100 protein-coding genes and 3 pseudogenes (2 of these 103 running past the window's edge) are annotated in these 114,644 nt (G+C 64.1%); 44 read left to right on the top strand and 59 right to left on the bottom strand.

Annotated features, from left to right (window positions below):
- Positions 1-1,344, top strand: the 3' portion of a protein-coding gene (locus AC0L3K_RS03465) for a sensor histidine kinase (protein WP_354128685.1). It extends 33 nt beyond the left edge of the window; only the last 1,344 of its 1,377 coding nucleotides appear in the window; its start codon lies off the left edge, out of view; its stop codon occupies positions 1,342-1,344.
- Between the two features lie 103 nt (positions 1,345-1,447).
- Positions 1,448-2,110, top strand: a complete 663-nt coding sequence (locus AC0L3K_RS03460; RefSeq protein ID WP_473365475.1) for a class I SAM-dependent methyltransferase — start codon at positions 1,448-1,450, stop codon at positions 2,108-2,110.
- Positions 2,111-2,115: 5 nt separating this feature from the next.
- Here AC0L3K_RS03460 and AC0L3K_RS03455 read toward each other — a convergent pair whose 3' ends face one another.
- The 3 genes from AC0L3K_RS03455 to tpiA form a co-directional block, all read right to left on the bottom strand.
- Positions 2,116-3,747, bottom strand: coding sequence for a CTP synthase (locus AC0L3K_RS03455; RefSeq protein WP_007590604.1), 1,632 nt, complete (start codon positions 3,745-3,747; stop codon positions 2,116-2,118).
- A 166-nt stretch (positions 3,748-3,913) separates the two neighbouring features.
- Positions 3,914-4,300 carry a preprotein translocase subunit SecG gene (gene secG, locus AC0L3K_RS03450; RefSeq protein ID WP_007590603.1) on the bottom strand — a complete coding sequence of 129 codons (387 nt, stop codon included), beginning with the start codon at positions 4,298-4,300 and terminating at the stop codon, positions 3,914-3,916.
- Between the two features lie 140 nt (positions 4,301-4,440).
- Positions 4,441-5,196, bottom strand: coding sequence for a triose-phosphate isomerase (gene tpiA / locus AC0L3K_RS03445; RefSeq protein ID WP_007590602.1), 756 nt, complete (start codon positions 5,194-5,196; stop codon positions 4,441-4,443).
- A gap of 223 nt (positions 5,197-5,419) precedes the next feature.
- On the opposite strand from tpiA, the gene AC0L3K_RS03440 reads away from it, so the two are divergent.
- From AC0L3K_RS03440 to moaC, 4 genes are read left to right on the top strand one after another with little or no spacing between them, the layout of a single operon-like run.
- The gene (locus AC0L3K_RS03440; RefSeq protein ID WP_354128686.1) at positions 5,420-7,318 is read left to right on the top strand and encodes a peptidylprolyl isomerase; all 1,899 of its coding nucleotides are present in this window, start codon (positions 5,420-5,422) and stop codon (positions 7,316-7,318) included.
- 14 nt (positions 7,319-7,332) lie between these two features.
- Entirely contained in the window at positions 7,333-8,346 is a 1,014-nt protein-coding gene (gene trpD / locus AC0L3K_RS03435) for an anthranilate phosphoribosyltransferase (protein WP_007590600.1), read from the top strand.
- A gap of 7 nt (positions 8,347-8,353) precedes the next feature.
- A complete protein-coding gene (trpC, locus tag AC0L3K_RS03430) occupies positions 8,354-9,172 on the top strand; it encodes an indole-3-glycerol phosphate synthase TrpC (protein ID WP_007590599.1) in 819 nt (272 codons plus the stop codon).
- Complete coding sequence (moaC, locus tag AC0L3K_RS03425; protein WP_007590598.1) at positions 9,172-9,684, top strand: cyclic pyranopterin monophosphate synthase MoaC; 513 nt, start codon at positions 9,172-9,174, stop codon at positions 9,682-9,684. The genes trpC and moaC overlap by 1 nt, the downstream gene beginning before the upstream one ends.
- Before the next feature lie 11 nt (positions 9,685-9,695).
- Here moaC and AC0L3K_RS03420 read toward each other — a convergent pair whose 3' ends face one another.
- Positions 9,696-10,283 (bottom strand): CGNR zinc finger domain-containing protein, encoded by a 588-nt coding sequence (locus AC0L3K_RS03420; RefSeq protein WP_007590597.1) that lies wholly within the window; start codon positions 10,281-10,283, stop codon positions 9,696-9,698.
- Positions 10,284-10,419: 136 nt separating this feature from the next.
- Here AC0L3K_RS03420 and AC0L3K_RS03415 point away from each other — a divergent pair, with 136 nt between their 5' ends.
- Both AC0L3K_RS03415 and AC0L3K_RS03410 read left to right on the top strand, forming a co-directional pair.
- Positions 10,420-11,835, top strand: a complete 1,416-nt coding sequence (locus tag AC0L3K_RS03415) for an amidase (RefSeq protein ID WP_007590595.1) — start codon at positions 10,420-10,422, stop codon at positions 11,833-11,835.
- The gene (locus tag AC0L3K_RS03410) at positions 11,832-13,088 is read left to right on the top strand and encodes an MFS transporter (RefSeq protein ID WP_007590594.1); all 1,257 of its coding nucleotides are present in this window, start codon (positions 11,832-11,834) and stop codon (positions 13,086-13,088) included. Before AC0L3K_RS03415 ends, AC0L3K_RS03410 begins: the two co-directional genes overlap by 4 nt.
- Here AC0L3K_RS03410 and AC0L3K_RS03405 read toward each other — a convergent pair.
- The gene (locus AC0L3K_RS03405; RefSeq protein ID WP_245286067.1) at positions 13,069-13,185 is read right to left on the bottom strand and encodes a Flp family type IVb pilin; all 117 of its coding nucleotides are present in this window, start codon (positions 13,183-13,185) and stop codon (positions 13,069-13,071) included. The two genes, AC0L3K_RS03410 and AC0L3K_RS03405, sit on opposite strands and share 20 nt — an antisense overlap.
- Before the next feature lie 193 nt (positions 13,186-13,378).
- On the opposite strand from AC0L3K_RS03405, the gene AC0L3K_RS03400 reads away from it, so the two are divergent.
- The 4 genes from AC0L3K_RS03400 (at position 13,379) to AC0L3K_RS03385 (ending at position 17,951) form a co-directional block, all read left to right on the top strand.
- Entirely contained in the window at positions 13,379-16,111 is a 2,733-nt protein-coding gene (locus tag AC0L3K_RS03400) for a bifunctional diguanylate cyclase/phosphodiesterase (RefSeq protein WP_354128688.1), read from the top strand.
- Between the two features lie 172 nt (positions 16,112-16,283).
- Entirely contained in the window at positions 16,284-16,844 is a 561-nt protein-coding gene (locus tag AC0L3K_RS03395) for a TetR/AcrR family transcriptional regulator (RefSeq protein WP_245285849.1), read from the top strand.
- 69 nt (positions 16,845-16,913) lie between these two features.
- Positions 16,914-17,774: a DMT family transporter gene (locus tag AC0L3K_RS03390; protein WP_035992605.1), complete on the top strand. Its 861-nt coding sequence runs from the start codon at positions 16,914-16,916 to the stop codon at positions 17,772-17,774.
- 45 nt (positions 17,775-17,819) lie between these two features.
- Positions 17,820-17,951, top strand: coding sequence for a hypothetical protein (locus AC0L3K_RS03385; protein ID WP_256375787.1), 132 nt, complete (start codon positions 17,820-17,822; stop codon positions 17,949-17,951).
- A 75-nt stretch (positions 17,952-18,026) separates the two neighbouring features.
- Here AC0L3K_RS03385 and AC0L3K_RS03380 read toward each other — a convergent pair whose 3' ends face one another.
- Entirely contained in the window at positions 18,027-19,364 is a 1,338-nt protein-coding gene (locus tag AC0L3K_RS03380) for a S41 family peptidase (RefSeq protein WP_007590590.1), read from the bottom strand.
- A 306-nt stretch (positions 19,365-19,670) separates the two neighbouring features.
- On the opposite strand from AC0L3K_RS03380, the gene AC0L3K_RS03375 reads away from it, so the two are divergent.
- The 6 genes from AC0L3K_RS03375 (at position 19,671) to AC0L3K_RS03350 (ending at position 25,039) form a co-directional block, all read left to right on the top strand.
- A complete protein-coding gene (locus AC0L3K_RS03375; protein WP_354128689.1) occupies positions 19,671-20,804 on the top strand; it encodes an alpha-hydroxy acid oxidase in 1,134 nt (377 codons plus the stop codon).
- Positions 20,805-20,812: 8 nt separating this feature from the next.
- Entirely contained in the window at positions 20,813-21,445 is a 633-nt protein-coding gene (locus AC0L3K_RS03370; RefSeq protein ID WP_007590587.1) for an HAD family hydrolase, read from the top strand.
- A gap of 168 nt (positions 21,446-21,613) precedes the next feature.
- Positions 21,614-21,805, top strand: coding sequence for a hypothetical protein (locus tag AC0L3K_RS03365; protein WP_007590586.1), 192 nt, complete (start codon positions 21,614-21,616; stop codon positions 21,803-21,805).
- 258 nt (positions 21,806-22,063) lie between these two features.
- Complete coding sequence (locus AC0L3K_RS03360; RefSeq protein WP_219682183.1) at positions 22,064-23,275, top strand: molybdopterin molybdotransferase MoeA; 1,212 nt, start codon at positions 22,064-22,066, stop codon at positions 23,273-23,275.
- 175 nt (positions 23,276-23,450) lie between these two features.
- Positions 23,451-24,152 (top strand): transcriptional repressor LexA, encoded by a 702-nt coding sequence (gene lexA, locus AC0L3K_RS03355; protein ID WP_007590583.1) that lies wholly within the window; start codon positions 23,451-23,453, stop codon positions 24,150-24,152.
- A gap of 452 nt (positions 24,153-24,604) precedes the next feature.
- Positions 24,605-25,039, top strand: a complete 435-nt coding sequence (locus AC0L3K_RS03350; protein ID WP_007590582.1) for a hypothetical protein — start codon at positions 24,605-24,607, stop codon at positions 25,037-25,039.
- Positions 25,040-25,176: 137 nt separating this feature from the next.
- Here the strand turns inward: AC0L3K_RS03350 and AC0L3K_RS03345 are convergent.
- The 5 genes and pseudogenes from AC0L3K_RS03345 to AC0L3K_RS03325 all read right to left on the bottom strand — a co-directional run bounded on the left by AC0L3K_RS03345 (position 25,177) and on the right by AC0L3K_RS03325 (position 30,604).
- Positions 25,177-27,449 (bottom strand): annotated as a pseudogene (locus AC0L3K_RS03345) (ComEC/Rec2 family competence protein).
- 95 nt (positions 27,450-27,544) lie between these two features.
- Complete coding sequence (locus AC0L3K_RS03340) at positions 27,545-27,778, bottom strand: DUF2171 domain-containing protein (protein ID WP_007610829.1); 234 nt, start codon at positions 27,776-27,778, stop codon at positions 27,545-27,547.
- An 87-nt stretch (positions 27,779-27,865) separates the two neighbouring features.
- Positions 27,866-28,252, bottom strand: a complete 387-nt coding sequence (locus tag AC0L3K_RS03335; RefSeq protein ID WP_473365474.1) for a YybH family protein — start codon at positions 28,250-28,252, stop codon at positions 27,866-27,868.
- 8 nt (positions 28,253-28,260) lie between these two features.
- Complete coding sequence (locus tag AC0L3K_RS03330) at positions 28,261-29,937, bottom strand: glutamine--tRNA ligase/YqeY domain fusion protein (RefSeq protein ID WP_473365473.1); 1,677 nt, start codon at positions 29,935-29,937, stop codon at positions 28,261-28,263.
- A 79-nt stretch (positions 29,938-30,016) separates the two neighbouring features.
- Positions 30,017-30,604 carry an NAD(P)H-dependent oxidoreductase gene (locus AC0L3K_RS03325; RefSeq protein ID WP_007603660.1) on the bottom strand — a complete coding sequence of 196 codons (588 nt, stop codon included), beginning with the start codon at positions 30,602-30,604 and terminating at the stop codon, positions 30,017-30,019.
- Positions 30,605-30,671: 67 nt separating this feature from the next.
- On the opposite strand from AC0L3K_RS03325, the gene gltX reads away from it, so the two are divergent.
- The 9 genes from gltX (at position 30,672) to AC0L3K_RS03280 (ending at position 42,314) form a co-directional block, all read left to right on the top strand.
- On the top strand, positions 30,672-32,102 hold the full coding sequence (gltX, locus tag AC0L3K_RS03320) for a glutamate--tRNA ligase (RefSeq protein WP_473365472.1): 1,431 nt from the start codon (positions 30,672-30,674) through the stop codon (positions 32,100-32,102).
- A gap of 183 nt (positions 32,103-32,285) precedes the next feature.
- Complete coding sequence (gltA, locus tag AC0L3K_RS03315; protein ID WP_007603656.1) at positions 32,286-33,590, top strand: citrate synthase; 1,305 nt, start codon at positions 32,286-32,288, stop codon at positions 33,588-33,590.
- Between the two features lie 177 nt (positions 33,591-33,767).
- Positions 33,768-34,946: an ROK family transcriptional regulator gene (locus tag AC0L3K_RS03310; protein ID WP_354128710.1), complete on the top strand. Its 1,179-nt coding sequence runs from the start codon at positions 33,768-33,770 to the stop codon at positions 34,944-34,946.
- Positions 34,947-35,003: 57 nt separating this feature from the next.
- On the top strand, positions 35,004-36,290 hold the full coding sequence (locus AC0L3K_RS03305) for an ABC transporter substrate-binding protein (protein ID WP_007603651.1): 1,287 nt from the start codon (positions 35,004-35,006) through the stop codon (positions 36,288-36,290).
- Positions 36,287-37,210 (top strand): carbohydrate ABC transporter permease, encoded by a 924-nt coding sequence (locus tag AC0L3K_RS03300; RefSeq protein WP_007603650.1) that lies wholly within the window; start codon positions 36,287-36,289, stop codon positions 37,208-37,210. The genes AC0L3K_RS03305 and AC0L3K_RS03300 overlap by 4 nt, the downstream gene beginning before the upstream one ends.
- A complete protein-coding gene (locus AC0L3K_RS03295) occupies positions 37,203-38,060 on the top strand; it encodes a carbohydrate ABC transporter permease (RefSeq protein ID WP_219682188.1) in 858 nt (285 codons plus the stop codon). Before AC0L3K_RS03300 ends, AC0L3K_RS03295 begins: the two co-directional genes overlap by 8 nt.
- A gap of 10 nt (positions 38,061-38,070) precedes the next feature.
- Entirely contained in the window at positions 38,071-39,180 is a 1,110-nt protein-coding gene (locus tag AC0L3K_RS03290) for an ABC transporter ATP-binding protein (protein WP_219682189.1), read from the top strand.
- Positions 39,177-39,944 carry an SDR family NAD(P)-dependent oxidoreductase gene (locus AC0L3K_RS03285; protein WP_219682190.1) on the top strand — a complete coding sequence of 256 codons (768 nt, stop codon included), beginning with the start codon at positions 39,177-39,179 and terminating at the stop codon, positions 39,942-39,944. The genes AC0L3K_RS03290 and AC0L3K_RS03285 overlap by 4 nt, the downstream gene beginning before the upstream one ends.
- Before the next feature lie 240 nt (positions 39,945-40,184).
- Positions 40,185-42,314: a sensor histidine kinase gene (locus AC0L3K_RS03280; RefSeq protein ID WP_219682191.1), complete on the top strand. Its 2,130-nt coding sequence runs from the start codon at positions 40,185-40,187 to the stop codon at positions 42,312-42,314.
- 218 nt (positions 42,315-42,532) lie between these two features.
- Here AC0L3K_RS03280 and lpxB read toward each other — a convergent pair whose 3' ends face one another.
- The 3 genes from lpxB to lpxA are packed head-to-tail and all read right to left on the bottom strand — an operon-like array spanning position 42,533 to position 45,382.
- Positions 42,533-43,717 (bottom strand): lipid-A-disaccharide synthase, encoded by a 1,185-nt coding sequence (gene lpxB / locus AC0L3K_RS03275; protein WP_088941263.1) that lies wholly within the window; start codon positions 43,715-43,717, stop codon positions 42,533-42,535.
- Positions 43,714-44,571, bottom strand: coding sequence for an LpxI family protein (locus AC0L3K_RS03270; RefSeq protein WP_007603641.1), 858 nt, complete (start codon positions 44,569-44,571; stop codon positions 43,714-43,716). The genes lpxB and AC0L3K_RS03270 overlap by 4 nt, the downstream gene beginning before the upstream one ends.
- 19 nt (positions 44,572-44,590) lie before the next feature.
- Positions 44,591-45,382: an acyl-ACP--UDP-N-acetylglucosamine O-acyltransferase gene (gene lpxA, locus AC0L3K_RS03265; protein ID WP_007603640.1), complete on the bottom strand. Its 792-nt coding sequence runs from the start codon at positions 45,380-45,382 to the stop codon at positions 44,591-44,593.
- 175 nt (positions 45,383-45,557) lie between these two features.
- On the opposite strand from lpxA, the gene AC0L3K_RS03260 reads away from it, so the two are divergent.
- Positions 45,558-45,902: a KTSC domain-containing protein gene (locus tag AC0L3K_RS03260; protein WP_007603639.1), complete on the top strand. Its 345-nt coding sequence runs from the start codon at positions 45,558-45,560 to the stop codon at positions 45,900-45,902.
- A gap of 6 nt (positions 45,903-45,908) precedes the next feature.
- Here AC0L3K_RS03260 and fabZ read toward each other — a convergent pair whose 3' ends face one another.
- The 15 genes from fabZ to AC0L3K_RS03185 all read right to left on the bottom strand — a co-directional run bounded on the left by fabZ (position 45,909) and on the right by AC0L3K_RS03185 (position 66,328).
- Complete coding sequence (gene fabZ, locus AC0L3K_RS03255) at positions 45,909-46,325, bottom strand: 3-hydroxyacyl-ACP dehydratase FabZ (protein WP_051058562.1); 417 nt, start codon at positions 46,323-46,325, stop codon at positions 45,909-45,911.
- A gap of 41 nt (positions 46,326-46,366) precedes the next feature.
- A complete protein-coding gene (lpxD, locus tag AC0L3K_RS03250; protein ID WP_007603634.1) occupies positions 46,367-47,434 on the bottom strand; it encodes a UDP-3-O-(3-hydroxymyristoyl)glucosamine N-acyltransferase in 1,068 nt (355 codons plus the stop codon).
- 125 nt (positions 47,435-47,559) lie between these two features.
- On the bottom strand, positions 47,560-50,091 hold the full coding sequence (bamA, locus tag AC0L3K_RS03245) for an outer membrane protein assembly factor BamA (protein ID WP_007603633.1): 2,532 nt from the start codon (positions 50,089-50,091) through the stop codon (positions 47,560-47,562).
- Between the two features lie 180 nt (positions 50,092-50,271).
- Complete coding sequence (gene rseP, locus AC0L3K_RS03240; protein ID WP_106945001.1) at positions 50,272-51,423, bottom strand: RIP metalloprotease RseP; 1,152 nt, start codon at positions 51,421-51,423, stop codon at positions 50,272-50,274.
- A 44-nt stretch (positions 51,424-51,467) separates the two neighbouring features.
- The gene (gene dxr, locus AC0L3K_RS03235; protein ID WP_219682195.1) at positions 51,468-52,691 is read right to left on the bottom strand and encodes a 1-deoxy-D-xylulose-5-phosphate reductoisomerase; all 1,224 of its coding nucleotides are present in this window, start codon (positions 52,689-52,691) and stop codon (positions 51,468-51,470) included.
- Between the two features lie 4 nt (positions 52,692-52,695).
- Positions 52,696-53,538: a phosphatidate cytidylyltransferase gene (locus tag AC0L3K_RS03230; protein ID WP_219682196.1), complete on the bottom strand. Its 843-nt coding sequence runs from the start codon at positions 53,536-53,538 to the stop codon at positions 52,696-52,698.
- Positions 53,535-54,293, bottom strand: coding sequence for an isoprenyl transferase (locus tag AC0L3K_RS03225; protein WP_219682197.1), 759 nt, complete (start codon positions 54,291-54,293; stop codon positions 53,535-53,537). The genes AC0L3K_RS03230 and AC0L3K_RS03225 overlap by 4 nt, the downstream gene beginning before the upstream one ends.
- Positions 54,294-54,385: 92 nt before the next feature.
- Positions 54,386-54,949, bottom strand: a complete 564-nt coding sequence (gene frr / locus AC0L3K_RS03220) for a ribosome recycling factor (protein WP_007603628.1) — start codon at positions 54,947-54,949, stop codon at positions 54,386-54,388.
- A gap of 67 nt (positions 54,950-55,016) precedes the next feature.
- Entirely contained in the window at positions 55,017-55,733 is a 717-nt protein-coding gene (gene pyrH / locus AC0L3K_RS03215; protein WP_007603627.1) for a UMP kinase, read from the bottom strand.
- A 60-nt stretch (positions 55,734-55,793) separates the two neighbouring features.
- Positions 55,794-56,717 (bottom strand): translation elongation factor Ts, encoded by a 924-nt coding sequence (tsf, locus tag AC0L3K_RS03210; protein WP_007603626.1) that lies wholly within the window; start codon positions 56,715-56,717, stop codon positions 55,794-55,796.
- 131 nt (positions 56,718-56,848) lie between these two features.
- Positions 56,849-57,838 carry a 30S ribosomal protein S2 gene (locus AC0L3K_RS03205; RefSeq protein ID WP_007603625.1) on the bottom strand — a complete coding sequence of 330 codons (990 nt, stop codon included), beginning with the start codon at positions 57,836-57,838 and terminating at the stop codon, positions 56,849-56,851.
- 221 nt (positions 57,839-58,059) lie between these two features.
- The gene (locus tag AC0L3K_RS03200; RefSeq protein ID WP_354128695.1) at positions 58,060-60,603 is read right to left on the bottom strand and encodes a caspase family protein; all 2,544 of its coding nucleotides are present in this window, start codon (positions 60,601-60,603) and stop codon (positions 58,060-58,062) included.
- Between the two features lie 189 nt (positions 60,604-60,792).
- Positions 60,793-61,533: a carbonic anhydrase gene (locus AC0L3K_RS03195; RefSeq protein ID WP_219682199.1), complete on the bottom strand. Its 741-nt coding sequence runs from the start codon at positions 61,531-61,533 to the stop codon at positions 60,793-60,795.
- A gap of 117 nt (positions 61,534-61,650) precedes the next feature.
- On the bottom strand, positions 61,651-65,154 hold the full coding sequence (gene dnaE, locus AC0L3K_RS03190; protein WP_354128696.1) for a DNA polymerase III subunit alpha: 3,504 nt from the start codon (positions 65,152-65,154) through the stop codon (positions 61,651-61,653).
- A 454-nt stretch (positions 65,155-65,608) separates the two neighbouring features.
- The gene (locus tag AC0L3K_RS03185) at positions 65,609-66,328 is read right to left on the bottom strand and encodes an outer membrane protein (protein WP_007603620.1); all 720 of its coding nucleotides are present in this window, start codon (positions 66,326-66,328) and stop codon (positions 65,609-65,611) included.
- Positions 66,329-66,580: 252 nt separating this feature from the next.
- On the opposite strand from AC0L3K_RS03185, the gene AC0L3K_RS03180 reads away from it, so the two are divergent.
- Positions 66,581-66,901: a DUF3551 domain-containing protein gene (locus AC0L3K_RS03180; protein WP_219682201.1), complete on the top strand. Its 321-nt coding sequence runs from the start codon at positions 66,581-66,583 to the stop codon at positions 66,899-66,901.
- 1 nt (position 66,902) lies between these two features.
- A complete protein-coding gene (locus AC0L3K_RS03175) occupies positions 66,903-67,151 on the top strand; it encodes a DUF3551 domain-containing protein (RefSeq protein WP_219682202.1) in 249 nt (82 codons plus the stop codon).
- A gap of 68 nt (positions 67,152-67,219) precedes the next feature.
- Here the strand turns inward: AC0L3K_RS03175 and map are convergent, their stop codons facing one another.
- Both map and AC0L3K_RS03165 read right to left on the bottom strand, forming a co-directional pair.
- Positions 67,220-67,969 (bottom strand): type I methionyl aminopeptidase, encoded by a 750-nt coding sequence (gene map, locus AC0L3K_RS03170; protein ID WP_219682256.1) that lies wholly within the window; start codon positions 67,967-67,969, stop codon positions 67,220-67,222.
- 78 nt (positions 67,970-68,047) lie between these two features.
- Entirely contained in the window at positions 68,048-71,197 is a 3,150-nt protein-coding gene (locus AC0L3K_RS03165) for a GAF domain-containing protein (RefSeq protein WP_219682203.1), read from the bottom strand.
- 366 nt (positions 71,198-71,563) lie between these two features.
- Between AC0L3K_RS03165 and AC0L3K_RS03160 the strand changes: the two genes are divergently transcribed.
- A complete protein-coding gene (locus tag AC0L3K_RS03160) occupies positions 71,564-71,947 on the top strand; it encodes a hypothetical protein (protein ID WP_246648830.1) in 384 nt (127 codons plus the stop codon).
- 35 nt (positions 71,948-71,982) lie between these two features.
- Here AC0L3K_RS03160 and AC0L3K_RS03155 read toward each other — a convergent pair whose 3' ends face one another.
- Together AC0L3K_RS03155 and AC0L3K_RS03150 are read right to left on the bottom strand one after the other, a co-directional pair.
- Positions 71,983-72,621 (bottom strand): HD domain-containing protein, encoded by a 639-nt coding sequence (locus AC0L3K_RS03155; RefSeq protein ID WP_219682204.1) that lies wholly within the window; start codon positions 72,619-72,621, stop codon positions 71,983-71,985.
- A 90-nt stretch (positions 72,622-72,711) separates the two neighbouring features.
- Entirely contained in the window at positions 72,712-73,176 is a 465-nt protein-coding gene (locus tag AC0L3K_RS03150) for a carboxymuconolactone decarboxylase family protein (RefSeq protein WP_007603613.1), read from the bottom strand.
- A gap of 125 nt (positions 73,177-73,301) precedes the next feature.
- On the opposite strand from AC0L3K_RS03150, the gene pdxR reads away from it, so the two are divergent.
- On the top strand, positions 73,302-74,720 hold the full coding sequence (pdxR, locus tag AC0L3K_RS03145) for a MocR-like pyridoxine biosynthesis transcription factor PdxR (protein ID WP_219682257.1): 1,419 nt from the start codon (positions 73,302-73,304) through the stop codon (positions 74,718-74,720).
- A gap of 27 nt (positions 74,721-74,747) precedes the next feature.
- Here pdxR and AC0L3K_RS03140 read toward each other — a convergent pair whose 3' ends face one another.
- Positions 74,748-75,521, bottom strand: coding sequence for a helix-turn-helix transcriptional regulator (locus AC0L3K_RS03140; protein WP_219682205.1), 774 nt, complete (start codon positions 75,519-75,521; stop codon positions 74,748-74,750).
- A 107-nt stretch (positions 75,522-75,628) separates the two neighbouring features.
- On the opposite strand from AC0L3K_RS03140, the gene AC0L3K_RS03135 reads away from it, so the two are divergent.
- Positions 75,629-76,708: a zinc-binding dehydrogenase gene (locus tag AC0L3K_RS03135; RefSeq protein ID WP_219682206.1), complete on the top strand. Its 1,080-nt coding sequence runs from the start codon at positions 75,629-75,631 to the stop codon at positions 76,706-76,708.
- Positions 76,709-76,786: 78 nt separating this feature from the next.
- Here the strand turns inward: AC0L3K_RS03135 and AC0L3K_RS03130 are convergent, their stop codons facing one another.
- The 8 genes from AC0L3K_RS03130 to AC0L3K_RS03095 form a co-directional block, all read right to left on the bottom strand.
- The gene (locus AC0L3K_RS03130) at positions 76,787-77,488 is read right to left on the bottom strand and encodes an ABC transporter ATP-binding protein (protein ID WP_007603608.1); all 702 of its coding nucleotides are present in this window, start codon (positions 77,486-77,488) and stop codon (positions 76,787-76,789) included.
- 7 nt (positions 77,489-77,495) lie between these two features.
- Positions 77,496-78,776: a lipoprotein-releasing ABC transporter permease subunit gene (locus AC0L3K_RS03125; protein WP_007603606.1), complete on the bottom strand. Its 1,281-nt coding sequence runs from the start codon at positions 78,774-78,776 to the stop codon at positions 77,496-77,498.
- A gap of 90 nt (positions 78,777-78,866) precedes the next feature.
- Positions 78,867-80,186: a proline--tRNA ligase gene (proS, locus tag AC0L3K_RS03120; protein ID WP_007603605.1), complete on the bottom strand. Its 1,320-nt coding sequence runs from the start codon at positions 80,184-80,186 to the stop codon at positions 78,867-78,869.
- A gap of 153 nt (positions 80,187-80,339) precedes the next feature.
- On the bottom strand, positions 80,340-81,902 hold the full coding sequence (locus AC0L3K_RS03115; RefSeq protein WP_007603604.1) for a copper resistance CopC/CopD family protein: 1,563 nt from the start codon (positions 81,900-81,902) through the stop codon (positions 80,340-80,342).
- Complete coding sequence (locus AC0L3K_RS03110; protein ID WP_007603602.1) at positions 81,902-82,420, bottom strand: YcnI family copper-binding membrane protein; 519 nt, start codon at positions 82,418-82,420, stop codon at positions 81,902-81,904. Before AC0L3K_RS03110 ends, AC0L3K_RS03115 begins: the two co-directional genes overlap by 1 nt.
- Positions 82,421-82,452: 32 nt before the next feature.
- Positions 82,453-82,971: a copper chaperone PCu(A)C gene (locus AC0L3K_RS03105; protein WP_035995788.1), complete on the bottom strand. Its 519-nt coding sequence runs from the start codon at positions 82,969-82,971 to the stop codon at positions 82,453-82,455.
- Positions 82,972-83,111: 140 nt separating this feature from the next.
- Positions 83,112-85,319, bottom strand: a complete 2,208-nt coding sequence (locus AC0L3K_RS03100) for a TonB-dependent receptor family protein (RefSeq protein WP_007603599.1) — start codon at positions 85,317-85,319, stop codon at positions 83,112-83,114.
- 84 nt (positions 85,320-85,403) lie between these two features.
- Positions 85,404-85,778 carry a DUF2946 family protein gene (locus tag AC0L3K_RS03095; RefSeq protein WP_245286061.1) on the bottom strand — a complete coding sequence of 125 codons (375 nt, stop codon included), beginning with the start codon at positions 85,776-85,778 and terminating at the stop codon, positions 85,404-85,406.
- A gap of 477 nt (positions 85,779-86,255) precedes the next feature.
- On the opposite strand from AC0L3K_RS03095, the gene AC0L3K_RS03090 reads away from it, so the two are divergent.
- The 4 genes from AC0L3K_RS03090 to AC0L3K_RS03075 all read left to right on the top strand — a co-directional run bounded on the left by AC0L3K_RS03090 (position 86,256) and on the right by AC0L3K_RS03075 (position 90,374).
- Positions 86,256-86,660 carry a globin gene (locus tag AC0L3K_RS03090; RefSeq protein ID WP_007603597.1) on the top strand — a complete coding sequence of 135 codons (405 nt, stop codon included), beginning with the start codon at positions 86,256-86,258 and terminating at the stop codon, positions 86,658-86,660.
- Between the two features lie 141 nt (positions 86,661-86,801).
- On the top strand, positions 86,802-87,824 hold the full coding sequence (locus tag AC0L3K_RS03085) for a sugar ABC transporter substrate-binding protein (RefSeq protein WP_007603596.1): 1,023 nt from the start codon (positions 86,802-86,804) through the stop codon (positions 87,822-87,824).
- Between the two features lie 6 nt (positions 87,825-87,830).
- A complete protein-coding gene (locus AC0L3K_RS03080) occupies positions 87,831-89,333 on the top strand; it encodes a sugar ABC transporter ATP-binding protein (protein ID WP_007603595.1) in 1,503 nt (500 codons plus the stop codon).
- A 12-nt stretch (positions 89,334-89,345) separates the two neighbouring features.
- Positions 89,346-90,374 (top strand): ABC transporter permease, encoded by a 1,029-nt coding sequence (locus tag AC0L3K_RS03075; protein ID WP_007603594.1) that lies wholly within the window; start codon positions 89,346-89,348, stop codon positions 90,372-90,374.
- 339 nt (positions 90,375-90,713) lie between these two features.
- Here AC0L3K_RS03075 and AC0L3K_RS03070 read toward each other — a convergent pair whose 3' ends face one another.
- On the bottom strand, positions 90,714-91,406 hold the full coding sequence (locus AC0L3K_RS03070) for an L-2-amino-thiazoline-4-carboxylic acid hydrolase (RefSeq protein WP_473365471.1): 693 nt from the start codon (positions 91,404-91,406) through the stop codon (positions 90,714-90,716).
- Between the two features lie 42 nt (positions 91,407-91,448).
- Entirely contained in the window at positions 91,449-91,841 is a 393-nt protein-coding gene (locus AC0L3K_RS03065) for a RidA family protein (protein WP_219682210.1), read from the bottom strand.
- A gap of 128 nt (positions 91,842-91,969) precedes the next feature.
- Here AC0L3K_RS03065 and AC0L3K_RS03060 point away from each other — a divergent pair, with 128 nt between their 5' ends.
- The 4 genes and pseudogenes from AC0L3K_RS03060 to AC0L3K_RS03045 all read left to right on the top strand — a co-directional run.
- Positions 91,970-92,596, top strand: a complete 627-nt coding sequence (locus AC0L3K_RS03060; RefSeq protein ID WP_007603589.1) for a LysR family transcriptional regulator — start codon at positions 91,970-91,972, stop codon at positions 92,594-92,596.
- A gap of 69 nt (positions 92,597-92,665) precedes the next feature.
- The gene (locus tag AC0L3K_RS03055; RefSeq protein ID WP_354128698.1) at positions 92,666-93,655 is read left to right on the top strand and encodes an alpha/beta hydrolase family protein; all 990 of its coding nucleotides are present in this window, start codon (positions 92,666-92,668) and stop codon (positions 93,653-93,655) included.
- 342 nt (positions 93,656-93,997) lie between these two features.
- Complete coding sequence (locus AC0L3K_RS03050) at positions 93,998-95,257, top strand: lipoprotein-releasing ABC transporter permease subunit (protein ID WP_219682211.1); 1,260 nt, start codon at positions 93,998-94,000, stop codon at positions 95,255-95,257.
- A 95-nt stretch (positions 95,258-95,352) separates the two neighbouring features.
- Positions 95,353-95,496 (top strand): annotated as a pseudogene (locus AC0L3K_RS03045) (LysR family transcriptional regulator); the annotation flags it as partial.
- A 118-nt stretch (positions 95,497-95,614) separates the two neighbouring features.
- On the opposite strand, the gene AC0L3K_RS03040 reads toward AC0L3K_RS03045, so the two are convergent.
- Complete coding sequence (locus AC0L3K_RS03040) at positions 95,615-96,574, bottom strand: LysR family transcriptional regulator (protein ID WP_219682212.1); 960 nt, start codon at positions 96,572-96,574, stop codon at positions 95,615-95,617.
- A 105-nt stretch (positions 96,575-96,679) separates the two neighbouring features.
- Between AC0L3K_RS03040 and AC0L3K_RS03035 the strand changes: the two are divergent.
- The 3 genes and pseudogenes from AC0L3K_RS03035 to AC0L3K_RS03025 all read left to right on the top strand — a co-directional run.
- Positions 96,680-97,618 (top strand): annotated as a pseudogene (locus AC0L3K_RS03035) (alpha/beta fold hydrolase); the annotation flags it as partial.
- A gap of 472 nt (positions 97,619-98,090) precedes the next feature.
- Complete coding sequence (locus tag AC0L3K_RS03030; protein WP_354128700.1) at positions 98,091-98,702, top strand: hydrolase; 612 nt, start codon at positions 98,091-98,093, stop codon at positions 98,700-98,702.
- Between the two features lie 2 nt (positions 98,703-98,704).
- A complete protein-coding gene (locus AC0L3K_RS03025; protein ID WP_007603583.1) occupies positions 98,705-99,328 on the top strand; it encodes an alpha/beta hydrolase in 624 nt (207 codons plus the stop codon).
- A gap of 97 nt (positions 99,329-99,425) precedes the next feature.
- Here AC0L3K_RS03025 and AC0L3K_RS03020 read toward each other — a convergent pair whose 3' ends face one another.
- From AC0L3K_RS03020 to nuoL, 14 genes are all read right to left on the bottom strand, one after another.
- Positions 99,426-100,478 (bottom strand): ABC transporter ATP-binding protein, encoded by a 1,053-nt coding sequence (locus AC0L3K_RS03020; RefSeq protein ID WP_007603582.1) that lies wholly within the window; start codon positions 100,476-100,478, stop codon positions 99,426-99,428.
- Positions 100,471-101,451 (bottom strand): ABC transporter ATP-binding protein, encoded by a 981-nt coding sequence (locus AC0L3K_RS03015; protein ID WP_007603581.1) that lies wholly within the window; start codon positions 101,449-101,451, stop codon positions 100,471-100,473. Before AC0L3K_RS03015 ends, AC0L3K_RS03020 begins: the two co-directional genes overlap by 8 nt.
- A complete protein-coding gene (locus AC0L3K_RS03010; protein WP_007603580.1) occupies positions 101,448-102,269 on the bottom strand; it encodes an ABC transporter permease in 822 nt (273 codons plus the stop codon). Before AC0L3K_RS03010 ends, AC0L3K_RS03015 begins: the two co-directional genes overlap by 4 nt.
- Positions 102,266-103,189 (bottom strand): ABC transporter permease, encoded by a 924-nt coding sequence (locus AC0L3K_RS03005; protein ID WP_354128702.1) that lies wholly within the window; start codon positions 103,187-103,189, stop codon positions 102,266-102,268. Before AC0L3K_RS03005 ends, AC0L3K_RS03010 begins: the two co-directional genes overlap by 4 nt.
- A 60-nt stretch (positions 103,190-103,249) precedes the next feature.
- Positions 103,250-104,839 carry an ABC transporter substrate-binding protein gene (locus AC0L3K_RS03000; protein WP_088941256.1) on the bottom strand — a complete coding sequence of 530 codons (1,590 nt, stop codon included), beginning with the start codon at positions 104,837-104,839 and terminating at the stop codon, positions 103,250-103,252.
- A gap of 122 nt (positions 104,840-104,961) precedes the next feature.
- Positions 104,962-106,245 carry an S-methyl-5-thioribose kinase gene (gene mtnK, locus AC0L3K_RS02995; protein ID WP_007603577.1) on the bottom strand — a complete coding sequence of 428 codons (1,284 nt, stop codon included), beginning with the start codon at positions 106,243-106,245 and terminating at the stop codon, positions 104,962-104,964.
- 31 nt (positions 106,246-106,276) lie between these two features.
- Complete coding sequence (locus AC0L3K_RS02990; protein WP_007603574.1) at positions 106,277-106,624, bottom strand: hypothetical protein; 348 nt, start codon at positions 106,622-106,624, stop codon at positions 106,277-106,279.
- A gap of 30 nt (positions 106,625-106,654) precedes the next feature.
- Positions 106,655-106,930: a DUF1467 family protein gene (locus AC0L3K_RS02985; RefSeq protein ID WP_007603573.1), complete on the bottom strand. Its 276-nt coding sequence runs from the start codon at positions 106,928-106,930 to the stop codon at positions 106,655-106,657.
- Positions 106,931-106,939: 9 nt separating this feature from the next.
- Complete coding sequence (mce, locus tag AC0L3K_RS02980) at positions 106,940-107,344, bottom strand: methylmalonyl-CoA epimerase (RefSeq protein WP_473365470.1); 405 nt, start codon at positions 107,342-107,344, stop codon at positions 106,940-106,942.
- Positions 107,345-107,356: 12 nt separating this feature from the next.
- Positions 107,357-109,027 carry a ribonuclease J gene (locus AC0L3K_RS02975; protein ID WP_007603564.1) on the bottom strand — a complete coding sequence of 557 codons (1,671 nt, stop codon included), beginning with the start codon at positions 109,025-109,027 and terminating at the stop codon, positions 107,357-107,359.
- Positions 109,027-109,833, bottom strand: a complete 807-nt coding sequence (locus tag AC0L3K_RS02970; protein ID WP_007603563.1) for a biotin--[acetyl-CoA-carboxylase] ligase — start codon at positions 109,831-109,833, stop codon at positions 109,027-109,029. Before AC0L3K_RS02970 ends, AC0L3K_RS02975 begins: the two co-directional genes overlap by 1 nt.
- A gap of 1 nt (position 109,834) precedes the next feature.
- Entirely contained in the window at positions 109,835-111,271 is a 1,437-nt protein-coding gene (gene nuoN / locus AC0L3K_RS02965) for an NADH-quinone oxidoreductase subunit NuoN (RefSeq protein WP_007603562.1), read from the bottom strand.
- A gap of 22 nt (positions 111,272-111,293) precedes the next feature.
- Positions 111,294-112,802 (bottom strand): NADH-quinone oxidoreductase subunit M, encoded by a 1,509-nt coding sequence (locus AC0L3K_RS02960; protein WP_007603561.1) that lies wholly within the window; start codon positions 112,800-112,802, stop codon positions 111,294-111,296.
- A protein-coding gene (gene nuoL, locus AC0L3K_RS02955; protein ID WP_007603560.1) for an NADH-quinone oxidoreductase subunit L crosses the window boundary here: on the bottom strand, positions 112,803-114,644 show its 3' portion. 258 nt of this gene lie beyond the right edge of the window; 1,842 of the gene's 2,100 nt are visible here — the last part of the coding sequence; the start codon falls outside the window, past its right edge; the stop codon is at positions 112,803-112,805.

Here is a 114,644-nt window from a genome sequence, read left to right as displayed (position 1 = left end):
TCGCGGCTGAGCTGGCGCCTGCTGTCGCTCCAGGCGGTGCTGCTCACGGCGCTCGTTGCCGTCATCGTCGGGGCGTTGAGCGCGTCGGGGTTCGCGATCGCCGGGCGCGACGAAGATCGCGTGATCGAAATCGTCCAGCGCGCGCTCGCGCGCGACGCGCAAGGCGACCTGGTCCTGCGGTCGACGACCGAGCTGAAACAGTTGCGCAGCGAGACTCCCGATCTCTGGTTCCTGGTCCGCGACAGGCAGGGACGTTCGCTCAGCGAAGGCGCCGTGCCGTCCGAGTTCGCCGCCATCGGCAGCAGTCTCGACCAGATCAGCCAGGCGCGGCTCGGCTGGCAGCTGTTCGAGGACGATCCGCGCAAGCCCCCGGCGCGGCTGAAGCGGGTCGACACCGACGCCGGCAATGTGCAAATCATCACGGCGACGCAAGGCAAGCTCACCGGCGCCAAGGCGTTGTTCATGACGTCGCTTGCATTGCTCGGCGTCGCCCTGCCCGGCCTGCTCCTCATGGGAACGGCGACGTTCATCGCGACGCCGATGATCGTGCGGCGCGCCTTTAGGGGGATCGATGCGACGGCCGACCAGGCGCGGCGCATCGACATCCATCAACGCGGCGCGCGGCTGTCGCTGGACCGGATTCCGCTGGAGGTCATGTCGCTCGTGACCGCGGTCAACGACGCGCTGGCGCGGCTAGACCAGGGCTATGCCCGCCACAAGCGCTTCGTCGCCGATGCCGCACACGAGTTGCGCACGCCAATTGCAATCCTGAACACGCGGCTGGAGTCGCTTCCGGCGGGGCCGGAGAAGACCCGGTTGCTGGAGGATTCCGCGCGGCTGGCTACGCTTGCCGAGCAACTGCTCGACATTCAGCGCCTCGACCGCTGCGGTCATCCCTTCACGCGCATCGACCTCGTCGCAATCGCGCAAAGTGCGGCCGCAGATCTCGCGCCGCTGGCCATTGCCGCCGGCTACGAGCTGGCGCTCGATGCCCCCTCCACGCCGGTCGAAACGATCGGCGATGCGGCGGCGCTGGAGCGCGCGCTGACCAACCTCGTGCAGAATGCGATCCAGCACGGCCCTCGCCGCGGCACCATCGGCATTCGTGTCACTAGGCCCGCGAGCATCGAGGTCACGGACGAAGGCGTCGGCATTCCGGCCGATCAGCGCGAACAGATATTCGAGCCGTTCTACCGGCTGACACCGCTCGATCGCGGTGCCGGCCTCGGCCTCAACATGGTGCGCGAGATCGTGCTCCTGCATGGCGGCCACATCTCGGTCGCGGACGGAGCGATCGGCGGCGCGTGCTTCAGGATTTCACTGCCGCCAGTCCGGGAGAATTGACGCAATCGGCACGCGGCACGCAATGCTGTCGCAATGCACGCAAGCGATTGTTCGGCCGCCTCACCTCTGACCTGCGAGGCGCAACCAAGATGCCGGAGTGCGCATGCCCAACGATTTCCTCTCGTTCTTCCTGTCATGGATGTCAGCCCCGCGTCGCGTCGGCGCGATCGCGCCGTCAGGCGCGGCGCTGGCCGATCTCATCACCCGCGAGATCACCGCATCGACCGGCCCTGTTCTCGAGCTCGGCCCCGGCACCGGCGCGTTCACCTACAAGCTGCTCAAACGCGGCGTGCGCCAGCAGGACCTCACGCTGGTCGAATACGGCTCCGGCTTCATGAAGCTGCTACAGATGCGTTTCCCCAACGCGCGCGTCTTGTGGATGGATGCGGGGCGGCTGGCAGCGGAACGCCTCTATGACGGCGCACCCGTCGGCGCGGTCGTGAGCGGCCTGCCGCTGCTCAACATGTCGACGCGCAAGGTCGTCTCGATCGTCGGTGGCGCGTTCAGTCATGTCCGCCCCGGCGGCGCGTTCTACCAGTTCACCTACGGCATGAGTTGCCCGATCCCGCGGCCCGTGCTCGACCGGCTAGGCTTGCGCGCAAAGCTGGTGGATCGTGCCCTGCTGAACGTGCCGCCGGCCGCCGTCTACAAGCTGACGCGACGACCGCAGATGAAGCTCGTCACGGGATCGCTTGCGCCTGATACGTCAATGCCGGCTGCGCCGGAGCCGATGCTTCTCGCACGTGACTGCACCGCCACGCCCTGAGCCGCTTACACCAGGCGGCTCTGCACCATCGCCGCACGAATGAACGACGCGAACAGCGGATGCGGCTCGAAGGGGCGCGACTTCAGTTCGGGATGGAACTGGACGCCGATGAACCAGGGGTGATCCTCGTACTCGACGATCTCCGGCAGCACGCCGTCGGGCGACAGGCCCGAGAATTTCAGCCCGTGCTGCTCGAGGCGATCCTTGTAGGCGGTGTTGACCTCGTAGCGATGGCGGTGGCGCTCGGAAATCTCGGTCGCGCCGCCGTAGACCTCCGAGACGCGGCTGCCGCGATTGAGCGCCGCCGGATAGGCGCCCAAGCGCATCGTGCCGCCGAGATCGCCGGCGTTGGTGCGCTTCTCGAGCTCGTTGCCGCGCAGCCATTCCGTCATCAGGCCGACCAGGGGCTCCTTGGTCGGGCCGAACTCGGTGGAGTTGGCCTCCTCGATCCCGACGAGATTCCGAGCTGCCTCGATCACCGCCATCTGCATGCCGAAGCAGATGCCGAAATACGGCACGTCGCGCTCGCGCGCGAACTGGGCCGCTCGGATCTTGCCTTCGGCGCCCCGCTGGCCGAAGCCGCCGGGCACCAGAATGCCGTTGACGTGCTCGAGGAACGGCGCGGGATCTTCCTTCTCGAAGATCTCGCTTTCGATCCAGTCGAGATTTACCTTCACCTTGTTGGCGATGCCGCCATGCGAGAGCGCCTCGATCAGCGACTTGTACGCATCCTTCATGCCGGTATATTTGCCGACGATGGCGATGGTGACGTTGCCCTCGGGATTGCGGATGCGCTCGTTGATCTGCTGCCAGCTCCGCAGCTCCGGCGGAATCCGCGAGCCGATGCCGAAGGCGGCAAGCACTTCGTCGTCGAGGCCTGCGGCGTGGTAAGCCTGAGGGACAGCGTAGATGCTGTCGGCGTCGCGCGCCTCGATGACGGCGCTCTCGCGCACGTTACAGAACAGCCCGAGCTTGCGCCGTTCCTCCTTCGGGATCTCGCGATCGGTACGGCAGAGCAGGATGTCCGGCTGGATGCCGATCGAGCGCAGCTCCTTGACGGAGTGCTGCGTCGGCTTTGTCTTCAGCTCACCGGCGCTCGGGATGTAAGGCAGCAGCGTCAGATGAATGTAGATGGCGTGATCGCGCGGCAGCTCGTTCTTGAGCTGGCGGATCGCCTCGAAGAACGGCAGGCCCTCGATATCGCCGACGGTGCCACCGATCTCGACCAGCACGAAGTCGTAATCGTCGTTGCCGTCGAGGACGAAATCCTTGATGGCGTTGGTGACGTGCGGAACCACCTGGATGGTCGCGCCGAGATAATCGCCGCGCCGCTCCTTGGAGATGATGTCCTGGTAGATGCGCCCGGTCGTGATGTTGTCGGCCTTGGTCGCCGGGCGCCCGGTGAAGCGCTCATAGTGACCGAGATCGAGGTCGGTCTCCGCGCCGTCATCGGTCACGAACACTTCGCCGTGCTGATACGGCGACATCGTTCCGGGATCGAGGTTGAGATAGGGGTCGAGCTTGCGGAGGCGGACCTTGTAGCCCCGGGCTTGCAACAGGGCACCGAGTGCCGCTGAAGCCAGACCCTTGCCGAGCGAAGAAACCACGCCGCCGGTGATGAATATGTACCGCGCCATGGGGCTTAACCTCTAATCCCTCGAATTCGATTCGCCAAAGCGATTCGTATTCCGCCCCAAACATTTTGCGGGGCTGTGGGTGAGCCAGAACTAAGAGTGGTGACAGAGCCTTGATGGGGATTGTTGATGCAGGACGGTAGAAGCCGCCCTGCATGGCCCCCCTGCTTTATTGCGAACGCGGTACCTGCGGGCCGCTCGGTGCCGGAGCCTGCTGCTGCTCGTCGGCCTTCTTCAGCGAATCCAGGATGCCGCCCGAGGTCGGCGGAGCGATTGGTCCGCCACCGGCCGGCTGGGTCTGCGACGCCGGCGCGCCGATGATCGACGACGGCTTGCGGTCGTAGCCGGCATACCAGGACAGGAACAGGCTGGTGAGGAAGAAGCCAACGGCCAAAATTGCGGTGGTCCGCGTCAAAAGGTTCGCGGTGCCGCGGCTCGACATGAAGCCTGCGCCACCTCCCATGCCGAGGCCCCCGCCTTCCGACTTCTGGAGCAGGACGGCGCCGATCATGACGGTGACGATCATGAGGTGAATGACGATGACAACAGTCTGCATAGTGTCCTTCCGTCACAAGCCGACAGCGCCGAGACGGCGGCCAATCGTGCTTCGCGGGTTTTCCTGAAGTTGCGCGGTGTTACACGATCGGAGGGGGCATTGCCACCCCCGATCCGCCGGGTCCTAAGGTTTGGAGTTAGCTAGGGACAGCCCTGCGCAATCGCAAGGAAATCGGCCGCCTTCAGGCTGGCTCCGCCGACCAGTGCGCCATTGACGTTCTTCACGGCCATCAGCTCCGCCGCGTTCGACGGCTTGACCGAGCCGCCATAGAGGATGCGCATCCCGGCGCCGTCGGCCTTGAACCGGGAGGTCAGGAATTCCCGGATAAAGCCATGAATCTGCTCGACATCCCCCGAGGTCGGGGTCAGGCCAGTGCCGATCGCCCAGACCGGCTCATAGGCCACGACCAGATTGGCGGCAGTCGAGCCATCCGGCAGCGAGCCGTTGAGCTGACCGCGCAGGATATCGAGGGTCTGGCCCGCATCGCGCTGCCCCTGCGTCTCGCCGATGCAGACGATGGCAGTCACCCCGGCGCGCCAGGCGGCCTCAGCCTTCTGCCGGATCAAGGCATCGCCCTCGCCATGGTCGGCGCGGCGCTCGGAATGGCCGACGATGATCGCGGTCGCACCCGAATCCGCCAGCATTTCGGCGGCGATATCGCCGGTATGGGCGCCGGAGGCCTTGGGGTGGCAATCCTGGGCCCCCACCGCGACCTTCTTGCCGCGTGCCTTCTCGGCAAAGGCAGCGATCAGGGTCGCCGGCGGGCAAACCAGCAGGTCGGCTTTGCCGGCCACCTCTGCCGCGCCATTGAGCATGGCGTCGAATTCGGCAGTCGAGGCCTTCAGGCCGTTCATTTTCCAGTTGCCGGCGATCAGGGGGCGGATGGCATCGGTCATGTCAAATTCCAGCAAATTTCGGTTTGTTCATGCGCTAGCAGAGGTCCCGTGGCAGTTCCAGAGACCAGGGGCTTTTGACCGCAGGGATCGAAAGCCTGCTAGACCCGAGGTTGCGGGGGGAAAGCCACCACTTTATGATGATTGATCAATTTGGTGACGCGCTTTTGCGGAATCTGCATTAAGACGCGCTCCCGTTCCCCTCCTGCCAAACAAGTTGGACCAAATGCTTCGAGGAATGCGCAAGGCCTCATCAAACTGGCTCGGCAAGACCATTATGGCCGTTGTGATGGGCGTGCTGATCATCAGTTTCGGCGTTTGGGGCATTGCCGACATCTTCAAGGGTTTTGGGCAATCCACCGTGGCCAAGGTCGGCGGCACCGAGATTTCCCTGAACGAGTTCCGCCAGATTTACACCGATCGCCTCCAGCAGATCAGCCGCCAGTTCGGCCGGCCGCTGTCGCCTGAACAGGCGCGCGCCTTCGGCCTCGACCGTCAGGTGCTCCAGCAGACGATCGCGGAGGCCGCCCTCGACGAAGAGGCGCGCCGGCTCGGGCTCGGCCAGTCGGACGACCAGATCCGCCAGCTCATCATGAACGACCCGAACTTCAAGGGCGTCGGCGGCAACTTCGATCCGAACCGCTTCCAGTCCGTGATCCGCAATTTCGGCTACACCGAGCAGCGCTACGTCTCCGAGCAGCGCAAGGTCTCGCTGCGTCGGCAGATCACCGGCACAATCGGTGCCGGTATCGAGCCGCCGAAGGCGATGCTCGACGTGCTGACGCGCTTCCAGAACGAGCAGCGCGCCATTGAATTCGTCAGGCTCGACGCAGCCCAGGCAGGCACCATCGACGCGCCATCGCCCGAGGCGCTCGCCGCCTATTTCGAGGATCACAAGGTCCAGTTCCGCGCGCCCGAATATCGCAAGATCGCGTTCGTCGTGGTCTCGCCGGAGGAGATCGGCAAGTGGAGCGAGGTGTCGGACGAGGACGCCAAGAAAGCGTTCGAGCAGCGCAAGGATCGGCTCGGCACGCCGGAGAAGCGCCAGATCCAGCAGATCGTATTTCCCAACGCCGCCGAGGCGCAGGCCGCACGCGAGCGGCTCACCAGCGGGACGTCGTTCGAGGACCTCGGCAAGGAGCGCGGACTGAGCGCGTCCGACGTCGATCTCGGGCTCGTGACCAAATCCTCGCTCGATCCCGCAGTTGGAGACGCTGTCTTCGCGCTTCCCGCCGGTGAAATCAGCCAGCCCATCCAGGGCCGTCTCGGCACGTCGATCGTCAAGGTCGAAAAGATCGAGCCGGGCGTGGAGGCGAATTACGCGAGCGTTGCCGCCGACATCAAGCGCGAGATCGCCACCGAGCGCGCGCGCGTCAAGGTCGCCGATCTTCGCGACAAGATGGAAGACGAGCGCGGCGGCGGTGCCAGCGTGATCGACGCGGCGCAGAAGCTAGGCCTCACTGCCGTGACGATCGACGCCGTCGACCGTTCCGGCCGCGCCCCGAGCGGCCAGCCGGTCTCCGGCATTCCGCAGGGCCTCGACGTGGTGTCGCAGGCCTTCAACACCGATGTCGGCGTCGACAACGACTCGATCTCGTTCAAGGGCGGCTATGTCTGGTACGACGTGCTTGCCATCACGCCGTCGCGCGACCGCAATCTCGACGAGGTTCGCGACCAGGTCGAGGCGCGCTGGCGCCAGGACCAGATCGCGACCAAGCTGAAGGCCAAGGCGACCGAGATCGTGCAGAAGCTCGAATCAGGCGGCAAGCTCGCCGACGAAGCAGTCGCGATCGGCGCCAAGGTCGAGACCGCCAGCGGCTTCAAGCGCGACGACTCGCCCGCCAGCGTGCCCGCAACCGTCGTGTCGGCCGCCTTCCGCGTCGGCAAGGACGGCGTCGGGCAGACGGCAGTGACCGGCGGCACCGAGGTGATCGTGTTCCGCGTCACTGAGATCATCGATCCCACGGTCGATGCCGGGTCCGAGGCGATCAAGAAGCTGAAGGACACTCTCGACCGCGCGCAGACCGAGGAGCAGGTCGCTTCCTACGTCAACAAGCTTGAAACCGACATCGGGACCACCATTAATCAGGCCGCCTTCGCGCAGGTGACCGGCGCGAACCAGTGAGTTGAAAGCACGCGATGGACGACCTGAAATCGATCATAGGAAAAGTGGCGACCGGCGCCAGCCTGTCGCGTGACGAAGCGGCGTCCGCCTTCGACGCCCTGATGTCCGGCGAAGCCACGCCTTCGCAGATGGGCGGCCTCTTGATGGCGCTGCGGGTGCGCGGCGAGACCGTCGACGAGATCACCGGCGCGGTCATGGCAATGCGCTCCAAGATGCTGACCGTGGCGGCACCGCCCGAGGCCGTCGACATCGTCGGCACCGGCGGCGACGGCTCCGGCTCGGTCAACGTCTCGACCTGTGCCTCCTTCATCGTCTCGGGCACAGGCCTGCCGGTCGCCAAGCACGGCAACCGCGCGCTGTCGTCGCGCTCGGGCACCGCCGACGTGCTGGCCTCGCTCGGGGTGAAGATCGATCTGAGGCCCGAGCAGGTCGGTCGCTGCGTGCGCGAATGCGGCATCGGCTTCATGTTCGCCCCCGCCCATCATCCCGCCATGAAGAACGTCGGCCCGACCCGGGTGGAGCTTGCCACGCGCACGATTTTCAATCTGCTCGGGCCGCTGACCAACCCAGCCGGCGTGAAGCGGCAGATGGTCGGCGTGTTCTCCCGGCAATGGGTGCAGCCGCTGGCGCAAGTGCTCAAGAACCTCGGCTCCGAATCCGCCTGGGTCGTGCACGGTTCCGATGGCCTCGACGAGATCACCCTCACCGGTCCGACCTTCGTCTCCGCGCTCCACAATGGCGAGATCCGGAATTTCGAGGTGACACCGGAGGACGCGGGCCTGCCGCGCTGCGAGGCCGGTGCACTCAAAGGCGGCGACGCCGACGCCAACGCTATCGCCTTGCAGGGCGTGCTCGACGGCAAGCCGAGCCCCTACCGTGACGTCGCGCTGATCAACGCCGCTGCCGCATTGGTCGTGGCCGGGCGTGCCAGGGATCTCAAGGAAGGTGTCGTGATCGGCGCAAAATCACTCGACAGCGGAGCGGCGCGCGCGCGGCTGAAACATCTGATCGCGGTCTCTAACGACTGAGCCTGACATGTCGGACATCTTGACCAAGATCGAAGCCTACAAGCGCGAGGAAATCGCTGCGGCCAAGCGCGCGCAGCCGCTGTCGGCGGTGGAGGCGAAGGCCAGGGCGCAACCAGCACCGCGCGGCTTCCTGCGCGCGATCAGGGCCAAGCACGCCAATGGCGACTTCGCGCTGATCGCGGAGGTGAAGAAGGCCTCGCCGTCAAAGGGCCTGATCCGCGCCGATTTCGATCCGCCGTTGCTTGCCAGGGCCTATGAGGCCGGGGGCGCTGCCTGCCTGTCGGTGCTGACGGACACGCCCTCGTTCCAGGGCCATCTCGACTTCATGGTGGCGGGCCGCGCGGCAACGTCACTGCCGGTGCTGCGCAAGGATTTCATGTTCGACACTTATCAGGTGGCGGAGGCCCGCGCGCACGGCGCCGACTGCATCCTGATCATCATGGCGGCGCTCGGTGATGCCACGGCCAAAGAGCTCGAGGACGCCGCCATCGCCTATGGCATGGACGTACTGATCGAGATCCACGACCGCGCCGAGCTTGACCGCGCGCTGAAGCTGCGTTCGCCGATGATCGGCGTCAACAATCGCAATTTGCGCACCTTCGAAACCACGCTTGCGACCAGCGAAACATTGGCTCCGCTCATACCCGGGGATCGGCTGATGGTCGGCGAGAGCGGTATCTTCACGCCCGCCGATCTCGCCCGGCTCGAGCGCGTCGGCATGTCGACCTTCCTGGTCGGCGAGAGCCTGATGCGGCAAGCCGACGTTACCGCTGCGACGCGCACACTGCTGGCGCGCGAGACCGCGCGCGCCACAGGCACGAACTGATGGCGCGTCAGCCCGCAAAGGCCAAACCGACCAAGACCGGCCCTGCCCTCACCCATATCGGCGCTTCCGGCGAGGCGCGGATGGTTGACGTGTCGGACAAGCCCGCGAGCGAGCGGCTCGCGGTCGCGGAAGGACGCGTCGTCATGACCAGGGCGACGCTTGACCTGATCGTGTCCGGCAACGCCAAGAAGGGCGACGTGCTCGGCACCGCCCGCATCGCCGGCATCATGGCCGCCAAGCGCACCGCGGAGCTGATCCCGCTCTGCCATCCGCTCGCGCTGTCGAAGGTGACGGTCGAAATCGAGCCCGACGCAAAGCTGCCGGGCTGCCTCGTCCGCGCCAGCGTGAAGGTCACGGGACCGACCGGCGTCGAGATGGAAGCGCTCACCGCCGTCTCGGTCGCCTGCCTCACCATCTACGACATGATCAAGGCGGTGGAACGCGGCGTGCGCATCGAAGGCATCCATCTGGTCGAGAAGCTCGGCGGCAAGTCCGGCCATTACCGCGTCTGATTGCGGCTAATCTATTTCGCCTCGCGCTGCCGCTCGCGATAGGCACGCGTCTTCATCCGATTGCCGCACAGAGTCGACATGCACCACCGCCGCGTCGATGGCTTCGACCGATCGAAGAACACCCGCCGGCATTCCTCAGAGGCGCACATCTTCAGCCGGTCCAACGTTCCCACAAGCGTTGCGTTGTGCAACTCGATGGCGATAGCCGACAGGCCGGCGAGCGCATCGTCGCGTATCGCCGATAATACTGCGCCGCAGCCAACCCGCGCCTCCACCCGCAACGGAAACGCCGCGAGCGCGTCACCGAGCGCGCCGAGAACCTCCTTGTTCCGGCGCCGCTCGGCCGGCTCGCATTGCAGATAGGCGCGTAGCGCTTCGCGCAGCCGCAGCGCGGTCGCGAACATTGCGGGCGTGATGCGCCCGCCGCCGAGGCCGCGCTCCTGCATCCAGTCCGCGAGCTGCTTCATCCCGGCAAGTTCGTCGCTCTGCGGGTGCTCCACCCCGAAATGCGAGAAGTGGCGAACATCGAGCGTGTTGGCGAAATCGTAGATGTTCGCCAACGCGTCGGGAACCTGGAACTTGCGTGACTCTTTCGACATCGGAATACCCGGAGAATTGGAACACCAGTAAAACATATTTACCGGTTGACAGCAACAGACACCAGTATATTTATTATACAGGTGTCTGCATCTCATCGAAATCGAGCGAGGTTGCGATGACAAAATGGAGAACGCCATGGCCGAAGCCCCGCACTATCTCGAACTCATCGAGCTTGCTGCACGCCTCGAGGCGCGCGAAATCTCCGCGTTGGAGGTGACGCGCGCGCAACTCGACCGTATCGACGCCCTGGACCATGAACTCGGCAGCTACGTTCACGTGATGCCGGAAACGGCTATCGCCGAGGCGAAGGCCGCGGACGCTGAGATCGCAAATGGCCAGTATCGGGGCCCCCTGCATGGCGTGCCGATTGCGCTGAAGGATCTGTTTTGGACCAAGGGCATTCCGACGGCGGCCGGCACCACGCTTCATCGCGATTTCCGTCCTGGTGAAGATGCGACCGTCACGCGCAGGATCAGGGATGCAGGCGGTGTGGTGCTCGGCAAGTTGCAGCTCACCGAGGGCGCCTATTCCGATCACCACCCGCTGGTGACGCCACCGAGAAATCCATGGAATCCGGATTACTGGCCGGGTATCTCGTCCAGCGGCTCGGCGGTCGCGACGGCCGCCGGACTTTGCTTCGGCTCACTTGGCTCCGACACCGGTGGCTCGATCCGCTGGCCCTGCGCCGCCAACGGCCTGACCGGGCTGAAGCCGAGCTGGGGCCGCGTCAGCCGCCACGGCACGTTCGAGCTGGCCGCGACGCTCGACCATATCGGACCGATCGGCCGCAGCGCGGTCGATGCCGGCGTACTGCTTGGGGTCATCGCCGGACACGACCCGAACGACCCGACGTCGCTGCTCAATCCGGTGCCTGACTATCTTGCCGCGGCCGCACGGGACGTGCGGGGCCTGCGGATCGGTGTCGACGCTGCCTGGAACGGCGAGGACGTGGACGTTGCGACACAGCACGTGTTGGCGGATGCCATCGATGCTTTTCGTGCGCTTGGCGCCCACACCGTCAACGTCAGATTTCCCGACGTAGAACAGGCGATCGCCGACTGGACCCCTAATTGTGCGGTGGAAGCTGCGGTCGCGCACGAGGCGACCTATCCTGTCCGCAAGAATGAGTATGGCCCAATCCTCGGCTCGCTGCTCGAGGCTGGTCGCGCGCTCTCCGGTCTCGATTATCAGAAGATCCTGCTGCGGCGGCTGGCACTGCGCGGCCAGGTGACAGCACTGTTCGAGACCATCGACCTGCTGCTGATCCCGGTCCACCCTTTCGCGCCGTTGACGCTGGCCATGATCCGGACGCTCGGCGAGCAGCCGGATCTGATCGCGAAGCTGCAGCGCTACACCTGCCCGTTCGACATGACCGGTCATCCCACGATCACGCTACCAGGTGGTGCATCGGCGGACGGACTGCCGATCGCGTTCCAGCTTGTCGCCGCCCATCTCGACGAGGCCACGCTGGTTCGCGCTGGCGCTGCATTCCAGCGTGTCACGTCGTGGCATCGTCGCCATCCTTCCCTCACCTCGCGGAGGCAGCATTGACCATTCCATTCAATCCCGTAGGTCGAAGCATTTTCCACGGCTGGTTCGTGGTCGCGGCGGCATTTGCCGTGATGTTCGTCGGCTTTGGTTCTGTCTACACCTTCAGCGCATTTCTGGAGCCGCTCCAGCGCGATTTCGGCGCCTCCCGTGGTTCAATCTCGCTGGTGTTCTCGATTGCCGGCTTTCTGTACTTCGCTCTCGGACTCGTCAGCGGTCCCCTCGCCGACCGGCTCGGTTCGCGTCCACTGGCCGTAGCGGGCATGGTCCTAATGGCGGTTGGACTTGCGGCCGCGAGCGCTGCACGTTCCCTCGTGGAGGTCTATCTCGCCTACGGGCTCGGTGTCGGCCTCGGCGTCGGCTGCGCCTATGTTCCGGCAATCGGCGCGGTGCAACGCTGGTTCGTCAAGCGCCGCGGCTTTGCCTCTGGGCTCGCGGTGAGCGGCATCGGGCTCGGCACGCTGGCAATGCCGCCGCTCGCCTCCTTGCTGATCGCATCGATGGGCTGGCGCGGCGCCTATCTGGCGCTGGGCGCGATTGCGCTGGTGCTGGGCGGCGGGATGTCGATGCTCATCGAGAACGATCCGAAGGACCGCGGCCTCCGGCCCGACGGCGATCCGCCTTGCGACGCGGCGGACACGGTCAACGCCGGCGGCGCCTCGGTGCGCGAGGCGGTCCGGTCGACGCGTTTTGTCGCCCTTTACGCATCGTGTCTGGTCTGCTCGTTCGGCGCCTTCGTTCCATTCGTTCATCTCGTGCCTTACGCGCGCGACCACGGTGTCGCGGCGTCCTCTGCCGTGCTGCTGCTGGGCGTGATCGGGGCCGGCAGCACCGCTGGTCGCTTCTTTCTCGGCGCGATCGCCGACCGGATGGGCCGCGATCGCTCTCTGATCATGGTCATGATCGGAATGGCGTTCGCGATGGCGATCTGGGCCATTGCCGCTGATGTCCGGACCCTCGCCGCTTTTGCCTTCATTTACGGCGTGTTCTACGGCGGCTGGGTCGCGGTGCTGCCCGCCGTGGTCATGGACTATTTTGGCGGACGCAACGTCAGCGGAATCATCGGCATTCTCTACACCAGCGTGGCGTTCGGGACATTGGTTGGTCCGAGTGCGGCCGGCTTCGCCTACGACCTCAATCACAGCTATACTTTGCCGATCCTGATCAGCGCCGCCGCGAACATCGTCGCGGCACTGATCGTGTTGGCGATACTGGCGCGCAGCGAAACCCGGCCGATCAGCGCAACGACGCGCTGATCGCCCCGAATTTTGAATTGAGCTTGCTGCCCAGGCCGTTCACCACGGCAATGATCGCAAGCGCGATGCCGGCGGCGATCAGCGCGATGGTCGGCAGAAATTGTCCGGCCGCGCGGAAGCTTCCGACAATGCTGCACGTCTCGCGTCCCGCATATTGATTGCTTTTGCGAGCGTCCGTTCACGGCGCATTAACCCAGCTTGCTAACTTCGCCTCCACTCCGTTCCCGTAAACCGACGGATGTTCCCGGGGCCAAGAATTGACCCTGACGTGTGCACCACAACGATCGATCATGATGACGGGATTCGGCAGTCGCCTTTTTGACCAGGCCTTCGTGCGCAGCGGACCGATCCGCTGGCTGGTGGTGGGCGGCACGCTGCTGATCGCTGCGATCGCGGTCGGCGCGACCCTGATGGCGCAGAATTTCCGCGAACGTGCGCTGCGCAGCTCCGGCCGCGAGCTGGAAAACACCGTGCTGATGCTGGCCCATCATTTCGACCAGCAATTGCAGGATTTCGCAGTCATCCAGAAGGATTTCGTCGACTACGTCCGCGCGAGCGGCATCACCAGTGCGGCGGACTATCGCAAGCGCCTCGCCGGCCAGGACCTCCACCGGATGCTGCGCTCGAAGATCGATGCACTACCCCACATAGGCGGCCTCAATATCATCGATGCCGAAGGCAATTTGATCAATTCGTCGACGGCATGGCCGGCCCCGAACGTGAACGTTGCCGATCGCGCCTATTTTCGCACCTTCCGGTACGATCCCGATGCTCCCGACGTCCTGATCGAGCCACTCTACAGTCGCATCTCCGGCGCCTGGACCATGCTGATCGTGCGCAAGGTCGTCGGACCGAACGGCGAATTCTTGGGTGCGGTCGGACGCGGCATCGAGCCGGCAAATTTCGAAAAGTTCTTCGAGTCCGCCGTGCTCGGCGAAAGCACGACGATCTCGATGCTGCACCGGGACGGCACGATGCTCGCCCGTTATCCCCATTCCAGCGAATTGATGGGGCGGAATTTCAAGAACGGTCCGTTCGCGCATCAAAGGGTTTTCGGGCTCGACCATTTTGCCGGCCGCTTCATGAGCCCCGTCGACGGCGAGGACCGGCTGATTTCCTCACACGCCCTGCCTCACTTCCCGATCCTGATGATGGCCACCACGACGCGCGCGACGGCCCTGACGGACTGGCGCGAGCAGATCGGCATCCTGATCTCGGTCGCCGCCTCTTCCGCGCTCGCCATCGCGGGCGTGCTGATCGCGATCATACGCAAGCTCCTGGAGCAGCATCGTCTTTCGCGGGAACGGCTGACGCTGGAAAAGCAGCGTCTCGACCGCGCCGTCAACAACATGACCCAGGGCCTGCTGCTGTTCGACGCATCGCAGCAGCTCGTGATCTGCAATCAGCGCTACATCGAGATGTACGGGCTGTCGTCCGAAATCGTGAGACCCGGCTGCAGCTTCCACGATATCATTGCGCACCGCAGAGCCACCGGCTCGTTCACCGGCGATGTGGACCAGTATGTCGCACGGGTCCTGCGCGACGTCCACGTGCGCAATTCCATGGTAGTCGAGACCTCCGACGGTCGCTCGATCCAGATCGTCAACGAACCGCTCACGGACGGCGGCTGGGTCGCGACGCATGAGGACATCACGGAGCGCCGGCGTATCGAGGAGCGCATCACCCATCTCGCTCACTACGACGCGCTGACCGACCTGCCCAACCGCACCATGTTCCACGAGCATCTACGTCAGGAACTCGATCTCGTCGCCGGGGGCGAACAACTCGCGGTGCACTACATCGATATCGACGAGTTCAAGGGCGTCAACGACGCGCTCGGGCATCTCATCGGCGACGAGCTCCTGAAGTCAGTCGCGCAGAGCCTCCACCGGTGTGCGGGTCCGACAGACTTCGTGGCGCGCCTCGGCGGCGACGAATTTGCCATCATCCAGAGCGCGGTGACATCGCTGGATCAGGTCAACGAGCTCGTCGCGCGGGTGTTTGAGGCCATCCGCGCGCCGTTCGACTGCATGGGACATCATCTTGCCACCGACGCCAGCATCGGCATCGCGCTGGCGCCGCAACATGGAACGGCGCTGGACCAGATCCTGAAGAACGCGGATATGGCGATGTACGCCGCTAAAGCCGCCGGGCGCCGCACTTATCGCTTTTTCGAGCCTGAGATGGACGCCAAGATCCACGAGCGGCGGCAGCTCGAGATCGACCTGCGCCACGCCATCGCCCAAGGCGGGCTCGAAGGCGGCCTCGAGGTGTATTACCAGCCTTGCCTCAGCCTGAAGGACGACCGCATCACCGGCTGCGAGGCGCTGGTGCGCTGGCGCCATCCCGAACGCGGCATGGTCTCGCCGGCCGAGTTCATCCCGATCGCCGAGGACACCGGCCTGATCAACGAGATCGGCGAATGGGTGCTGGTGACCGCCTGCCGGGACGCAGCGAACTGGCCCGACGACGTCCGCCTCGCCGTCAACGTCTCGCCGGTGCAGTTCAAGAGCGGCACGCTGGCGCTGAAGATCATGGCAGCGCTTGCCGCCTCCAATTTGCCGGCAAGCCGGCTCGAGATTGAGATCACCGAGGCGGTGCTGATCCGCGACGACGACACCGCGCTTGCGATCCTGCATCAACTCCGCGCCATCGGCGTCCGCATCGCGCTCGACGATTTCGGCACCGGCTACTCCTCGCTGAGCTATCTGCACCGCTTCCCGTTCGACAAGATCAAGATCGACCGCTGCTTCGTCAACGACATCGCCGGCCCCGACGGCTCCTCCAGCATCGTGCAGGCGGTCGTCAATCTCGCGGCTGCCCGCCGCATGACCACCACGGCCGAGGGTGTCGAGACCGAGGAGCAGCAGCGGTTGCTGCGCGCGCTCGGCTGCTCCGAGATGCAGGGCTATCTGTTCAGCGCCGCAAAACCCGCCGACAAAGTGCTGGAGCTGTTCGCAGCTCATCGCAGCCGTCTCGCCCAGCGCGGCGGCAACGAAGGCCGCCGCCGGGAGGCAAGCTAGGGCCTGGACTCACACAGGCGCAATTGTCGGCTCGGGAGGCCAAGCAGAAACATCGGCGGACGGCCAAACGGCGGTGGCGCCCCTAGAAATTAAAGACCATTCGGTCTATATATCGGCAATGCCCCGCCAAACCCCTGTGCAGTTGCCCCGTGGCCGTCCCCGAAGTTTCGACATGGAATCCGCCGTCGAACGCGCGATGGATGTGTTCTGGTCCCGCGGCTATCACGCCACGGCGCTACCGGACCTTCTTCGTGCGACGAAGCTCTCGCGGGGCAGCCTCTACGCCGCTTTCGGCGACAAGCACTCGCTGTTCCTGCTTGCGCTTGATCGCTACATTGCCATTGCCTTGACACGGATGGATATCGAACTCGACCCCCGCAGGGAGCCGATCGACGGCCTAAGGGCCTACCTTGCCGGCTATGTTGACCGCAACAGCGGTGCCAATGGTCGGCGCGGATGCCTGTTGGTAGCCACAGCCATGGAACTGGCTGGCCGTGATGCCGAAATTGATCGTCGCATCGGGAGCTTTTTCAAAGCTATGGAGGCTCGGGTGGCTGGTGCACTTTCCCGTGCGAAGGCAGCGGGCAAGCTGGCCGATGGTGTCGAGCCTTCGAGTGCCGCCCGAATTCTCGTCTGTTTCGTCGAGGGCCTGCGGGTGGTCGGCAAAACGGCACCGACACGGATCATTTCGCAAGCCACCGTTGACGCTTTTCTCGACCGCTTCATCAGGTAGACAACCATGGACGTTTCCGCTGCTCGCACGCCTATATCTAGACCGAACGGTCTTGAAAAGAACGATACCATGTCCGGCTTCCAGATCGTCTGCGCGGTGGTCGTCCCCTTGCTCTGGGGTTATCAATTCGTGGCCATCAAAGTGGGCGTTATGGAGTTTCCACCCCTCTTCTTCCTCGCGCTGCGCTTCCTGGCCATCGCGCTGCTGCTTGTTCCCTTCGTCAAAAGGCCCGCACGTCAACAGTTTGGCCCGATCGCAGCGATTTCGTTTTTCCTTGGCGGACTGAACTTCGGGCTCTTCTATGTTGGCCTCGGCCTCGGCTCGGGAAGCATGTCGGCCGTCGCAATTCAACTCGCCACGCCCTTCACCGTCCTGCTGGCCTGGCCGCTGCTCGCGGAGCGGCCGTCTCTCACCACGTCCGCTGGAGTGGTGCTTGCATTTGTCGGCGTGGTCGTGCTGGCAGCGGGGCCCGGCCCGTCCGCAAACGCGCTTCCACTGCTGCTCGTGGTCGGGGCAGCCTTCGCATTCGCGGTGTCCAATGTCCTGACGAAACGCTACGGCCCTTTTGATCCCCTGATGTTGATGGGATGGTCCTCGCTGTTCACGGTGCCGCAGGTCATGTTGATGTCGCTGCTCCTTGAACATGGACAACTCGCGAGCCTCGTCACTGCAGATGGACGTGGTTGGCTGGCACTCGCCTATACGATTTTCATCGGGGGAATTGTCGGATTTGGCCTGTGGTTCTGGCTGATCGGGCGTTGCTCCATGGGTCGCGTCGCGCCCTTCGGTTTGCTGCTTCCGGTGTTCGCCTTGATGTCGAGCGTGTTGTTTCTTGGCGAACGCATGACCCCAATGTTGATGATCGGCGGGCTGCTCGCGATCTCCGGCGTCGCTGTCACTCAGCTAAGACCGAGCGCTCGACCAATTTGAACTTGGAAGTCGCGTCGTTGGCAGATTCTCAGCACGCGGCTGACCTTGTTAACGCAGCCGCTGGAGCTGCGGGTCCATCCCCGCGACGAAGTGCTGGTCGAGCGCGACCGCGCCCTGCGCTGGGCCGAGCGCGATGGCTGCTACGAGGCCACCCTTGCGGCCATGAATCCCAGCTGAGACGGCGTCCAAAACGAAATCGCCCGGGAGCGGTCAACCACGCCCGGGCGATCGATCTCTGGAACTGGCGAGGGCCTAGTTCGGCACCGCAGCCCTCGACGCCGGCTTGGCGGCCACCGCATTCGCGGTTTGGCCGTGCAGGAAGTCGTAGGCCGTATGCAGGGCCTTGTCGTCTTTCGCTTCCGGCGGGACATAGGACTGCGACCCGGTCTGCTCGGTGCCGTCGGCTGCCTGGAGATGACCGCGCATCTGGGACTCCGCCATGGTGTCCATCCGGCCCTTCAGCTCGGCCGGCACGTCCTGGAGGATCTCGATGTCGGGCGCGATGCCCTGGGCCTGGATCGAGCGGCCCGAGGGCGTGTAGTAGCGCGCCGTGGTCAGCGCCAGCGCGCCGTTGCCGGTGCCGAGCGGAATGATGGTCTGCACCGAGCCCTTGCCGAACGAGCGCGTGCCGATCAGCGTGGCGCGCTTGTGGTCATGCAGCGCGCCGGCCACGATCTCCGAGGCCGAGGCCGAGCCGCCATTGACGAGAACCACCAGCGGCTTGCCCTTGGTGAGGTCGCCTCCATGCGCCGTGAAGCGCTGGGTCTCTTCCGGATTGCGGCCGCGGGTCGAGACGACCTCGCCACGCTGCAGGAACGCGCTCGACACCGACACGGCCTGATCGAGCAGTCCGCCCGGATTGTTGCGCAGGTCCATCACATAGCCGACCAGCTTCTCCGGCGGAACGTCCTTGGAGATCGATGCGATCGCCTTCTTCAGGCCATCGGTCGTCTGCTCGTTGAACGAGGTGACGCGGATATAGCCGATGTCGCCGTTCTCGACGTGGAAGCGCACCGGGCGCACATGGATGATCTCGCGCTTGATCGCGACGTCGAGCGGGGCGTCGGCGCCCTTGCGCACGATCGTGAGCTTGGTCTGGGTCTCGACCGGCCCCTTCATCTTGTTGACGGCCTGCTCGAGCGTCATGCCCTGCACCGCATCGCCGTCGATCTTGCTGATGAGGTCGCCCGACATGATGCCGGCTTTAGACGCCGGCGTGTCGTCGATCGGCGAGACGACCTTGACGAGACCGTCCTCCATCGTGACCTCGATGCCGAGCCCGCCGAACTCGCCGGAGGTGGTCTCCTGCATCTCGGTCCAGGCCTTGTCGTTCATGTAGCGCGAGTGCGGATCGAGCGAGGTCACCATGCCGGTGATCGCGCCTTCGATCAGCTTGGCATTGTCAGGCTTCTCGACGTAGCTCGCCTTCACCCGCTCGAACACTTCGCCGAACAAATTGAGCTTGGAATAGGCGTCATCCGCGCTCGCTGCCGCCCGTGCCGCCCATACGCCGCCGTGCGGACTGGCTACCAGAAGGGTCAGACACGCTCCGGTGAGCGCGCCCAGTGGAAACAGCAGGGTTTTCCGCATGGATAGGCTGGCCTTTTTGCTTCGCGGTTCGGTGGGGCTGGGGAGCCGCCATGCAAATGGCGATCCAGCCTGCTTCTCACAATACCATTCTGGTTTCTTCAAGGCCGGGATGCCACGCCGGCGGGTACACCGTAAAAATCCCTTCGTCCGGACCTAAACTTTCGGCAACGTTGCAGGACCCGGTTGGTGCGCAGCGGGGGTCGGCCGGCCGGCCCACGCCTCGCTGCCATGCCATTTTAGGATGGTTTTGGCGCCCCGGACGGGTTAGGCGATGAGGGAAGGCTTCAAATTCTCGGGAGGATAACAATGAACGAAGCACCCCGCATCCAACCGGAAAGGAACGTCGAGCTCGGCGCCAGCACCGAGCCGTTCCAGAATCTGCATGAATTCGTCCGGAAAGCCCGCGCCAACCTCAACCAGAATGCCTGGGATTATATCGTCGGCGCGGCCGAGACCGAGACCACGATGCGTCGCAACCGCATGGCACTGGACGAGATCGCCTTTCGCCCGCGCGTGCTGCGCGATGTCCGCAAGGTCACCGGCTCGGTCGAGCAGTTCGGCCGCAAGATGCGCCTGCCGGTGGTACTCGCCCCCGTCGGCGCGCTTGAGATCTTCGATCCGGATGGTGCGGCGAGCGTGGCACGCGCCTGCGGCACTTTCGGTGCGGCGCACATGCTCAGTTCCGTGTCCGAGCCCGGCCTCGAGAAGACCGCCGAAGCTGCGCCCGACGCGCTGCGCCTCTACCAGCTCTATGTGCGCGGCGACGACGCCTTCGTTGCCGACGTCGTCAGCCGGGCCGAGAAGAACGCCTACGCCGCCTTCTGCCTGACCGTCGACACCGCTCACTACAGCCGTCGCGAACGTGACATCGCCAAGCGCTACGTTCGCGAGAGCCGCCTGCGCGCCACCGGCGGCGATTACCAGAAGGGTCTGGAGTGGCGGACGGTGAAGATGATCAAGGACAAGTTCAAGATCCCGCTGATCCTCAAGGGCATCGCGACGCCAGAGGATGCGCTGATCGCGATCGATCACGGCGTCGAATGGATTTACGTCTCCAACCATGGCGGCCGTCAGCTCGATCACGGTCGCGGCGCCATGCATGTGCTGCCCGAGATCGTCGATGCCGTGAACGGCCGCGCCAAGATCATGGTCGATGGCGGCGTCTGTCGCGGCACCGACATCGTCAAGGCGATCGCGGCGGGTGCCGACCTGGTCGGCATCGGCCGGCTACAATGCTGGGCGCTGGCGGCGGCCGGCGAATCCGGCGTGGCGCGCATGCTGGAGCTGCTCGAGGACGAAGTGCTGCGCTGCCTCGGCCTCTTGGGTGCAACGTCGTTCGCCGAGCTCGACAAATCCTGCCTGCACCAGGCGACCGCAACCAACGCGCCGAGTGTGTTCAGCGCGTTTCCGCTGTTCGACCACGAGCCATATCGATACTGAGTGAAAGGATGCAGGTGACATCGCTCTCTCCCGGCAGCGCGGATGCGCTCCTGTTCGATCTCGGCCGCGTGGTGCTCGATATCGATTTCTCCAGGGCAATCGCCTGCTGGGCGGGACATGCCGGCTGCAAGCCCGAAGCCATTGTAGCGCGCTATGTGCGGGACAGCGAAGCCTATCGGTTGCACGAGATGGGGAAGATCAGCGATGAGGATTATTTCGCCTCATTGCGAGCCTCGCTCGGAATCGGCATTTCGGACGCGCAGTTCCTGGAAGGCTGGAACGCGATCTTCGCCGGCGAAATGCCTGACATCGCCGAGCTGCTGCCGCGGGCAGCGAAGCAGATGCCGCTCTACGCTTTCTCCAACACCAACCGGCCGCACGTGGACCATTTCTCGAGGGAATATGCCGACCTCCTCGGCCATTTCCGCGAGCTGTATTTGTCGTCCAGCATCGGCTTGCGCAAACCGGATGCGGAGGCCTTCGACCACGTCGTTGCGGCGATCGGCGTGCCCGCCGGGCGCATCGTGTTCTTCGATGATCTTGCCGAAAACATCGAGGGAGCGCGGGCGCGCGGCTTGACGGCGGTGCATGTGACCTCGCCGCGTGACGTCGGGAACGCATTGAAGGCATTGGGCATTTGACGAGGAGTCGGTGTCGCGAAACCCACGGCGGCACCGCCCGCCGGGACCAATTTTGAGAAATTGAGGAACCCGATCACTTTGTGCATTTTTGTACAGAGTTCCGGGAACGGAATACCGCCTTCCGGACTCTTAGAGTCCGTTGGGACTTCTACGGACGGATGCATCATCGTGCTGGGCAAAACCTACCTCACCAAGCAGGCCTCTCTTCTTCTTGAATTCGCCAGGACAACTTCAGATTCGGACCTTTCCGCCAAGCTTGTGAGCAAGGCCGCCGACCTGAAATCCCAGGCCGATCCGCTGCCCGACAAAGACCAGGGAGCCAAGGCGCCCGACGTAACTCCCGGGCAGGCAGGGAGCTGATCGATGCAGCCCGGGGCGCTCGTCGTTCTCGCCTTGCCGTGATTTTCCTTGCCGTGATTTTCGTCGCTTCCATGGCCGCTCTCCTGCCGATTTGTCAGGTTCTTCGCATCATGCCGCGACGCGCTTGATCCTGCCTTCCGGAACAATGTGAAGCGGCGGGATGACTGTGCCCGCTCAGCGGTTTTTGCCTCTGCGCCCGCGCTCGGCTAGAAGACGTGCGGAACATTCGCCCGAACGTGCCGAGCAGGAGTTTTCGCCGTGGCCTTGATGCCGGTTTCCGACGCGCTTGCCGCGGTGCTGGCGGGTGCAGAGCCGCTGCCGGAAGAAATGATTTCCCTCGACGAGGCCCATCATCGCGTGCTCGCGCGTGACCTCGCGGCGCGGCGCACGCAGCCGCCGCAGGCGATGTCGGCGATGGACGGCTACGCGGTGCGCGCGGCCGATGCCGCGACGATCGATTCGGAGCTCACCGTGGTCGGCGAAGTCGCGGCGGGCCGACCGTTCGCCGGGACGATCGGCGCCGGCGAGGCCGTACGGATCTTCACCGGCGGCGTCGTTCCCGGTGGCGCGGACGCCGTCGTGATCCAGGAGGACACGGTCGCAGCCGGCAAGCGGATCATGATCAAGGAAGCCGCGATCGCCGGTCGGCACATCCGCCCCGCCGGCGTCGATTTCCGCGAGGGTGACGTGCTCCTGCGCAAGGGAAGCCGTGTCACCGAGCGCGACCTCGCGCTCGCTGCCGGGATGAATCATCCGCACCTTGTCGTTTTCAGGCGTCCAAAGGTCGCGATTCTCGCCACCGGCGACGAGCTGGTGATGCCAGGCACCACGCCAGGCCACGGCCAGATCGTCTATTCCAACGGCTACGCCCTGCACGCGCTCGCCCGCAGCGAAGGCGCCGAGACGATCGACCTCGGTATTGCCGCCGACACGCTGGAGGCGACCACCGCCGGCATCCGCCGCGCCCGCGAGAGCGGCGCCGACATCCTGATCACGACCGGCGGCGCATCGGTCGGCGACCACGATCTGGTCCAGCAGGCACTGCGGGACGAAGGCATCGCGATGGCGTTCTGGAAGATCGCGATGCGGCCAGGCAAGCCGATGATGCACGGGCGACTCGGCGCAATGGGTGTGATCGGCCTGCCGGGCAATCCCGTGTCGTCCTACGTGTGCGCTTTCCTGTTCATGGTGCCGCTGATTCGCGCCCTGTCGGGCCGTTCAGTGATTCACCATCGCCGCGAACGCGCCGTGCTCGGCCGCGGCGTCGGCGCCAACGACCAGCGCGAGGACTATCTGCGCGCGCATCTGGAGGAGCGTGACGATGGCACACGCGTCGTTCTTCCCGTCAATCATCAGGACTCTTCGCTGCTTGCGAATCTCGCTGCAGCACAGGTACTTCTCGTGCGCGCACCATTCGCGCCGAAGGCCGAAGCCGGCACGGCTTGCGAAGTGTTGCGGCTCCCCGTCTGAGCACCCCGCAACGCGCGTTCCGCGAACTTTGCTCTGTTCACGGTAAATTAAGCAGTTGCGGAACATGTATCGAACATATAGTGTCCGTTCATGATTTGTTTCGAGCATGTAGCGGCTTATTGCCGAATTCTGCGTCTCGGAATCGGACGACATCAACCGGGGGACTTTGGTCGAGATGTTAACGCGCAAACAATACGAGCTTCTGCGGTTCATCAGTGAACGTCTGAAGGAAAGCGGCGTGCCGCCCTCCTTCGACGAGATGAAGGATGCGCTCGATCTGCGCTCGAAGTCGGGCATCCATCGCCTGATCACGGCGCTCGAGGAGCGTGGCTTCATCCGACGCCTGCCCAACCGCGCCCGTGCGATTGAAGTCATCAAGCTGCCGGAGCTCCAGGCAGCCGCCGGCAGCCGCCGCGGCTTCACCCCCAGCGTCATCGAGGGCAATCTCGGCAAGGTGCGTGCGGGCTCCAGCCTGCCCGCGGACGAGGGCGAACGCCCCGTGGCGGTACCGGTGATGGGCCGCATCGCGGCCGGCACGCCGATCGAGGCGTTGCAGACACGCAGCCACACCATCAGCGTACCGCCCGACATGCTCGGCTCGGGCGAACATTACGCGCTGGAAGTGCGCGGTGATTCCATGGTTGATGCCGGCATCCTTGACGGCGACATGGCGCTGATTCAGCGCAACGAGAGCGCCGATACCGGCGACATCGTGGTGGCGCTGATCGACGACGAGGAAGCGACGCTGAAGCGCTTCCGCCGTCGCGGCGCCTCGATCGCGCTCGAGCCCGCCAACGCTGCCTATGAGGTCCGCATCCTGCCGCCCAATCGGGTGAAGATTCAGGGCAAGCTGATCGGGCTTTACCGGAAGTACTGATACCGGACGTACTTGATACCTGGAGAAGTTGGCGCCTCGCGCGCTTCCGATCGGCATCGCCGGTCAGAGATTGGAGCGGATCATCGTCCGCTCCGGCTGGATAGTCTTTCTGGTTCTGCACAGACTATCCGGCCCCTGCTCCGGCGCTGGCTACTCGCGACGCCCAAGAAGCAGCACCGAAACAGCACCGCTTCGCGGCTCGAGTGTGCGAGGAAACAGCGAGCAGCGATCGAGGTCGTTGCACCAGCCGGCAATATTCGCGCATGCGCCTCCCGAATGCATCGCAACTCTCTTTGTTCCTATTGAATTCGGGAAAGATAATGTGATCGCGGCTTGCGGAAACCAGCCGCAGATTTGCCCACAACCGAGCAGAGCTTTCGTGCTTCAACTCTGATAGAGGCCTGCGCCTCGATAAGAGACGTGGGTTGCTATCCCAGCATGAGGAGCACCCGATGTGTGACTACAGCCTGCATGCCGTCGCGTCGCGCCCCGCCGAAGTCGGCGAGACGATCGTCACGACAAATTTCCGCGGCACCTCGACGCGCGGCTTCGCCTCCGCAGCCGATCCGTCTGTTGCCGTCTGCCTGCTGCCGGGAACGGAGCTCGCCTTCGCAGACGACGTCCGCTACGACAATCGCTGGATCTGGACGCGGACCATCAATTCCCGCGTGGGCAAGTTCGGCAAGATCGATCCGCACGTTCCCGACCGCCATCATGACGCGATCGAATTCCCCGACGGCAAATTTGTGCTGGTGACGCAGCTCGTCGAAGGCCAGCGCGCGACCGTGCTGCAACTGCCTGTGACCCAGTCGGTCATCGAGCGCGAGCACAAGGCGCAGATCATCGCCGACAGGCAGCCGACCGTCACGCACCTGCCGATCGGCTGAAACAGCCGCCCTCCGGCTACGAGGTCGGAGGTCAGGATTGAATTGCCATCGCCGGCCGTGGCCGGCGAGATGGTGTGGTTTGCGCCAGCGAATCCGAGCGGACGCACCGACCCGCTGCGTTGCTCCGCACCATCAGATCAATCGTCGGCCTGCAAGTCGGTCTCCGCCGGCGTTGCGTCCTTGATGCGGGGCGCGGTCGCCTTCGGCGCAAGGCTGCCGTCGAAATCACCCTCGCCGGCGCCGACCGGCAACCAGGGGCGGCTCGTGCCTCTCGCCCTCACCGCCTGAACCACAAATCCGTCACCACGCTGCGTCAGCGCCAGTGCGCTCTGGCTGGCGAGCCGCTGCCGATCGACCACCATCGCCGCGCAATCGGGCGGCGCGGGACGCGTCGTCACCACCAGCGCGGCCCGACTGCAATCGTCGGCGAGAGCGTCGACCCGCAGTGCCAGCGCGACCAGCCTCCCGTCGATCAGTGGCGTCACGCAGCCGGATTCGTCACAGGACACGCCATCAGCCAGCGAGGCTCTGCCGGCATCGCGCGGATCGGCGTCGGCAGCGAGCCATTCCTTGAGCAGAAAGCTGTCCTTGCTGGTCCTGATCAGGTGCAGATATCCGTCCTTGCCCCGCACCGCGACGCTCGCGCCATCCCCGGCGATCAGGATGTCGGGCTGCCGCGCCGACAGTCCCCACAGGATCGCTGCCAGCAGCACCAGGGCGCCGGACCAGCGCAGCGGCGTCCGCAACAAGCCCAGCACGATGATTCCCAGGCTCGCCGCGATCAGCGGCCCGATCCCGAACGCCGCGATGCGGCCGACGGCACCCGGCAATGCTGCGACCCAGCGCGAGACCGCGACCATCCAGTCGATGCCGATCCCCATCAGCCACCAGAACACGCTGTCCAGCCCGAACGGTGCAGCAAGCAGCCCCAACAGCCCCGCCGGCATCACCAGCGCCGAGACCACCGGCATCGCGCCGAGATTGGCGAGCACGCCGAACGGCGTGACACGGTGGAAGTGGAAAGCGGCGTAGGGTGTGGTCGCAAGTCCCGCAATCAGCGAAGCCATGAACAGCATCGCGATCTCGCGGCCGCCCCACATCGCAATGCGTGCAGTCGCCGAATGGTCCGGCGAGGCAAACAAATTCGGCATGCCGATCTGCACCAGCGCCACCAGCCCGAGCGTTGCTGCAAACGACATCTGGAAGCTCGGATGCACCAGCGCTTCCGGCGCGACCGCGAGCACGATCAGCGCGGCGACAGCAAGCGTGCGGAAGGTGATGGCGCGGCGATCGACCATCACCGCGATCAGCACTACCGCGGTCATGAAGAACGACCTTTGCGTCGCGACCTCCGCGCCTGACAGCAGCAGGTAGAACGCAGCGGCGACCAGCGCGGCGGCGGCCGACCATTTCTTGATGGCGAAGCCGGCCGCCAGTCTGGGGATCAGAGCGAGCAGCGCGCGCACCGCGAAGAACACGACACCGGCAACGACCGCCATGTGATAACCGGAGATCGAGAGCACGTGGCCGAGGCCGGAGATGAACATCGCGTCGTTGACGGGCGTGGTGATCGCATCGCGCCGCCCGGTGAGCAGCGCGGTCGCGATCGCCCGGTTGTCGCCGTCGAGCGTCGCCCGGATGCGGGCATCGATCGCATCGCGCAGGCCTTGCATGAAGGCCGCGTAACGCAGCCGCAAGCCGGCGGTCTCAGGCGGCGCCGCCACCGTGATTGCGCCCATCGCGAAGCCGGAGGCGCCGATGCCCTGGAAGAACATGTCACGCGAAAAGTCGTAGCTGCCGGGCCGCACCGGCGCGAGCGGCGGCATCAGCCGCGCCTTCAGCTGAACGAAACTGCCGACCTCCGGCGCCGTGCCCTTGCGGACCGACAGGCGCACGCGCTCGAGCCTGACGTCGCTGCGCTGCGCCTCCATCGCGGTGACGCGCAGCACGAACCTGTCGGTACGCTCGCGGATGTCGCGGGCTTCGACGAAGCCCGACAACGATACCGAATAGAGCGACTTTGCCAGCACCGGGTGAGCGATGCGCGCCGTCTTCCAGGTCGCGACGGCAAAGCCGGCCGCGACCGCCGCGATCATGATGGCCGGGGCGAACAGCCGGCTCCGCCGCAACAGAGCCGCGCCAAGCAGGAGCGCGATGGCGGTCGTGGCTACGACCCACAGCACAGGTTCGTGATCTGCCGAGAAATAAAGCGCGATGCCGCAGCCAAACGCCACGGGCACCCACGGCAACAGCCGCCCGGCGCCAGCCTCGGCGCGCAGCCACGCGTCTCGGCCAGCGATGTCCAGAGGTCGAGGCCTGCAGGCGCGAGGCCGCCCGCGGACGCGGCGCGGCCCGCGGGCCACGTCCCCGCGATCCCCTGCGACCGTACCGGCCGGCCCGGCTCCGCCATTCCCTGCACTCGATGATACGCAACGAAGGCCGAAGCTACCGGAACGTGCAGGCGGGCGGATAGCGGTACGGATCAGGAACGAAAGGGCGCGACCGCTACTTTTCCTCTTCCATCGTCACCGCGACATCCGCCTTGGCCGACAGCCGGACCTTGTTGCCCTCGATGTCCGCGACGAGGCCCTTGTCGATGAAGTGATGATGCCCCTTGTGGCTGCCCTCGCCGCTGTCCTTCTTGGTCAGCTTGATGCGATTGCCTTCGACCTTGTCAACGGTGCCGATATGGACGCCGTCGGCGCCGATGACTTCCATGTGCTCTGCGATGTTCTGCATGGTGGGCTCCTTGTTGGACCCAGCCCAACGCGTGGGGCGCACGTTCGTTCTCTCTCGCGAGAATGACAATGCCGTGTGCCCCGCTGGTCAGATCAGCGGCGCCTGCGAGGAAGCATGGTGATTGACGATCTTCCAGTCGCCATCCTCGCGCACGATGACCCAGCTCATCTTGACCGAGAAATCGGGGCTTTCGCCGGGGAGATCGAACGAGATGGTTGCGGCCATATTGATGAGATCAGGAGCTGCCTGCGCCGCATACACCTCGGAGAAGACCGCGCTCGGCTTGCGCCAGCGCGGCAGGCCGTTGAAATAGTCTGCGACGCCATCCCTGCCCCGATAGAGCTTTGGGTTGGAGCCGAAGAAGAAGGCGTTCTTCGAATACAGAGACGAGAGTGCCGCGGCGTCGAGCGTTGCGAAGCCGGCGCTCCATTTGGCGATGATGGCGGAAACGACGGCGTCGGCTTCGCTGGTCATGGTCGTCCTCAGCCCTTGGCGACTTCCTTCGCGAACGTGTCGCGCAGACCGATGGTGCGCGAAAACACCGGCTTGCCCGGCGTCGAGTCCTTGTCGCGCACGAAATAGCCTTGGCGCTCGAACTGCATTACCTCGGTCGAATTGCCTTCCGCGACCGATGCCTCGACGCGCGCATCAGCGAGAATTTCGAGCGACTGCGGATTGAGGTCGGCCGCGAAATTCGAGGCGTCCGGGCTCGGGTTGGCAAACAGCTGGTTGTAGATGCGGATTTCCGCGGGCACGGATGTCGCCGCCGACAGCCAGTGCATGGTGGCCTTGACCTTGCGGCCATCGGGCGCGTTACCGCCTTTGGTCGCGGGATCGTAGGTGCAGCGCAGCTCCACCACCTCGCCGGCATCGTTCTTGATCACGCCGGTGCATTTGACGAAATAGGCGTAGCGCAGCCGCACCTCGTTGCCTGGCGACAGACGGAAGAACTTCTTCGGCGGGTTCTCCATGAAGTCGTCCTGCTCGATGTAGAGCTCACGGCCGAACGTGACCTTCCGGGTGCCGGCAGAGGGATCGTCCGGATGGTTGATCGCCTCGAGCTCCTCGGTCTGCCCTTCCGGATAATTCTCGATCACGACTTTTAGCGGCTTCAGCACCGCCATCCGCCGCTGTGACGTCCGGTTCAGCTCCTCGCGAATGCAGAACTCGAACATGCCGACGTCGACGACGCTGTTGGCTTTCGCCACGCCAATGCGCTTGACGAATTCGCGAAGGGCGGCCGGCGGCACGCCGCGGCGGCGCATGCCCGCCATCGTCGGCATGCGCGGATCGTCCCAGCCCGCGACATGGCCCTCGCGGACGAGCTGGGTCAGCACGCGCTTGGACAGCAGCGTGTAGGTCAGGTTCAGCCGCGCGAATTCGTACTGGTGCGGCTTCGATGGCACCGGCAGCTTCTCGATGAACCAGTCGTAGAGCGGCCGGTGGTCCTCGAATTCCAGGGTGCAGATCGAGTGCGTGATACCCTCGATCGCGTCCGACTGGCCGTGCGCATAGTCGTAGCTCGGATAGATGCTCCACTTGGTCCCGGTGCGCGGATGGTGCGCATGCAGGATGCGGTACAGCACGGGGTCGCGCAGATTGATGTTGCCCGCACCCATGTCGATCTTGGCCCGCAGCACGCGCGCCCCATTCGGGAATTCGCCCGCCTTCATGCGGCGGAACAGGTCGAGGTTTTCATCCACGGTGCGATCGCGAAAGGGCGAGTTCTTGCCGGGCTCGGTCAGCGTGCCGCGCGCAAGACGGATCTCCTCCTGGGTCTGGTCGTCGACATAGGCGAGCCCGTCTCGGATCAGCTGCTCCGCCCATTCATAGAGGCGGTCGAAATAGTCCGAGGCGAAGAACAGGTTCTTGCCCCAGTCGAAGCCGAGCCAGCGCACGTCTGCCTGGATGGAATCGATATATTCCTGCTCTTCCTTGACCGGGTTGGTGTCGTCGAAGCGCAGATGGCAGCGGCCCGGAAACTCCTGGGCGATGCCGAAATTGAGCGCGATCGACTTGGCGTGGCCGATATGGAGATAGCCGTTCGGCTCCGGCGGGAACCGGGTCACGATCTCCTTGTATTTGGCCTGATCGAGGTCGGCCTGGATGATGTCACGAATGAAATCGCGCCCAACCTCGTTCGCCACCGGTTCTGTCATTACGAAAATCCTGTAGGGAAATCAGCGGCCCTTCTGCCAAATTCGAGCCCCTAGGCCAAGCCCCATGCCCACCGTCCGGTCAAACTTCGGCGATTCTGGCACGCACGCGCTCGATGAAGGCAGCCCGGGATGCCAAGGTGGAGCGATCCATATCGTAGTGCGCCAAATAGAACGACCGAACGCCGGATCCACACATCGGTTTCAGTGCCCTAAGCAACACCTTGCGGCCGGGGTCTTGCATGACGATCCGGCTCAACCACCACGGTGAGCCGTAGCTCGTCACAACGCCGAACAGGCGGATGTTGGTCAGCAGCGGCTTGATGCGCCCACCCTTCAGATCGTGGGCGAACGCCGTACCCGGCGCCCAGACCCGGTCGAAATAGCCCTTGAGCATGGCAGGCATCGAAAACCACCAATGCGGAAAGCAGAAGATAATGCCGTCGACGCGCCGTACGTGCTCGATGAGGCTCGCCACCGCGTCCTCTGCATAGGGGCCGTGATAGTAGCTGCGCCGCTCCGCCTCGGTCATCTCCGGGGAAAACCCCTCGCGGTAAAGGTCAGTCGCGATCACTTCGTGTCGAGTTTTCAGCGTCTCGACGATGGTATGGAACAGTGCATGGTTGTAACTGTCCGCGAGCGGATGGCTATGAACGACCTGGATTAGCATTGGCACAATCTCCCGCGCCTATGATACACGGTCGCCAATCAGCCACCTCCCTTATCCCGCGCGGTCAATGAACACCTCTCCCGTCGTCACCCGCTTTGCTCCCTCGCCGACCGGCTTCCTCCATATCGGGGGCGCGCGCACGGCCCTGTTCAACTGGCTCTATGCGAAGAAGCACGGCGGCAAGATGCTGCTCCGGATCGAGGATACCGACCGGGAGCGCTCCACCGAGGCGGCGATCGGCGCCATCCTCGACGGCCTGAAATGGCTGGAGCTCGGCTGGGATGGCGATGTCATCTACCAGTTCAGCCGCGCCGCCCGCCACCGCGAAGTCGCCGAGCAGCTGCTCGCCGAGGGCAAGGCCTATCGCTGCTACGCCACCGCCGAGGAGCTCACCGCGATGCGCGAGAAGGCGCGCGCAGAGGGGCGCACCCGCCTCTATGACGGCCTGTGGCGCGACCGCGATCCGGCGACGGCCCCAACCGACGTGAAGCCGACCATCCGGCTCCGCGCGCCCCAGACCGGCGAAACCGTGATCGAAGACCAGGTCCAGGGTCGCGTGGTCTGGCAGAACGAAAACCTCGACGATCTCGTCCTGCTGCGCGGCGATGGCAACCCGACCTACATGCTCGCAGTGGTGGTCGACGACCACGACATGGGCGTCACCCATGTCATCCGCGGCGACGACCATTTGATCAACGCGGCCCGCCAAAAGCAGATCTACGACGCGATGGGCTGGACGCTGCCGAGCATGTCTCACATCCCCCTGATCCATGGCCCGGACGGTTCGAAGCTCTCCAAGAGGCACGGCGCGCTCGGCGTCGATGCCTACCGCGCCATGGGATACCTCCCGGCCGCGCTCCGCAACTATCTCGTCCGGCTCGGCTGGAGCCATGGCGACCAGGAAATCTTCTCGACCGAGGAGATGATCGCAGCCTTCGACCTCGCCAGCGTCGGCCGCGCAGCAGCGCGCTTCGATTTCGCCAAGCTGGAAAACCTCAACGGCCACTACATCCGCAATGCCGACGATCAATCACTCGTGAAGATGTTCGAGGACGTGCTCGACCACGTCGTGCCGAGCCGCGACGAGATTAAGGCCAAGTTAAACGACGCCACGCGCGCGCAGCTCCTGAAGGCCATGCCGGCCCTGAAGGAGCGCGCCAAGACGCTGATCGAGCTGATCGACAGCGCCTATTTCATCTTCGCCGACCGGCCGCTGGAGCTTGATCCAAAGGCGGCAGCGCTGCTGACCCCTGAGAACCGCAAGCTGATCGGCCAGCTTCATTCCGCGCTGGAGAAAGTCGAGACGTGGAGCGCGGCCAATGCGGAAGCCGCCCTGCGCGCCTATGCCGAGGAAAATAGTCTCAAGCTCGGCGCGGTCGCCCAGCCGCTGCGGGCGGCGCTGACCGGACGGACGACGTCGCCCGGCATATTCGAGGTCTTGGACGTCCTGGGACGCCAGGAAAGCCTGGGCCGGCTTAAAGATCAGGCCAAGGACTAGGCCAAGAATCGGGGCCAAGAACCAGGCTACGACGTAAGTCGACCATGCGTGGCGCCATCTTGCAGCGCACACAGCAATAATATACCCATCTCACCCGTACCTTCTGGAACATCCGGCCTGCCCCGCGATATCTCGTCGGGGCCTCCGGGTCCGGCCCGTTTCACCATACATCGGGGACCTCTGATGGACGCAAAACCAAGCAATAAGACCGCCACACTGACGGTCGGAAACAAGAATTTCGATCTTCCGATCCACAGCGGCAGCGTCGGGCCCGACGTCATCGATATCGGCAAGCTCTACGGCCAGTCCGGCCTGTTCACCTACGATCCCGGCTTCACCTCGACAGCGAGCTGCCAGTCCAAGATCACCTATATCGACGGTGACGCGGGCGTGCTGGAATACCGCGGCTATCCGATCGAGCAGCTCGCCGAGAACGGCGACTTCCTCGAGACCTGCTATCTGCTGCTGTTCGGGGAGCTTCCCACCGCCGCGCAGAAGAAGGATTTCGACGATCGCGTGATCCATCACACGATGGTGCACGAGCAGATGGCCCGCTTCTTCCAAGGCTTCCGCCGCGACGCCCATCCGATGGCGATCATGGTGGCGGCTGTCGGCGCGCTCGCCGCGTTCTATCACGACTCAACCGACATCAACGATCCGAAGCAACGCATGATCGCCTCCATGCGCATGATCGCCAAGATCCCGACGCTGGCTGCGATGGCCTACAAGTACACAGTCGGCCAGCCCTTCGTGTATCCGAAAAACTCGCTGAAGTTCGCCGAGAACTTCCTGCACATGTGCTTCGCCGTGCCGTGCGAGGAGTACAAGATCAACCCGGTGCTGGCTGACGCGCTGGACAAAATCTTCATCCTGCACGCCGACCACGAGCAGAACGCCTCGACCTCGACGGTGCGTATCGCCGGCTCCTCCGGCGCCAACCCGTTCGCCTGCATCGCCGCCGGCATCGCCTGCCTGTGGGGCCCGGCGCATGGCGGCGCCAACGAAGCAGCGCTGGCAATGCTCGCCGAGATCGGCTCGGTCGACAAGATCCCCGAATTCATCGCCAAGGTGAAGGACAAGAATTCTGAAGTCCGCCTGATGGGCTTCGGTCACCGCGTCTACAAGAACTACGATCCGCGCGCCAAGATCATGCAGAAGATGTGTCACGCCGTGCTCAAGGAGACCGGCCATGGCGACGATCCGATGCTGAAGGTGGCGCTCGAGCTCGAGAAGATCGCGCTCAGCGACCAGTACTTCATCGACCGCAAGCTCTACCCGAACGTCGACTTCTATTCGGGCATCACGCTGAAGGCGATGGGCTTCCCGGTCTCGATGTTCACCGTGCTGTTCGCGGTCGCCCGCACCGTCGGCTGGATCAGCCAGTGGAGCGAGATGATCGAGGATCCGCAGCAGAAGATCGGCCGTCCGCGCCAGCTCTACACCGGTGTCACCAAGCGCGACTACGTCGCGATCAACAACCGCAAGTAAGGTCGAGCCCATCACGGCTTTCGAAGCGGCGCCATCTCCGGATGGCGCCGTTTTTGTTTTGCGCCGACACAATCTTGCTGCCGCGCACAACAACAAGTCGGCGCAATGCGTCGGCGATCGCTTGACAGCCGAAATGCTCCGCGCGCATTCTTACACTAAGTAAGAATGACGACAGGGATGGAAATGCCGGAGCAGCCGAGAAGTCGGCGGCAGACGCGTGCTGCCATTTTGACTCATCTGCTTCAGTCAGGCGGGTCGTTTCGCCCGCCGCTGGCCAAGGCCGTGCGCCTGTCGGAAGCGAGCCTGTCGCGCATCCTGTTCGACCTGAGGGCCGAGGGCCTGATTGAGGAAGTGCGGCGCCCTGCCCCTTATGTCGGTGGCCCGACCGGCCTCGTGTCGCTCGATAAAGCGGTGGCGCTCGCGGCGTTTGAGCTGACCACCCAGCGGCTCAGCGTCGGCGTCGGGGGCCTGTCGGATGAGCTGCGCTATACCGGGCAAGTGCCGCTGCCGAAGACGCCGACCGTCGCGGCCGTAGGCCAGGCGTTTCGCGAGGCGATGACATTGCTGCGCGAGTGGACGCGGCGCCGACGCATCCCCCTCGCACAGATCGGTGTCTCCATTCCGGGTCTCAGCCGGCTGGGCGCGCCAAGCAATCCGATCATTCCCTGCGACATCGGGCGTATCAACGAGATGTTCGGCGAGGCGTTTGCCGGGGTGCCGGTCGAGTTCACCAATTCGGTCGTCGCGCACGCCATCTTTCACCGCTGCCGCACGGAGAATTATCCCTTCAGCGGCGCACATCTCTTCGTCTTCGTCGGCCAGGGCGTTGCGGGCACCTGGATGGATGATCCGGTCGAGGACGATGCCCTCCAGCCGGTCGAGCTCGGCCACATGGTGTTCGAAGCCGACGGACCAATTTGCCGCTGTGGTCATCATGGCTGCGTCGAGGCCTATACGTCGCTTCCCGCCCTGGCCGAGCTTCTTGGCGTCGCGGAAGCCGAGTTGCTTCAACTCGGCAGCGAATGGGTGACTGCGATACCGCTCTCGTCGCGCGTGCGGCAGGAATTGCGCCAGCGGCTGTTCCGGCTTGGACTTGCGATCGGCAACACGCTGAACGTGAAGCCATGCAAGGGCGTCGCGATCAGCGGCTGGCCGTCGCTCCTCGCCGAGGACGATCGCAACGCGCTCGTCGAGGGGATCGACGCCTGTCTGTTGGGCGGCCGCAATCACGCGCAAGTGTCGCTCGCTTTCGTACCGCCGTCGAATGGCAACGATCCGCGAGCGGCGCTGGCATTCGCGGCTTTCTGTCTCGCTTGCCGCGGCGGCATGCCGGCCGCATCGATCGAGGCCGCCTGAGATATCTGATGCCGCGCTGCTCTCGCGCGAAAGAGTTCACACCGGGAGGAACTTGCCATGCCGATCACGACAACAAGGCGCCAACTGCTCGCCGGATCCGCTGCTGCCCTTGCGCTGCCGGCCTTTGCCCGCGCGCAAGGCGCGATCAAGCCGCGTCTGACTGCGATCTCGCAATGGTCCGCAGGCAGCGATGGGGCCGCCATCACGGCGCTCGGCAAGAAGTTCGAAGAGAAAGGCGGGGTTTGGCAGCACTCGCCCGTCCCCGGCTTCACCACCGAGATGATGAACAAGCTGCGTGCCCAGATCATGGCCGGCGATCCACCGGCCTGCTCGCAGCTCAAAGGCCCCGAGATTGCGGCCTGGTCGAAGATTGCCCCAACCGTCGATCTCGATGCCGTCGTCGCTGCCGCCGGCTACGAAAAGGTTGTCGCGCCTGACCTTGCAAAATTGCACAAACCGGGAGGCAAGTGGATTGCACTGCCGTTGCAGATCTACAGCACCAACATGCTGTTTCTTTCCAAACGCGCGATGGACAAGGCCAAGGCTGACAAGGTCCCCGTCACATGGGCTGAGTTCAACGACCTCGCTGAGAAGATGAAAGCAGGCGGAGTCCCCTATCCCATCGCCAACGGTGGCACCCGCCCGGACGACGGCCAGAAATTCGAGGCCGCTTTGGCAGGCATCAGTCCCGCCGCATACCGCGCAGCCATCATGAATCTCGACAAGAAGGCCCTGGAGGGCCCCGAGATAAAGGATGCCTTCGTACAGGTGCGCAAGATTGCCGACTGGATGGACCCCAACGTCGGCGCCCAGCACTTTTCGACCAACCTGAAGCGCTTTGTCGAGGGCGACATGGGCATGATGATCATGGGCGGGTGGGCGCAGGGCGTCTTGCGCAACGCCGGCTTTAAGTTCGAGGACTTCATGATCGCTCCGGGCCCGAGCGACAACAGCAAGCCGGTCTTCCTGTTGAATGCCGATGCCTTCATATTCTGGCAGCGCAAGGAGGCAGATCTGCAGGCCGGCCAGACGCTGATGGCCCAGCTCGTGATGGATCCAGCGATCCAGACCATGTATTCGCAGATCACGGGATCGATCCCCGTGCGCACCGATGTCGATCTGTCGGGCGAGGGCTGGTCGGACGGTCAACGGCGGACCGCGGCAGCCCTGAAAGACGCGATCGCCAGCAATCAGGCCGTCCTCAGTCTTGCGCACAACATGGCGCAGGAAAACGGGATGACCGCAGCGATGATCGACGTGATCACGGAGTACGTGAAGAACAAGACGATCAAGCCTGAGCAAGCGGCCATACGCCTCGCCGAGGCCGTCGAGAGCTCACGTTGACGATCGCCGTCTCGACAACACCGGGCCGGCCGGCGGCCTCTGACTGGGTACGCCGGCTGCCCGAATATTTGACGATCTGGGTGCCGCTGCTGATGTCCGCCGCGCACCTCATTGCGTTTACGCTGTGGACGATCTGGATATCGTTCACACCGTCCACTCTGGTCCCGGTCTCGGGCTGGGTCGGTTTGCGCAACTATTCTGCGGTTGCAGCATCGCGGAACTGGCAGATTGCCTTGGACAATCTGCTGCTGTTTGGCAGCGCCTTCGTGTTGCTGAGCCTGGCGTCCGGCCTCATCCTTGCGATCCTGCTCGACCAGCGTATTCGCGGCGAGAACCTGCTGCGGTCGATCTTCCTCTATCCTCTGGCGGTGTCATTCGTGGTCACCGGCACGGTCTGGAGTTGGTTGCTCAATCCCGGCCTCGGGATCCAGAAGCTGGTTCGCGACCTAGGCTGGATCTCGTTCCGGTTCGACTGGCTGATCGACCGCGACATGGCCATCTGGACCATTGTCATCGCCGCGATCTGGCAATCTTCCGGTTTTGCCATGGCGCTGTTCCTGGCCGGCCTCCGCTCCGTCGACGCCGACCTGATCAAGGCCGCGCAAATCGACGGCGCCGGACCGATCCGAATGTACCGGCGCGTCATCCTGCCGACCCTTTGGCCGATCACCATCACCGTCATCGTCATCCAGCTGCAGTTCGCGATTTCGACCTTCGACCTCGTCCGCGCACTCACCAACGGCGGTCCCGGGATCGCCACCCAGCTGCCGGCCCTCGTCGTCTACGACCTCATGTTCCAGCGCAGCCTGCTCGGACGGGGAGCGGCGGCGGCAGTGCTCATGTTGCTCATTCTTCTTGCGGTCTTGCTGCCCTATGCAGCGTGGCGTTACGTCCAGCGGCGGCGGGCGATCCATGCGTGAGCGAACCTTCGCGCCAGGCCGGATCCTGATCTATCTCGTCGTCTCGCTGGTCGCTGCGGCGTGGCTCGCGCCATTGGCCGTCGTCGTGCTGAACTCGCTCCGTAGCAACGAGGAGATCGCGCAGGCCTCGATGATCGGCTGGCCGAAACAATGGGCATGGAGCAATTACGCCACCGCCTGGAGCGGTTTCTGCGTCGCCGAGACCTGCGCCGGCATCCGGCCGTACATGCTGAACTCCGCGCTGGTCACGATTCCCGCGACGATTTTCTCGACCCTGCTCGGTGCTGTCGCCGGTTACGCCATTTCGCTCTGGCGCTTTCGCGGCGATAGCTGGATCTACGGCATCGTGACTCTCGGCCTCTTCCTTCCCCAGCAGATGCGCCTGCTTCCCTGGACCATCGTGTTGCGCGATACGGGCCTGATGAACACACTCACGGGCCTGGTCGTGATCCACACGATCCAGGGACTCTCCTTTACCGTCTTGTTCTGCCGAAACTACTACACTGCGATCCCGCCGGATTTGATAAGAGCTGCGCGCATCGATGGCGCAGGGTTCTTTCGTATTTTCTGGCGCATCATCCTGCCGCTCTCGCCGCCTATTCTGGTCGTCACCGTGATCTGGCAGTTCACGCATATCTGGAACGAGTTTCTCTACGGCGTGACATTCACGACCGGTCAGCAGCAGCCGGTCACCGCCGCGCTGATCGCGCTATCCGCCGCGGTCGCCGACATTCCGCAGCATGGCGTGCAAAGCGCGGCGGTGATGATCGCCGCCCTGCCGACCCTGCTGATCTATCTGATCGGCGGCAAGTATTTCGTGCGCGGCCTCACCGCCGGCGCCGTGAAATGATCGGATCGTCATGGCAGCCCTAAGCATTCGCGCCCTGTCCAAGCGTTACGCCAATCTGGAGGTGCTGAAGGGCATCGATCTCGACATCGAGAGCGGTGAATTCACCGTGCTCGTCGGCCCATCCGGCTGCGGCAAGTCTACGCTGCTCAACATCATCGCCGGGCTCGACCTCCCGAGCTCAGGCACCGTGGAAATCGGCGGACGTGTCGTCAACGACATTCCGCCGAAGGACCGCGACATCGCCATGGTGTTCCAGTCCTACGCGCTCTATCCGTCGATGACGGTGCGCCAGAACATCACCTTCGGCATGGAATGCCGCCACGTAGCGAAGGCGGAGCAGGAAAAGGCGCTGGCGAATGTGGCAAGGCTGCTCCAGATCGAGCCGCTACTCGGCCGCAAGCCGTCGCAGCTCTCCGGCGGCCAGCGCCAGCGTGTGGCGATGGGCCGGGCGCTGGTGCGCGATCCCCTGCTCTTCCTGTTCGACGAGCCGCTCTCCAACCTCGACGCCAAGCTGCGTGTCGAGATGCGAATGGAAATCAAGCGTCTGCACCAGCGCATCGGCGCCACCATCGTCTATGTCACCCACGACCAGATCGAGGCGATGACGATGGCGACGCGCATCGCCGTGATGCATCGAGGCGTGGTGCAGCAGTTTGCCGATCCGGACACCGTGTATCGCTATCCCGCCAATCTGTTCGTGGCCCGTTTCATGGGTTCGCCGCCGATGAACACGATGCCGGCACGGCTGGAGGCTGACGCCAGCGGGCCGGTGGTCGTGATCGGCGCGGGACGGCCGGACGAGGTCCGCCTCCGCCTTGGCCAATATGATGCGGCGGCCCCCTTTGTCGGCCGAGACGTGGTGGTCGGGATCAGGCCGGAATGCATCGCCGAGGGCAGCCGCGTATTTTCCGCCGATCCGCCCGTCGTCGTCAACGCGCCGGTGGAGATGGTCGAGCCGACGGGAGCCGAAACGATCGTGCTGCTGCGGCTTGGCGGCGAGCCTGCGCTGGCGCGCATCACGCCGGATATCCGCCCCACACCGGGCGCCGCCGCCCCGTTCGCGCTCGACACCCGCCGCATCTGCCTGTTCGACCCCGAGACGGAGCGACTGATCGCATGACAAGAACGAGCTATGCCGGTCTTAGGGATCGCGTGGTGTTGATCACCGGTGGCGCCAGCGGCATCGGTGCCGCCTTCGTGCGGTCGTTCGCGGCGCAAGGGGCTCGTGTCGCGTTCCTGGATCTCGATGAGGCAGCCGGCCGGGCGCTGGTCGCGGATGTAAAGGCCGCGGCTGGGACCGCGCCCTTGTTCGTGCCGTGCGATCTGCTCGACATCGACGCCTTGCGCGACGCTATGGCGCAGGTTCAGGGATCGCTTGGCGATGCCGCGGTTCTCGTCAACAACGCCGCTAACGATCAACGCCAGGTACTGGCCGAGGTAACCTCGGCCGAGTTCGACTGGATGATCGGCGTCAACCTCAAGCACGTCTTCTTTGCAGCGCAAGCGGTGGTGCCGCAGATGCAGGCGCGCGGCGGCGGTTCGATCATCAACATGTCGTCGATTGCCTGGATGCGCGGCGCGCCGGGGCTGCCGGTCTACGCCGCGGCGAAGGCCGCGATTGTCGGCTTCACCAACTCCCTGGCCCGGTCGCTCGGGCCCGACCGCATCCGCGTTAATGCGATAGCGCCGGGGATGGTGATCACGGAGCGTCAGCGCCGGCTGTGGTACCCGGACGACCAGGCGATCGCCGAGCTGCGCACGCGTCAGGCCATTCCCGACGCGGTGACGCCTGAGGACATCGCCAACATGGCGCTGTTCCTCGCCTCCGACGACAGCCAGCGCATCACGCGCCAATGTTTTCAGGTCGACGCTGGTCTCGGCTAGAGCGTGTACTGACACACCCGAGCTCCCTCATAGAGGTCCGCTCCGTATCCGATAGCAGTCGGGTTGGCGTATCTCACCTTGGGTCCGAGTTGGGCCACAGGAAGACTAATGCAAGACAACATGATGGCTTGAGCGGAAATCTGGCCTATACTCGCTAGAGCCGCCGAGTTGGCGACGTCGCGGCGGCCCCGGAAGGCTTTGCGCGTCAGGGATATGGGCCCAGACGAGTGGTGGAAGGCATTGGGGATTACCGCAAAACAGATGGTGGCTCGCCGCCCGCTCGCAAGCGGCGCAGACGTTCTTTTGACATTCGCAGTGGCACTCGCCTATTTTCTCACCGCGCGGCTGAGCCTTGCATTGCTGGACCCGGCCGATGGTGTTGCCCTATTCTGGCCAGCGGGGGGGGTGGCTTCGGGGATTTTGATCGCGCTTGGTCCTGCGGCACAGCTGCCTGTCGTGCTCGGAGTGGTCGCTGCAACGATTGCGGCTAACCTGCTAGGCGATCGCAACATCTGGAGTTCGTTGTTCTTTGCTGTCACGAACTCCGGTGAAGTCGTCATCATCGCGGGCCTGATCCACCGCTTTTGTGGATCTCCATTCGAGTTGAATGAACTGCGCAGCGTACTTGCGCTATTTGCCGCGACCGGTATTGCAGCGAGCCTTTCCGGCCTTGGTGGTACGGCAGTATTTGCGCTGTTTCACGGGTCGGCTGCGTCCCCGGCGGTGATCTGGCTTCACTGGGTTTCATCTGCCGCAACAGGGACGATTGCGGTGACGCCGCTCGCAATTGGCCTGGCGTCGCTAGCGCGCGCTCCCCCGCCGCGGGGGGAAGTTGCGGAGGGCGTTCTTGCGCTCGGCGTGGTGTCTCTCATATGCGCGCTGCTGGCTTTCTTGCGCAATGAGCCCTGGACTGCGGTGCTGGCGGTCAGCGCACTTTGTCCACTTCTGCTCTGGATCGCGGCTCGCCTTCGTTCAGCGTTCACGGCGATTGCCACGTTCTTATGCTCGACTACGGTCGTCTGGACGACAATCTTCACCATCGGCATTTTCGGGGACGCACGTCTGTCGATCGAAGATCGTGTGCTGACTGCTCAAGCTACCATTCTGGCGATCACATTAGGTGCTCTTGTTCTTGCTGCCCTGTTTAGCGAGCGGAGGCTTCACCATCACGCCATTCTGGAAAGGGAGTCCCGATTGCAGGGCGCTTTAGAAGCGGCAGAATTAGCCGATCGCGCCAAATCGAGCTTTCTTGCTGCGGCAAGCCATGACATGCGCCAGCCATTGCAGACCCTGAAGCTTCTGCAGGCAGCGCTTGAATCGCTCCATTCAAGCGGTGAAGCGCACGATCTTGTCGCTGACATTCGGAAATCGCTGGATACCATGACCAGCATCCTCTCCAGCCTGCTCGATGTGAACAAGCTGGAATCCGGAAAACTGCGTCCATCCGTGAGTGAGTTTTCTCTAGTTGAAATTTTCGAGCCGCTCGCTAGAGACTTCGCCGCGTCTGTGCAGGAAAGAGGACTCCGACTGCGCGTTGCACGTTCCGGGCTCATCGTCCGCAGCGACAGCCGAATGCTTGCGGAGATGATCCGCAACCTCTTATCAAATGCAGTCCGATACACTGACCGGGGCCAAATTTTGCTTGGATGCCGACGAGTCGGTGACAAGGTTCGCATCGAAGTGTGGGACAGCGGAATCGGTATCACCGAAGATCAACTTCCGCACATATTCGATGAGTACTACCAGGGGACTGATGGCGCGGAACGGGGCGGATTTGGGCTGGGCCTCGCGATCGTAAGGCGGCTTGGAGAAATGCTGGATCACAAGGTCGAGGTGCGTTCTATCGCAGGGAGGGGCACACGGTTTTTCATCGAGGTTCCGCGCGCTCGATCCGGCGCCAATGCGCCAGAAGCGGCGTCGCTGGTGCCCCCTTGCAGTGGTGCCTTCCTGGGCAGCGTTCTCGCGATAGAGGACGAGGCGTCCCTGCGATCGGCGCTGCAGAGATCGTTGAAGGCAAGAGGGATTGACGCCACCGTTATCGCAACGGCGAGCGAAGCCTTGACCCTGATCAAAGAGCAGGGTCTGCGCCCGGATGTACTGCTGTGTGACTACAACCTTCGTGGCTCATCGGATGGCATCGAGACCATTAAGAGCCTGCGTGTCGCCCTTGGCTTGAACCTACCGGCCGTCGTGATGACGGGCGACATCAGGTCGCAAACGATGAAATTGATCTCCGCGCAAGGTCTCACTGTCCTGATCAAGCCCTTCTCGGCCGACGAACTGCTGGACGCTCTGAGAGGCCAGGAGAAGCTATTAACCACTGCGAGGACATCATCCCATTCAGTTGCTGGGCTACCGCAGCGCCATTGATATTAAGAATTTGGATATCCGCGATGTCCGTTCAGGGGCACGAGTCCTCGACCGGCTGCGCGAGGCAGGTCAGCCCTGGCGCCACAAGGAGACACCGACCTCAATTCTTATGTGGCTTCAAGCTCGGATTAACGCCTCTTTGCCAAATCGGATAGCGAGGGTTTGAATGCTGGAATGGCTGGATCCAAGCGGACTAGGGCCGCTTGTGAGTACACGTCCTAGCTAGCCCGCCTGCCCTTTCGCATCGTCGCCAGCACGATGTCGGCGGCGAGCACGCTCGGCGATTTGTTGCCGGTCGACATGATCGTATCGAGCTGGGCGAACGCTTCCACCTGCTGCCGGCGCAGTGGTGAATCGGTCAGAAGCTCCGAGAGCGCGGGCGCCAGCTTCTCCGGCGTGCAGTCTTCCTGCAGGAACTCCGGGATGACATCCTTGCCGATCACGAGATTGGCGAGGATCACCGAAGAGACGCGGATCGCGCGGCGCAGGATGAAGGCTTCGATCGCACCGACGCGATAGGCCGTCACCATCGGGATGCCCGATAGCGCGAGCTCCAGCGTCACCGTGCCGGATTTTGCCAGGGCCGCGCGCGCGATGCGGAAGGCGGCGCGCTTCTCGTTCTCGCCGACCACGATCTGAGGCTTGACCGGCCAGTTCGCGATGCCTTCGCGAATACTGGCTTCGAGATGCGGCATGGTCGGCAGCATCAGTTCGAACGCGCGGCCGTCCGTCTGCAATCGGCCGAGCGTCGCGCCGAACACGTCGAGATGGTGCCTGATCTCGCTGCGGCGGCTGCCGGGCAATACCAGCAACACCGGCGGCTCGCCGCCGCGACGCGCCTGCTCGTCGGCGTTCGGCCGCAACGAGGGCAATTGCTCGATCAGGGGATGGCCGACATAGCTGCATGGCGGACCGCCGAGCTTGCGATATTCCTCCGGCTCGAACGGCAACAGGCCGAGCACATGGTCGACATAGCCGAGCATGGTCCGCGCCCGCCCCGGCCGCCAGGCCCAGAGCTGCGGCGAGACGTAGTCGACGATCGGGATCGCCGGATTGCGCGCCCGCACGCGGCGGGCGACACGGTGGGTGAAGTCGGGGCTGTCGATGATGACGAGCGCGTCCGGCGCGGCTTCGGTCACGGCCTCCGCGGTCTCGCGGATCAGCCGCAGGATCTTCGGCAGTTGCTGCACGACCGCGGCGAAGCCCACGATCGAGAGCTGCTCGATCGGAAACAGCGTCTCCAGCCCCTGGCGCGCCATGGTGTGGCCGCCGACGCCCACGAACTGCACGCCGTCGCCGAGGCGCTGGCGCAGCACCTTCATCAAGGCGCTGCCGAGCCGGTCGCCGGATTCCTCCGTGGCGATCAGGAAGATCTTGCGCTTGGGATCGCGGCCTTGCATCACGCCGGCAGGCCGATGACGAAGAGATATTTGGCGTCGGCGAGCGCGATCATTGCCTGCGGCTCGGCGGCGATGGTGTTGCCCGCGACGACGGCAATGCCTGCGAGCCCTGCGGCGGCGACACCCTCGAGAGTGCGCGGGCCGATCGTCGGCAGGTCGAAGCGCAGATCCTGCCCGCTCTTTGGGACCTTCACCAGCACGCCCCGCCCGGTGGCGGCGCGGATGCGGCCCTCTTCGCGCAGCCGTGCCACCCGCGCGAGCAGCGCATCGGTGCCCTCGATGTCCTCGACCGCCACCACATGGCCGTCGATCACGACCGCAGCCTGGCCGATGTCGAACGGACCGAGCGCGGTCAGCACCGCGCGTCCGCGCTCGATGTCGGTCTTGCCGGTGTCGCTCGGCCAGGCGCGGCTGATGCAGCCCTCGGGCATCAAGAGCTCGGGCGCGACATCCTTGATGCCGACCATGCGAAAGCCGCCCTGCTCGAGAATGCGTCCGACGCCGGACAACAAATGATCGTCGCCGCCGCGGAAGGCGCGGATGACATTGCCGAGCAGCCGGAGCGTCGTGAAGTCGACCCGGACCTCGGAGAGCGAAGGCCGTACCAGCGTGCCGATGAAGATCAGGTCGCGGCAGCCCTCCTCGCGAAACAGCCGCATGGCACGGCCGAGCTGGCCGACCGAGATCCAGCGATGGCGGAAGTTTTCCACCCGTGCCGGATCACAGGCGCCCCGAAGGGGAAACAACACCGGCGTGATGCCGCGGGCGGCGAGCGATTCGGCAACCGCGAACGGCATCGCGCCGCCGCCAGCGACCACGCCGACCGGCGATGAAATCTCCGAAGCCGCCGATGTCATGCCCGGGGCCATCCCATCATCACTTCGCGATGGCGGGAAGACAGAGCGGGCGCTTGCCCTTGCCGATGAAGTCGAGGATTTCGGCGATCGCCGGATCTTCACCGGCGAGCGGCCGCGCCGCCTCCAGGCGTTCGGCAAAGGTCGCGGGACCATGGAAAAGTTTCTGGTAGAACGCGCGTACGGTCGCAAGCCGCTGCTTGGTGAACTTGCGCCGCTTCATGCCGATCAGGTTGAGGCTCTCAAGCACCGCATATTGGCCGTTGACCAGCCCGTACGGGATGACGTCGTCGCGCACGCCGCAGACACCGCCAACCATCACATAGGGGCCGATGCGGGTGAACTGATGCACTGCGGACAGGCCGCCGATATAGACGGCGTCACCGATCTCGCAATGGCCGCCAAGCGTCGCCGAGGTTGCGAAGATCACGTTGTTGCCGACCATGCAGTCATGCCCGACATGACTGTTGTTCATGAAATAGCAGTCGTTGCCGACGCGCGTCAGGCCACCGCCCTTGATGGTGCCGACATTCATGGTCGCGCCTTCGCGGATGGTGCAGCCCGAGCCGACCTCAAGCTTCGTAGGCTCGCCCTTGTAGCTGAGATCCTGGGGCGCCCCGCCCAGCACCGCGAACGGCGAGATCACGCAGCCATCTCCGATCGAGGTGTGGCCGATGACGGTGACCTGTCCGATCAGCTTGCAGTTGCTGCCGATCACGACATGCGCACCGATGATGCAATAGGGTCCGATCTCGGTGCCCTCGCCGATCACGGCGCCGTCCGCGATCCGTGCGGTGGGATCAATCTTACTCATCAAGCAATCTGACTCATCAAGAAGGTCTGATTAGGTGTTGAAGTCGCTCGGTTTTCCGCTGGTTAGCGCGACTATGCCCGATCTGTCCAGTGACGTATGATCTCTCCGTGTTTCAGGTGCCGGATGAGGCAGCCTTCCCGGTTCGTCAACAAGTTCACGCGGAGCTTCAGGTATCGTGGTCAGGGCCCTGGCACTTCTATTCGCACAGCTCGCGGCCGCGCCGATCGTATCCGAGACGATCGAGACCGCCGAACACCGCCTCGTCGATCTCAAGACATACGAATGCCGCGACATTACCCGCAGCACAGTGCTTCAGCGGGTCTGTTACGACCGTGCGCAGCAGGCCCTCATCGTGGCTGTGGATGGCGTTTATGACGGCTATTGCGGCGTGCCGGTCGACACGGTCGAGCGCCTGCTGGGCGCACCGTCCATGGGAAAGTTCTTCAACCAGAACATCAAGCGCGAGGTCAGCGGCGGCCGGTACGCTTGTCCTGCACGCGAGCGTATCCAGAGAAGTTGATCCCGCTCAGTCGGTCAGCATGGCGCCGACGTCGGCCTCCGCAACCACCTGGCCATTGACCTTGGCGTCGCCGTGAAACCACCACATGGCTTTGCGGCGGCCGATCGAGCGCATGTGATATTCGATGGTATCGCCGGGCAGCACCGGCTTGCGGAACTTGCACTTGTCGATGGTCAGGAAATAGACCGCGCGCGGCTTGTCGGTGCCCTCGACCGATTTGATGCCGATCACACCGGCAGTCTGCGCCATCGCTTCGATCATCATGACGCCGGGGTAGACCGGGCGATCGGGAAAATGGCCCTGGAACGGCGGTTCGTTGAAGGTGACGTTCTTGATGCCGATGCCGCTGTAATCGGTGCGGATGTTGATCACGCGATCGATCAGCAGCATCGGAAAACGGTGCGGGAGCGTTTGCAGGATCATGTTGATGTCCACAAGCTCGAACCTGACCGGTGCTTCGTCCGTCACTCCCGTTCCTCCTGCTTCGGATCGGCCTTGCTGTCGCGCGCCAGGCGCTCGACCGCCAAAATTTCCTTGAACCACTGCCGGGTCGGCTTGGCAAAAAACCCGCCCCAGCGTCCGTTGGGAGGAACGTCGTCCTTGACGCCGCTCATGGCAGTGACCTGAGCTCCATCCCCGATCTTGACGTGATTGTTGATGCCCACCTTCGCTCCCAGCGCCACGTTGTCGCCGAGGGTGAGGCTGCCGGCAAGGCCGATCTGGGCTGCCAGCAGGCAGTGCCGGCCAATGGTCACATTGTGGCCGATCTGGACCTGATTGTCGATTTTGGTCCCCTCGCCGATCACGGTGTCGCGCAAGGACCCGCGATCAATGGTGGTGCCGGCGCCGACCTCCACGTTGTTCTGAATCAGCACGCGGCCGGTCTGGGGCACTTTCAGGTGGCCCTCGGGGCCGAAGAAGATGAAGCCGTAGCCGTCCTGGCCGATGGAGCAGCCGGGATGGATCAGCACATCGTTGCCGATCAGCGCGCACTGGATGGCGGTGCGTGCGCCGACATTGCAGTCCCGGCCGATCTTGACGCCCGGGCCGATCACGGCCCCCACACCGATCACCGTGCCACTGCCGATCTCCACGTCAGGACCGATCACGGCCAGGGGATCGACGATCACGCCGTCCTCAAGCCTGGCGGTGGGGTCGATGATGGCCGACGTCGCGATGCCGTCGTTGCCGGTCCAGGATTGCGGCCGGAGCGCGTCGCCGTGCCACTCCCGCGCGATCCTGACGAAGGCGCGGAACGGCTGTGGCGCCCGCAGCACGGCGACGTGCGCGGGCACCCGGGCCTCGAAGCGTGGGCTCACCAGGCAAGCACCGGCCTTGGTCGCCTTGAGCTCATCGGCATATTTGAGATTGTCGAAGAACGTCAGGTGCATCGGGCCGGCTTCGTCGAGCGAAGCAAGACCCCTGATGATTTGGCCGCCCCTGGCGGGATCGACCAGCTCCGCCTTGGTCAGCGTGGCTATGTCGGCCAGCGCTGAGGCGGGCGGCTGTGTGAAGAAGGTCGGCTGCGCCATTCCACCCCGTCGCGGTCCGGCTTCGGCATGAAGCGGCCAAGCCGCATCATGCCTCATCTCCTGGATTGGCACGATCCCTTTCGGAAACGGGATCCCGTGGTCCGGATCGTGCCGTGCTGTTCGAATTAGAAAGAGGTGCCGCCGCCGAACCGGAACTCCTGCGTACGGTCGTACTTGCCCTTGGTCAGCGGCACGGCGTAGTCGAAGCGCAGCGGACCGAACGGCGAGGCCCAGATCAAGCCGACGCCGACCGACGACCGGACCGCATTGCCGTTGTCATACACCAGGCCGGTGCAGGTTCCAGCCGAAGCTGGATTGACGGTCGACGGCGTGCAGCTCGAGTTCTTGGTCGTGGTCATTTCGTTGGTCACCGACCATGTCGTCGGGCCCTGATAGTCGAACAGCCCGCCAGCGTCGGCGTAGACGGCGCCCTTCAGACCCACTTCCTTGGGCAGGAACCAGAACGGCATCTGCAATTCGAGCGAAGCACCCCAATATTTGGTGCCGCCAAGCGCGTCCTGCGTACCGAAGGGGTTCAAATCGCGCGGTCCGATGCCGTTCGGGGCAAAGCCGCGGACGAGGTTCGGGCCCATCTGGAAGTGATCGAGCATGCGCAGATCGCTGCCCATCTTGTTCAGCATGCCGCCCTGGATGCGAGCGAGGCCGACGATATCGGACACCAGCGGAGTGTAGTACTTCGCGTCCACCACAGTCTTCAGGTAGGAGACGTCGCCGCCGACACCGGCGAAGTCCTGCCGGAAATCGACCAGCAGACCGTCGGTGGGGTTCTTGTTATTGTCGAGCGTGTTGTAGGACAGCGAATAGCCGAGCGCCGAGGTCAGGGTCTTGCCGTTGGCAAGTTCCTTGCGCACCGGCAGCGAGGCTTCACCGTCGCTGTAGCAGCCGAGGCCGTTGGTGGAGCTCAGGTCGATGCCATTTGCATTGGCGAAGGCCGGGCTCGGATTGAAAGCCGCCGAACCCACATTGTTGTTACAGTTCGCCAGGTAGGACGGCAGCGTGATTTCCTGCCGGTAGATCGAGTAGCGCACCTGCAGCGACAGATCTTCACGCAGCGAGAATCCGAGCCGCGGCGAGAAGCCGAGCGTCTTGGTGCCGTAGGAGATGTAGCTGTTGGACTTCTGCTCACGCTGATAGAGGTCGAGACCCAGCGCGACCCGGTAATCGAGCAAATAGGGTTCGACGAACGACAGCGAGTAGCCGCGGGCATACTGGCCGTAGGTCACCGCCGCCTTGGCGAACAGGCCGCGGCCGAGCAAATTGCGTTCGGACACCGAGACTTCGGCCAGCGCGCCGTCGGTGGTGGAGTAACCACCCGAGACCGAGAAATCGCCGGTCGATTTCTCTTCCATGTCCACGAGCAGGATCACGCGGTCGCTCGACGAGCCGGGCTCCGTCGTGATCTTCACGCTCTTGAAATAGTCGAGGTTCTTCAAGCGGCGCTCGGCACGGTCGACCAGCGCGCGGTTGTAGGCATCACCCTCGGAGACGTCGAACTCGCGACGAATCACGTAGTCGCGCGTGCGGGTGTTGCCGCGCAAGTTGATGCGCTCGATATAGGTGCGCGGGCCCTCGTCGATGTTGAACACGACCGACACGGTGTGCGCCTCGAAGTTGCGGTCGCCGCCGGGACGGACCACGGCGAACGCATAACCGCGCCGCGAGGCTTCGATCTGCATCTCCTCGACCGATTTCTCGACCGATTCGACGTTGTAGAGGGAGCCGACATTGACGCGCGAATAGTTGCGCATCGAGGTGGGATCGAAGTTCGGAATGCTGGAGCGGAAGTCGATCGAGCCGACCCGGTATTGGGAGCCTTCCTCGATCTTGAAGGTAACGTTGAAGCCCTTCTTCTCCGGATCGTATTCGGTGAGCGCGGCCACGACCTGGACGTCGGCGAAACCGTTCTTGAGATAGAAGCGGCGGATCAGGTCGCGGTCGGCCTCGACGCGATCGGGATCGTAGATGTCGCTGCTGGCGAGGAAGCTCAGCAGGTTCGATTCGTGCGTCTTGATGACGTCGCGCAGGCGGTACGACGAGTACGCGTTGTTGCCGACGAACTCGATCGACTTGACGCCGGTCTTGGCGCCCTCCTCGACCGTGAAGACGAGATCGACGCGGTTGTTCGGCTGCTCGATGACTTCAGGCGTGACGCGGACGTCGTAGCGGCCGGAACGGCGATAGATTTCGGCGATTCGCAGCGTGTCGGACTGCACCATGGCGCGGGAGAAGGTGCCGCGCGCCTTGGACTGGACTTCACCAGTGAGCTGCTCGTCCTTGATCTTCTTGTTGCCCTCGAAGGCAATGCGGCCGATCACCGGGTTTTCCACCACGGAGACGACGATCTGGCCACCGGCACCGCGGTTGATCCTGACGTCCTGGAACAGGCCGGTCTCGATCAACGCCTTGAGGCCGTCGTCGATAGCGCCTTGATCGAGGCGACCGCCGGGACCCGGCTTGAAATAGGAGCGGATCGTCTCCACCTCGACCCTGCGATTTCCTTCAACGGAAATCGACTGCACGGTCTGAGCAAGCGCAGACGAAGACACAAAGGCAGCCCCAACCGGGGCAAGCACCGGCGCGCCGAACATGATCAGGGTTGCGAGCAAGCCCCCCCGGAGTCGCAGTCCAAACTTCATTGCGCAACGCGCCCTTATCATTCCGTACCAGACCCAACCCCGGTCTGGAGATTCCCCAAGTTCAAGCCGCTTGTAGACAATTTCACCGACGCCGCAAACGGTCGAGCGCGCCGTAATTTCATTTTCATTCCAAGACGTTGCCCAAGAGCAACGCCCGACAACGCCACAAAAAAGCCCCTATCAGGATGAGGCCATCCGGAGGATGTCGTTATAGGTCGCAAACACCATCAACATCAGCACCAAGCCGAGCCCGATTCGGAACCCCATCTCCTGAGTCCGCTCGGACAGGGGCCGACCACGGGCGACCTCCGCCGCATAGAACATAAGGTGACCGCCATCGAGCAGCGGGATCGGGAACAGATTCAACAGACCGATCGACACCGACAGCACCGCGCAGAGGTTGATCACGAACTGGAACCCGGCGCTGGCCGCCTGCCCCGACATCTTGGCAATGCCGAGCACGCCGCTGACCTCGTTCGGATTGCCGTTCCCCACGAACAACGAGCCCAGGAACTTGAAGGTGCTGGTGATGATGAACCAGACCTGTTCAACCCCGATCTTGAGCGCTTCGCCGACGCCGACCGGCGAAGTCGAGACCTCTCCGGCCTGAGACTTGTGCTCGATGCCGAGCACGCCGAGACGGTGGCTGTTGCCGAAGGGATCCTTGCGCTCGAGCAGCGCCGGCGTCGCGGTCAGCGACACGATGGTGCCGTCCCTCTTGACCTGGAAGGCAAGCGGCGAACCGGCATTCATCGCAACCATGCGCTGCATATCGGCAAAGCTTTCGATCGGCTTGCCATCGATCTGGACGACGACGTCGCCGATCTTGAAGCCGGCTGCCGCCGCAGCACCGTCGGCGACGACACCGTCGACGCGCGCGATCGTGCTCGGCTTGCCGTAATACAGCGCCATGCCGGCGAAGATCAGCGCGCCCAGGATGAAATTGGCGATCGGTCCGGCGGCAACGATGGCGGCGCGCGGGCCGACCTTCTTATGATGGAAGCTGCCGGCGCGCTCCTCGGCCGTCATGGCCGCAAGCTTCTCGGACGACGGCGTCGAAGCCTCGCTCTCGTCGCCGAAGAACTTGACGTAGCCGCCGAGCGGGATCGCCGAGATCTTCCACCGGGTGCCATGACGGTCGTTGAAGCCGACCAGCTCAGGTCCGAAACCGAGCGAAAAAGTTAACACGCGAACGCCTGCCCAGCGCGCGACCAGGAAATGGCCGAGCTCATGGAAGAACACGACGATAGTCAGGACGAACAGGAAGGGAACCGCGTAGCCGAGGAGCCCATGGCTCAACGTATTGAAACTATGGACGAAAAAGTCAATCATCGAATTCCCTCATCCAGCGCCGCAAGGCCCTGGCCCCGAACCATCTAGGATGCCTTTAAGGCAATTTGAGGCAATAGGGCGGCAGCCCTATTTCGCGCAACATGGTCAACAGCGATTGCATCGTCCGCTGACGTCAGCGGGGCCTGGTTCCCGCCACGAACCCAGTCGTCCAGCGTCGCCTCAACCAGCCGGGCAATCGCGCCGAACCGGATCTTGCCCGCGATGAAGGCCGCGACCGCGACCTCGTTGGCGGCGTTGTAGACGGTGGTCGCCCCCTTCCCGGTCCGGAGCGAATCGAAGGCCAGGCGCAGGCCGGGGAAGCGCTCGAAATCCGGCGCCTCGAAGGTCAATTGGCCGATCTTGGCCAGATCGAGCTTGGCGGCGGGACCCTTGATGCGGTCGGGCCAGCCGAGGCAATGCGCGATCGGCGTGCGCATGTCGGGTGCGCCGAGCTGGGCCACGACCGAGCGATCGGAGAACTCGACCATGCCGTGGATGATTGACTGCGGATGAACGAGGACGTCGATCTCGTCGGGCGAGAGCGCGAACAGATAGGAAGCCTCGATCACCTCGAGCCCTTTGTTCATCATCGAGGCGGAATCGATCGTGATCTTCTGGCCCATGCTCCAGTTCGGATGCTTCAGGGCTTGCTCGAGTGTCGCCTGCTCGATGTCGGCAGGCTTCCAGGTCCGGAACGGGCCGCCGGAGGCCGTGATGATGACACGGACGAGCTCGTCGCGATTGCCCGAGGCGAGTGCCTGGAACAGCGCATTGTGCTCGGAATCCGCAGGCAGGATGCAGGCGCCCGCTTTCGCCGCGCGCTGCATAAAGAAATCGCCGGCGCAGACGAGACATTCCTTGTTCGCAAGCGCGACATGCGCGCCGCGGTCGACCGCCGCCAGTGCCGGCTTCAGCCCGGCCGCGCCACTCACGGCGGCCATCACCCAATCGGCCGGACGCGCGCCGGCCTCGATCACTGCGCTTTCACCGGCGCCGCATTCGGTGCCGGTGCCCGCGAGCGCGGCCTTGAGCTCGGCAAATTTTGAGGTGTCGGCGATCGCGACGAAGCGCGCCGAAAACTCCTTGGCGAGCTTTGCCAGCGCTTCGACATTGCTGTTCGCCGTCAGCGCCTCGACACGGTAGCGCTCGGGAGAGGCGCGCAGCAGATCCATCGTGCTGTCGCCGATCGAGCCGGTGGCGCCGAGAACCGTGACGCTGCGGACGGTCGATGCCGCAGCCTTGTTGTTACGCAATGGAACCGCGCTCATATGTTCACCAAACCATAAGACCGCTTCCGGCGCTATGCACACCATGGCGAAGGAAGCCGATAATCCATGCCACCAGGATGGCAGCGACAAAACCGTCCAGACGGTCCAATAGGCCGCCGTGGCCGGGAATTAAGTGACTGGAATCCTTGACATCGAAGCGCCGCTTGACCGCGGATTCGAACAGATCGCCGCAGGCCGACACGACCGACAGCACCGCGGCGACGAGCAGCAATGGAACTATCTTTCCAAGCCCGCAAGCGGCAAAGCCGGCCGCGACCAAAAGGCTTGCGGCAAAGCCGCCGAGCGCCCCTGCCCAGGTCTTCTTCGGGCTGACGCGCGGCCACAGCTTCGGTCCGCCAATGCCGCGGCCGGCGAAATAGCCGCCGATATCGGTCGCCCACACCACGAGCAGCACGAACATCAGCGCGGCGAAGCCGTTCACGAGATCCTTCCGCAGCAGGATCGAGGCCAGTAGCGCCGCCGACGCATAGGCGAATCCGGAGGCCGCCCAGACGAACTTGCCCCGCGCGATCACCGTCACGATCGCCCCGCCAATCAAGCCGGTGATGATTGCGGTCTTCAGCGCGCCGAAGGCAACGCACAAGCCCATCGTGGCGATGACGATCGTTCCCGCCCCGGTCAGCGCGGTCGAGCCTGCGCCCACCACCATCAGCCATTCCGCGAACAGTCCGATCGACACCAGGGTGACGAGAAGCGCCCACAGCCAGCCGCCGGCATAAGCGAGCGCAATGGCGAGCGGCGCCAGCACCAGCGCTGCGAGGATTCGCATCACGAGATTGCTCGGGGCAGGCTGAGAGCCGGCCGGTGCGGAGTCGGGTTCGCTCACGAGGCGGTTTTCGCGACCAGGCCGCCGAAACGGCGCTCGCGCCTGGCGAATTCGGCGATTGCGCCTTCCAGCGCCGCCTTGTCGAAATCGGGCCAGTGAATCGGCACGAAGACGAGCTCGCTATAGGCGGCCTGCCACATCAGGAAGTTCGACAGCCGCTGCTCGCCACTGGTGCGGATGATGAGATCGGGGTCGGGAATGTCGGGCGCGTCGAGATGCGCCCCCAATGTCTCGGCATCGATCGTGTCGGGATTGCGCCGGCCCTCGGCGACTTCGCGCGCGAGCTTCTGCGCCGCCTTCGCGATCTCGTGCCGCGAGCCGTAATTGAAGGCGACGACGAGCGTGAGGCGCGTGTTATCGCGCGTCAGCTCCTCCGCCTCGTTGAGAAGCGCGCAGATGTCGCCCTCCAGCCCCTCCCGCTCGCCGATGATACGTACCCTGACGCCGTCGCGATGCAGGCTCGCCAGATCATTGCGGATGAAGCGGCGCAACAGGCCGAACAGATCGCCGATCTCGCTCGCCGGGCGCGACCAGTTTTCCGAGCTGAAGGAGAAGATGGTGAGATAGCGGATGCCAAGCTCATGCGACGCGCGAACCACGCGGCGCAGGGCCTCCACGCCGCGGCGATGGCCTTCCGCCCGTGGCAAGCCGCGCGCGGCCGCCCAACGTCCGTTGCCATCCATGATGATGGCGACATGCGCAGGCGCATCGGACCGATCGGGTCCTTCCGTTGCGGGCGCGGCGGCGTTGGACATGAGGCTGCCTTAAAGCATGATCCGGAAGAGTGCGACGCGGTTTTCCGAAAAGATCATGCGCGAACAATAACCTAAAGCGCGATCCATCGCGTTTAGACGGTGAGGATTTCTTTTTCCTTGGCGGCCAGCAACTGGTCGATCTCGGAGATCGTGCCGTCGGTCGCCTTCTGCACCTCGTCGGCGTGACGCTTCTGATCGTCCTCGGACATCTCGTGATTCTTCTCGAGCTTCTTGAGAACGTCGAGACCGTCGCGGCGGACATGGCGCGCGGCGACTTTGGCGGCTTCCGCATATTTGTGCGCGACCTTGACGAGCTCCTTGCGACGCTCCTCGTTGAGCTCGGGGATGCGCAGGCGCAGCACCTGGCCTTCGGTCGCCGGCGACAGGCCGAGATTGGAATCGACGATCGCCTTTTCCACCGCCTTGACCATCGACTTGTCCCAGACCTGCACCGAGATCAGGCGCGGCTCCGGCACGCTGACGGTGGCGAGCTGGTTCAGCGGCATGTGGCTGCCATAGGCGTCGACCTGCACCGGATCGAGCATCGAGGCGGAGGCGCGACCGGTGCGCAGGCCGCCAAGTTCGTGCTTGAGCGACTGGATCGCCCCCTGCATGCGGCGCTTCACTTCGTTGAGATCGAAATTATCCGTGGCCATCACGTTTCTCCTTCAAAATCCCGGCGACCTCTCCGCACCCCTTCTCTTAGGGTGCAACGACAAGCCGTCAGCCGGCGACAATGGTTCCGTGGCCGCCGCCACGCAGTACAGCGCCGATCGAACCCGGCTCCGCAATCGAGAACACGATGATAGGCAGCGACGTCTCGCGGGCAAGTGCGAAGGCGGTCGCATCCATCACCTTGTAGCCACCCTCGATCGCCTGCGAATGCGTCAGACGGTCGAATCGCGTCGCCGTCGGGTCCTTCTTCGGGTCGGCCGAGTAGACGCCGTCGACATTGGTCGCCTTCAGCACCGCCTGGGCGCCGATCTCGGCCGCACGCAGCACCGCGGTCGTGTCGGTGGTGAAGAACGGATTACCGGTTCCGCCACCCAGCAACACGATCCGGCCCTCGGCGAGGTATTTGTGTGCCGCGGTGCGGGTGAACAGTTCGGAAATCTCGGGCATGACGAAGGCCGACAGCGTGCGCGCAGGCGTGCCCTTGCGCTCGATCGTGGCCTCCAGCGCGAGGCAGTTCATCATCGTCGCGAGCATGCCCATGGTGTCGCCGGTCGGGCGCGACACGCCGCGCGAGGAGACCTCGACGCCGCGAAAGAGATTGCCGCCGCCGATCACGACGGCGACTTCGGTACCGAGATGGCGGGCTGCGATCAGATCGTCGGCGACCCGGTCAATGGTCGGCTGATCGATGCCAAAACCCTGCGATCCGGCGAGATATTCGCCGGACAGCTTGATCACGACGCGACGATAGACCGGATCAGTCATGAGCACTTTCCTTGTCCGGCCGCCGCTTCCGGCGGCACGCCGGGAGGAACGTTCCGGCGCTTACTTCTTGCCGCTGGCCGCCGCGACCTCGGCCGCGAAGTCGCTTTCCTGCTTCTCGATTCCCTCACCGAGAGCATAGCGCACAAAGCCCGCGATCTTCACCGCGCCGCCGACCTTGCCTTCGGCTTCCTTCACCGCCTGCGCCACCGACTTGCCGGTGTCGTGGATGAAGGCCTGCTCGAGCAGGCAGACTTCCTTGTAGTAGGTCTTCAGGCCGGACTCGACGATCTTCTCGATCACGTTCTCGGGCTTGCCCTGCTGGCGATATTTGTCGGCGAGCACGTCCTTCTCGCGCTTGACGACCGCCGGATCGAGACCGGACGGATCGAGCGCCAGCGGGTTGGCGGCCGCGACATGCATCGCGATCTGGCGGCCAAGCGTTGCGAGCTCGTCGGCCTTGCCCGGCGATTCCAGCGCCACGATCACGCCCATCTTGCCGGCGCCCTCGACGACCGCGCCGTGGACGTAGCTCGACACCACGCCCTGGCTGACTTCGAGCGAAGCGGCGCGCCGCAGCGTCATGTTCTCGCCGATGGTGGCGATCGCGTCATTGATCGCGGTTTCGATCGTGACGTCGCCGACCTTGGCGGCCTTGATCTTGTCGACATCGGCGCCGACGTTGAACGCGACCTGGGCGATCATCTTGACGAGGCCCTGAAACTGGCCGTTGCGCGCGACGAAATCGGTCTCGGAATTGACCTCGACCACGACGCCCTTGTTGCCCTTGGTGAGCGCGCCGATCAGACCCTCGGCGGCGACGCGGCCCGACTTCTTGGCGGCCTTCGACAGGCCTTTCTTGCGCAGCCAATCCTGCGCCGCTTCCATGTTGCCGTCGTTTTCGGTCAGCGCGGCCTTGCAGTCCATCATGCCTGCGCCGGTCGACTCGCGCAGGTCCTTGACCATCGCAGCTGTGATCGTTGCCATCGTTCAAAATCCTTTTTGCCTGCCGGTTTGCCGCGGCGCGGCCAGATCGCCTCGCCGCGGTCCATCTCAGGAATTCGCGTCAACTGAAATGGTGGCCGGAACTTGTCCGGCCAACCCATCGCTCTTTTTGACTATTCCGCTTCCGCGGTCAGGGCCTTGGCCTTGGCCACCCAGGCGTCCGCGCGGCTCGGCAAGCCGACTTCTTCGCCGATCTTGTGCGCGGTGTCGTGATCGAGCTCGGCCAGCTGCCAGAAGTGGAAGATGCCGAGGTCGTTGAACTTCTTCTCGATCGCGCCCGACACGCCCGGGAGCTTCTTGAGATCGTCGGAGGTGCCACGCGGGCCGGCGAGGCCCTGGAAGCCGCTCGTGGCGGGCAGCTCTTCTGCGACCGGCCGAACCGAAGCACCGACGTCGATGCCGGAATCGCCCTGGGCGCGCGAAATACCGTCAATCGCAGCGCGTGCGATCAGATCGCAATAGAGCGCGATCGCGCGGCCGGCGTCGTCATTTCCCGGCACCACATAGGTGATGCCCTTCGGATCCGAATTGGTGTCGACGATCGCCGCGACCGGGATGTTGAGCCGCTGGGCTTCCTGGATCGCGATGTCTTCCTTGTTGGTGTCGATCACGAAGATCAGGTCGGGCAGACCGCCCATGTCCTTGATGCCGCCGAGCGAGCGATCGAGCTTGTCGCGCTCGCGCTGAAGCGTCAGGCGCTCCTTCTTGGTGTAGGAGGAGGCATCGCCGCCGGCGAGGACGTCGTCGAGATGACGCAGGCGCTTGATCGAGCCCGAGATCGTCTTCCAGTTGGTCAGCGTGCCGCCGAGCCAGCGCGAATTGACGAAATACTGAGCGCAGCGCTTGGCCGCGTCGGCAACGCCGTCCTGCGCCTGGCGCTTGGTGCCGACGAACAGAATGCGGCCGCCCTTGGCGACGGTGTCGCTGACCGCCTGCAAGGCGTTATGCAGCAACGGCACGGTCTGCGCGAGGTCGACGATGTGGATGTTGTTGCGAGCGCCGAAAATGAACGGCGCCATTTTCGGATTCCAGCGGTGAGACTGGTGACCAAAGTGCACGCCGGCTTCGAGGAGCTGACGCATAGTGAAATCGGGTAGTGCCATCGTTCTAATTCTCCGGTTGGTTCCTCCGGAAGCGTGTGAGCAGAACGGAGCGTTGTCGCCCCGGCTGCCACCGGACGGCCTTGTGAGCCATGCTTCCGTGTGAGATGGCGCGGTGTATAGCGCGATTTCGACCAGAAGCAAGGAAATAAGGGCCTTTCGGGGCGGCTTTCGCCCGCGAAAGGCCCTCTTCCGTAAAGATCACGCTGCGCCCGCGGACCCCACTAGCATTTGGGCTGGTTCGGCGGGCACTTCTTTGCCGCCGGCGGCGGAGCCGGAGGACGCGGTGGGGGCGCTGCTGGGCGCGGCGGCGGCGGTGGCGCGACGGCCATCCGAGGCGGCGGAGGTGGCGCCGGCCGGGCGACCGGCGGCGGCGGCGCGGGACGCGCCATTGGCGGCGGCGCCGGCCGAGCGACCGCGGCGGGCGGAGCCACCCGTGGCGGTGGCGGCGGTGCAATACGCGGTGGAGGCGGAGGCGTCGGGCGCGCCACGGCCTGAGGCCGCGGTGGTGGTGGTGCCGGCGGCCGGGCAGCCTGGGCGGGAGCAGCGGTCGGCTGATGCTGCGGCCGGATCGGCTCCCGCACCGCCGAGGGCGGCGGCGTGACCGGTCGTCCAACTGGGCCAGGAGGCGGAGGCGTGCGGGCAGCCGGCGGCGAGCCAGCCGGCTCCCGGGTCGCGGACTTGCCATGGTCCCCAGGCCCGGTCCCGGGCGGGGCCTGGGCAACCGGCGGCTTCGGCAGTTGGCCGGGCACAGCGGCCGGGCTTGTCGCCGTGGGCGCAGTCGCCGGCGCGCCGGTCGGTGCACCGGGATGGGCTGGCGGCGTGGTGCCGGGAGCAGCAGCCGTCGGCGCGCCCGTAGGCGCTCCCGCAGGCACTCCCGCAGGCACTCCCGAATGGGTCGGCAGCGGCGCGCCGGGAGCAGTGGCCGTCGACTGCCCGGGTCTGCCGCCCGGCAGTGGCCCGGCTCCCGCTGACGGTACAGGTGGACCGCCATGGGTGCCGGGAACCGGCAGCGTGTTGGCTTGGGGCAGCTTGGCCGGTGGCGTGGCAGATGGACTGGCAGGCGGAGCGGCAGGTGGCGTACCGGTCGGCGCGGCATTGGCGGGCGTCGCCGGAGGCGTTCCTGGCCTCGCCGTCGGCCGCATCGTCGCGCTCGGCGGCATCGGCGCCTTGCCCTGCTGAATCAGGGCGGCACGCTGCAGGACCGCCTGCGGCATGGCTGGACCAGCCGGATTGGTGCGCCCGGCAATGGCCGGTGTGAGATTGCCCGGTCCCGCTCCGGTACCCGCACCCGCACCCGCACCCACCGGCGGTGCCGGCGGCTGGTTGATCACTGTGTTGATGACCGTCGTATTATGGATGTTCTGATAGATGATGTTGTTCGGCGGCGGTGCGACATAGACCGGCGGCCTGACGAACACGGGAATCGGCACGAACATCGGCTGCGGCAGCACGAACAGGCCGATCACCGGCATCGGCGGCGACAGCACGACGAAATCCGGCGGCGGCGGCGGCAGATAGTAGACCGGCGGCGGCGGTGGCGGCGCGAAGCCAAAATCCGGATCGCTGAAATACAGTACGGGACGGTCGACATAGACCACCTCCTCCGGCGGCGGTGGCGGCACGTCGTAGTCGATCATCGCGAAGCTCGGCGGCGGCTCGGGCGGCGCGGTGAGAATCGCCAGGCGCCGGCGCGCATCCGCCGCATGCGGACCGCGCGGATAGCGACGCAGATACGACCAATAGGCTTCCGGCGTGTCGGTACGATAGGTCCGCCGCCAGGTGATGGCCTCGCGGCGCGCCGCGACGATCACCAACACGCGCTTCGACAGCGGGTCGCCGGGATAGGCGGAGAGAAACTCTTCGTAAGCTGGAAGCGTGTCGCGCGTGAGCGCGGCGGCATAGGCATCCTGCACGCCGAGATCGCGGATCGGCTTGTTGCGGATCGCAGCGACTTGGTCGGGCGCGGCCTCCGGCGGCGGCGCGTCGGGCCCGCGCTCGAAGAACGAGAATTGCGCCGATATCTTCTGCTCGTTCCAGGGCACCTGCGCGCCCTTGCTGGCCTCGTTGACGCGCAGGCGAACGCGGTCGAACACTTCGGGCAGCGGCAGGCCGCCGGTGCGGATCATCTCCGCCAGCGACTGCGCATAGATGCCGTACGGTCCGGGCTCCTCGGGCGCCACCGTGCCGGGCGCGGCGTCGAACGCGATCAGCATGTTGGCGTCGGGCTCGACCAGCGCAAGTCCGCTCGCGATCTGCTGGCCGCCCTCCACGAAGGGCTGCGCCCGCGCGGCGTCGAGCACGATGATGTTGGCCTTGAGCGGAACGGAGGCGAGCTGGCGGAGATAGTCGCCGATGCGCAAGCCTTCGGTCGGAATGTCGGTGTCGCGGGTGATGTTGGAGTCGACCGGGATGAAATAGTTCTCACCCGCAAGCTGCACGCCATAGCCGGCGAGATACACCATCGCGACGGTGCCCGGTCCGGAGGCCTGCGCCTTCTGGATGAAATCGCGAAAGCTCTTGCGCAGCGTGTCGCCGTCGAGATCGCGGGCGCCGACGACGTCGAAGCCCGCCGCCTGCAGCGTCTGCGCGATCAGGCCGGCATCGTTTGCCGTCGTCGCCAGCGGCGACTTGGCATAAGCGCCGTTGCCGACCACGAGCGCGATACGCTTTTCCTGCTGCTGCGCACGCGCCGGCTCCGGCGCGCCTGCGGCAAGGACCGCGATCGGCAGGAGAAGGCAAATGAAGGCTCTGAGCGTCCCACGCATGGCTTGCTTGCCCGTTTTGTTGTTGAGGTGCCGCCCCGCATCAGACGCGTGGCCAGCTGAATGGCACTTGAACGAAAGGCTTCCAAATAGCGAAGACTTGGATTGAGGCGGAGGGATGGCCACCCGCGCCGGCGTCAGCTCCGCGTAAGTGACGCGGCGACGCACCGGCGCGAGGCGAAGTCAGCCGGTTCAGCCCTGCGCGATCAGGTCGACCGTTCCCGTCGTGAGCCGATAGATGCCGCCGACGACCTTCAGCTTGCCCTGCTCCACGGCCGCGTTGAGGATCGGCGCTGCCGATTTCAGCTTCGCGATGTTGTCGATGACGTTCTGCCGGATCGCCTTGTCGAGGACGTCCCCGCCCTGCTGCATCGCAGCCTTGGCGGCGGGCGTGATCGCATCGACCAGCGAGGGAATATGGCCCGGCGGCGGCTTGTTGTCCTTGATCGCCTTCAGCGTCGCATCGATCGCGCCGCAAGCGTCATGGCCGAGCACGAGGATCAGCGGCGTATTCAGTACGGCCACCGCGTATTCCATGCTGGCGATGGTTTCGGTGCCGGCAAAATTTCCGGCGACGCGGCAAACGAACAGATCGCCACGGCCGGTGTCGAAGGCATATTCCGGCGCGATGCGCGAATCGGCACAGCTCAGCACGGCGGCAAACGGGTTCTGTCCGCCGACCAACGCCTCGCGCTCGTGCTTGAAATCGTGCCGCCGCGACACCCCGTCGACATAGCGCGCATTGCCTTCCGTCAGGCGCTTCAACGACGCATCGGGTGACAGCACGTTCTGCGGCTTGGGCGGCGCCTTGGTCTCCTTGGCGAAAGCATTGCCGGCGAGGGCAAGGCCGAACGCGGCGGCGCCAAACAGCATTGCGGACCGCCGCGACGGCCCAGCGTTTCCCTGCAGAGCTTCAGAGCATTTGTCGCACATGTCGCGTTTCCTCCCGGCGAGGTGGACGATGGCATCGCCGCGATCATAGCCGCAATGACGTGACGAAACCACAACATCCGCAGGGAGCACGCACGACCTTCAGCGCTGGCCACTCGATCAGAGCTGCTGCACGTCCACCACGCCCGCGACCGCCTTGATGGCGCCGGCGATCTGCGGCGAGACCTTGAAGCGGCCGGGCAGCTTCATCTCGACCTCGGTCTCGAGGTCGAGCATCATGACCAGCGAGACCTCGCCGTCGCCGTTGGAGCGGCGCGCTGTGCCGGGACTGCCGACCTTCGGCGCGGCGTCGTTCGAACCGGCCATGTCGGGACCGGCGAGACGCTTGGCGATCGATTCCAGGGGCTTGGTATCGCGCACGAAGATGCGCAGGCCCTTCTGCGTCTTGGCCGCCGCCTCGTCCAGCGGTTCGGCGTGGAGCACGCGCGCGCGGACGTCCTCGCCCTGAAGCTCGGCGCCGAGCTGGAGCAGCACCGCGGCGCCCGGCTCCAGCACGTCGCGATATTGCGCAAGGCCTTCGGAGAACAGCACCGCCTCAAAGTGACCCGTGGGATCAGAGAGCCCCATAATGCCCATCTTGTTGCCGGTCTTGGTGCGCCGCTCCATGCGCGACACCACGGTGGCAGCGACCTTGCCGGCGGTGGCACCGGTCTTCACCGCGCGGGAGAACTCGGCCCAGGACTGCACACGCAGCCGCTTCAGCACGGTGGCGTAATCGTCGAGCGGATGCCCCGACAGGAAGAAGCCGATCGCATCATATTCGCGGCGCAGCCGCTCGGCCGGCAACCAGGGCTCGATCTGCGGCAGCATGATGGTCGGCGCGTCGGCCGAGCTGCCGAACATGTCGTTCTGGCCGATGGTTGCAGCTTCGTTCGCCCGCTGGCATGCGGCGAGAATCGAGTCGGCGCCGGCGAAGACCCGCGCCCGGTTCGGCTCCAGGGTGTCGAAGGCGCCCGCAGCAGCGAGGCTTTCGATGATGCGCTTGTTGATCGCGCGCGGCGACACTCGCGCGGCGAAGTCGGCGAGCGAGGTGAACAAGCCGTTTTTGGTCCGCTCCGCGATGATCTGCTCGACGGCCGCAATGCCGACGCCCTTCAGCGCCGCGAGCGCGTAGTAGATGGTCTTGTCGCCGACCTCGAAAGTCGCGCCGGAGCGATTGACGTTGGGCGGCTCGACCTTGATGCCGAGGCGCTGCGCCTCGGCGCGGAATTCGGACAGCTTGTCGGTATTGTTGAGATCGAGCGTCATCGACGCCGCGATGAACTCCACCGGGTAATGCGCCTTCATGTAGGCGGTGTGGTAGGACACCAGCGCATAGGCCGCCGCGTGGCTCTTGTTGAAGCCGTAGTCGGCGAATTTCGCCAGCAGCTCGAAGATGGTATCGGCCTGCCCCTTCGGCACGCCGTTCTTCACTGCGCCTGCAACGAAGATCTCGCGCTGCTTCTCCATCTCGGCGCGGATCTTCTTGCCCATGGCGCGGCGCAGCAGGTCGGCGTCGCCGAGCGAATAGCCCGACATCACCTGCGCGATCTGCATCACCTGTTCCTGGTAGATGATGACGCCGAAGGTCTCCTTGAGAATCGGCTCCAGCACGGGGTGGAGATATTCCGGCTCCTCGTCGCCGTGCTTGCGCGCGCAATAGGTCGGGATGTTCGCCATCGGACCCGGTCGATAGAGCGCGACCAGCGCGATGATGTCCTCGAAACGGTCGGGGCGCATGTCGACCAGCGCGCGCCGCATGCCCTGGCTTTCAACCTGGAACACGCCGACCACCTCGCCGCGCGCCAGCATCTGGTAGCTTTCGGCATCGTCGATCGGCAGCGTCGCGAGATCGACATGGATGTCGCGCGGCTTGAGCAGTTTGCACGCCACGTCGAGCACGGTCAGCGTCTTCAGACCGAGAAAGTCGAACTTCACGAGGCCCGCGGGCTCGACCCATTTCATGTTGAACTGGGTCACCGGCATGTCGGATTTGGGATCGCGATACATCGGCACGAGTTCGCTCAGCGGCCGATCGCCGATCACGATGCCGGCCGCATGCGTCGAGGCGTGACGGGTCAGGCCTTCGAGGCGCTGCGCGATGTCGAAGGCGCGCGCCACCACCGGGTCCTCGTCGCGGAACGCCTGGAGCTTCGGCTCGCTCTCGATCGCGGCGGCCAGCGTCACCGGCGCGGCCGGATTCTGCGGCACGAGCTTGGTGAGCTTGTCGACCTGGCCATAGGGCATCTGCAGCACGCGGCCGACGTCGCGCAGCACGCCGCGCGCCTGCAGCGTACCGAAGGTGATGATCTGCGCGACCTGGTCGCGACCGTAGCGCTCCTGGACGTATCTGATCACCTCGCCGCGGCGGTCCTGGCAGAAGTCGATGTCGAAATCCGGCATCGAGACGCGTTCCGGATTGAGGAAGCGCTCGAACAGCAGGCCGAACTTGATCGGGTCGAGGTCGGTGATGGTCAGCGCCCACGCAACCAGCGAGCCCGCGCCGGAGCCACGGCCTGGCCCGACCGGAATGCCCTGGCCCTTTGCCCATTTGATGAAGTCGGAGACGATCAGGAAGTAGCCCGCGTACTTCATGCGCATGATGACGTCGAGCTCGAACGCAAGCCGCGCGTTGTAGTCTTCTTCCGTCGTGCCCTGCGACAGCCCGTGCACGCGCAGGCGGTTGGCGAGCCCCTCCTCCGCCTGCCGCTTCAATTCGGCCGCCTCGACGGAGGCGGCATCGGAGCTTGCGGCAGCGCCGACCGTGAAGAACGGCAGGATCGGCTTGCGCGTCATCGGCCGGAACGAGCAGCGCTCGGCGATCTCGACCGTCGAGGCCAGCGCCTCCGGAATGTCGGCGAACAGCACCGCCATCTCGGCGCGGGTCTTGAAGCGGTGATCGGGCGTGAGCTGCTCGCGCTCAGTCTCCGCGATCAGCCGGCCGCCGGCGATGCAGAGCAGCGCGTCATGGGCTTCGTAATCGTCGGTCGCGGCGAAATACGGCTCGTTGGTCGCGACCAGCGGCAGGCCCTTGGTATAGGCGATGTCGATCAGGCTGCTTTCGACCCGCCGCTCCTTCTCGATGTTGTGGCGCTGCAATTCGACGTAGAGGCGGTCCCCGAACAGGCTGGCCAGACGCTCGCAGCGCGCCGCCGCGAGCTCGCTATAACCGCCGGCAAGCGCCAGCGAGATCGGCCCGTCCGGACCGCCCGTCAGCGCGATCAGGCCTTCGGTCTCGCCTTCGAGCCAGTCGAACTTGATGTGGGGAGCATGAGTGTCGGGCGTCTCCATGAACGCGCGCGAGTTCAGCCGCATCAGGCTGCGATAGCCGCGCTCCTGCGCGGCCAGCAGCACCACGCGCGAGGGCAGCAGCACGTTACGCGCAGTGGGATCCTGGTCGCCGAACTCGATCGCGATCTCGCAGCCCACGATCGGCTGGATACCAGAGCCCGCCATCTTGTCGGAGAACTCCAGCGCACCGAACATGTTGTCGGTGTCGGTCAGCGCCAGCGCCGGCTGATGGTCTTTCTTGGCAAGCTCCGCGAGCTTGGCGATCTTGATCGAGCCCTTGAGCAGCGAATAGGCCGAGTGAACGTGAAGGTGGACAAATCCGGCGCTCGGCATGGTCGCGTGACGGCCTCTTGCAGATGAGATGGAGCGGTCACCGGCACGGGAGGCATCCTGCACTCGCCCGGCCGACTCGCCTCATAATGGTGGGGCGTCACGCTGCCAGAGTCCACGCCAGAGCGGCCAATCGGCCGCGTCGTCCTGCTTTTCCCCAACCTGGCCAGCGCCTAGAGCTGCGGGAGCACCTGGGCCCAGATCGCGATCATCCCGACAAACAGCGCGATCGAGGCTAGCGCGGCGGCTTCTTCGACGAAAATCCTGAACATGGCTTACTCCATGGTGAGAACGTATGAAGAACATTGTTCTCATTTCGTTCTCAGGAGTCAAGCCATCTCGACCGTCTCGAAACGGAATGGTTAACCCGCTGAAGTCCAACAACAAAAAAGCCCCGGCCGATGGCCGGGGCTTTCGCCGACCGCTCGAAGTCGAGCGATCGATATCAGGCATCTACTCAGTAGCGGCCGAGGCTCGGGCCGCCGAACTTATAGTTCAGGCGGACGAGGCCCATGTCGACGTCCTGACGGATGCGATCGGTCGAGGGCACCAGCGCGAAGGTGACGTTCTTGTCCTGCAGGAAGATGTGGTTGTACTCGACGCCAACCGACCAGTTCGGGGCGAAACCGTACTCGAGGCCGGCACCGATCGTGCCACCCCAACGGGTCTGATCGTTCGAGGACAGCAGCGCGCCGCCAAGGGTCGAGACTTCATACTTGCTGCCGGCGACAGCCGCACCGCCCTTGGCGTAAACGAGGACGTTGTTCCAGGCGTAGCCGATCTGACCGGTGATCAGACCGAACGAGTCGATCTTGGAGCGGTTGCGCGTCGCAAACAGCGCGCTGACGTTGTCGCCGGAGAAGTCAGCCCAGTTGCCCTGACCTTCGATGCCGAACACCCACTGGCCCGACTGCATGCGGTAGCCGATCTGGCCGCCGACCGTGCCGCCGGTCGCATCGTGCGAACCCTCGCGGCCACCGCCGACGAGATCCCAGGTCGAATGGGCGGAACCGCCGCCGCCGTTGATACCGATGTAGAAGCCGCTCCAGTCGTAGATCGCGGCAACCATCGCCGGCGCCTTGGTGTAAGGCCGCGCAGCGAGGTCAGCAGCCAGCGCCGGTGCGGTCGCGCCGAGCGCGACAAGGCTCACAGCAGCAAGCAACAGATTCTTGTTCATTTGATTCCCGTTCCAGTTTCGTCGTTAGGCCCCCGGGCCGTGGCGTCGTCATACCAGCGCGCGACGGAATTGCTGTAACCTCGACGCCACAGTCCGCGCCAAAGGATCGCGCTTCATTAATGAAGATTTACCAGCGCGCGCTGGAAGCCCTTTGAAACAAGTGTTTTCACGAGTTCCATTGTCGATTACACGACATCTGCGGCACACGCGCGTGACAACGTCGCGCGCACGTTCGCGTGATTGGAGAATTGAATGCGCAGACGAATTGCCCTCCCCATTGTCGCCATATTTTCGCTCGCCCTCGCCACATTTGGGCTCACGCTCAGCGCAAGCGTGCCTGCGCGCGCGTTCGGGACCCACCATGCCTTCTGCCTGACCGGCGATGAATGGCCGGGGCTGAGCAATTGCACGTTCGACAGTTACGCGCAGTGCCAGGCGAGTTCGTCGGGCCGCGCCCTCACCTGCATCGCGAACCCTTATTTCGCAGGTCAGAGCGATGACCCCTATGCGTATCAGAACAGGCCGCGCGCGCAGGTGCCGGGTTATTCACCCGGTTACTACGTGCCGCGCTGAGATGCGTCGCACTCGCCTCGCGCTCCTCGCGATCGGCCTGCTCCTCGCGGGCGCGCCTGCGCGCGCGCAGACCTATGATCCGAGCTATCCGGTCTGCATGCAGATCTACGGCCCCGTTGGCTATTTCGATTGCCGCTACACCTCGCTCGAGCAGTGCAGATTTTTAGCAGTCGGTCGGTCGGCGACGTGCGTAGCGAACCCGTATTTCGCGCAGAAGAAGCCCCCTCGCCACTCGCGGCGCATCAATTAAATCGGGACTCTGATATGCGGCCCGCCTTTTGGATGCGGCCCGAGATCCGGTGGCTTGAGGACGCCTCCTTAACCAGCCATCGTCACGATCAACGGTCCGCTTCGCGTGGCGATCACCGTGTGCTCGTATTGAACGGTCGGCGCCTCGGGGCTGCTGTAGAGCGTCCAAGGATCATCGCCATCCTGTGCCCATTCGGCGCCGAGAGACAGGAACGGCTCGACGGTGAACACGAGGCCTTCGCTCATGATGCGGCGTTCGGAGCGGTCGGGCCATGTTGCGATCTCCGTCGGCTCTTCGTGGAGCGACAGGCCGACACCGTGACTGGCAAGGTTCCTGACCAGGCTGTAACCGTTCTTCCGCGCAAATGTCCCGATGGCCTGACCGATTCCGGCGATCGGCTTGCCGGCTCCAACCTGCTGCAGGCCCGTCCACATTGCGCGCCGGCCATCCCTGCAAAGACGTTCGACCACTCGCGTTGCGGGTGGAACGGCGAACGATGCTCCCGTATCCGCAAAGAAGCCGTTCTTCTCGGCTGACACGTCGATGTTCACGAGGTCCCCACGCGCGATCCGCCGATCGCCCGGGATGCCATGAGCGATCTCCTCGTTCACGCTGATGCAGGTTGCGCCCGGAAAGTCGTAGGCCAGCTCCGGAGCCGAACGTGCGCCGGCAGCCTCCAGCAGTACACGCCCGATCCGATCGATTTCGGAGGTGGTCATGCCCGGCTCGAGCGCCTTCCCCATTGCCTCCAGGATATTGGCGACGATGCGCCCGATTTCTTTCAGGCGCGCGAGGTCGTTGTCATCCGAGATTGTCATTTCATGCTCTTCCGAAAGCCGGGACATAGCCCTTGTGACGGCGGCTTGCAAACGGGAGAGACCGTTTCCAAAGCGCGTTCAGATATCGTCAAGCAAGCTGCGGACTTTGGCAGCCAGGTCTTCGATAGCGAAGGGCTTCGGAAGCAGATGCTTGCCGGCATCGAGCACGCCATTGTGAACGATTGCATCGCGCGTGTAGCCGGTGGTGAACAGCACTTTCAGCGCCGGGAATCGTCTCGACAGCTCGGCCGCCAGCTCGGCGCCGGTCATGTCGGGCATGACGACATCCGTGAACAGCAGATCCGGAACGAAACCATTTTCGATCGTCCTGATCGCCTCTTTGGCGCTGGCTGCCTCGATGACGGTATAGCCAAGTTCGCGCAGGCTTTCGGACGACATGCTGCGGACGCGCTCGTCGTCTTCCACGACGAGAATGGTTTCGTTCTGATGGCTCGCACCGGCGGGTGTCTCTTCCTGCGACAGATCTGAGCCCGCCTCCTCGCCGGCGAAGCGTGGAAGGTAGATCTTCACGGTCGTGCCAACATCGACTTCCGAGTCAATTTTGACATGGCCGCCCGACTGCCGCACGAAACCGTAAACCTGACTGAGGCCGAGGCCGGTGCCCTTGCCCACGACCTTGGTCGTGAAAAACGGATCGAACACCTTACCGAGCACATCGGCCGGAATTCCCGTGCCGTTGTCCGTCACCGCGACGAGAACGTACTGCCCGGGTGCGAGTGCGTACTCGCGAGCATATTTTCGGTCTATCGAGGCGTTGCTGGTTTCTATCGTCAGCCTGCCGCCCTTCGGCATGGCATCGCGCGCATTGACCGCGAGATTGATCACGGCGCTTTCGAGCTGGGCCGGGTCTGCCTTGACCCGCCAGAGGCCCGCCGTCAGCACCGTATCGAGGCGGATTAGCTCGCCAAGCGACCGCTCGAGCAGCTCGCTCATCCCGCCGACCATCTTGTTGATGTCCACGACTTCAGGCGCGAGCGGCTGCTGGCGCGAGAACGCGAGCAGTCGCTGCGTCAACGTAGCTGCGCGATTTGCACCGTCGATGGCGCCCTCGATGAAGCGGTCTATGCTGACCTCTCCCCTGCTGAGCCGCCGCTTGGCAAGGTTCAAGCTGCCGAGAATCACGGCCAGCATATTGTTGAAGTCGTGAGCAATACCTCCGGTCAATTGACCGACGGCTTCCATCTTCTGGGATTGCCGCAATTGCTCTTCAGCTTTCATGCGCTCGGCGATTTCGTCGGCAACACGTTGCTCCAATCCCGCATTGAGCGCCTCGAGCCGGGTCAAGAGCTGGGCGTTGTCGATAGCGGTGGCGGCATGGCCCGCAATACCAAGCAATGCGGATTCATGCTCGGCCTGGAATTTACCCGTCTCTGCGTGACCGAAGAAAAGTCCGCCGAAGACTTCGCCGGTGCGCGAGATCACAGGGACCGCCAGATAGGATCGGACCGGAAGATGGCCCTCGGGCATGCCTTTCCGCGGCGCGTTCTTGCCATAGCGGGGGTCCTGCAGAATGTCGTCGGACCTCACCACGCCGGAGCCCTCGAAAGTCGGGCCAAAGAGGGCGGTGTTGCGCGGCATCGGAAAGTTTTCAAACGCGGATGGCGAGGCACCGGACAGCGAATACAGCATATAGCTGCCGCCATCCGGCGCCAGAACGTTGTAGAAAAAGGCGCCGAATTGAGCACCCGTGAGTCCGACGCCGGCATCCGTGACGATCTGGACGATCTTGTCGAGGTCGCGTTCGCGAGAGACCGAGGCCCCGGTATCATTCAGTATTCTGAGATGACGCTCGGTTTTCTTTTGCGCGGTGATATCCAGAACCGTTCCAATGAACCGAACAGCCTGGCCGTCGGCAAAGATGGCTTGACCGGTCGCGGCGATCCAGCGTTCGACCCCATCCTCGATGCCAATGGTCCGGTATTCCATGTTGTAGTTTGGCGGAGAGTGCGGCGTCAGCGCTGCGGAGACGGCCTCGTGGGCGCGCTGCCGGTCCTCGGGATGAAGGCCCTTCAGGAACGAGCCTTCATAGCTGACTTCGGCGTCGGGCGATAAGCCGAATACCTCCTTGCAGCGGCTATCCCATCGAAGAACGTTGTTGACCGGGTCGTAGTCCCAGGTGCCGATACCAGCCGCCTTGTTTGCAAGCGTCAGTCGTTCGGCAGCCTCCCGCGCCGCCTGTTCCGATCGGACGCGCTCGATGTGGGCCCACGATCGCTCGGTCACTTCGGTGAGCAAGGCGAGTTCGCGCGGCGTCCACTGGTGCGGGCCGCGGTGATGAATCGCCATCAGGGCGGTCAGTCGCCCTTCTTTCACCAAGGGCATGCAAATCGTCGAACCGATCCCGATGTTCTGGAAAGTGGCGGCTTCGTCCGGCGCAATCTCCCTTAGATTGTCATTGATGATGAGCGGCCTGCCCGCACTCAACTCTCGCACCGCCTGCTTGCCAAAATCGGCCAGACTGTAGTGACCGATGATATGCATTGCGCCGGGCGCGGCCCAATCGCCGCGTATGGTGAAGCCGTCCTGGTCCGGATCCATGTCGGCGTAGGCGCAGTTCGAGACGCCGAGATGCTCGCCGACCATTTTGGTCGTGACCGCCATCACGCCGTCGGCATCGCGAGTCCTGGCCGTCTCCTTGTTGAGTGCGTCCAGGAAAAGCAGGCGGGCTTCGTTCTCCCGCACAGCCGTTTCCGCACGGCGGCGCTCGACGGCCGTGCGCGTGCGCTCGGCAACATCGCGAATAAGCTCCAGCTCTTCGGGGCTCCATTCGCGCGGCTTGGCATCGTTCAGATAGAGCAGCGCCACGACCCCGTCGGGCTCCGAGATCGGCATGTTGACGAGCGCGCGCGCAGAGATCGCCTCGAGAGCATTGGCACGATCGCCGACGCGAGGGTCTTTCTCCGCATCGGCACAGACGACGGTCTCGCCCCGCTTGAGGTCTTCGATGTAGCTGCCATAGTCGCGAAACTGCAGCACGCCTGCGAGGCTCAGGATGCCCGGTGCGTTCCAGTCGCGGACAATGGTGATGGTCTCGGCTGAGGTGTCGACCGTGCCGTAACCTGCCCTGCTGACGTTCAGGCTGCGGCCGAGCAGCTCCGCCGCGGCGTAGGCGAGATCGTCGGGATTGCTGATCTCTCGGATGTAGTCGCCGAGTGTGGCTAAGACGGAATTGCGATCGGCCGAGCGGACCCCGGTCGCTGTCGTCATTGGTGTTCCCCTGCCACTTCCCTAGCTCCACGAGGAGCCAGCCGTTTGATCGTCCCGCTGCTGTTCGCTTCGACCACAGGTAGCTCGCCTGACTTTCTGAGTGATGCAGCCGGGTCGCGCAAATTGTCTGCGCGATAACCGCATGATGGCATTTAGGTTCCCGTCGTCACCGTCCCCTGGGAGGCTGCCGTTCTGCCTGCTCCCACTTGGTCGCCAGATTACCAATCCAGACGTGGCGGACGGACCCTGGAAACTGGAAAACGAAGCGCGCCCCTTCGTCCGCAAGATCGCGATGCTGAAGAAGGAGAACGGCGCTTCGTTCCGGCCTATGGAGAATGGCGTCTGTCTTGCGAAAGCAGAAAGCGCGTGCCGCTGACATTCGCGGGCGAGATCGACGAGACGGCCGTCGGCAAGAGCACCATCCTGGTGACGGCGGACGCCGCTCCGGACAAGACGGCCGGAGGGTCTGCATTGCGGGCCGGAAAATATGAGGTCTGGCGCGGCAGCATCGATCCCGAGATGGTCAAGGCGATACTGGCGTCCCGCTCCCTGCATGTCCGCGAAACCATGCTGCTACCCGACGACAAGGCGGACATCACGAAATTCGACATCGACCTGACGGGCCTGACGTCAGTGTGGCCGCAGCTTGCGACGTCATGCGCGGTGACGACGCCGGCTCCCAAGAGCCCGTGGCCGGCTATTCAGCAGCCGAACGCCAGCGTAACGCCCCCGGCCGCACCGTCGCCATGAGTCAACGTAGCGAAACTCGAACATCGCGCCGAAGGTCAGCTCTGCCAGGGAGTGTTGCGGATGCGAGTGCATGCGTTCGGCTTGTGAAATGTGGGGTCGTGATCTTCGATGTAATCGAAATTAACAGTCCCGAACGTGGTCTGCGGCTTCTTCAAGGCTGAGCAGGTTTGTATCTGAAGGAACTCGTTCTTGAAGTCACCGCGCGGAAATGCGGTGGTCACCTGGTCGCGCTGCTCCGGCGTGTACTCATCATAGCCAATCCCCACGACGTCGACCAAAACGCCCGCATTCGTGAGAGCGATTTCCGGCCGCATGTATTGTGGAATTCCAGGCGTCGTATGTAACGCGATCGCCTCCCAAACCAGATCGGCCTTTGGCTCGTCAATGCCGTGTCCCCTCAGAAATTCGCGGGCGGCATCGGCGCCATCAACTTCAAATCGGATGGTCTGTGTATGGTAATGGTCAACAAGCCCGAGATCGTGGAACAGCGCCGCGATGTAGAGCAGCTCGGAATCGAATTTTAGATTTTTCCGATGTCCCTTGATCGCGCCGAACACAAAGACGCGGACCGAGTGGTTGAACAACATGTCGTTTTCGTACTGGCGCACCAGCTCGGCGGCCTCCCGTGCGATCTTACTGTCGGGAATCTTCACGCCGGAAATTGCGATGGTCATATCAAGCTCCTGCCTTGAATCGCCGATTTCTCAGGACATGCCGTCGCAGTCGAAGGCATGTCTGTACCCTCTTGCCGTCTGGCACCGCGGTCAGGCTGCCATCTCCTCCTTCGCGGCCTGTGGCGTATTTCGGAAGCTGATTGCCATGCGATTGTACGCGTTCATCAGGCCGATCGCGATGGTGAGATCGACGAGCTCGCGCTCCTGGAAGACGGCGCGGGCAGCCTCGTAAGCTTGATCCGGGATGCCGGTTTCAGCCACAAGGGTCACCGTTTCAGCCCATGCGAGGGCGGCACGCTCCCGCTCGTCGAAGAGATGACCGCCTTCCGCCCAGGTCTGCACCAGCGCGATCTTTTCGATCTTCTGTCCGCTCTTCAGCAGATCGCGCGTGTGCATGTCGAGGCAGTAGGCGCAGCCGTTGATCTGCGAAATGCGCAGATAGACCAGAGTGACGAGCGTGGCAGGAAGATTGCTCTGCATGACATAGCCGTAGACGCCGCCGAGCGCTTTCATCCCTGCGGGTGCAATGCGGTCGTAATCGAGACGCTTGGCCATTTTCATACTCCATGATCGGTTCTGTTCGGCGGCGGTCGCCGGACACGTTCCTTGTCTGATAAATGTCCTCGCACTGGTCTACAAAAAAGTACCAAGAATGGACAAAAATCGTGTACCACGGAGGCATGGTCAAACCGCTGCGGCTGGAGCTCGATCGATCTGCGAAGACGCCATTGGCGGAACAAATCCGCAGAGGTATCGGAGCTGCCATCGAGAGCGGCGTGCTCGCGCCGGGAGCTCGTCTGCCGTCCTGGCAGGATTTGGCGGCTCAGCTGGGTGTCGCGCGCGGCACCGTGCGTTCGGCTTACGAAAAACTCTCATCCGCGCAACTGATTGTCGCGTCGCGCGCAACCGGAACGCACGTCGCGGATCGGCCCGCCTTTACCCCTCGGCAGGAAGCAGCTCCCCACCCCGGCTCGTTCATGGAGATGTACCAGGAGCTCACTGCGGGACCGGCCGTTTTCCAGATGGGTGTGCCCGCTCACGAGACCTTTCCCGCCAAGCTGTTCGCGAGGATGCGCACGCGGGCGGTGCGCGCGGAGACGAGCGCACCGGCTATCTACCGGGATCCCCGCGGCGAGCTGGAATTGAGGCGCGACATCGCTGCGTATCTGGCGCTGGCGAGGGGGATCGAATGTGCACCGTCGCAGATCATCATCACCGGCGGCTTCAGCAGCGGGCTCGGACTGGCACTCCGGGTTCTCTGCCTCGAGCAGAAAAAGGTCTGGATGGAGGACCCGGGCTTCCCCTTCACACGGCACGGGCTTGAGCTTGCAAGGTTGTCGATCACGCCGATTCCGGTTGACGCGGACGGCATCGACGTCGGTTACGGCCTGAAACACGCACCTGATGCTGCATTGGTCGTCGTGACCCCGGGACAGCAGGCACCGCTTGGCTCCACATTGTCGCTGGCCAGACGTTCACGCCTTCTCGACTGGGCCGCCCATGAGCGGGTGTGGGTGATCGAGGACGACTATCTGAGCGAGCTTCAGCTGAGGGGCCGGGCCACACCGGCGCTCGCCTCTCTCGATCGTTTCGGGCGCGTCATTCACATCGGGTCTTTCAGCAAGACCCTGACTCCTGCCTTGCGGCTGGGCTTCGTCGTTGCACCCGCCTCACTGGCTTCCCGTTTTGCCGAGGTTGCGGCATGCCTCGCTCCGGCGCCCGGGCCCTCCGTACAGATCGCAACCGCCGAATTCATTCGCGACGGCCACTATCTACGGCATCTTCGACGCACGAAGCGGGCCTATGCCGCGCAAGGCGATGCGCTGCTGAAATATTTGAAAGCAGGCTCCAAGGGCGTTGCCAAGGACGTTGCGATCGCCGGATTGGCCGCGGTCCTGAGACTGCCGGACGGAACCTCCGACGTCGCGATCGCGCGGGAAGCGGCATCGTTTGGATTGGCGCCCACGCCGCTGTCGCTATGGCATGCGTCTGCGGCCTCGGCGCGATCCGGCCTGTTGCTGGGCGTCGCCACATCGCCCCACAAGAGGATCGAGGCATCCTGCGATCGGCTGCTTCAGATCATTGACCGTCATACGTGACGAACTCGGGCCCTGTGCTTCCGCAATCTAAACCGGCGTGTAGATCACGAGCTTTAGCGCCGGATCGTCATTGGCCTGAAAGCTGGTGTGCTCGAACCGGAGCACGCCCTTGGTTGGATGGTTCATGGTCTTGAGGCCCGCGGCGGTGCTGCGGATCTCGTGCGCTTCCCACCATTTGACGAATTCCGGACTGCCCTGGCGCAGCCGCGTCAGCAATTCCGCAAAGGCGGGATCGCCGGCCCAGACGTCGTGAGTGGCGCGAAACATCGCGACCATGCTCTTGGCGACATCGGCCCAGCCGGCACCGTAGAATTTTCGCGCCTGCTTGTTCGTCATCACCAGCAGCAGCGTGTTGCGGTCCTGCTCGGGCAATTGTCCGAACCCGAAGATCTCCTCGGCCGCCGCGTTCCAGGCCAGCACGTCCCAGCGCCGCCCCGTGACATAGGCCGGCTGCGCCAGGCTCTCGATCATCCGTCGAACGGGCGGCGGCACGACCTCGCGCGTGAACGCGCGCCTATCGCCGTCGCGCGCAAGTGCCTTGAGATGGGCATGCTCGGTCTTGCTGAGGCGTAACGCGCGCGCCAGCGCGTCGACGGTGGTGACCGACGGGCTGACGGTGCGGCCCTGTTCGAGCCGGATGTACCAGTCGACGCCGATGCCGGCGAGCTGCGCGACCTCCTCGCGGCGCAGGCCCGCGGTGCGGCGTCGCCGGCCCGCGGGAAGTCCGACCATCTTCGGCGACAGCTTCTCGCGGCGGGACCTGAGGAAGTCGCCGAATTCGACGCGGCGTGGGTCGGCCATGGTGACGTGCCTCGATGGAGGGCCTGGGGAATACTAGGATAATACCAGGCCTTCCCGACCCTGGAAAGGCGGCGCATATGGGCTTCACTCCACTTTGAGGTGAGATCATGAAGGCTGCCGTATTGAAATCGTTTGGATCGCCGCTTGCGATTGAGGAAGCCGCGGACCCTGTGCTCGGCACGGGCGAGGTCATCGTGGACGTCGTCGCAACGCGGGTGCTGTCCTACATGAACGAGGTCTTCAGCGGGGCGCGCAACTATGCGCTCGACCTGCCGATCATCCCGGGGCCTGGCGGCATCGGCCGGGTCCGCGCCATCGGCCCGGACGCGACGAAGCTCAGCGTTGGCGACTGGGTGTTCTGCGACCCGACGGTGCGCTCACGCGACGACGCCGCAGCGCCCGACATTGCCCTGCAAGGACTCACCGCCCCCGGTGCCGGCGCCATGCGCCTGCAACAGCATTTCCGCCACGGCTCGTTCGCCGAGCAGATGCGGGTGCCGACGGAGAACGTGAAACGGCTCGGCCAAATCACGTCCGACGAAGCCACGCGATGGTGCGCGCTGGGGACGCTGCTGGTGCCCTATGGCGGTTTCCTTGCCGCCAATCTTCAGGCGGGCGAGACCGTGCTGGTGAGCGGGGCCACCGGCAATTTCGGCAGCGCGGCCGTCTCGGTCGCGCTTGCGATGGGCGCGGCCTGCGTGGTCGCGCCCGGCCGCAACGACAAGATCTTGGCCGACCTCGTCCGCCGCTTCGGCGACCGCGTCAAGCCGGTCAGGCTCTCCGGCAATGAGGACGACGACCGCGAGCGCATGAAGCGCGCGGCACGAGGGCCGATCGACTGCGTGCTCGACATCATGCCGCCCTCGGTGAGCACGAATGTGGTGCGCGCGGCGATCATGACGGTGCGTCCTTACGGCCGTGTCGTGCTGATGGGCGGTGTCGGCATGGCCGGCGGCGCCGGCCTCGAGCTGCCCTACCCCTGGATCATGCGCAATTGCATCAGCATCCACGGCGTCTGGATGTACCCGCCGGATGCGTCAGGCCGCCTGATCGCGCTGGTGCGCGCGGGACTGCTGAGGCTGGAGGAGTACGAGGCCACCGCCTTCGACCTCGACCACGCCAATGAGGCGGTAGCCCATGCCGCCGCCAATGGCGGACCGTTCAAACTGACGGTGATCCGGCCTTGAACGCCCCGGGGAGCGCCATTTTTTTAGTCAGTCCGGCCAAGCACTTGGCTACTGTGCATGGGGTTGTTTTCGCGGTTTTTACTCGAGCTCGACCACCTGGCCGTTCGACAGCGACACGCGGCGGTCCATGCGGCCGGCGAGCTCCATGTTGTGGGTCGCGATCAGCATGGAGACCTTGGTCGCCTTGACGAGCTGCATCAGGGCCTGGAAGACGTGGTCCGCGGTGTGCGGATCGAGATTGCCGGTCGGCTCGTCCGCGAACAGCACCCGCGGAGCATTGGCCACGGCGCGCGCGATCGCAACGCGCTGCTGCTCACCGCCCGACAGCTCAGACGGACGGTGCGTGATGCGCTCGCCGAGGCCGAGATAGCCCAGGATTTCCTTGGCGCGCTTGACGCTCTCGGACTTCTTGAGGCCGCGGATCATCTGCGGCATCATCACATTTTCGAGCGCCGAGAACTCCGGCAGCAGCCGGTGCGACTGGTAGACGAAGCCGATGTCGGTACGGCGAAGCTGGGTGCGCTCGATGTCGGGCAGTTGCGAGGTCGGCGCGCCATTGACGTAGACCTCGCCGGAATCAGGCGCTTCCAACAGTCCCGCAATGTGCAGCAGCGTCGACTTGCCCGAGCCGGACGGCGCCACCAGCGCGACGGACTGGCCCGCCCACAGCGCGAGCTTGGCGCCGTCGAGGATCGTCAGCGGCACCTCGCCCTGCAAGTACTGTCGCTTTATCTCGTGGAGATAAATGACCGGTACATCTTCCGCCCCCTGGCTCTCCATCAGCCCCTCACTCGTACCGCAGCGCTTCGACGGGATCGAGGCGCGCGGCGCGCCAAGACGGATACAGCGTCGCCAGGAACGATAGCGTCAGCGCCATGATGACGACGGCCGAGGTCTCGCCGATGTCGATCTCGGCGGGCAGCTTCGACAGGAAATACAGCTCTGGCGAAAATAGCTCGGTGCTGGTCAGCCAGGACAGGAATTGCCTGATCGATTCGATGTTCAGGCAGATCACCAGCCCGACGATGAAGCCGACCATCGTACCGACCACGCCGATCGAGGCGCCCGTGATCAGGAAGATGCGCATGATCGAGCCTTGCGAAGCCCCCATCGTGCGCAGGATCGCGATGTCGCTGCCCTTGTCCTTCACCAGCATGATCAGGCCGGAGACGATGTTGAGCGCCGCGACTAGCACGATCATGGTGAGGATCAGGAACATCACGTTGCGCTCGACCTGGAGCGCGTTGAAGAAGGTCGAGTTGCGCTGGCGCCAGTCCACCAGGAACACCGGCCGGCCCGCCGCCTCCGTCACGGCCTGGCGGAACGCGACGATCTGATCCGGATTGGTGGTGAAGACCTCGATCGAGGTGACGTCGTTGCTGCGGTTGAAATAGGCCTGCGCCTCCGCGAGCGGCATGAACACGAAGCCGAGATCATACTCGGACATTCCGATCTCGAACACCGCCGCGATCTTGTACGGTTTTATGCGCGGTGTCGTGCCCATCGGGGTGACCGCGCCCTTCGGCGCCACCAGCGTGATGCTGTCGCCGGCGTGCAGCGACAGCTGGTCGGCGAGGCGCCGGCCGATCGCGACCCCCTGCCCGTCGTCAAAGCCCTCGAGCGAACCCTGCTTGATGTTCTTGGCAATCGAGGTGAGGTTGTTGAGGTCGTCGGAGCGGATGCCGCGCACCAGCACGCCGGAGGCGTTCCACGGCGATGACGCCAGCGCCTGGCCATCCACCACGGGCGCTGCGAGCCGGATGCCCTGGACCTGGCTGAGGCGGTCGGCGACGTCCTTCCAGTCGGTCAGCGGCGACTCCAGCGGCTGGACCAGGATGTGGCCGTTGAGCCCGAGGATCTTGTCGAGCAGCTCCTTGCGGAAGCCGTTCATGACGGCCATGACGATGATCAGCGTCGCCACGCCCAGCATGATGCCGAGGAAGGAGAACCCGGCGATGACCGAGATGAATCCCTCCTTGCGGCGCGCCCGTAAGTAGCGCGCCGACAGCATCCACTCGAATGGCGCAAAAGGCGCGGTTTGAACGGTTTCGGTCATGGTCTCATCCATCGCTCGATAGTCCCATGATTCGGGGTCAAATGTGGCCGGATTGGCGGCCGCAATCTGGGGCGATGAACAATATTCAGCCGACCAGCCTTATCAGCCCACAAGTCTTGCGACCACGTCCGCAGGCGACATGGTCTCGCGGGCGCCGTCACTTCGCCGCTTGAGCTCGACCTTGCCGTCGGCGAGCCCTTTCGGCCCGATCATGATCTGCCAGGGAATGCCGATCAGGTCGGCGGCGGCGAATTTGGCTCCGGCGCGCTGGTCGGTGTCGTCGTAGAGCACGTCGACGCCCTTGGCGGACAGCTCCGCATAGAGCTTCTCGCAGGCCGCATCGACCGCCGCATCGCCCTGCTTGAGGTTGAGAATCGACACGCGGAACGGGGCAACGGCCTCCGGCCATTTGATGCCGGCATCGTCATGGCAGGCCTCGATGATGGCGCCGAGCAGGCGCGAGACGCCGACGCCGTAGGAGCCGCCATGGATCGGCACGTCGACCCCGTCGGGGCCCGCCACCAGCGCCTTCATCGCGTCGGAATATTTCGTGCCGAAATAGAAGATCTGCCCAACCTCGATCCCGCGGGTGTTCACCCGCTTGTCCGCGGGCACTTCCTGCTCGAAGCGCGCCGCGTCGTGAACGTCTTCCGTCGCCGCATAGACCGAGGTCCATTGCTTGATGATCGGCGTCAAATCGCTCTCGTAGTCGACGTCCTCGCCCGGCACCGGCAGGTCCAGCACGTCGCGATTGATGAACACGCCGGATTCGCCGGTCTCGGCGAGCACGATGAACTCGTGGCTGAGATCGCCGCCGATCGGGCCGGTCTCGGCGCGCATCGGGATCGCCTTCAGCCCCATCCGCGCGAAGGTGCGCAAATACGCCACGAACATCTTGTTGTAGGCGACGCGCGCCGCGGCCTCGTTGAGGTCGAACGAATAGGCATCCTTCATCAGGAACTCGCGGCCGCGCATCACGCCAAAGCGGGGACGCTGCTCGTCGCGGAATTTCCACTGAATATGATAGAGATTCAGCGGCAGGCTCTTGTAGGACTTCACATAGGCGCGGAAGATCTCGGTGATCATTTCCTCGTTGGTCGGCCCGTATAGCAGCTCACGCTTGTGCCGGTCGGCGATGCGCAGCATCTCGGGGCCATAGGCATCGTAGCGGCCGCTCTCGCGCCAGAGATCGGCAAGCTGAAGCGTCGGCATCAACAGTTCCAGCGCGCCGGAGCGGTCCTGCTCCTCGCGCACGATCTGCTCGATCTTCTTGAGCACGCGGAAGCCGAGCGGCAGCCAAGCGTAGATGCCGGCGGCCTCCTGCCGGATCATGCCGGCACGCAGCATCAGCCGATGCGAGACGATCTCCGCCTCTTTCGGATTTTCCTTCAGGATGGGCAGAAAGAACCGCGACAACCGCATGGCAATACTCGAGGAATCAGTGATGGCTTGCAGTGAAACCGGATTGGGAGCCAAAACACAAGACCGGGAATGAGGAAAACCCGCTAACACAGCGGAATTCCTGTCATTTTTCCGTCGACTTCAGGTTCGACGTGATGCGCCGAAGAGCCCGATTCAGGGCGCCGCCACCTCGAGCTCGTCCTCCAGCGTGATCTTCTCGAAATCGCTCAAGAGCGCGTCGATCCGCACATGCCAGCGGCCGGCAAAGGGCAGCTCGACCTTGCGCACGTGCCAGTAGCGGTCCGGCCCGCGCGAGGCGTCCCGCTCCATCGGCTCGATGCCGCGTTCGGGCAGGCTCAGCGTCAGCGTCACCTCCTTGGCCTCAAGCACCGCCCCCTCGCCGGTCATGAGCTGCAGCACGAAATCGTCGATACCCGCCTTACCCGGCGAGACCAGGACCTGGAACATCGCCCTGTCGGTGTGGATGTGGATCGCCAGCGGCGTCTCTGGAATGATCGTCCGCGGCGGCGGCGTGAAGCGCCAGCCGGCCACGACGGCGAAGATGCCGAGCGCGATGGCGCATTCGAGCACGATCGAGCGCTTCAGGCTCTGCGCGGCCTTGTGATCCCCCGCCAGAGCCGGAGTCAGGCGAAAGCGGTTGAGCGCGGCAAGCGCCAGCAGCACGAGCACCAGCGCCAGCTTGATCGAGAGGATGAGTCCATACCGAGTCTCGACCAATGCGGACGGCTTCTCAAGCTGGACGATGGCGAGCGCGAGGCCGGTCAATGCCAGAACGCCAACGGCCAGCGCGGCGATGCGGGAGAAGCGGTTCACGACAGGCAATGCCGCGGCCGATGTCTTTGACAACAGGGCGACCAGCGGCGCGAGGGCCCCAATCCAAAAGGCCACACCGAGACCATGGAGAAAGATTGTCGGGCGGGTCAACAGTTCGGGCGGTGCCGTAGCGGCGTGCCCGGTCATGGCCAGCGACAAGCCGACGCCGACGAAGGCAATGATCGCCAGAGCGCGCGCGCACCACGCGTGGCCTAGCGCCAGCAGCGCGAACAGCATTGCAGCGATGGCCACGAGCAAGGCTGGGCCCGCGCTGGTCCCGGATGCGACTTTCCAGGGAGCCATCGTCGCGAGAGCGGACAGCGGTAGGCCGAGGAGATCCAGCCCCAACACGCCAATGGACACCACCGCGCTCGTGAGGCCGATGGCGAGCGCCACGCGCGGAACGGTCATGCCGGTCATCGACCACGCAACCCAGCGAGCAAAGAACACGCCGCCGACGCCGACGAACAGGCCAAGATTGAGACCGACCCGCGCCAGCCAGATCAGCACGTTCAATCCGCCATCGGCGTTTGCGGGAGGTTGCGTCCCCGTCGGCGTGCCGATCGAGAAGATCGCCGATCCCGCGACGGGATGGCCGTCCTGCGAAATGACGCGATAGCTGACGACGGCCGTGCCCTGCGGCAGGTCCGCCGGCATCACGACCGAGATGGTCTCGCCCGATGCGTTGACGCGCACATCATCCCGCGCCCTGCCCGCGCCGTCGATCAGCCGGATCGCGCCCGGCGTCACTGTCTCATTGAAGCGCAACTCCACCGCCTTTGGCGCGCTCGCGAGCATGCTGCCGCTCGCCGGCTCGACCGCGACCAGCGCCGCGTGCGCCGAGACGCCGGTTGCGAAGCCGACGACGAGGAGCAGCGTCGCGAGCGCGGCGAGCAGGCGCATCAGGGTTTTGGCAGGAGTTTTACGCCCGGCGCCGGTGACTTGCCCTCGTGCGAATGCCCGGCCCCCTCCGCGGGGATCTCGATCCAGCGGCTGACGCCGGTCTCGCATTCCTGGATTACGGGAAAGTACAGGATTGTGTTCGGTTTGAGCGTGTCGGTCAGGGCCGTGTGCATGACGAACTCGTCATAGTTCTTGTCCGGCAGCTTGCCGCCGGACCAAGTCACCTCCTTGACGCCGGAGGAGAGCCTGTTGCCGTGATAATCGTATTCGCCGGCGTATTTGCCCTCGACCACGTCAACACTCCAGCCCGCCTTCGGCATCGGTTTCACCGCGATCACGCCTTCCGGGATCTGCACCCGGATTTTCACCGTGGGCGAGCCCGCGCAGCCGTGCGGGACGGCGAAGACGGCCTTGTAGGAAGCACCGACCGTGGCCTGCTTGCCTTCGAGGAAGACGTGCGCGGTCGCTGGCGTTGCCGCAAAGACGCTCAGAAAGATCAGCCAGGTTCGCTTCGACATATTGGGTCTCCCGAAGGTCCAGATCATGCTCGTCACATCTTCATTCCCGAATGATCCGGCATTTTCTTCATCATGTGCCCGCCCTCGCCCGGCGCCTGGGCGCCGACGCCCTGTACGTCGAGGGAGACGGCGACCTTGCCGGCCTTCTCGAACTGAAGCGTCACCGGCACCTTGTCGCCCTGCTTGAAGGGGCCCTTCAGCTCCTGCAGCATCAGGTGGTAGCCGCCGGGGGCGAACTTCACCGTCTTGCCGGGATCGATCACGAGACCCTTGTCGAGCAGACGCATCTTCATCACGCCATTGTCCATCGCCATCTCGTGGACCTCAGCCTTCCCCGCGATCTCGGCGGAGACGCCGACCAGCTTGTCGGCCACTGTGCCCTTGTTCTCGATGGTGAGATAGCCGCCGGCGACCTTAGCGCCGCCCGGTGTCGCCCGGCTCCACGCCTGCGAGATGACGAGATCGCCCGCCTTGACGTCGTCGGCCCGCGCGACGGCACAGCCGGTCAGCAACAGTGAAATTGCAAGGAGAGTTCGTCCGATAGTCTTCATGTTGATTGCCTCTTTCACGATTGATCGGGCCGAGAATGGCCCTGCATTCTTCCGCGACACCCTTCCGCTGCCTTCAGCATCGGCATTCGGAACGCCGGCCTGCCGCGGAGCCGAACATAGACCCAAGTGCCATTTGCCCGTCACCATCGATATCTCATTCCAGCGTACACTGCTCTTCCCGTACCCGGCTCAAACAATGCTGACGTCGCCGTCGCTCGATCGATGATGCTCGCGCTGGCTATGTAGGTCTTGTTGGTGAGATTGCGCCCCTCGATGTAGGCAGACATCGGGCCGCCATTGTCGAACCCGGCTTTCAATCCCAACAAGGCGTAAGGCTCTGTCGTCAGCGTGTTCATGCTGTCCACAAAGTAGGCCTGTGGCACCCATTCGACGTTGGGTCCAACATAGAAACCGGTAGGGTGCTTGTAGAGAAGCTCCGCGCGCAAATAGTGACTTGGGGCTCCCGGCAATCGATTGTTTCCGAAAGTGGGATCTTTGTCGAAGCGGAAGTCGTTGAAGGAATAAGCGACATTCAGCCAGATTTTGTCCGGCGCCGGGCCGTTGACGAAGATGTCACGAAAGATTGCTGCGCCCGCGCCGGCCTCGATGCCTTGATGGATGGTGTGGTCGGCATTGGTCACATTGCAGTTGCCAAAAGCACTATAGAGGCATTGCAGTTCGTCGCGAATGTTGGCCCGGTACGCCGTCAGTTCCCAGGCGTAATCAGGCCGCTTCATGCGAGACCCGATTTCGTACGTGGTCGCAATCTGCGGGCGGATGCTGGTGAACGGAATCGTCGGAATGCCAGGACCAATCGCGCTTTCGCCGAAGCTCGGCACCTCGGCGCTCCGCGAGACATTGGCGAAGGCCTGCCAGGCGGGATCGATTTGCCACAACAGACCGCCTTTCGGCGACCAGACATTAAAGCGCGTTGCCCCCGATTGATCCCCGTCGCTGAGGAAACGATCCTGCCGATTGCGGGTCGCGTACAGAAATTGCGTGCCGCCGATCACCGCAAGATTTGGAATGACGTAGAAGCTGTCTTCGACATAGGCGGAGGTATTCTCCGACCGATCGATCGAGGAAGAAAGCAGTGCACCCTTCTGCCCGCCAATGTTGGCGAACTGCTGGTTGTCGATGCTGCCGTTCAGCACATAGACGCCCGCGACCAACCTGTTGCGGAAGCCGCCAATGGTGCGGTCATCCGTGATCTTCGCGAATCCTCCATAGTCCTTGTAACGGTAGTCCAGCCACTGGAAAATCGGATGCATCAAATGGCGATCGACACCAAAGGCGCCGAATTCGACTTTGGTGTCATCGAAACGAACGGTGGTTTTGTTGGCGAGCCTGACAGTATCGATATTGCGCTGCTGATCCATCGCAACATTCGCGGGTGCAGCAGCTTCCGGATCGGTCAAAGCGGATGTCTTGGTCACGGTACCCGGGATTCGCTGCCGGACTTCGTTGGCATTGAGGTAGAACCGGGTCTCGACATCCGGTGAGAACTGATACCCAATATTGCCGCTCAAACGGTTGCTCGAGCCAAAACTGTGATCGCGAAAACCGTCCGCGGCCTGCGCGGAAGCGGTCACGAAACCGTCCCACCGCCCGTTGACGCCTCCTGCGTTCGCCTGAAGGCGTTTGTAGCCGAATCCTCCGACATCGAAGGACACACCATTCGGAAACGAGTCGCGGCCGGTCGGAGTCACGAAGTTGATCGCGCCTCCGAGCGAATTGGCGCCAAACTGAAGCGCGTTGCCGCCCTTGAAGACTTCGACATATTTGTAGGCGCTCGGATCGATCTCCTGGAAATCGCCATAACCATCCGCGGTGTTGATCGGAATGCCGTCCATATAGAGCTGCACGCCGCGCAGATGAAAATTGCGCGACAGGCCGGACCCGCGAATCGAAAGGCGGGTGTCGTCGCCCCATTTGGGCTGGGCGTACACGCCGGGCACGTAATCCAGAACATCCTTGATCGTGTTGGACGGCGTCGAGTTCCTGTACGCATCGGCCGAGACGAGCGCCACGCCGCCCGGAGTCTGGTTAATCTCCGCCAGCGCTTGTTGCGCAGTCAGAACCGTCAGGGCACCCGGAGCCCCTGCACTCTGTTCGCTCGCGGTTTGCTGCGGCGATGGGGTCGTTCGCAGGCTTCGCGTGACGCGGGCCGATCGCGCAGAATTGCGTGGCGATCGGACGGCCGACGCACGCTTCTGCTGAGGCGCCTCAACTGTGATAGGCGGCAGCACTGCGCTGCTGCTTTGGGCAAAGGCTCCGTTCGATGATGCAAGCAGCGCGGCCTGAATGGCAACGACGCTCACACCACGGCGGGCATGACAACGTAACATGGGGCATTCCTGACGCCGGGCTTTCTCTCCGGCCTTTCGACAGCATTAATCGCCTACGGCGGACCGCGGCGATCACGAGAGTCGTCAGGAAAATTGAGGCGGTGCGCGCGCCTGCGCGTTTGTGCCTTTATGGGCCGCCCCGGCGGATGCCTCCGCCGCGTGCCACACCACGCGTTCGGCATGGCGGAAGGGAACGGAGAGCGCGGCATGCGGCGGCGAATCGAGCGACGCGCCCACCTGCGCCAGGCAACAGAGGGCACACGCACCGGCATGTGCGACCGGCGTACCCGCTGGGTCGTTCAGGCCGCCCTGCTCGCTCGCGCTGTGGCAGATGACGGCGGCGGACAACGGATCGGCCACGGCTTGGCCGGCCGCCAGACAGGCGGCAATCGGCGCCAGCACCTGCATCACCAGGGCGAGCAGGACCAGAGGTAGGAATTTTTGCAGCCGTGCGCGCATCCGCCGAACCATTCGTTCGTCTACTAACTAAACACCGCGCTATGGCCGAGTCGAGCCCGGTTCCGCCGCCTTCTTAATCCAGCGCAAACTTCCCGGAAAACCGTGGTCCGACCGCCCACAGGAGGGAACCTCCGGCATTTGAGGCAGTCGAGCCGATGGCCCATCCACAGATTTCTTATGTTTGTCATATGCTTACCCGGCCGGCAGCCCGATCATTTCGTCAATTGCTCGAATTTTGAACATTCGTTGCCGAAAATGATGACAAGTGAGAAAAGTTGATCTAGCATCCCCTTGCTCAGGCTGGCCGCGAGGTCGAAGTCTGGTGGTCCAAGTCTCGGGAGGAGCCCCTGACGCGCAAAATGCAGCGTCGCCCCGCCAATCAAGATCAAATCTTAGAATCGGGGATAATAGGGTCGACACAATTTTCGAGCGGGGCTAGGGCCCCGCTCTTTTTTTGTCTGAATGGCCACAGCGCCGATGAACCTGTCTCCCAATCCGATCGAACAGAGCTTTGAACTTGCAGCCTCGCGCTGCATCGACCTCACGCCACTCGTCTATCGACGGCTGTTCGAACAGCATCCCGAAACGCGGGCGATGTTCCGCAAACAAGGCAGCGAACTCGTGATGGGCTCGATGCTGGCACTCACGATCGAGGCGATTCTCGACTTCGCCGGTGATCGCCGTGGGCAATTCCGGCTGATCGCATGCGAGGTCGTGTCGCACGATGGCTACGGCACGCCGCGCGAGCTGTTCACTGCCTTCTTCGCCGTCGTCAGGGACACGCTGCGCGATCTTCTCGGCGATGAATGGTCGTCGGACATCGCGCAGGCCTGGGACCGACTGCTCATCGAGATCGACGCGTTCGCCGGCGCCCCGGCCTGACGATTTGCGCTGCACCAACGCGTCTCGCGGCGATCCCGCCGTTGATTGCGGATTGAGTGGCGCCAACTCTTGTGAGACACTTTCGGACATCGGTCGCGCAATCAATGACGCGTCGAAAATAGAATTGTATGGGAGCGAGCGATGTCCGGGACGAAAGATTTCTCGACGACGAGGCGCGATCTTCTTCAGGCGGCAGCAATCGCCGGCGCCGCGACTGCCATCCTCGGCAGCATGGGCATAAACCCCGCCCTTGCAGCCGAAGTCGGACGCAGCGAGAAGCCGCTGAAAGCGGCGTTCTCCAACGCAGGCCTCCAGGCGACCTGGTGCGCGCAGGGCAAGCAGGCGGCGGAATTCTGGGGCAAGCTGTTCAATGTCGAAGTCACCTGGTTCGACGGCCAGCTCGATGCCGTGAAGCAGCGCGCGGCGATCGACAACATGGCGTCGCAGAAATGGGACTTCGTCGCGATCCAGGCTTTTGGCATCGGCACCCTCACCCAGCCGGTGCAGAAGATGATCGACGCCGGCACGCCCGTGATCGACATGGACACGCTGATTGCGCCGCTGGACCAGATCAATGTCCACTCCTTCCTCGCCCCTGACAACGAGTTCATGGGCGCCTCGGTGACGCAGGCGCTCTGCAACGCCATGGGCGGCAAGGGCAAGATCATCATGACGCAAGGAGCCCTCGGCCACACCGGCGCGCAGGGCCGCGCCAAGGGCTTCAACAACGTCGTGAAGCAATTCCCCGGCATTGAGGTGCTGGACACGCAGCCGGCCGACTGGGATGTGTCGAAGACCGCACGTCTTTGGGAAACCTACCTGACGAAGTACCCGCAGATCGACGCGGCGTTCTTCCACAATGACGACATGGCGCTCGCCGCCGCCAACATCATGAAGGCGCGGGGCCGCACCAACATCCTGATTGGCGGCGTCGATGCGATGCCACCGGCGATCCAGGCGGTCAGCGAAGGCCGCATGTTTGCCACCGTCCGCAATCCGTCCTGCCGAATCCATGGCGGCGCGATCATCGCGGGCGTTTCCGCCGTAGTCGGCGGCGAAAAGAGCGGACAGGGCATTCCGAAGAACGTCGTTACCGACGGACCGGTCGTCACCAAGGCCAACGCCGCCGGGATGCAGTGGATGCAGGATCATTTCCTGATCTGAGTCTCCATGCGAGAGGATCGTTCGCCCATCCTGGAACTGCAGGGCATCACGAAGAGCTTCGGCGGCGTCGAGGCGCTTCGTGGTGTTGACTTCGCGCTCTCACCCGGCGAGATCCACGGTCTCGTCGGCGAGAACGGCGCGGGAAAAAGCACGCTGATGAAGATCATCGCCGGCGTGCACACAGAATTCTCCGGCCGCTTCCTGATCGACGGACAGGAGACGCATTTCCGCTCGGCCCGCGACGCGCACAGCGCCGGCATCGCCATGGTGCACCAGGAGCTGTCGGTCGCGCCCGACCTCACGGTCGCGGAGAACGTGTTTCTGGGCAACCAGCCGACCAACCGGCTCGGCCTGGTGCAATGGCGGCGGATGGCGCGCGAGGCCGGCGAGCAGCTCGCCCGCTTCGGCATCGATGTCGATCCGATGAGCAGGCTGGGTGACTTACCGATCGGGCTCCAGCAGCTGATCGAGATCGCCCGCGTGCTGTTCTCCGGCGCACGCATCGTCATCCTGGACGAGCCGACGTCCGCCCTCTCCCCGCCCGAGGTCGAGCGACTGTTCGCGACGCTGCGGCGCCTGCGCGAGGAAGGCACGGCGATCGTCTTCATCTCGCATTTCATCGAGGACATCTTGCGCGTGTCCGACACGGTGACTGTGTTCCGCAACGGGCGGAAGGTCGCGGAGACCGCAAGTGCGGCGACCAGCAAGGGCGCGCTGATCGAGGCCATGATCGGTCGCGGCGGCGAAGCGCTCGAGCACAGCTACAGCGACGATCTGATGCTGCCGCAGCCGAGCGACAGCTCGGTGGTCCTGAAGGTCAACCAATTGTCGCTGGCCCGCAGCCTGAAGGACATCTCCTTCGAGGCGCGCGCCGGCGAAGTGCTCGGCATCTACGGCTTCATGGGCTGTGGCCAGCAGGAATTATCCCGCATCCTGTTCGGCAAGCTGAAGCCGGACGGCGGCACGCTCGCGGTCGAGGGCAAGCCCAAGACTTTCGCGAGCACGGCAGCGGCGCGGCGCGCCGGCGTGGCGCTGGTGCCCGAGAGCCGGCGGGCGATGCTGTTTCACCAGGAGCCGGTCTACAAGAACATCTCGATCAGCATCCTCGATCGCATCTCGGCGTTGCTGCTGAAGCCGGCGCAGGAGCGCGACATCGCAAAGCGCCAGGTCGAGCAGCTCCAGATCAGACCGCCGGTGGTCGGCCTCGATCTCGGCATGCTCTCCGGCGGCAATCAGCAGAAAGTCGCGCTGGCGAAATGGCTGACCTATCCGCCCAAACTCCTGGTGCTGTGCGAGCCCACCCGCGGCATGGATGTCGGCGCCAAGAACGACGTCATCAACATCGTCCGCGATCTCCGCGCCAAAGGGCTTGCGATCATCGTGCTGTCGACCGAGCCGGAAACGGTGCTGTCACTGGCTGACCGCATCCTCGTGCTCAAGCGCGGCGCATTGGTGCGGGAGTTCACGAACGAGCCGGTCAGCAAGGACCGCCTGCTGGAAGCGGCGTGACGGAGAAGCACGATGGCGAGCAGTGACACGGCTTTGGCGGCGGGGCAGCGGGCGCGGGGGCTTGCGCCCTTCCTGCGCTCGCAGATGCGCAACATCGCCCCGTTCCTGACGCTGATTTTTCTGTCCGGCTTCTTTGCACTGGCCAGCCCCTCCTTCGCGACGCTGGACAATCTCGGCAACATCCTGACGCAGGTGTCGGTCACGGGAATCATCGCCGTCGGCCTCACCTTCGTGATCCTCTGCGCGGAGATCGACCTCTCGATCGCCAGCATCGCCAACGTCACGGGCATCGCGGTCGCCTACTTCACGCTCCAGGAATCCTACGTCAACATTCCCAACATTCCCCTGCCCGGAGCAGCGGCGATCCTGCTGGCTATTTTGCTCTGCGCGTTGCTCGGCCTCGTCAATGCGCTCGGGCTGACCGTGATCGGCATCCCCTCCTTCATCATGACGTTGGCGATGATGCAGATCGCGGCCGGCATCTCGGCGCTGCTGGTGCGCGGCCAGATCGCCTACAAGGTGCCCGGCGTGATTACCACGCTCGGCTCCGGCTCGATCGGCGGCATCCCATGGATCGTCATCGTCGCCGCGATCATGCTGCTTGGCGGCCATCTGGTGCTGACCTACACGCGCTTCGGCCGCTACGTCTACATGGTCGGCGGCAACCGCGAGGCGGCCGAATATTCCGGCCTCAACGTCAAGCTCATCCTCGGCGCGGTGATGGTCATTTCGGCAGTGTGCTCCGGGATCGGCGGCATGCTCGGTGTCGCCCATTTCGGCAGCGCGCAGCAGAACGAGTTCGATACCTATCTGCTCGACTCCATCGCCGCCGTCGTGGTCGGCGGCACCAGCCTGTTCGGCGGCCGCGGCGGCATCGGCAACACCATCGTCGGGCTGTTCGTGCTCGGCGTTCTCAACAACGGCCTCGACCACGTCAACATCGACAGCTTCCTGAAGATCCTGATCCGCGGCCTGATCCTGCTGGCGGCGCTTGTCATCAATGTCTATGCGCAGCGGCTGAGGGAAAAGGCGGTGGAATAGCCGCCCCTCAAAACCAAAAGCGCGAAAACAACCCCATGCACAGTAGAGACTGTGAGGGACTTCAACGACTTACAAAAACCCGAAATTGTGTAGCAGCGACCGTGGCGGCGTTTGACTCGTCGGGCAAAACAGGAGCATGATGTCATCGTGGCGGTGTGCGCAGGTCGGCTCCGGACAGCGCCCCAACCTCCGTCATTGCGAGCGCAGCGAAGCAATCCAGACTGCCGCCGCGGAAAGATTCTGGATTGCTTCGCTGCGCTTGCAATGACGACGTGACCGCAGGGGCAATCCAGCCTCACCTTCGATCGCGGAGCATGAGACCGCGGCCTAGCTCTCGGCCTAGTCATCCGACCCAAGCCGCGAGAACCGGAAATTGCAGTGGCTCGCACCGCCCGCTAGCGTCTGTGTCCTCTCCAGGCGGATGCCTCGCGCTGCGCAGGCGACGAAATCGAGCCCGCAAATATTCGGCAGGGCGTCCTTGTCTCCATGGCGCGCCGCGAGCTTGCAGAAGCCGCAAGCCTTGTAGTTGATGCCGAATTCAAAACTGTCACCCGTATCAGGCTCGACGAAATCATAGACGAAATCTTCCGGAAATTCGGTCTGATGGCTTTCGGTCGTGCTTCTCGCCGCCTGCTCGCGTAGCAGGGCCTGGTTCTCCGGCGACATGAATTGACGCCCCGAGGCGAGACGTTGCGCTTCCGATACGGTGAGCAATTGCGCCTTGTAGGTTTCTCGCTCGATCTCGCCGATCACAGCCACCGGCACGCCGTGGCGCCGCAGCACCCGGCTGATGGCCATGAAGCCCATCAACCGCATGAAGAAATCGCTCATGCGGCTCGCAGCGCCGCCGACATAGGGCATTTGGGTGAGCACGATTTCGAATTCGTCCATCACCTCCCGCCTGATGCCGTCGATGTCCGAAAGCTGCGCGCGCTCGCGCAACATCGCTTCGGCCAGGTCGAGCCGATCGCGCATGGCGGCCTCCATGGCACCGCGATGCGCTTCGTAAAACGGATGGATGATCTCAGCCATGGGACACCTGATATGATTGGCTCATTGCAAAGTCGGCCGGTTTCACTCGGCGGCGATCGCCTCGATCTCCAGCAGCCATTTGCTGTCGACGGTCTCGACAATCACGACCGTCAGCGCGGGCTGGTGTTCGCCCAGCATCGCGCGACGAATGGAGCGGTTGGTCACGAGTTGAGCGCGGTCGGTCAGGAACGTGGTGACCTTGACCAGATGCGCGACGCCAAGGCCCGCGGCGGCGAGCACCTCGATCAAATTGCGCCAGGCCTGCTCGCACTGCGCCTCAAAACCGTCAGGGACGGTGCCGTCGGATCTCTGGGGCACCTGGCCGCTGATGAACAACAGGCGGCGATGCTGCGTCAGTTCAAGTCCCATGCAGTAGCCGCCGGCGGGAGCATGGACCGTTGCGGGATTGTGGCTGACGATGTGAGCTGGGGACATAGGATTTCTCCGGATTGCAGGTCGATCGTATCCGGCGCCGTCACCGCTTCGCAAAGCATCATCGCTGCGGCTCAGCGCAAGAAAATCTATTGCAAGGCCACAGCTCATCGGTGTCAAAATGGAGACCGATGACCTACATCCTTCCCCCACTCAACGCGCTCCGCGCGTTCGAAGCCGCCGCCCGGCATCTCAGCTTCAAGCTGGCCGCGCACGAGCTACACGTGACGCCCGCCGCCGTGGGGCAGCAGGTGAAGGCGCTGGAGGCGCGCCTCGGCGTGCAGCTGTTCGAGCGGCTGCACAAGCAGCTCATCCTCACCGTCGCCGGTCAGGCCTATCTGCCCGGGGTCTCCGAAGGCTTTCGCCACATTGCGGATGCGACCTCACAATTGAGGCCGGCAGGTGCGGTGCTGCTGCAATTGGGCATCCATGGCAGCTTCGACCTCCGCCGCCTCGATCTCGCGGCGTTTCGCAGCACGCATGCGGAGATCGGCTTACGGGTGCTGCATCCGGCCGGCCTGCACGAATTGGTCGAAGGCAAGGTCGACCTGCTGATCGCTCGCGGCCTCGGCCACCATCCGGGCTATCGCTGCGACCGGGTCGATGAGGGATCGGGTCTGGGTGATTGGCTCGTTGCGCCTGAAGGCACCGCGGATTGTCCCGAGATCGTCAGCTTCCGCGCGTGGCTGCGGGCGCTGCCGGCCCGGAACGCGCTCGGAAATCGTCGCCCTCGACTGGTCGGCGGCGTCGGGAGCTGAAAATGACCCAAAGGCGACATAATCGCTTGATTCAAGTTGTCTTCTTGTGAGGTGAAGCTACCGGGGCAAATGATGGGTCGCGCCAAGCTCGTTCTCGCTATTTGTTTCTTCTTCTTTGGGCTGACCGCGGCAAACGCTGCGGGGGTCAGAAATTTCGACATTCCCGCTGCCGCGGCCGGGCCGGCGATCAGGCTGCTGGTCTGGACACCATGCGCCGAGCCTCCAAAAGAGATGGACGCACGTGGTGCCATTTTCTTCGCCGTACCCGGGTGCTCGGTGACTGGCGAAAAGCTTCCTCTTATCGTGATATCGCATGGCAGGAGAGGATGGTTCGGTGGTCACCACGACACGGCCGCGGCGCTGGCCGATGCTGGTTTTGTCGTCGCTGCGCTCAATCATCCCGGTGACACCTGGCGCGATGCCAGCCGTACCGACAGCCTTTCCGTGCTCGTCGAACGCCCCGCGGATATCAAGCGACTGATCGACTACATGCTCGAAAGCTGGCCCGATGCATCGCGCATCGACGCCCGGCACATTGGCCTCTACGGCTTCTCGTTTGGCGGCTATACGGGTCTCGCCGTCATCGGCGGCAATCCAGAATTACGAAAGGGCTTGTCCAATTGCGCGACATCGAGCCTGTTGGCTTGCAAGCAGCTTGAAAGCGGCGAGGTGCCGGGCCAACCGATCACACCTGACCCCCGCGTCATAGCCGCAGTTATTGCCGATCCTTATCCGGCTTTTGTTTTCTCCGAGGAGAACCTGAAGAAAATAGCGATACCGGTGCAACTATGGAGTTCCGATCCGGCGCAAAATGCTGACGGACTCTCCGGATGCTGTGCTTCAACGATCAAACAACGGCTCCCGGCGCCGGATTATCACTTCGTGGCCAACGCCAAACACTTCTCTTTTCTTGCCACTTGCATCCCGAAGGAGACGCAGGCCAACCCTACCGCTTGCACCGATGCGCCGAATTTCGACCGTGTCGATTTTCATCGGAGTTTCCACACCGACGTCGTGGCGTTTTACCGCAAGCACTTCGCTGACGGTGCTGGCCAATAGCGATACCGCTCTAACTGTTCCATTTATGGCCTGCACCGACAGCACTGAGCCTCGGGGAAACGATGTCTCAAGGCGGGGAGCGCGCGGAAATTACGCCGACGAGAGGCATTCGGCTAGTCCGCGACGTGGTGTTGGCTCGACTGAGGTGACGGCGCTCGAAACTTTGCGGTGCTGCCGCTTGATGGCGAAGCTAACTGCTACCGTGCGGTCCGGGAATTGGCTCGAAGTCGGGATCAGGCCGCCTGGATGACGGCCCAAACCAGACAACTTAAGCGTGCGCGACTAGCCAAGCGCGTCGCAATGGGACAGAATGACGGTCATTACCGGGCATAAGCTGAGATCATGACAGAGCCGCCGACCGCACCGTTTGCGCCCTTCGAATGGATGCTCTCAGCTCGCTATTTGCGGGCGCGCCGCAAGGACGGCTTTATCTCGGTCATCGCCGGATTTTCGTTTCTCGGCATTATGCTTGGCGTTGCCACGCTAATCATTGTCATGGCCGTCATGAACGGCTTCCGCAAAGAGCTTCTAGACAAGATCCTCGGTCTCAACGGTCACATTCTAGTCCAGCCGCTGGAAACACCTCTAACCGACTGGAAGGATATGGCCGAGCGTCTCAGCCTGGTGCCAGGTATCCGCTTGGCCGCGCCTGTCGTCGACGGCACCGCGCTAGCGTCGTCTTCCGGCGCATCTGGAGTTCTGGTGCGTGGCATTCGCGCCGACGATCTTAAGAAGCTCACCTCTATCGCCGACAACATCAAGCAAGGATCGATCGAAGGCTTTGACGAGAACCAGGGGGTTGCCATCGGGCAGCGCCTCGCCGATCAGCTCTCGCTCCATGCCGGTGACGCCATCACGCTCGTTGCGCAACACGGCGCGGTCACCCCGATGGGGGTTATGCCGCGGATCAAGAAGTGTGAAGTCAGAGCCATATTCGAGATTGGTATGTCTGAATATGATGCGAGCATGGTCTTCATGCCAATCGCAGAGGCTCAGTCGTACTTCAACCGCGACAAGGACGTGACTGCGGTCGAGATCTTTACAGCCGATCCCGCTCGCATCGATCAGTTTCGCAAGGCTGTGACGGAAGCAGCCGGGCGGCCAGTCTTCCTAGTGGACTGGCGGCAGCGGAACTCGACCTTCTTCAATGCGCTTCAGGTCGAGCGCAATGTGATGTTTCTGATTCTGACCATGATTGTGCTGGTAGCTGCGTTGAATATCGTATCTGGGCTCATCATGTTGGTGAAGGATAAGGGCAGCGATATAGCGATCCTCAGGACCATGGGTGCTTCACGAGGCTCGATCATGCGGATATTCCTGATTACGGGTGCTTCGATCGGCGTCGTGGGAACGTCGGTCGGGTTGGTCGTTGGGCTTCTCGTCTGTCTTAATATCGATTCGATCCGACAGTTTCTATCCTGGCTGACCAGCGCCGACTTGTTCCCGAGAGAACTCTATTTTCTCTCGAAGCTGCCAGCGGAGATTGATTTCGGGGAGACCAGCGCGGTCTTGATCATGGCGCTAACCCTGTCGCTTCTCGCAACGCTCTACCCATCGTGGCACGCCGCCCGGCTCGATCCCGTGGAAGCGCTTAGGCGGTGAGATCGACAATTGTTGTGGTCCCATGATGCCGAACCTAATTCCATCATGGCGTCGATCGCGCGTCTGGGAAGCGCGGATTGGCCCCCCTAAAGATATCAGGTCTGGGTGATTGGCTGATTGCGCCTGAGGGTACCGCGGATTGTCCCGAGATCGTCAGCTTCCGCGAATGGCTGCGTGCCCTGCCCGTCGGGAAGGCGCTCGCAAATCCCCGCCCTCGTCTGGTCGGCGTCAGACGATAGGCTCAACCGACAATCGATAGCCTCGCCGCGATGCCATTTCACATGTCGTTGGCGGATATCGATAGCACCAGACATCATAGGTTCTGGAGAGCCGAAACCGTCGACCGCCTCTGTCGCGTCAGGTCGAAACCGATTCCGTTCCACGCCTCGCGTGCCAACCAGATTTTCCCTCAACACGACTGCCGCCCATGCACTCCACAAGATAGTCCACGAATACTCGGACGCGAGCAGGCATGTTCGGCCCGCCGACGAAGACGGCGTGGAAGATCTCCTTGTCACCAGGATTGAACGGTTCGAGAAGCGGGACCAGGCGCCCCTCCGCGATCGCGTCCCCGAGACTGAAATTGCCGACACGGGCGATGCCGACGCCGTCGAGCGCCAGCTGGCCCAGTGTCTCGCCACTGTTCGCCTCGATGGCGCCTCGCACCTTCAGGGCGAAGTCGACTCCGTCCCGGCGGAACGGCCAAACCGGCTCGGCCCGGCGAAAACTGAAATTCAGGCAATTGTGGTTGTAGAGCTCTTCCGGCGTTTCGGGCACGCCCCAGCGCGCCAGGTAGTCCGGCGAGGCGACGATGGTTCGGCCGTTCTCGCTGAGGCGCCGCGCCGTGAGCGCGCTGTCAGTCAGCGGACCGCCGCGAACCGCCACATCCGCCTGCCCCGCAGCGACGTCAACGATCCCGTCGCCAAGATTGATGTCGACCACGATGTTCGGATAGCGGCGCACGAACTCGCCAAGCAGAGGCACGATGCAAAGACGCCCGTGGGAGACCGCAGCGCTGACCCGGATGCGGCCGCGCGGCGAACCCTGGTCGGAGATCGCCTGCTCGGCTTCGTCGAGATCGGCGAGAATGCGGCGGGCCGCGCTGAGATAGGCGCGGCCTTCCGCGGTCGGCGTCAACGCGCGCGTCGTCCGCAACAGCAAGCGTACGCCGAGCCGCTGCTCGACCCGGTCCAGAGTGCGGCTCACGGCCGACGGCGTCAGTCCAAACGCGCGACCCGCAGCCGAGAAGCTGCCGCCGTCGATGACCGCGCAGAACACTTCCAGTTCCCGGGCACGGTCCGCGGTATCTGCTGCCACCTTTGCGCTCCAGTCAAAAATGCTTGGCCTGGGTAGTAGCTAATCCCAACGATCTTCCTCGTCTAGCTTTGCGTCTACGAAAAAGGCCAACACAGGAGATCGCCCATGAACGTCCCCGACCAGCTTCGCCGGTTTGCCCTCACCGGAGCCGCGCTCGCCATCCTGGCCGGCACCGCCGCCGCGTCAGCGGCCGACGGGCCCACGGATTTCCCGAATACCTTCCACACCGAAGAGGTCGCGACCAATGGCACCACCCTCCACGTCCGGGTCGGCGGGTCTGGACCGACGGTCGTGCTGCTGCATGGCTATGGCGAGACCGGAGACATGTGGGCGCCGCTCGCGACGAACCTTGCTCGCAATCACACGGTGATCGTGCCCGATCTGCGGGGCATGGGCCTTTCCGCCCGCGCCGAGGCCGGTTTCGAGAAGGTCAATCAGGCGGAAGACATCGTCGGCGTGATGAACACGCTGCAAGCGCCGCGCGCTGACATCGTGGCGCACGACATCGGCAACATGGTCGCGTTCGCTCTGGCCTCACGGCACGCCGGGCGGGTGACGAACCTGGTGCTGATGGATGCGCCGGTGCCGGGCGTCGGGCCGTGGGAAGATATCCTGAAGAACCCGTTGCTGTGGCACTTCCGGTTCGGCGGGCCGGATATGGAGCGCCTGGTGGCCGGCCGCGAGCGGATCTATCTCGACCGGTTCTGGAACGACTTCTCGGCCAATCCGGCCAATTTCCCGGAGGCGTCCCGAGCCCACTACGCGCAGCTTTACGCCGCGCCGGGGCGCATGCACGCCGGCTTCCGCCAGTTCGCCGCCTTCGATCAGGACGCGATCGACAACCGCGCCTGGCTCTCGGCGCACGGCAAGCTGCTCATGCCGGTTCTCGCGGTCGGTGGCGCCGCATCCTTCGGGCCGGCAATGGCGGCGGTGATGCAGGCCGGCGCGATCGACGTGCAGGAGCGGGTCATCGCAGGCTCCGGTCACTGGCTGATGGAGGAGCAACCCGCGGCTACGTCGGCCGCGATCGAGGCCTTCCTCAACGAACGGCCCGTCGCCGCGGAGAATGGGCACCTGGGTCAGACCGCTCTGACGCTGGAGCAGACGCAGGCAATGCCGCAGTCCGGCGCAGGCGCCGGCACCTCCGGAGTGCCTGCTATCCGTACCGTGCTGCTCTCGGGCGACCCCGCCAAGGCCGGCCCGTATGTGCTCGAAATTCACGTGCCGCCGAACACCGCGATCGCACCGCACACCCACCGCGACGACCGCTTCGCCACGGTGATCTCCGGCACCTGGTACTTCGGTTACGGCAGCAAGGTTTCCGACGCGCCGGTCAAGCCATTGACGGCAGGCGGCCTCTACACCGAGCCCGGCGGCGTTGCGCACTTCGCCTTCACACGAGCCGAGGGTGCGGTCGTCCGTCTGACCGGGATCGGCCCCAGCGACACGGCTTTCATCCCCCCGCCCGCATCCCACTGACCTGCTCCAGAGCACTTCAGATCCAAAGGAAATTCCGATGACGTCCTTCTCCACCATCCGCGATCCCAAGACTGACCAGCTTTTGACCCCGCATAATGCGGCTTTGGTGATCATCGACTACCAACCGGTTCAGGTCAGCTCGATCCAATCGATGCCCAAGCGGACCCTCGTCGCCAACATCACCGCGGTGGCCAGGACCGCGAAGCTATTCGCCCTGCCGACGGTGATCGCTACCGTGAATGTCGCCACCGGTCGCAACCAACCCACCATCCACCAGATATCGGATGTTTTTCCGGATGTCGTGCCAATCGACCGGACCTCGATCAACGCGTGGGAGGACGCGGACTTCGCCGCCGCAGTCCGCAACACCGGCCGCAAGAAGCTGATCATGACGGCGCTCTGGACCGAGGTGTGCCTCGTGCACCCGGCGCTGGACGCGCTACAGGAGGGTTTCGAAGTCTATCCGGTGGTCGACGCGGTGGGTGGCACCTCCCGCGAGGCGCACGACGCCGGCCTGCTGCGCCTGGTCCAAGCCGGTGCCCAGCCCACCAGCTGGGTGCAGCTGATCTGCGAACTGCAGCGGGACTGGAACCGCGCGGCAACAGTGACCGGCTTTTCGGAGATCCTGTTCGCGGTCGAAGGCCACTGATCATGATCATGGAGACCGTCGACGCTGCGATGATCGAGCGGACCAACGCATCGCAGAAGCCGCCAGTCATCTTCATCCATGGCCTGTGGTCGAAGCCCAGCTCGTGGGACCGATGGGCCGAAATGTTCGAGGCCGCCGGCTATGCTCCGTTGGCGCCCGGGTGGCCGGCGGAGCTGGGCGGCGCCGCGGCACCGGAAACCATCGGCGAGGTCGCGGCGCATTTCGCCCGCATCGCGGGGGCGCTGGACCGCCGCCCGGCGCTGATCGGCCATTCGTTTGGCGGGCTGATCGCGCAGACCCTGGCCGGGCGCGGGCTTTCGGCCGCGACGGTGGCGATCGAACCGGCTCCGTTTCGCGGGGTGCTGGAGCTGCCCGTCTGGACCGAGGCTCCCGTCGACGCCGAGGCCGCCGGGCGTGGACCGCTGCTGACGATCTCCGGCGAGCGCGACCACACCCCGCCATCGGTCACCCGCGCCGCCTACGAACGGCAGAAGCGCAATAAGCACCCTGTTACCGAGTTCGTCCAACTTCCGCGACGCGACCGCTCGCTGCCCATAAACAGCGGCTGGCGGGAGGTGGCGCAGACGGCGCTGACATTCGTGAGACGCTTTCTATGCCTTCTATAGCGTTCAGTCGCTCGTGTTTGAGGGCAGCTCAACTGCAGCTTCTGGCCACGCAGCGGATGGCTCACCAACTTTTCCGCTTCGGTCGCCGCACTCCTTCCTAAAAATGTTCGCCCTCGGTCGACACCAACGCCGCCTGCCCCGCAATCTCATCCGCTCGCCAGCATCGCACCGCGTGCCCATCGGTCCGCGTTTCCAGCGCCGGCCCGGGCTCGCGCCGACACACCGCCTCGGCATACCGGCAGCGCGGGCTGAACGCGCATCCGTTCGGCGGATTGAGCGGATTGGGAAGATCGCCGCCTGTCGTCGCCAGCGGTGCGTGGCGCAGTGGATCGGGGATGGCGGCGATCAGGGCTTGGGTGTAGGGGTGCGCCGGCCGTTCGAAAATCTCGCGCCAGTGGCCGTTCTCGACGATGCGGCCGAGATACATCACGGCGACCTTGTCGCTCATGTGCTCGACGACGCCGAGGTCGTGGCTGATCATGATGTAGGAGAGACCGAGCGTTTCCTTCAATTCCAGCAGCAGATTGATGATCTGGGCGCGGATCGAGACATCGAGCGCCGAGACGGGCTCGTCGCAGATGACGATTTTGGGATTGAGGATCAGGGCGCGGGCGATGCCGATGCGCTGGCGCTGGCCGCCTGAGAATTCATGCGGGTAGCGGTCGGCCTGCTCCGGCCGCAGGCCTACATGCCGCAGCATCTTCGCGACGCGGTCCTCGATCTCGCTCTTGGCCGTGACGCCATGCACACGCAGGGGATCTTCCAGCGTGCGGCGAACGGTCTGGCGTGGATTGAGCGAGGCGTAGGGATCCTGAAACACGATCTGCACGATGCGGGCCAGCGCCTTGCGATCGCCGGATGGCCTGTTCGTCACGTCCTGTCCGTCCAGCACGATGCGGCCGCGCGTCGGCGTCACGAGACCAAGGATCGACAATGCGACTGTCGACTTGCCGGAGCCGGACTCGCCGACGAGGCCGAGGCATTCGCCGCGCTTCAGGGTGAGATCGACGCCGTCGACGGCACGGAGCAGCCGACGGCCTCGCCCCAGCAGGCCGCCGCCGAGCGGAAAATGGACCGCGAGATCCCTGACGCTGAGAATGACATCGTCGTCCGGCCGCGTCTCACCCAACCTGTCTTGCGGCTCATGCATGGTGATGACACCTGACCAGACCGCCGGCCTCCAGCAAATCCGCACCCGGCGCGGTGGTCCGGCAAATATCGGTCGCCTGTGCGCAGCGCGGATTGAACCGGCAGCCGTCGGGGAAATTGGTGATGGCCGGGACGACGCCCGCGATCTCCGTCAGCCGGGTGCGGCCAAGCGCGGCGCGACTGCCGAGCCGCGGCAGCGAGGCAACCAGGCCCCGCGTATAGGGGTGCGAGGGTGCCCGGAAAATATCGGCCGAGCCGCGCTCCTCGACGATGCGGCCGGCATACATCACAGCCACGCGGCGACAGACATTGGCAACCAGCCCCAGATCGTGGCTGATCATCAGGATTGCGGTTCCCCGCTCGGCGCACAGATTCCGCATCAGCTCAATGATTTCGGCTTGCACGGTGACGTCGAGTGCGGTTGTCGGCTCGTCGGCGATCAGGAGATCCGGACCGCAGGCGAGCGCGATGGCGATCATCACGCGCTGACGCATGCCGCCGGACAGCTGGTGCGGGTAATCGTTCACGCGCCGCTCCGGCGCGGGAACGCGGACGCTCGCAAGCGCCTCGACCGCGAGTCTGTCGGCTTCCCGCCAGCTCTTGCCCTTGTGCAGCACGAACATCTCGGCGATCTGTCGGCCCACCGGCGAGACCGGGTTCAGCGCCGTCATCGGCTCCTGGAAGATCATGGCGATGCGATTGCCGCGCAGATCCCGTTGCCGGCCGGCTGAAAGGTGCTGGATCTCGCGCCCCTCGAACCGGATGACGCCGCCGCCGATCGACAAAGGCTGCCGCAACAGACCAATCAAGGCGAGCGCGGTGATGCTCTTGCCGCAGCCGGATTCGCCGACGAGGCCGAAGGTCTCGCCGCGATCGATGCGGAATGAAATACCCTCGGCCGCCGCAACGCGCTGCGTTCCATCGTCGAGATCGATACGCAGATCCTCGACTTCGATCAGCGGCGCGCCGGTCATGTGCGCCGGCTCCGCGATTGTGGATCGAGAATGTCGCGCAGGCCGTCGCCGAGCAGATTGAGGCCGAGCACCGTCAGGAAGATGGCAAGGCCGGGAAACACCGAGAGCCACGGCGCCGTCGTGATCTGATCGCGGGCATCCGACAACATGCTGCCCCAGCTCGGGAACGGCGGGCGGACGCCGAGGCCGAGGAACGACAATGCGGCTTCCGACAAGACCGCGCTGCCCATGCCGAGCGTGCCGATGACGACGATCGGCCCCAACATGTTCGGCAGCAGCTGGGTGATCATGATGCGCAGATCGCCGTAGCCGAGCACGGTCGCGGCCTGCACATAGCCCTGGCTCCTCAGCGACAGCGCCGAGGCCCGCGCGATCCGGCACGTGAAGGACCAGTTGGTCAAGCCGAGTGCGATCAGAAGGCTGGTCAGGCCGGGGCCAAGCACCGCCATGATGGCCAGCGCGAAGATCAGCGAGGGAATCGCGAGCATGAGATTGGTCAGGCCGTTGACGACATCGTCCCACCAGCCGCCCCAATAGCCGGCGCTCAGGCCCAGCGCCACGCCGATGACGCTGTTGATGAGCTGCGAGACGATGCCGACCGTCAGCGAAACGCGCGCGCCATAGACGACGCGGGAATAGATGTCGCGGCCCTGGTCGTCGGTGCCGAACCACCAGGTCCAGCTCGGAGGCTCTTCCGCGTTGAGCAGATTGGCGTCCAGGACGGGATCGGTATGCGCCAGCCAGGGCGCGAGCAGGCCGACCAGGATCGCAAGCGCGAACAGCGCGCCACCGATGATGAGATTGGCGCGGAGCTTCATGCGTATCTGATCCTGGGATCGATCACGCCATAGAGCACGTCGATCAGCAGATTGATGGCGAGAAAGGACAGCACCACGACGAGAATGGAGCCCTGCACGGCCGGAATGTCGCGCTGCAGGACACTGTCGACCAGCAGCGAGCCGATGCCCGGCCAGGAATACAATTTCTCGACCACGACCGCCTGCCCCATCAGCCCGCCGAACTGCAGGCCGACGGTGGTGAGAATGATGACAAGCGCGTTGCGCATCACATGCCACTTCACGACCCGGGTCTCGCTCATGCCCTTGGAGCGCGCGGTGCGAACGAAATCCGCGGTCATGATCTCGAGCACGGCGGCGCGTGTCGTCCGGGCGAACAGCGCCATCGGCGAGACGCCGAGCGTCACGGCAGGCAGGATCAGATATTTCAGAGCGCCATCGCCATAGCCGAAACTCGGCAGCCAGCCGAGCTTCAACGCAAACAAATACATCAGCACCAGTCCGAGCCAAAATTTGGCGATCGAAAGTCCTGACACCGCCACGACCATGGCCAGCGTGTCGACGATGCCCCCCGGCTTCAGCGCGGCGATGAAACCCAGGGGTACCCCTATCACGACAGAAAACACCATGGCGGTGAAGATGAGCTGGAGCGTCGGCCATATCCGTTTGGCGATCATGAACGTCACAGGCTCGCGCGTGCGGAACGACGTTCCGAAATCACCGGTCGCAAGCTTGGCGATGTAGGTGCCGAAGCGGATATAGACGGGATCGTCGAGGCCGAGCTGCTTCTTCATGCGCAGCTCGACCTGCGGATCGGCATCGTCGCTCATGGACGAGACGATGCTGCCGGGAACGACGCTGAACAGCACGAACACCAGAGCCACCACCGCGAGCACGGTCGGAATGGTCTGCAGCAGGCGGCGGAACAGGAAGGAGAGCATCGGCAGTTTTCCTCTCTCCCTCCGTCGTTCATCTCGACGGAGGGAGCGCGAGAGCGTGTGTCACTTCGCGGGCGAGCTCTCGTCGACCCAGAGGTCTTCGACGTTCTGATGGGTGAGTTCCGTCGCGTTCAGCTGAATTCCCTTGAGCCACGGCTGCACCGCCATGACCGCCTTGTTGTAGTTGAAGAACCAGACCGGCGCCTCCTCGTAGAGGAGCGCGTTGGCCTTTTGCAGCAGCTGGGTACGCTTTGCAGCGTCATCGGACTGTCCGGCCTCGTCGATCAGCTTGTCGAACTCGGGATTCTTGAAGTTCATGTAGTTGCAGGCTGATTGCGGCGTCGCCGAGTGGAAGCATTTGAGGGCGGCCTGGGGATCTGGTCCGGTCGCCTGCGAGTAGATGAAGGCCTGGTAGTCGCCGCTGCGAACCACCTCCGCCAGCACCGCGGTCTCGACCTGCTTGACCTTGGCCTTGATGCCCACCCGGTCCAGCATCGGGATCACGGCCGAGACGATCGGCAGACCCCAGCTCTCGTTCTGGCTGGTGGTCCATTCGAATTCGAAGCCCGTGGGATAGCCGGCGTCAGCGAGCAGCTGCTTGGCCTTGGCGGGATCGAAGGCATAGGGCTTCATGGCCTTGTCGTAGGCGGGAGAGGTCAGCGGCAGCCAGCTGGTGGCCCGGTAGGCCTTGCCCTTGACCAGCTTGTTGATGATCAGGTCAGTGTCGATCGCGTAGTTGATCGCCTGCCGGACCCGCTTGTCGGCGAACGGCTTGAACGCGGGATTCATCCCCATGTAGCGGGTGAAGACCTCGGCGACTTCGACGACGGTGCCCTTGAGGTCGGCGTCGTTCTGATAGGCGACATATTGCGCCGGTCCCAGCACCGAGGTGTCGATCTCCTTGTTGCGGAAGGCGACATCGCGTGCCGCGGCCTCGCCCATGACCGACACGATGATCTTGTCGGCGTAGGGCTTGCCGGCCTTGTAGAACCGGTCCCACCGCTCCAGAACGATGCGCGATCCCGGCACGTGCTCGACGAACTTGAACGGCCCAAGACCGATCGGCTTCTGGAGAAAGCTGTCCTTGGCGGCTTCGTCGGCGGGATAGATCGACGTGATCGCGTTCCAGAAGTAGAAACCCGGATCGACTTTCTCGGTCAGCTTCATCTCGATTGTAAAGTCGTCGATTTTCTTCAGGCCGGAGATCTCCTTGGCCTGCCCCTTCTCGACCGCCGCCGCGCCCTCGATCACGCGGACATAACGCGCGCCGGGATAAGCCTTGGTGCCGTCCATGATGCGGTTGTAGGTCCAGATGACGTCGTCGGCCGTCATCTTGCGGCCGTTGTGGAAATAGGCGTCGTCGCGCAGCTTGAAGGTGTGAACGAGACCGCCGCCCGAGATCACATCTTCCTTGGCAAGCTCCAGAACCGGCTTGCCTTCCGCGGAATTCCAGATGTAGAGCGACCGGTGCAACGCCTTGGCGTAGATCTCGTCCTGGGCGCGCTGCGTGGTAAGAATGTCCAGGCTGGTGAAACTCGAGCCATAAGGCGCGGTCATGCGGATGGTTCCGCCCTTGCGCGGCGTCTGGGCCTCCGCCGAGGCGACGAGCGCCAGTCCCAAACCCGCGACGATCGCCACTATCCTGAACATCATGGTCCCTCCGACAACGCAAGCCGTGCTCTGGTCCGAGAGTTGATCATCCGCGGCACGTCGAGCGCAAGCGCCTTGAAGGGGTTGACGTATGCGCGGGTCGCGCCGATTTGCGAGGACGCCCGCTAGAACTCCGGCTGCCAGTCGCGCAATTTTCGCGCTGCGGCGGTGACGTCCGCGATGGTCGGAAACGCCCCCGTCTCCAGCATCATCGTCCTTGCCAGCCGCACGGCGCGTGCTTCGCTGATCGCGCGCCGGCGCGGATCCTCGATCAGCTCGAAATCGATATTGTGGGCGAGACCGAAGATGCGGCGGATGGTTTTTGCCGCGGCGAAGCCGACCGTGTCCGCAAACAGCCGCTGCATGTAGGCCTGCCGCTCGGCCTCCAGTCGTGCCGCGCCTGTCTCGCCGGCGAAGAGCGAGGCGGGATAGGCATCGCCTGCGGCGCCGGCGCGCCAGAGCTCGAGGAACTTGCGCGCGAACGCGTTCCAGACGTTCTCGACCGTCTCCAGCACCCAGGCCTCGAACGCACGCCGCTCGCCCGGCGAGCGCTCGTGACCGGCGGAGGCAAAATAAGCCATCAGGAGGTTCGCCAGCACCGCGCCGACGTCGAAACCCATCGGGCCGTAGAATGCGAATTCGGGGTCGATCACCCGCGTCTCGCCGTCCGTGACCATGATCGAGCCGGTGTGCAGGTCGCCGTGGAGCAGCGCCTCGGGGCTGGCCATGAACTTCAGCTTCAGCCGGGAGATCGCGACATGCAGGTCCATGTCCTCGCGGAGCTCTGCGGCGAGCGCATCGAGATAGGGCGCGGTCCAGCGGTTCTGCTCGGCGATGCGGTAGGGATCGGTGAAGATCAGATCCTCAGTGATCTTGCACAGTGCATGGTTGCCGGCGAAGGCTGCGATGGCTTGCTTCTTTTCGGCCGCCGACAGCGCGAGGTCGGAGGTGAAGAACAAGGTCCGCGCCATGAAGGTGGTGATGTCATCGACAAAGCGCGGGTACTGAGTCCCCGCAACCATCCCCTTGCGCATGATGATGTGGGGCTCGAGCAGCTCCATCACTGTCAGCGCCAAGGCCTCGTTGTGATGCAGCAGCGCCGGCACGAGGCCGGGCGCGAGCTCGGCCTGCCGCGACAAAGCGAGATATTCGTAATGAGCCCGGGACAGCGGCAGTGGCCAGCTTTCGCCGACGAGGCGGACATAGGGCAGCGCCTGCTTGACGGCGACGCCGCCGCGGCCGCCCTTGACGATGAAGACGAGATTGAGATTGCCGTCGCCGACTTCGGTGATCGACCAGGAGGCCGGCTCGCCACCGAGGGTCCCTGCGAGGTCCGGAACGCCTGCGAGATAATCCCGCAAGTCAGCCTCATGCAGAATCCGATAATCCCCTGCCCCGTCTCCGGTCATGACGATCCCATCCCATCTAGGGGCCGGATCGTTACTCCCGCTCCAGGAAGCTCGAGCCGATCTCGGCCTTTCTTTTGATCGGATCGTAATCACAATAGACGCTGTCCGCCACCAGCGTGTAGCTGGCGCTGACGGTGTATTTGTCTGTTTTGACCGAGTTCAGGCCGATCACCGCGGTGCTCTTGCCGCCGTTCCATTTGAACGGCGTCGAGCTCTTGGCCTGCTCGCAGGCGATCACGGCCTCGTTGAAAACGTAGCCCTCGACAAACGCCTTCAGGGTGCGCACCTGCACGGCCATCTTCCACTCGAAATAGCCGATGGCACCGAGGCCGGCGACGATCAGCACCAGAAGCGCGACGACGATCCTCTGAAAAGTCATTGGTCCCCCAACAAAGCCAACCACGAAATCCTAAAACGGCATGCCCATCAATTTCGACAGGCGTTCGATCGAGAGATAACCGGCGTGATAGGCGACCATGGCGATCCCGTAGATGATCGCCGAGATGATAGTGGTCCAGATCAGCTTGCTCCTCATCCGCGTCAGGATCGGCGCGCCGGGGTCGCTGCCCGGCACTCCGACGCCGTCCTCGTGCTGGCTGCGCACGCCGAACGGCAGCGTCAGGAACAGCGCGATCCACCAGATGACGAAGTAGATCGCGATTGCCGTTGAGATCTGGATGGCCATGGCTTCGGCCTATGCCTGCTCGATTTCGACCAGCGCGCCGGAAAAGTCCTTCGGGTGCAGGAACAGCACCGGCTTGCCATGGGCGCCGATCTTCGGCACGCCGTCGCCGAGCACCCTTGCGCCCTCCTTCACCAGCGTGTCGCGCGAGGCGATGATGTCGACCACCTCATAGCAGACGTGGTGGATGCCGCCGTCGGCGTTGCGGTCGAGGAACTTTGCGATCGGCGAGGCCTCGCCAAGCGGCTCGATGAACTCGATCTTGGTGTTGGGCAACGTCGCGAACACGGTGGTGACGCCATGCTCGGGCAGCGCGACGGCCTCCGAAATCTGGGCCCCGAATGCGGCGCCATAGATTTTGGCGGCCTTGAAGGCGTCCTTGGTCGCGATCGCGACATGATTGAGCCGGCCCAGCATGTTTCTCTCCCGTTACACTGTCAGCACATGTACCAGACAGGGGGGCTTCTTACCCCAATGTTCGTTGATCACCGAACGGACAGCGCGTCGCACAGATTCAGCCAGCGCATCCGCGTCGCGACGGCGCGCCTTCGGCAGACCTTCGATGGTGGAGACCACGGCGTCGAAGACGATGTCGTCGAAGGGCTCGCCCGCTTTGTTCTTCTCGGGGATGCCGATCAGATCGACCTCGGGATCGTCGACGAGTTCACCTTGCTGCGTCATGGCAATGGCGACGAAGGCGCAGCCGGAGAAGGCCATGCGGCGCCGCTCCACCACGGCGCGGGACTTGGAGTCCTCCAGAATCGTGCCGTCCTTGTAGAGACGGCCCGCAGGCACCTGCCCAATGATGCCGGGATCGCCGGGGCCGAGCTTGACGAGGTCGCCGTTGCGGCAGACCAGCACGCGCGGCACGCCGGCGGCACGCGCGAGCTTGGCGTGCTCGTTCAGGTGCAGGGCCTCGCCGTGGACCGGGATCAGGAGCTGCGGCCTGGTCCAGGCGATCATGTCGCGCAATTCGTCGCGGCGGGGATGGCCGGAGACATGGACCAGCTGGTCGCGGTCGGTGATGACCTCCACGCCCTGCAAGACCAGGCCATTGATGATCGCGCCGACCGCCTTCTCGTTGCCGGGAATGGTGCGCGAGGAGAAGATCACGCTGTCGCCGCGGTTGAGCGTGATCTCGGGATGGTCGTCATTGGCGATCCGCGCCAGCGCGGCACGGGGCTCGCCCTGGCTGCCGGTGCAAAGCGCCAGCACCTTGTCCTGCGGCAGATGACCGTAGACCTCGGCGGAGCGGAAACTCTGCACGCCGTCGAGATAGCCGGTCTCGCGGGCGACCTGCACCACGCGTTCCATGGCGCGGCCGACCACGACGACCTCACGGTCGGCGGCCTTCGCAGCGATGGCGACGGCCTTCAGACGCGCGACGTTGGAGGCAAAGGTCGTGACTGCGACGCGGCCCTTGGCGGCCTTGACGAGCTCGGTGATGGACCTGGCAACCTCGGCTTCCGAGGGTGAGCGGCCGTCGCGCACGGCGTTCGTGGAATCGCCGATCAGGGCGAGCAGGCCCGCATCGCCGAGCTCCCGCAGCCGCTTTTCGTCGGTCGGGCGGCCGATGATCGGGGTCGGATCGATCTTCCAGTCGCCGGTGTGCAGCACCGTCCCGACGTCGGTGTGAATCGCCAACGCATGCGACTCCGGAATCGAATGCGCGACCGGAATGAACTCGACGTTGAACGGGCCGATATCGACGCGCCCGCCCGACGGCACCACCGTCACCGGGATCTTCGGCGCATTGCGCTCGGCGGCACACTTGGCCTCGAACAGCGCGGCACTGAACTGCGTCGCGTAGATCGGGCATTTCAGCTTCGGCCACAGGTCGATGATGGCGCCGAAATGGTCCTCATGGGCGTGGGTCAGCACCAGCCCCATCAGGTTCTTGCGTTCCTTCTCCAGGAAGCTGACGTCGGGCATGATCAGGTCGATGCCCGGCAGATGCTCCTCGTCGCCGAAGGAGACGCCGAGATCGATCGCCAGCCAGGCCCGCTGCTGGCGGTTGCCGAGGCCGTAGATCGACAAATTCATGCCGATCTCGCCGACGCCGCCGAGCGGTGCAAATACCAGTTCTTCAGGCTTCGCCATCACGCAGCTCCCACGGAGGCGGCCGTGCCGAAGAACACCTCGCCCGCGGCCACCGGCACGCGCCGGCCCTCCGCAGTGCGGACGATCAGGCAGCCGGTGTCGTCGATCGTGTCAAAAATGCCTTCCAGCGTCATCACTCCCGTGTGGATCGCGACCCGCTCGCCGAGGCCGGCGGCGCGCTCCAGCCACAATTTGCGAATTTCGGCAAAGCCGCGGCCATTGTCCCAGATACCGCGGAACTCCACCCAGGCATCGGAGAGCGCCGAGAACAGCTCTTCAGCGCTGATCTGGACGCCGAGCGCGGCCAGTGACACCGCCGGTGTGGGCGTGCCCTCGGGCGCGGCGACGACATTGGTGCCGATGCCGACGACGATGGCAAGGCGGTCGCCGATGGCTTCGGCCTCCAGGCCGATGCCGACCAGCTTCTTGCCGCTGGCCAGCACGTCGTTCGGCCATTTCAGGGTGTAGCGGGGACGGCCCTCGCCAAGGCGCAGTGCCGCCTCCAGGCTGACCTTCTCCAGGGCGGCCTCCTCGGCCAGCCCGGCCGCAAAGCCGATCGTCGCGGCGACGGAAGGGGCGACGTCGAGGACTTCGAGGACGCTGGCGGCAAGGTTGCCCTTTGGCGCGATCCAGGCGCGCTGGCGGCGGCCACGGCCGGCGGTCTGCTCCGACGTCACGAACCACATCGGGCCACGTTCGCCGCGCCTCGCGTGCTCGATCGCCTCGGTATTGGTCGAGCCGGTCCGTTCGAAAGCTGCGAGCTTGTAGCCCGCCGACGCCGCACGAGGACCGAGCGCGAATGCCATCCTAGAACAGCGACTTGGCCGCGGCGGAGGCGACGCTCACCACCGGGCCCGCGAACAGGGCGAAGAGGATGTTGAACAGACCCGCAACCGCCAGCACCGTCTTGACTTCGACGCGCACCGGATCGACCTGCCCGGCCGGCTCGTCGAAATACATCGTCTTGACGATGCTGAGATAGTAGTAGGCGCCGACCACGCTGGTCAGCACGCCGATAACGGCGAGCGTGAACAAATTCGCCTTGATGGCGGCGACGAAGACGTACCATTTGGCGAAGAAGCCGGCCAGCGGCGGGATGCCGGCGAGCGAGAACAGCAGCATCGCGAACATGAAGGCGAGCAGCGGATTGGTCCGCGAGAGACCCGCGAAATCGCTGATCTGCTCGACCGGCTGGCCGTTGCGCTTCATCGCCAGGATGATGGCGAAGGAGCCCAGCGTCATCGCGACATAGATCACGATGTACATCAGCACGCCCTGCGCGCCCTCGACCGTGCCTGCGGCGAGGCCGACCAGGGCAAAGCCCATATGGCCGATCGAGGAATAGGCCATCAGACGCTTGATGTTGCTCTGCCCGATCGCGGCGAACGAACCCAGCGCCATCGAGGCGATCGACACGAACACCAGGATCTGCTGCCACTGCGAGACGATCCCCGGGAATGCGGTCAGCGTGACGCGCGTGAAGACCGCGAGCGCGGCCACTTTCGGGGCCGAGGCGAAGAAGGCGGTGACCGGGGTCGGTGCGCCCTCGTAGACGTCGGGCGTCCACATGTGGAACGGCACGGCCGAGACCTTGAAGCAAAGGCCGGCGAGCAGGAAGACCAGGCCGAACACCAGGCCGACATTCGAGATCGTCGCGGCCGCCGCGATGCCGGTGAAGGCGACGGTGCCGGTGAAGCCGTAAATCAGCGAGGAGCCGTAGAGCAGCATGCCCGACGAAAGCGCGCCGAGCACGAAATACTTCAGGCCGGCTTCGGTCGACTTGGCGTTGTCACGGTTGGAGGCCGCCACAACGTAGAGCGCCAGCGACATCAATTCGAGGCCGAGATAGAGCGAGATCAGATCGCCGGCCGAGATCAGCACCATCATGCCGAGCGTCGAGAGCAGCACCAGGATCGCGTATTCGAAGATGCGGCGCGACGGATCCGACAGGAACTCGGTCGACAGCACCAGCGTCACGGCCGAGCCGATCAGAGCCAGGATTTTCATGAAGCGGGCAAAATCATCGACGATGAAGCTACCGCCGAAGGTCACGTGCTTGCCCGCGGGCAGCATGTATTCGAGCACGCCGACCACGATCAGGAGCAGCACCGCAAGCGTCGTGACCGTCTTGGTGGTCTCCTGCCCGCGATAGGCGCCGAGCATCAGGAGTGCCATGGCTCCGACCGCGAGCACGAGCTCGGGCAGCACCGGCGCCAGTTGATAACCTGCAGTCTCAAAGCTCATGGCGATATCCTGACCTGCCCGCTCACTGGAGCAGTGCGGCGGCCTTCACGGCCGTCACAGCGGTGTTGTAATTGTTGACGAGTTGCTGGACCGAGGCCGCCGACATGTCGAGCACCGGCTTCGGATAGATGCCGAACAGGATCGTCAGCGCGATCAGCGGGAACAGCGTCAGGCCCTCCCGGAAGGTGAGATCCTTCATGCTCATCAGCGACGGCTTGACCAGCGCCCCGAAGACGACCTTGCGGTAGAGCCACAGCGCGTAGCAGGCCGACAGGATCACGCCGAAGGTGGCGAAGAACGCGGTCGGGATCGAGACCTTGAAGGTGCCGAGCAGCGTCATGAATTCGCCGACGAAGCCGGAGGTGCCGGGCAGACCGACATTGGCCATGGTGAAGACCATGAAGGTCAGCGCGTAGAGCGGCATCCGGTTGACGAGGCCGCCATAGGCCGCGATGTCGCGGGTGTGCATGCGGTCGTAGACGATGCCGACGCAGAGGAACAGCGCGCCGGAGACGATGCCGTGCGAGATCATCTGGAACACGCCGCCGGCGACGCCCTGCATGGTACCGGCAAAGATACCCATGGTGACGAAGCCCATATGCGCCACCGAGGAGTACGCGATCAGCTTCTTCATGTCCTCCTGCATCAGCGCCACCAGCGAGGTGTAGATGATGGCGATGGTCGAGAGCGTGAACATCAGCGGCGCGAAGTCGTGCGAGGCCAGCGGGAACATCGGCAGCGAGAAACGCAGGAAGCCGTAGCCGCCCATCTTCAGCATGATCGCCGCCAGGACCACCGAGCCTGCGGTCGGCGCCTCGACGTGGGCGTCGGGGAGCCAGGTGTGCACCGGCCACATCGGCATCTTCACCGCGAACGAGGCGAAGAAAGCAAGCCACGCCCAGGTCTGCAGCGAGCGCGGCACGGCGGTGTGCATCAGGGTCGGGATATCGGTGGTGCCGCCGTTCCAGTACAGCGCCATGATGGCGAGCAGCATCAGGACCGAGCCGAGCAGCGTGTAGAGGAAGAACTTGAAGGACGCATAGACCCGGCGCGGACCGCCCCAGACCCCGATGATCAGGAACATCGGGATCAGGCCGCCTTCGAAGAACAGGTAGAACAGCACGAGATCGAGCGCCGAGAAGGTGCCGACCATTAGCGTTTCTAGGATCAGGAACGCCATCATGTATTCGCGGACGCGGTTGGTGATCGCCTTCCAGCTCGCGATGATGCAGAACGGCATGATGGCGGTGGTCAGGATCACCAGCGGCAGCGAAATGCCGTCCACGCCCATGTGGTAGGTGATGCCGGTGGCGAGCCAGTTCGCCTTCTCGACGAACTGAAAGTCGGCGCTCGACGCGTCGAAGCGCATGACCAGGATCACCGACACGGCGAAGGTGATCAGTGTGGTCCACAGCGCGATCCAGCGCGAGTTGCGCCGCGCCGCCTCGTCATCGCCGCGGCTGAGATAGACGATCAGCGCGCCGACCAGCGGCAGGAACGTCGTGACAGATAGAATTGGCCAGGTCGTCATTTACTGGCCTCCAAAGCCGAACATGAACCAGGTGATCAGGCCGGCGGCACCGATCAGCATGGCGAACGCGTAATGGTAGAGATAGCCGGTCTGGATCTTCACGACGTTGCGGGTGACGTCCAGCACGCGGGCCGAGACACCATCGGGGCCGAGGCCGTCGATGATGAAGCCGTCGCCCTTCTTCCAGAGCTGGTAGCCGATCCACTTCGCCGGACGGACGAAGATGATGTCGTAGAGCTCGTCGAAGTACCATTTGTTGAGCAGGAACTTGTACAGCATCGGCTGCGTGTTCGCGAGCTCGACCGGCAGATAAGGCCGGCGGATGTAGAACAGGTACGACACCAGGAAGCCCAGCACCATCATCACCGTCGGCAGGAAGGCGATGGTCTCGGGGATGTGGTGCATCTCCTCGATGATGTGCGGGTTCATCTTCACGGATTCGCGGAAGAACTCCTCGATGCCGTGACCGGCGAACAGCTCCTTGAACGGGAAGCCGGCCAGGATGGAGCCGACCGCGAGCACACCGATCGGAATCAGCATCCAGATCGGCGCTTCATGCGCAGCCTCGTAGTGATGCTCGTCATGCGGCTCGCCGTGGAAGGTCTTGAAGATCAGGCGCCACGAGTAGAACGAGGTCAGGCCGGCCGCGATGACCGTCATCAGGAAGCCGTACATCGCGAATGGATTATGCGAGGCGTAGGCAGACTCGATGATCGCGTCCTTGGAGAAATAGCCGGCGGTCAGCGGGAAGCCGGTGAGCGCGAGTGTGCCGACCACCATCACCGCGTAAGTGTAGGGGATCTTGCGCCACAGGCCGCCCATGTTGCGGATGTCCTGCTCGTGGTGCATCGCGTAAATCACCGAGCCGGAGCCCAAGAACAACAGCGCCTTGAAGAAGGCGTGCGTGAACAAATGGAACATGCCGACCGAATAGGCCCCTGCTCCCATCGCCACGAACATGTAACCGAGCTGCGAACAGGTCGAGTAAGCGACGATGCGCTTGATGTCGTTCTGGACGAGGCCGATGGTCGCCGCGAAGAACGCCGTGGTGGCGCCGAAGAACATCACGACGGCCTGCGCGTTCGGCGCGAGCTCGAATAGCGGCGACAGGCGCGCCACCATGAAGACGCCGGCGGTGACCATGGTCGCGGCGTGGATCAGCGCCGACACCGGGGTCGGGCCTTCCATCGCGTCCGGCAACCAGGTGTGCAGCAGGAACTGCGCCGATTTGCCCATCGCGCCCATGAACAGCAGCAGGCAGGTCAGGGTCAGTGCGTCGGCATGCCAGCCGAGGAAGTCGATGGTCTTGCCGGTCAGGCCGGGCGCAGCATGGAAGATGGTCTCGAAATCGGTCGAGCCGGCCAGCAGGAAGATCGCGAAAATGCCGAGCGCAAAACCAAAGTCGCCGACGCGGTTGACCACGAAGGCCTTGATGGCGGCAGCGTTCGCCGACGGCTTCTGGTACCAGAAACCGATCAAGAGGTAGCTCGCCAGACCCACGCCTTCCCAGCCGAAGAACAGCTGCACGAGGTTGTCCGCGGTCACCAGCATCAGCATGGCGAAGGTGAACAGCGAGAGATAACCGAAGAAGCGCGGCCGGTTCGGGTCCTCGTCCATGTAGCCGATGGAATAGAGGTGCACGAGCGAGGACACGGTGGTCACCACCACCAGCATCACGGCGGTGAGCGTGTCGACCCGCAGCGTCCAGTAGACCTGGAGATCGCCGGAGAGGATCCACGGCAGCAGCGGAATGCGCATGTCATGGTGCATGAAGCCGACATCGACCAGCGTCATCCAGGACAGCGCCGCCGACACGAACAGCAATGCCGTGGTGATCAGCTC

It is taken from the genome of Bradyrhizobium sp. MI1.10 (assembly GCF_055811035.1).
Note: the sequence above shows the minus strand (reverse complement) of the source record. Positions and strands in the feature narration are given on the sequence as shown.

Excerpts from the sequence above, each read along its gene's own strand:
- tsf (WP_007603626.1), bottom strand. The coding sequence starts at position 56,717 with ATGGCAACGATCACAGCTGCGATGGTCAAGGACCTGCGCGAGTCGACC.
- dnaE (WP_354128696.1), bottom strand. The coding sequence starts at position 65,154 with ATGCCGAGCGCCGGATTTGTCCACCTTCACGTTCACTCGGCCTATTCG.
- AC0L3K_RS03460 (WP_473365475.1), top strand. The coding sequence starts at position 1,448 with ATGCCCAACGATTTCCTCTCGTTCTTCCTGTCATGGATGTCAGCCCCG.
- AC0L3K_RS03455 (WP_007590604.1), bottom strand. The coding sequence starts at position 3,747 with ATGGCGCGGTACATATTCATCACCGGCGGCGTGGTTTCTTCGCTCGGC.
- AC0L3K_RS03110 (WP_007603602.1), bottom strand. The coding sequence starts at position 82,420 with ATGTCGAAGCGAACCTGGCTGATCTTTCTGAGCGTCTTTGCGGCAACG.
- gltA (WP_007603656.1), top strand. The coding sequence starts at position 32,286 with ATGGACGCAAAACCAAGCAATAAGACCGCCACACTGACGGTCGGAAAC.
- AC0L3K_RS02990 (WP_007603574.1), bottom strand. The coding sequence starts at position 106,624 with ATGACTTTTCAGAGGATCGTCGTCGCGCTTCTGGTGCTGATCGTCGCC.
- AC0L3K_RS02960 (WP_007603561.1), bottom strand. The coding sequence starts at position 112,802 with ATGACGACCTGGCCAATTCTATCTGTCACGACGTTCCTGCCGCTGGTC.
- mce (WP_473365470.1), bottom strand. The coding sequence starts at position 107,344 with ATGCTGGGCCGGCTCAATCATGTCGCGATCGCGACCAAGGACGCCTTC.
- AC0L3K_RS03150 (WP_007603613.1), bottom strand. The coding sequence starts at position 73,176 with ATGGCCAAGCGTCTCGATTACGACCGCATTGCACCCGCAGGGATGAAA.
- AC0L3K_RS03270 (WP_007603641.1), bottom strand. The coding sequence starts at position 44,571 with ATGACATCGGCGGCTTCGGAGATTTCATCGCCGGTCGGCGTGGTCGCT.
- fabZ (WP_051058562.1), bottom strand. The coding sequence starts at position 46,325 with ATGATCCTGCAAACGCTCCCGCACCGTTTTCCGATGCTGCTGATCGAT.
- AC0L3K_RS03375 (WP_354128689.1), top strand. The coding sequence starts at position 19,671 with ATGAACGAAGCACCCCGCATCCAACCGGAAAGGAACGTCGAGCTCGGC.
- AC0L3K_RS03075 (WP_007603594.1), top strand. The coding sequence starts at position 89,346 with ATGGCGAGCAGTGACACGGCTTTGGCGGCGGGGCAGCGGGCGCGGGGG.
- gltX (WP_473365472.1), top strand. The coding sequence starts at position 30,672 with ATGAACACCTCTCCCGTCGTCACCCGCTTTGCTCCCTCGCCGACCGGC.
- AC0L3K_RS03020 (WP_007603582.1), bottom strand. The coding sequence starts at position 100,478 with ATGCATGAGCCGCAAGACAGGTTGGGTGAGACGCGGCCGGACGACGAT.
- AC0L3K_RS03175 (WP_219682202.1), top strand. The coding sequence starts at position 66,903 with ATGCGTCGCACTCGCCTCGCGCTCCTCGCGATCGGCCTGCTCCTCGCG.
- AC0L3K_RS03125 (WP_007603606.1), bottom strand. The coding sequence starts at position 78,776 with ATGGATGAGACCATGACCGAAACCGTTCAAACCGCGCCTTTTGCGCCA.
- AC0L3K_RS03005 (WP_354128702.1), bottom strand. The coding sequence starts at position 103,189 with ATGCTCTCCTTCCTGTTCCGCCGCCTGCTGCAGACCATTCCGACCGTG.
- AC0L3K_RS03225 (WP_219682197.1), bottom strand. The coding sequence starts at position 54,293 with ATGTCCAACGCCGCCGCGCCCGCAACGGAAGGACCCGATCGGTCCGAT.
- AC0L3K_RS03335 (WP_473365474.1), bottom strand. The coding sequence starts at position 28,252 with ATGACCAGCGAAGCCGACGCCGTCGTTTCCGCCATCATCGCCAAATGG.
- AC0L3K_RS03090 (WP_007603597.1), top strand. The coding sequence starts at position 86,256 with ATGAACCTGTCTCCCAATCCGATCGAACAGAGCTTTGAACTTGCAGCC.
- AC0L3K_RS03285 (WP_219682190.1), top strand. The coding sequence starts at position 39,177 with ATGACAAGAACGAGCTATGCCGGTCTTAGGGATCGCGTGGTGTTGATC.
- AC0L3K_RS03305 (WP_007603651.1), top strand. The coding sequence starts at position 35,004 with ATGCCGATCACGACAACAAGGCGCCAACTGCTCGCCGGATCCGCTGCT.
- pdxR (WP_219682257.1), top strand. The coding sequence starts at position 73,302 with ATGGTCAAACCGCTGCGGCTGGAGCTCGATCGATCTGCGAAGACGCCA.
- AC0L3K_RS03340 (WP_007610829.1), bottom strand. The coding sequence starts at position 27,778 with ATGCAGAACATCGCAGAGCACATGGAAGTCATCGGCGCCGACGGCGTC.
- AC0L3K_RS03060 (WP_007603589.1), top strand. The coding sequence starts at position 91,970 with ATGACCTACATCCTTCCCCCACTCAACGCGCTCCGCGCGTTCGAAGCC.
- moaC (WP_007590598.1), top strand. The coding sequence starts at position 9,172 with ATGGCGCGTCAGCCCGCAAAGGCCAAACCGACCAAGACCGGCCCTGCC.
- bamA (WP_007603633.1), bottom strand. The coding sequence starts at position 50,091 with ATGAAGTTTGGACTGCGACTCCGGGGGGGCTTGCTCGCAACCCTGATC.
- frr (WP_007603628.1), bottom strand. The coding sequence starts at position 54,949 with ATGGCCACGGATAATTTCGATCTCAACGAAGTGAAGCGCCGCATGCAG.
- secG (WP_007590603.1), bottom strand. The coding sequence starts at position 4,300 with ATGCAGACTGTTGTCATCGTCATTCACCTCATGATCGTCACCGTCATG.
- AC0L3K_RS02985 (WP_007603573.1), bottom strand. The coding sequence starts at position 106,930 with ATGGCCATCCAGATCTCAACGGCAATCGCGATCTACTTCGTCATCTGG.
- rseP (WP_106945001.1), bottom strand. The coding sequence starts at position 51,423 with ATGATTGACTTTTTCGTCCATAGTTTCAATACGTTGAGCCATGGGCTC.
- AC0L3K_RS03100 (WP_007603599.1), bottom strand. The coding sequence starts at position 85,319 with ATGTTACGTTGTCATGCCCGCCGTGGTGTGAGCGTCGTTGCCATTCAG.
- AC0L3K_RS03185 (WP_007603620.1), bottom strand. The coding sequence starts at position 66,328 with ATGAACAAGAATCTGTTGCTTGCTGCTGTGAGCCTTGTCGCGCTCGGC.
- AC0L3K_RS03380 (WP_007590590.1), bottom strand. The coding sequence starts at position 19,364 with ATGCGGAAAACCCTGCTGTTTCCACTGGGCGCGCTCACCGGAGCGTGT.
- AC0L3K_RS02975 (WP_007603564.1), bottom strand. The coding sequence starts at position 109,027 with ATGGCGAAGCCTGAAGAACTGGTATTTGCACCGCTCGGCGGCGTCGGC.
- AC0L3K_RS03155 (WP_219682204.1), bottom strand. The coding sequence starts at position 72,621 with ATGACCATCGCAATTTCCGGCGTGAAGATTCCCGACAGTAAGATCGCA.
- mtnK (WP_007603577.1), bottom strand. The coding sequence starts at position 106,245 with ATGACCGGAGACGGGGCAGGGGATTATCGGATTCTGCATGAGGCTGAC.
- AC0L3K_RS03420 (WP_007590597.1), bottom strand. The coding sequence starts at position 10,283 with ATGTCGAAAGAGTCACGCAAGTTCCAGGTTCCCGACGCGTTGGCGAAC.
- AC0L3K_RS03140 (WP_219682205.1), bottom strand. The coding sequence starts at position 75,521 with ATGGCCGACCCACGCCGCGTCGAATTCGGCGACTTCCTCAGGTCCCGC.
- AC0L3K_RS03015 (WP_007603581.1), bottom strand. The coding sequence starts at position 101,451 with ATGACCGGCGCGCCGCTGATCGAAGTCGAGGATCTGCGTATCGATCTC.
- lpxD (WP_007603634.1), bottom strand. The coding sequence starts at position 47,434 with ATGGCGCAGCCGACCTTCTTCACACAGCCGCCCGCCTCAGCGCTGGCC.
- AC0L3K_RS03070 (WP_473365471.1), bottom strand. The coding sequence starts at position 91,406 with ATGGCTGAGATCATCCATCCGTTTTACGAAGCGCATCGCGGTGCCATG.
- AC0L3K_RS03350 (WP_007590582.1), top strand. The coding sequence starts at position 24,605 with ATGTGTGACTACAGCCTGCATGCCGTCGCGTCGCGCCCCGCCGAAGTC.
- AC0L3K_RS02970 (WP_007603563.1), bottom strand. The coding sequence starts at position 109,833 with ATGGCATTCGCGCTCGGTCCTCGTGCGGCGTCGGCGGGCTACAAGCTC.
- AC0L3K_RS03055 (WP_354128698.1), top strand. The coding sequence starts at position 92,666 with ATGATGGGTCGCGCCAAGCTCGTTCTCGCTATTTGTTTCTTCTTCTTT.
- AC0L3K_RS03440 (WP_354128686.1), top strand. The coding sequence starts at position 5,420 with ATGCTTCGAGGAATGCGCAAGGCCTCATCAAACTGGCTCGGCAAGACC.
- AC0L3K_RS03195 (WP_219682199.1), bottom strand. The coding sequence starts at position 61,533 with ATGTGCGACAAATGCTCTGAAGCTCTGCAGGGAAACGCTGGGCCGTCG.
- AC0L3K_RS03050 (WP_219682211.1), top strand. The coding sequence starts at position 93,998 with ATGACAGAGCCGCCGACCGCACCGTTTGCGCCCTTCGAATGGATGCTC.
- AC0L3K_RS03030 (WP_354128700.1), top strand. The coding sequence starts at position 98,091 with ATGACGTCCTTCTCCACCATCCGCGATCCCAAGACTGACCAGCTTTTG.
- AC0L3K_RS03000 (WP_088941256.1), bottom strand. The coding sequence starts at position 104,839 with ATGATGTTCAGGATAGTGGCGATCGTCGCGGGTTTGGGACTGGCGCTC.
- map (WP_219682256.1), bottom strand. The coding sequence starts at position 67,969 with ATGACAATCTCGGATGACAACGACCTCGCGCGCCTGAAAGAAATCGGG.
- AC0L3K_RS03290 (WP_219682189.1), top strand. The coding sequence starts at position 38,071 with ATGGCAGCCCTAAGCATTCGCGCCCTGTCCAAGCGTTACGCCAATCTG.
- AC0L3K_RS03135 (WP_219682206.1), top strand. The coding sequence starts at position 75,629 with ATGAAGGCTGCCGTATTGAAATCGTTTGGATCGCCGCTTGCGATTGAG.
- tpiA (WP_007590602.1), bottom strand. The coding sequence starts at position 5,196 with ATGACCGATGCCATCCGCCCCCTGATCGCCGGCAACTGGAAAATGAAC.
- AC0L3K_RS03325 (WP_007603660.1), bottom strand. The coding sequence starts at position 30,604 with ATGCTAATCCAGGTCGTTCATAGCCATCCGCTCGCGGACAGTTACAAC.
- proS (WP_007603605.1), bottom strand. The coding sequence starts at position 80,186 with ATGCGGTTGTCGCGGTTCTTTCTGCCCATCCTGAAGGAAAATCCGAAA.
- trpC (WP_007590599.1), top strand. The coding sequence starts at position 8,354 with ATGTCGGACATCTTGACCAAGATCGAAGCCTACAAGCGCGAGGAAATC.
- pyrH (WP_007603627.1), bottom strand. The coding sequence starts at position 55,733 with ATGACTGATCCGGTCTATCGTCGCGTCGTGATCAAGCTGTCCGGCGAA.
- AC0L3K_RS03370 (WP_007590587.1), top strand. The coding sequence starts at position 20,813 with ATGCAGGTGACATCGCTCTCTCCCGGCAGCGCGGATGCGCTCCTGTTC.
- AC0L3K_RS03025 (WP_007603583.1), top strand. The coding sequence starts at position 98,705 with ATGATCATGGAGACCGTCGACGCTGCGATGATCGAGCGGACCAACGCA.
- AC0L3K_RS03080 (WP_007603595.1), top strand. The coding sequence starts at position 87,831 with ATGCGAGAGGATCGTTCGCCCATCCTGGAACTGCAGGGCATCACGAAG.
- AC0L3K_RS03130 (WP_007603608.1), bottom strand. The coding sequence starts at position 77,488 with ATGGAGAGCCAGGGGGCGGAAGATGTACCGGTCATTTATCTCCACGAG.
- AC0L3K_RS03065 (WP_219682210.1), bottom strand. The coding sequence starts at position 91,841 with ATGTCCCCAGCTCACATCGTCAGCCACAATCCCGCAACGGTCCATGCT.
- AC0L3K_RS03115 (WP_007603604.1), bottom strand. The coding sequence starts at position 81,902 with ATGCGCCTGCTCGCCGCGCTCGCGACGCTGCTCCTCGTCGTCGGCTTC.
- AC0L3K_RS03200 (WP_354128695.1), bottom strand. The coding sequence starts at position 60,603 with ATGCGTGGGACGCTCAGAGCCTTCATTTGCCTTCTCCTGCCGATCGCG.
- AC0L3K_RS03205 (WP_007603625.1), bottom strand. The coding sequence starts at position 57,838 with ATGGCACTACCCGATTTCACTATGCGTCAGCTCCTCGAAGCCGGCGTG.
- AC0L3K_RS03400 (WP_354128688.1), top strand. The coding sequence starts at position 13,379 with ATGATGACGGGATTCGGCAGTCGCCTTTTTGACCAGGCCTTCGTGCGC.
- AC0L3K_RS03390 (WP_035992605.1), top strand. The coding sequence starts at position 16,914 with ATGTCCGGCTTCCAGATCGTCTGCGCGGTGGTCGTCCCCTTGCTCTGG.
- nuoN (WP_007603562.1), bottom strand. The coding sequence starts at position 111,271 with ATGAGCTTTGAGACTGCAGGTTATCAACTGGCGCCGGTGCTGCCCGAG.
- AC0L3K_RS03295 (WP_219682188.1), top strand. The coding sequence starts at position 37,203 with ATGCGTGAGCGAACCTTCGCGCCAGGCCGGATCCTGATCTATCTCGTC.
- lexA (WP_007590583.1), top strand. The coding sequence starts at position 23,451 with ATGTTAACGCGCAAACAATACGAGCTTCTGCGGTTCATCAGTGAACGT.
- AC0L3K_RS03105 (WP_035995788.1), bottom strand. The coding sequence starts at position 82,971 with ATGAAGACTATCGGACGAACTCTCCTTGCAATTTCACTGTTGCTGACC.
- AC0L3K_RS03085 (WP_007603596.1), top strand. The coding sequence starts at position 86,802 with ATGTCCGGGACGAAAGATTTCTCGACGACGAGGCGCGATCTTCTTCAG.
- AC0L3K_RS03330 (WP_473365473.1), bottom strand. The coding sequence starts at position 29,937 with ATGACAGAACCGGTGGCGAACGAGGTTGGGCGCGATTTCATTCGTGAC.
- AC0L3K_RS03415 (WP_007590595.1), top strand. The coding sequence starts at position 10,420 with ATGGCCGAAGCCCCGCACTATCTCGAACTCATCGAGCTTGCTGCACGC.
- lpxA (WP_007603640.1), bottom strand. The coding sequence starts at position 45,382 with ATGAGTAAGATTGATCCCACCGCACGGATCGCGGACGGCGCCGTGATC.
- AC0L3K_RS03165 (WP_219682203.1), bottom strand. The coding sequence starts at position 71,197 with ATGACGACAGCGACCGGGGTCCGCTCGGCCGATCGCAATTCCGTCTTA.
- AC0L3K_RS03180 (WP_219682201.1), top strand. The coding sequence starts at position 66,581 with ATGCGCAGACGAATTGCCCTCCCCATTGTCGCCATATTTTCGCTCGCC.
- dxr (WP_219682195.1), bottom strand. The coding sequence starts at position 52,691 with ATGAGCGCGGTTCCATTGCGTAACAACAAGGCTGCGGCATCGACCGTC.
- AC0L3K_RS03010 (WP_007603580.1), bottom strand. The coding sequence starts at position 102,269 with ATGAAGCTCCGCGCCAATCTCATCATCGGTGGCGCGCTGTTCGCGCTT.
- AC0L3K_RS03395 (WP_245285849.1), top strand. The coding sequence starts at position 16,284 with ATGGAATCCGCCGTCGAACGCGCGATGGATGTGTTCTGGTCCCGCGGC.
- trpD (WP_007590600.1), top strand. The coding sequence starts at position 7,333 with ATGGACGACCTGAAATCGATCATAGGAAAAGTGGCGACCGGCGCCAGC.
- AC0L3K_RS03310 (WP_354128710.1), top strand. The coding sequence starts at position 33,768 with ATGGAAATGCCGGAGCAGCCGAGAAGTCGGCGGCAGACGCGTGCTGCC.
- AC0L3K_RS03095 (WP_245286061.1), bottom strand. The coding sequence starts at position 85,778 with ATGCGCGCACGGCTGCAAAAATTCCTACCTCTGGTCCTGCTCGCCCTG.